The sequence below is a fragment of the Elongatibacter sediminis genome (genome assembly GCF_037892215.1).
GTDB lineage: Bacteria > Pseudomonadota > Gammaproteobacteria > Xanthomonadales > SZUA-36 > Elongatibacter > Elongatibacter sediminis.
The window spans coordinates 57,672-173,014 of record NZ_JAZHOG010000002.1 but is presented as its reverse complement, the minus strand read 5'-3'; the positions used below and the strand labels follow the sequence as shown (position 1 = coordinate 173,014).

General features: G+C 63.7%; 96 protein-coding genes (2 of these 96 cut by a window edge). 55 read left to right on the top strand and 41 right to left on the bottom strand.

Features of this window, described 5'->3' with window-relative positions; translation table 11 throughout:
* Positions 1–776: the 3' portion of a hypothetical protein gene (locus V3330_RS03555; protein ID WP_354694017.1), read on the top strand. 85 nt of this gene lie to the left of the window's left edge; the window shows 776 of its 861 coding nt (coding positions 86–861); the start codon falls outside the window, past its left edge; the stop codon is at positions 774–776.
* Positions 777–819: 43 nt separating this feature from the next.
* Positions 820–1,677, top strand: coding sequence for a class I SAM-dependent methyltransferase (locus tag V3330_RS03550; RefSeq protein ID WP_354694016.1), 858 nt, complete (start codon positions 820–822; stop codon positions 1,675–1,677).
* Here the strand turns inward: V3330_RS03550 and V3330_RS03545 are convergent.
* Complete coding sequence (locus tag V3330_RS03545) at positions 1,658–3,157, bottom strand: aminotransferase-like domain-containing protein (RefSeq protein WP_354694015.1); 1,500 nt, start codon at positions 3,155–3,157, stop codon at positions 1,658–1,660. The genes V3330_RS03550 and V3330_RS03545 overlap by 20 nt on opposite strands.
* Before the next feature lie 180 nt (positions 3,158–3,337).
* Here V3330_RS03545 and V3330_RS03540 point away from each other — a divergent pair, with 180 nt between their 5' ends.
* Entirely contained in the window at positions 3,338–4,366 is a 1,029-nt protein-coding gene (locus V3330_RS03540) for a DMT family transporter (protein WP_354694014.1), read from the top strand.
* 78 nt (positions 4,367–4,444) lie between these two features.
* Here the strand turns inward: V3330_RS03540 and V3330_RS03535 are convergent, their stop codons facing one another.
* Complete coding sequence (locus V3330_RS03535; protein ID WP_354694013.1) at positions 4,445–6,388, bottom strand: ABC-F family ATP-binding cassette domain-containing protein; 1,944 nt, start codon at positions 6,386–6,388, stop codon at positions 4,445–4,447.
* A 135-nt stretch (positions 6,389–6,523) separates the two neighbouring features.
* Here V3330_RS03535 and V3330_RS03530 point away from each other — a divergent pair, with 135 nt between their 5' ends.
* Together V3330_RS03530 and V3330_RS03525 are read left to right on the top strand one after the other, a co-directional pair.
* Complete coding sequence (locus V3330_RS03530; protein ID WP_354694012.1) at positions 6,524–7,357, top strand: DUF2189 domain-containing protein; 834 nt, start codon at positions 6,524–6,526, stop codon at positions 7,355–7,357.
* A 2-nt stretch (positions 7,358–7,359) separates the two neighbouring features.
* The gene (locus V3330_RS03525) at positions 7,360–8,913 is read left to right on the top strand and encodes a WS/DGAT/MGAT family O-acyltransferase (protein WP_354694011.1); all 1,554 of its coding nucleotides are present in this window, start codon (positions 7,360–7,362) and stop codon (positions 8,911–8,913) included.
* A gap of 64 nt (positions 8,914–8,977) precedes the next feature.
* On the opposite strand, the gene V3330_RS03520 is transcribed toward V3330_RS03525, so the two are convergent.
* The 5 genes from V3330_RS03520 to V3330_RS03500 are packed head-to-tail and all read right to left on the bottom strand — an operon-like array spanning position 8,978 to position 14,368.
* Positions 8,978–9,361 (bottom strand): VOC family protein, encoded by a 384-nt coding sequence (locus V3330_RS03520; RefSeq protein WP_354694010.1) that lies wholly within the window; start codon positions 9,359–9,361, stop codon positions 8,978–8,980.
* 12 nt (positions 9,362–9,373) lie between these two features.
* Positions 9,374–10,648, bottom strand: a complete 1,275-nt coding sequence (gene preA, locus V3330_RS03515; protein ID WP_354694009.1) for an NAD-dependent dihydropyrimidine dehydrogenase subunit PreA — start codon at positions 10,646–10,648, stop codon at positions 9,374–9,376.
* Positions 10,641–12,014, bottom strand: a complete 1,374-nt coding sequence (locus tag V3330_RS03510; RefSeq protein WP_354694008.1) for an NAD(P)-dependent oxidoreductase — start codon at positions 12,012–12,014, stop codon at positions 10,641–10,643. The genes preA and V3330_RS03510 overlap by 8 nt, the downstream gene beginning before the upstream one ends.
* A complete protein-coding gene (locus tag V3330_RS03505) occupies positions 12,011–13,498 on the bottom strand; it encodes an NCS1 family nucleobase:cation symporter-1 (protein ID WP_354694007.1) in 1,488 nt (495 codons plus the stop codon). The genes V3330_RS03510 and V3330_RS03505 overlap by 4 nt, the downstream gene beginning before the upstream one ends.
* Positions 13,499–13,501: 3 nt before the next feature.
* Positions 13,502–14,368: a nitrilase-related carbon-nitrogen hydrolase gene (locus tag V3330_RS03500; protein WP_354694006.1), complete on the bottom strand. Its 867-nt coding sequence runs from the start codon at positions 14,366–14,368 to the stop codon at positions 13,502–13,504.
* A 102-nt stretch (positions 14,369–14,470) separates the two neighbouring features.
* On the opposite strand from V3330_RS03500, the gene V3330_RS03495 reads away from it, so the two are divergent.
* Both V3330_RS03495 and V3330_RS03490 read left to right on the top strand, forming a co-directional pair.
* On the top strand, positions 14,471–14,908 hold the full coding sequence (locus V3330_RS03495; protein WP_354694005.1) for a nucleoside deaminase: 438 nt from the start codon (positions 14,471–14,473) through the stop codon (positions 14,906–14,908).
* A 3-nt stretch (positions 14,909–14,911) separates the two neighbouring features.
* Positions 14,912–16,309, top strand: a complete 1,398-nt coding sequence (locus tag V3330_RS03490) for an amidohydrolase family protein (RefSeq protein WP_354694004.1) — start codon at positions 14,912–14,914, stop codon at positions 16,307–16,309.
* Between the two features lie 1,287 nt (positions 16,310–17,596).
* Here the strand turns inward: V3330_RS03490 and V3330_RS03485 are convergent.
* Entirely contained in the window at positions 17,597–18,622 is a 1,026-nt protein-coding gene (locus tag V3330_RS03485) for an NAD(P)/FAD-dependent oxidoreductase (RefSeq protein ID WP_354694003.1), read from the bottom strand.
* Between the two features lie 114 nt (positions 18,623–18,736).
* On the opposite strand from V3330_RS03485, the gene ung reads away from it, so the two are divergent.
* Entirely contained in the window at positions 18,737–19,417 is a 681-nt protein-coding gene (gene ung, locus V3330_RS03480; RefSeq protein ID WP_354694002.1) for a uracil-DNA glycosylase, read from the top strand.
* A 36-nt stretch (positions 19,418–19,453) separates the two neighbouring features.
* Here the strand turns inward: ung and V3330_RS03475 are convergent, their stop codons facing one another.
* The 5 genes from V3330_RS03475 to V3330_RS03455 all read right to left on the bottom strand — a co-directional run bounded on the left by V3330_RS03475 (position 19,454) and on the right by V3330_RS03455 (position 22,298).
* Positions 19,454–19,873: a GFA family protein gene (locus tag V3330_RS03475; protein ID WP_354694001.1), complete on the bottom strand. Its 420-nt coding sequence runs from the start codon at positions 19,871–19,873 to the stop codon at positions 19,454–19,456.
* Between the two features lie 10 nt (positions 19,874–19,883).
* Positions 19,884–20,306 (bottom strand): MAPEG family protein, encoded by a 423-nt coding sequence (locus V3330_RS03470; RefSeq protein WP_354694000.1) that lies wholly within the window; start codon positions 20,304–20,306, stop codon positions 19,884–19,886.
* A 136-nt stretch (positions 20,307–20,442) separates the two neighbouring features.
* Positions 20,443–20,940, bottom strand: coding sequence for a GNAT family N-acetyltransferase (locus V3330_RS03465; RefSeq protein WP_354693999.1), 498 nt, complete (start codon positions 20,938–20,940; stop codon positions 20,443–20,445).
* 148 nt (positions 20,941–21,088) lie between these two features.
* The gene (locus V3330_RS03460; RefSeq protein WP_354693998.1) at positions 21,089–21,331 is read right to left on the bottom strand and encodes a hypothetical protein; all 243 of its coding nucleotides are present in this window, start codon (positions 21,329–21,331) and stop codon (positions 21,089–21,091) included.
* Between the two features lie 205 nt (positions 21,332–21,536).
* Positions 21,537–22,298: a hypothetical protein gene (locus V3330_RS03455; RefSeq protein ID WP_354693997.1), complete on the bottom strand. Its 762-nt coding sequence runs from the start codon at positions 22,296–22,298 to the stop codon at positions 21,537–21,539.
* Positions 22,299–22,528: 230 nt separating this feature from the next.
* Here V3330_RS03455 and icd point away from each other — a divergent pair, with 230 nt between their 5' ends.
* Genes icd through V3330_RS03440 form a run of 3 tightly spaced genes read left to right on the top strand, consistent with a single transcriptional unit; the run spans position 22,529 to position 25,360 of the window.
* Positions 22,529–23,773 (top strand): isocitrate dehydrogenase (NADP(+)), encoded by a 1,245-nt coding sequence (icd, locus tag V3330_RS03450; RefSeq protein WP_354693996.1) that lies wholly within the window; start codon positions 22,529–22,531, stop codon positions 23,771–23,773.
* Positions 23,774–23,795: 22 nt separating this feature from the next.
* Entirely contained in the window at positions 23,796–24,608 is an 813-nt protein-coding gene (locus tag V3330_RS03445) for a ferritin-like domain-containing protein (protein ID WP_354693995.1), read from the top strand.
* A complete protein-coding gene (locus tag V3330_RS03440; RefSeq protein ID WP_354693994.1) occupies positions 24,605–25,360 on the top strand; it encodes a class I SAM-dependent methyltransferase in 756 nt (251 codons plus the stop codon). The genes V3330_RS03445 and V3330_RS03440 overlap by 4 nt, the downstream gene beginning before the upstream one ends.
* A gap of 15 nt (positions 25,361–25,375) precedes the next feature.
* On the opposite strand, the gene V3330_RS03435 is transcribed toward V3330_RS03440, so the two are convergent.
* On the bottom strand, positions 25,376–26,101 hold the full coding sequence (locus V3330_RS03435) for a UDP-2,3-diacylglucosamine diphosphatase (protein WP_354693993.1): 726 nt from the start codon (positions 26,099–26,101) through the stop codon (positions 25,376–25,378).
* Between the two features lie 12 nt (positions 26,102–26,113).
* Positions 26,114–26,728 (bottom strand): peptidylprolyl isomerase, encoded by a 615-nt coding sequence (locus V3330_RS03430; RefSeq protein ID WP_354693992.1) that lies wholly within the window; start codon positions 26,726–26,728, stop codon positions 26,114–26,116.
* A gap of 275 nt (positions 26,729–27,003) precedes the next feature.
* Between V3330_RS03430 and gyrA the strand changes: the two genes are divergently transcribed.
* Positions 27,004–29,592 carry a DNA gyrase subunit A gene (gene gyrA / locus V3330_RS03425; protein ID WP_354693991.1) on the top strand — a complete coding sequence of 863 codons (2,589 nt, stop codon included), beginning with the start codon at positions 27,004–27,006 and terminating at the stop codon, positions 29,590–29,592.
* Between the two features lie 62 nt (positions 29,593–29,654).
* On the opposite strand, the gene V3330_RS03420 is transcribed toward gyrA, so the two are convergent.
* The 8 genes from V3330_RS03420 to purB all read right to left on the bottom strand — a co-directional run bounded on the left by V3330_RS03420 (position 29,655) and on the right by purB (position 40,104).
* Positions 29,655–30,134, bottom strand: coding sequence for a peroxiredoxin (locus V3330_RS03420; RefSeq protein WP_354693990.1), 480 nt, complete (start codon positions 30,132–30,134; stop codon positions 29,655–29,657).
* Between the two features lie 162 nt (positions 30,135–30,296).
* Positions 30,297–30,662, bottom strand: a complete 366-nt coding sequence (locus V3330_RS03415) for a response regulator (protein WP_354693989.1) — start codon at positions 30,660–30,662, stop codon at positions 30,297–30,299.
* Positions 30,663–30,779: 117 nt separating this feature from the next.
* Positions 30,780–31,805 (bottom strand): YhdH/YhfP family quinone oxidoreductase, encoded by a 1,026-nt coding sequence (locus V3330_RS03410; RefSeq protein ID WP_354693988.1) that lies wholly within the window; start codon positions 31,803–31,805, stop codon positions 30,780–30,782.
* A 7-nt stretch (positions 31,806–31,812) separates the two neighbouring features.
* A complete protein-coding gene (gene lpdA, locus V3330_RS03405; protein WP_354693987.1) occupies positions 31,813–33,243 on the bottom strand; it encodes a dihydrolipoyl dehydrogenase in 1,431 nt (476 codons plus the stop codon).
* A gap of 9 nt (positions 33,244–33,252) precedes the next feature.
* Positions 33,253–34,494, bottom strand: coding sequence for a dihydrolipoyllysine-residue succinyltransferase (gene sucB / locus V3330_RS03400; RefSeq protein ID WP_354693986.1), 1,242 nt, complete (start codon positions 34,492–34,494; stop codon positions 33,253–33,255).
* Between the two features lie 34 nt (positions 34,495–34,528).
* Positions 34,529–37,336 carry a 2-oxoglutarate dehydrogenase E1 component gene (locus V3330_RS03395; protein WP_354693985.1) on the bottom strand — a complete coding sequence of 936 codons (2,808 nt, stop codon included), beginning with the start codon at positions 37,334–37,336 and terminating at the stop codon, positions 34,529–34,531.
* 128 nt (positions 37,337–37,464) lie between these two features.
* On the bottom strand, positions 37,465–38,637 hold the full coding sequence (locus V3330_RS03390; RefSeq protein WP_354693984.1) for a JmjC domain-containing protein: 1,173 nt from the start codon (positions 38,635–38,637) through the stop codon (positions 37,465–37,467).
* Between the two features lie 27 nt (positions 38,638–38,664).
* A complete protein-coding gene (purB, locus tag V3330_RS03385) occupies positions 38,665–40,104 on the bottom strand; it encodes an adenylosuccinate lyase (protein ID WP_354693983.1) in 1,440 nt (479 codons plus the stop codon).
* Positions 40,105–40,257: 153 nt separating this feature from the next.
* Between purB and V3330_RS03380 the strand changes: the two genes are divergently transcribed.
* Positions 40,258–41,643, top strand: a complete 1,386-nt coding sequence (locus V3330_RS03380; protein WP_354693982.1) for a class II fumarate hydratase — start codon at positions 40,258–40,260, stop codon at positions 41,641–41,643.
* Positions 41,644–41,649: 6 nt separating this feature from the next.
* Here V3330_RS03380 and V3330_RS03375 read toward each other — a convergent pair whose 3' ends face one another.
* Genes V3330_RS03375 through V3330_RS03355 form a run of 5 tightly spaced genes read right to left on the bottom strand, consistent with a single transcriptional unit; the run spans position 41,650 to position 45,616 of the window.
* Complete coding sequence (locus V3330_RS03375) at positions 41,650–43,167, bottom strand: glycosyltransferase family protein (protein WP_354693981.1); 1,518 nt, start codon at positions 43,165–43,167, stop codon at positions 41,650–41,652.
* 13 nt (positions 43,168–43,180) lie between these two features.
* Positions 43,181–44,128, bottom strand: a complete 948-nt coding sequence (locus V3330_RS03370; protein ID WP_354693980.1) for a hypothetical protein — start codon at positions 44,126–44,128, stop codon at positions 43,181–43,183.
* Positions 44,125–44,982 (bottom strand): ABC transporter ATP-binding protein, encoded by an 858-nt coding sequence (locus V3330_RS03365; RefSeq protein ID WP_354693979.1) that lies wholly within the window; start codon positions 44,980–44,982, stop codon positions 44,125–44,127. The genes V3330_RS03370 and V3330_RS03365 overlap by 4 nt, the downstream gene beginning before the upstream one ends.
* A complete protein-coding gene (locus tag V3330_RS03360; protein ID WP_354693978.1) occupies positions 44,979–45,353 on the bottom strand; it encodes a GntR family transcriptional regulator in 375 nt (124 codons plus the stop codon). The genes V3330_RS03365 and V3330_RS03360 overlap by 4 nt, the downstream gene beginning before the upstream one ends.
* 14 nt (positions 45,354–45,367) lie before the next feature.
* Positions 45,368–45,616 (bottom strand): hypothetical protein, encoded by a 249-nt coding sequence (locus V3330_RS03355; protein ID WP_354693977.1) that lies wholly within the window; start codon positions 45,614–45,616, stop codon positions 45,368–45,370.
* A 253-nt stretch (positions 45,617–45,869) separates the two neighbouring features.
* On the opposite strand from V3330_RS03355, the gene V3330_RS03350 reads away from it, so the two are divergent.
* From V3330_RS03350 to V3330_RS03325, 6 genes are all read left to right on the top strand, one after another.
* Entirely contained in the window at positions 45,870–46,556 is a 687-nt protein-coding gene (locus V3330_RS03350; protein ID WP_354693976.1) for an FKBP-type peptidyl-prolyl cis-trans isomerase, read from the top strand.
* A 40-nt stretch (positions 46,557–46,596) separates the two neighbouring features.
* On the top strand, positions 46,597–47,601 hold the full coding sequence (locus V3330_RS03345; RefSeq protein WP_354693975.1) for an NAD-dependent epimerase/dehydratase family protein: 1,005 nt from the start codon (positions 46,597–46,599) through the stop codon (positions 47,599–47,601).
* A 92-nt stretch (positions 47,602–47,693) separates the two neighbouring features.
* Complete coding sequence (locus V3330_RS03340) at positions 47,694–49,016, top strand: UDP-glucose dehydrogenase family protein (RefSeq protein WP_354693974.1); 1,323 nt, start codon at positions 47,694–47,696, stop codon at positions 49,014–49,016.
* A 21-nt stretch (positions 49,017–49,037) separates the two neighbouring features.
* On the top strand, positions 49,038–50,138 hold the full coding sequence (gene gmd / locus V3330_RS03335; RefSeq protein ID WP_354693973.1) for a GDP-mannose 4,6-dehydratase: 1,101 nt from the start codon (positions 49,038–49,040) through the stop codon (positions 50,136–50,138).
* Entirely contained in the window at positions 50,138–51,145 is a 1,008-nt protein-coding gene (locus V3330_RS03330; RefSeq protein ID WP_354693972.1) for a GDP-L-fucose synthase family protein, read from the top strand. The genes gmd and V3330_RS03330 overlap by 1 nt, the downstream gene beginning before the upstream one ends.
* The gene (locus V3330_RS03325; protein ID WP_354693971.1) at positions 51,142–51,708 is read left to right on the top strand and encodes a DUF2058 family protein; all 567 of its coding nucleotides are present in this window, start codon (positions 51,142–51,144) and stop codon (positions 51,706–51,708) included. The genes V3330_RS03330 and V3330_RS03325 overlap by 4 nt, the downstream gene beginning before the upstream one ends.
* Before the next feature lie 31 nt (positions 51,709–51,739).
* Here the strand turns inward: V3330_RS03325 and metH are convergent, their stop codons facing one another.
* The gene (gene metH, locus V3330_RS03320) at positions 51,740–55,450 is read right to left on the bottom strand and encodes a methionine synthase (protein WP_354693970.1); all 3,711 of its coding nucleotides are present in this window, start codon (positions 55,448–55,450) and stop codon (positions 51,740–51,742) included.
* Positions 55,447–56,403, bottom strand: coding sequence for a metalloregulator ArsR/SmtB family transcription factor (locus V3330_RS03315; RefSeq protein WP_354693969.1), 957 nt, complete (start codon positions 56,401–56,403; stop codon positions 55,447–55,449). Before V3330_RS03315 ends, metH begins: the two co-directional genes overlap by 4 nt.
* A gap of 156 nt (positions 56,404–56,559) precedes the next feature.
* Here V3330_RS03315 and V3330_RS03310 point away from each other — a divergent pair, with 156 nt between their 5' ends.
* From V3330_RS03310 to V3330_RS03285, 6 genes are all read left to right on the top strand, one after another.
* Positions 56,560–57,723, top strand: coding sequence for an acyl-CoA dehydrogenase family protein (locus V3330_RS03310; RefSeq protein WP_354693968.1), 1,164 nt, complete (start codon positions 56,560–56,562; stop codon positions 57,721–57,723).
* Between the two features lie 12 nt (positions 57,724–57,735).
* The gene (locus tag V3330_RS03305; RefSeq protein WP_354693967.1) at positions 57,736–62,706 is read left to right on the top strand and encodes an NAD-glutamate dehydrogenase; all 4,971 of its coding nucleotides are present in this window, start codon (positions 57,736–57,738) and stop codon (positions 62,704–62,706) included.
* 13 nt (positions 62,707–62,719) lie between these two features.
* The gene (locus V3330_RS03300; protein ID WP_354693966.1) at positions 62,720–63,484 is read left to right on the top strand and encodes an NAD kinase; all 765 of its coding nucleotides are present in this window, start codon (positions 62,720–62,722) and stop codon (positions 63,482–63,484) included.
* Positions 63,485–63,497: 13 nt separating this feature from the next.
* Positions 63,498–64,979, top strand: coding sequence for an aminoglycoside phosphotransferase family protein (locus tag V3330_RS03295; RefSeq protein WP_354693965.1), 1,482 nt, complete (start codon positions 63,498–63,500; stop codon positions 64,977–64,979).
* A 174-nt stretch (positions 64,980–65,153) separates the two neighbouring features.
* Positions 65,154–66,029 carry a 5'-nucleotidase gene (locus V3330_RS03290; RefSeq protein WP_354694252.1) on the top strand — a complete coding sequence of 292 codons (876 nt, stop codon included), beginning with the start codon at positions 65,154–65,156 and terminating at the stop codon, positions 66,027–66,029.
* A gap of 179 nt (positions 66,030–66,208) precedes the next feature.
* Complete coding sequence (locus V3330_RS03285) at positions 66,209–67,372, top strand: acyl-CoA dehydrogenase family protein (protein WP_354693964.1); 1,164 nt, start codon at positions 66,209–66,211, stop codon at positions 67,370–67,372.
* An 86-nt stretch (positions 67,373–67,458) separates the two neighbouring features.
* On the opposite strand, the gene V3330_RS03280 is transcribed toward V3330_RS03285, so the two are convergent.
* The 4 genes from V3330_RS03280 to amaB all read right to left on the bottom strand — a co-directional run bounded on the left by V3330_RS03280 (position 67,459) and on the right by amaB (position 72,876).
* On the bottom strand, positions 67,459–69,165 hold the full coding sequence (locus V3330_RS03280; protein WP_354693963.1) for a M28 family metallopeptidase: 1,707 nt from the start codon (positions 69,163–69,165) through the stop codon (positions 67,459–67,461).
* A 70-nt stretch (positions 69,166–69,235) separates the two neighbouring features.
* Positions 69,236–70,288: a UDP-N-acetylmuramate dehydrogenase gene (murB, locus tag V3330_RS03275; RefSeq protein WP_354693962.1), complete on the bottom strand. Its 1,053-nt coding sequence runs from the start codon at positions 70,286–70,288 to the stop codon at positions 69,236–69,238.
* Complete coding sequence (locus tag V3330_RS03270; RefSeq protein ID WP_354693961.1) at positions 70,285–71,310, bottom strand: quinone-dependent dihydroorotate dehydrogenase; 1,026 nt, start codon at positions 71,308–71,310, stop codon at positions 70,285–70,287. Before V3330_RS03270 ends, murB begins: the two co-directional genes overlap by 4 nt.
* A gap of 33 nt (positions 71,311–71,343) precedes the next feature.
* Positions 71,344–72,876 (bottom strand): L-piperidine-6-carboxylate dehydrogenase, encoded by a 1,533-nt coding sequence (gene amaB, locus V3330_RS03265; protein ID WP_354693960.1) that lies wholly within the window; start codon positions 72,874–72,876, stop codon positions 71,344–71,346.
* A gap of 407 nt (positions 72,877–73,283) precedes the next feature.
* Between amaB and rpoE the strand changes: the two genes are divergently transcribed.
* From rpoE to pdxJ, 12 genes are all read left to right on the top strand, one after another.
* Complete coding sequence (gene rpoE / locus V3330_RS03260; RefSeq protein WP_354693959.1) at positions 73,284–73,865, top strand: RNA polymerase sigma factor RpoE; 582 nt, start codon at positions 73,284–73,286, stop codon at positions 73,863–73,865.
* 40 nt (positions 73,866–73,905) lie between these two features.
* The gene (locus V3330_RS03255) at positions 73,906–74,532 is read left to right on the top strand and encodes a sigma-E factor negative regulatory protein (RefSeq protein WP_354693958.1); all 627 of its coding nucleotides are present in this window, start codon (positions 73,906–73,908) and stop codon (positions 74,530–74,532) included.
* Complete coding sequence (locus V3330_RS03250; protein WP_354693957.1) at positions 74,529–75,500, top strand: MucB/RseB C-terminal domain-containing protein; 972 nt, start codon at positions 74,529–74,531, stop codon at positions 75,498–75,500. Before V3330_RS03255 ends, V3330_RS03250 begins: the two co-directional genes overlap by 4 nt.
* Positions 75,501–75,546: 46 nt before the next feature.
* Positions 75,547–76,044, top strand: a complete 498-nt coding sequence (locus V3330_RS03245) for a SoxR reducing system RseC family protein (RefSeq protein ID WP_354693956.1) — start codon at positions 75,547–75,549, stop codon at positions 76,042–76,044.
* Between the two features lie 43 nt (positions 76,045–76,087).
* Positions 76,088–77,542, top strand: coding sequence for a DegQ family serine endoprotease (locus V3330_RS03240; RefSeq protein WP_354693955.1), 1,455 nt, complete (start codon positions 76,088–76,090; stop codon positions 77,540–77,542).
* A gap of 84 nt (positions 77,543–77,626) precedes the next feature.
* Positions 77,627–79,429 (top strand): translation elongation factor 4, encoded by a 1,803-nt coding sequence (lepA, locus tag V3330_RS03235; protein WP_354693954.1) that lies wholly within the window; start codon positions 77,627–77,629, stop codon positions 79,427–79,429.
* Positions 79,430–79,438: 9 nt separating this feature from the next.
* Complete coding sequence (lepB, locus tag V3330_RS03230; protein ID WP_354694251.1) at positions 79,439–80,236, top strand: signal peptidase I; 798 nt, start codon at positions 79,439–79,441, stop codon at positions 80,234–80,236.
* A 186-nt stretch (positions 80,237–80,422) separates the two neighbouring features.
* The gene (locus tag V3330_RS03225) at positions 80,423–80,788 is read left to right on the top strand and encodes a DUF4845 domain-containing protein (RefSeq protein WP_354693953.1); all 366 of its coding nucleotides are present in this window, start codon (positions 80,423–80,425) and stop codon (positions 80,786–80,788) included.
* A gap of 30 nt (positions 80,789–80,818) precedes the next feature.
* Positions 80,819–81,505 carry a ribonuclease III gene (gene rnc / locus V3330_RS03220; protein WP_354693952.1) on the top strand — a complete coding sequence of 229 codons (687 nt, stop codon included), beginning with the start codon at positions 80,819–80,821 and terminating at the stop codon, positions 81,503–81,505.
* Positions 81,498–82,430, top strand: coding sequence for a GTPase Era (gene era, locus V3330_RS03215; protein ID WP_354693951.1), 933 nt, complete (start codon positions 81,498–81,500; stop codon positions 82,428–82,430). Before rnc ends, era begins: the two co-directional genes overlap by 8 nt.
* Positions 82,431–82,448: 18 nt before the next feature.
* Positions 82,449–83,189: a DNA repair protein RecO gene (gene recO / locus V3330_RS03210; protein ID WP_354693950.1), complete on the top strand. Its 741-nt coding sequence runs from the start codon at positions 82,449–82,451 to the stop codon at positions 83,187–83,189.
* A 57-nt stretch (positions 83,190–83,246) separates the two neighbouring features.
* Positions 83,247–83,966: a pyridoxine 5'-phosphate synthase gene (gene pdxJ / locus V3330_RS03205; RefSeq protein WP_354693949.1), complete on the top strand. Its 720-nt coding sequence runs from the start codon at positions 83,247–83,249 to the stop codon at positions 83,964–83,966.
* On the opposite strand, the gene V3330_RS03200 is transcribed toward pdxJ, so the two are convergent.
* Complete coding sequence (locus V3330_RS03200; RefSeq protein ID WP_354693948.1) at positions 83,950–84,738, bottom strand: Hpt domain-containing protein; 789 nt, start codon at positions 84,736–84,738, stop codon at positions 83,950–83,952. The genes pdxJ and V3330_RS03200 overlap by 17 nt on opposite strands.
* 50 nt (positions 84,739–84,788) lie before the next feature.
* Between V3330_RS03200 and V3330_RS03195 the strand changes: the two genes are divergently transcribed.
* From V3330_RS03195 to V3330_RS03165, 7 genes are all read left to right on the top strand, one after another.
* Positions 84,789–87,011 carry an AsmA family protein gene (locus tag V3330_RS03195; protein ID WP_354693947.1) on the top strand — a complete coding sequence of 741 codons (2,223 nt, stop codon included), beginning with the start codon at positions 84,789–84,791 and terminating at the stop codon, positions 87,009–87,011.
* 89 nt (positions 87,012–87,100) lie between these two features.
* Positions 87,101–87,700, top strand: a complete 600-nt coding sequence (locus tag V3330_RS03190) for a YdbL family probable chaperone protein (RefSeq protein WP_354693946.1) — start codon at positions 87,101–87,103, stop codon at positions 87,698–87,700.
* 84 nt (positions 87,701–87,784) lie between these two features.
* Positions 87,785–89,116 (top strand): 23S rRNA (uracil(1939)-C(5))-methyltransferase RlmD, encoded by a 1,332-nt coding sequence (gene rlmD / locus V3330_RS03185; RefSeq protein ID WP_354693945.1) that lies wholly within the window; start codon positions 87,785–87,787, stop codon positions 89,114–89,116.
* Between the two features lie 4 nt (positions 89,117–89,120).
* On the top strand, positions 89,121–90,170 hold the full coding sequence (gene nagZ, locus V3330_RS03180; RefSeq protein WP_354693944.1) for a beta-N-acetylhexosaminidase: 1,050 nt from the start codon (positions 89,121–89,123) through the stop codon (positions 90,168–90,170).
* A gap of 3 nt (positions 90,171–90,173) precedes the next feature.
* The gene (locus V3330_RS03175; RefSeq protein WP_354693943.1) at positions 90,174–90,734 is read left to right on the top strand and encodes a hypoxanthine-guanine phosphoribosyltransferase; all 561 of its coding nucleotides are present in this window, start codon (positions 90,174–90,176) and stop codon (positions 90,732–90,734) included.
* Positions 90,731–91,522 (top strand): S-methyl-5'-thioinosine phosphorylase, encoded by a 792-nt coding sequence (locus V3330_RS03170; RefSeq protein WP_354693942.1) that lies wholly within the window; start codon positions 90,731–90,733, stop codon positions 91,520–91,522. The genes V3330_RS03175 and V3330_RS03170 overlap by 4 nt, the downstream gene beginning before the upstream one ends.
* A 3-nt stretch (positions 91,523–91,525) precedes the next feature.
* The gene (locus V3330_RS03165) at positions 91,526–93,565 is read left to right on the top strand and encodes an oxidoreductase (protein WP_354693941.1); all 2,040 of its coding nucleotides are present in this window, start codon (positions 91,526–91,528) and stop codon (positions 93,563–93,565) included.
* Positions 93,566–93,637: 72 nt separating this feature from the next.
* Here the strand turns inward: V3330_RS03165 and nhaA are convergent, their stop codons facing one another.
* Positions 93,638–94,873 carry a Na+/H+ antiporter NhaA gene (nhaA, locus tag V3330_RS03160; RefSeq protein WP_354693940.1) on the bottom strand — a complete coding sequence of 412 codons (1,236 nt, stop codon included), beginning with the start codon at positions 94,871–94,873 and terminating at the stop codon, positions 93,638–93,640.
* Positions 94,874–95,032: 159 nt separating this feature from the next.
* Here nhaA and V3330_RS03155 point away from each other — a divergent pair, with 159 nt between their 5' ends.
* From V3330_RS03155 to V3330_RS03145, 3 genes are read left to right on the top strand one after another with little or no spacing between them, the layout of a single operon-like run.
* Positions 95,033–95,638, top strand: a complete 606-nt coding sequence (locus V3330_RS03155) for a helix-turn-helix transcriptional regulator (RefSeq protein ID WP_354693939.1) — start codon at positions 95,033–95,035, stop codon at positions 95,636–95,638.
* Between the two features lie 25 nt (positions 95,639–95,663).
* Positions 95,664–96,488, top strand: coding sequence for an SDR family NAD(P)-dependent oxidoreductase (locus tag V3330_RS03150; RefSeq protein ID WP_354693938.1), 825 nt, complete (start codon positions 95,664–95,666; stop codon positions 96,486–96,488).
* Positions 96,485–97,549 carry a saccharopine dehydrogenase family protein gene (locus tag V3330_RS03145; RefSeq protein WP_354693937.1) on the top strand — a complete coding sequence of 355 codons (1,065 nt, stop codon included), beginning with the start codon at positions 96,485–96,487 and terminating at the stop codon, positions 97,547–97,549. Before V3330_RS03150 ends, V3330_RS03145 begins: the two co-directional genes overlap by 4 nt.
* On the opposite strand, the gene V3330_RS03140 is transcribed toward V3330_RS03145, so the two are convergent.
* On the bottom strand, positions 97,542–98,123 hold the full coding sequence (locus V3330_RS03140) for an IMPACT family protein (protein ID WP_354693936.1): 582 nt from the start codon (positions 98,121–98,123) through the stop codon (positions 97,542–97,544). The two genes, V3330_RS03145 and V3330_RS03140, sit on opposite strands and share 8 nt — an antisense overlap.
* A gap of 5 nt (positions 98,124–98,128) precedes the next feature.
* Positions 98,129–99,538 carry an exodeoxyribonuclease VII large subunit gene (xseA, locus tag V3330_RS03135; RefSeq protein WP_354693935.1) on the bottom strand — a complete coding sequence of 470 codons (1,410 nt, stop codon included), beginning with the start codon at positions 99,536–99,538 and terminating at the stop codon, positions 98,129–98,131.
* Positions 99,539–99,696: 158 nt separating this feature from the next.
* Here xseA and guaB point away from each other — a divergent pair, with 158 nt between their 5' ends.
* From guaB to V3330_RS03105, 6 genes are all read left to right on the top strand, one after another.
* A complete protein-coding gene (gene guaB, locus V3330_RS03130) occupies positions 99,697–101,154 on the top strand; it encodes an IMP dehydrogenase (protein ID WP_354693934.1) in 1,458 nt (485 codons plus the stop codon).
* Between the two features lie 42 nt (positions 101,155–101,196).
* Entirely contained in the window at positions 101,197–102,777 is a 1,581-nt protein-coding gene (gene guaA / locus V3330_RS03125; RefSeq protein ID WP_354693933.1) for a glutamine-hydrolyzing GMP synthase, read from the top strand.
* 7 nt (positions 102,778–102,784) lie between these two features.
* Positions 102,785–103,861 (top strand): 2OG-Fe(II) oxygenase, encoded by a 1,077-nt coding sequence (locus V3330_RS03120; RefSeq protein ID WP_354693932.1) that lies wholly within the window; start codon positions 102,785–102,787, stop codon positions 103,859–103,861.
* A 15-nt stretch (positions 103,862–103,876) separates the two neighbouring features.
* Complete coding sequence (gene tadA, locus V3330_RS03115) at positions 103,877–104,377, top strand: tRNA adenosine(34) deaminase TadA (RefSeq protein ID WP_354693931.1); 501 nt, start codon at positions 103,877–103,879, stop codon at positions 104,375–104,377.
* Positions 104,378–104,672: 295 nt separating this feature from the next.
* Entirely contained in the window at positions 104,673–105,296 is a 624-nt protein-coding gene (locus V3330_RS03110) for a dockerin type I domain-containing protein (RefSeq protein WP_354693930.1), read from the top strand.
* Between the two features lie 91 nt (positions 105,297–105,387).
* Positions 105,388–108,447 (top strand): IPTL-CTERM sorting domain-containing protein, encoded by a 3,060-nt coding sequence (locus V3330_RS03105; protein WP_354693929.1) that lies wholly within the window; start codon positions 105,388–105,390, stop codon positions 108,445–108,447.
* A 338-nt stretch (positions 108,448–108,785) separates the two neighbouring features.
* On the opposite strand, the gene V3330_RS03100 is transcribed toward V3330_RS03105, so the two are convergent.
* From V3330_RS03100 to V3330_RS03090, 3 genes are all read right to left on the bottom strand, one after another.
* Positions 108,786–109,325 (bottom strand): hypothetical protein, encoded by a 540-nt coding sequence (locus tag V3330_RS03100; RefSeq protein WP_354693928.1) that lies wholly within the window; start codon positions 109,323–109,325, stop codon positions 108,786–108,788.
* Between the two features lie 723 nt (positions 109,326–110,048).
* Positions 110,049–111,395, bottom strand: a complete 1,347-nt coding sequence (locus V3330_RS03095) for a DUF1501 domain-containing protein (protein ID WP_354693927.1) — start codon at positions 111,393–111,395, stop codon at positions 110,049–110,051.
* A 9-nt stretch (positions 111,396–111,404) separates the two neighbouring features.
* Positions 111,405–113,171 (bottom strand): DUF1800 domain-containing protein, encoded by a 1,767-nt coding sequence (locus V3330_RS03090; protein WP_354693926.1) that lies wholly within the window; start codon positions 113,169–113,171, stop codon positions 111,405–111,407.
* Positions 113,172–113,323: 152 nt separating this feature from the next.
* On the opposite strand from V3330_RS03090, the gene V3330_RS03085 reads away from it, so the two are divergent.
* Complete coding sequence (locus tag V3330_RS03085; protein ID WP_354693925.1) at positions 113,324–115,174, top strand: PQQ-dependent sugar dehydrogenase; 1,851 nt, start codon at positions 113,324–113,326, stop codon at positions 115,172–115,174.
* A gap of 26 nt (positions 115,175–115,200) precedes the next feature.
* Positions 115,201–115,343, top strand: the 5' portion of a protein-coding gene (locus V3330_RS03080) for a S8 family peptidase (protein ID WP_354693924.1). It continues 1,630 nt past the right edge of the window; 143 of the gene's 1,773 nt are visible here — the first part of the coding sequence; it begins with the start codon at positions 115,201–115,203; its stop codon lies beyond the right edge, outside the window.

The window sequence follows — 115,343 nt, the reverse complement described above, 5'->3', positions numbered from 1 at the left end:
TGTTGCCCCTGGCGTTTATCGGCGGCGCAGCGGCCGGGTTCGCCGGCCTGGAACAGGGTGCCTTGAATGCGCTGCGCCTCGGCGGGATTTCGCTGTTGGCGGCTTTCGGTTGCTGGGCACTGGGTCGCGAACTGCTGCCGGACGACCCGATTGCCGCGTTCGTGGCCATGGCCCTGGGTTTTCTGGTATCGCTGGCGTCTGACGCACCGGGATTGCTGACCCTGTTCACCACCCTGTTCCTGGCGCGCATCGTCAACCGCACCACCGGTCTGAAAGCGCGGGTTCCCGATTCGCTGATGGTGACCGGACTGGTGATATGGACCGTGTACGCGACGGCCAGTCCGTGGTTCGGGGCCGTCGGCGCCCTCGCATTCCTGCTCGACGCCAGCCTGCGAAGACCGTTGAAGCGACAACTGCTTTACGCGCTGCTGTGTGCCGGCTCCATGGTGGTGTACATCGTCGATTACGACGTCAACTGGCTTACGGTCATCACCCCCGGCAGCCTGATTCAATGGCTGGGTGTATTCGCACTCGTGTTGTTTTCACTGAATCTCGTGCTGATGCGCAAGGTGCATTCCCGCGATGATGTGCATGGCGAGCGGCTTCCCGTCGAGCGGGTCAAAGGCGCCATGGTCATCGGCCTGCTGGCGGCGTTGCAGGGCCTGGACACCATGCCCGATGTCGTGCTGCTGGTCGCGACCATTGGCGGGCTTTGCCTGGGCATCGCTTTTCGCCGTGCCTTTCGCAGTTCAGCCAAGGGCCTGCGCGCGGCCTGACCGCCCGGCCCATTCATCCACCCCTGCTTACGGGAGGTATTTCATGAGGAAACCCATACGGATTGTCTGCCTGTTGGGCGCTGTTGTGTTCTACGGGTCGGCCGCGGCTGGGGACCTGTCCGTCGCGGCACGCGTCGAACAGGCCATGTTCGGTGATCACCGCTCGGAAGCCAATCAGGCGCGAAACCGCTACCGACACCCGGTGGGCACGCTCGAATTTCTGGGTCTGAAGGACGGCATGAAGGTGCTGGAAATCTGGCCCGGTGGTGGTTGGTACAGCGAAGTACTGGCGCCGGTGCTGCGCCACCATGGCCAGTTTGTCGTGGCGAGCTGGGACCCCGATGTCGAAGGCCAGCCGGACTACCGTTATCAACTGCACGATGCGCTGCTGGAAAAGTTCGCGGCTGCACCCGAACTGTACGACCAGGTCGTCGTGACACCCTGGTCGCCGCCGGAGTCGCCATCCCTCGGTGCGGCGGATTCCTTCGACCTGGTACTGACTTTTCGCAATACCCACGGCTGGGTGAGCGAGGGACTGGCGGACGATGTGTTCGCTGAGTTCGCGCGCGTGCTGAAGCCCGGTGGCGTGCTGGGCGTGGTTCAGCACCGGGCCGCGCCGGGTGCGGATCCGGCCATGTCCGCTGAGAACGGATACGTGCCCGAGCAGACCGTCATCGACCTGGCGCGTGCCGCCGGCCTGTATCTGGAGGCCCGATCGGACGTCAACGCCAATCCCGCCGATGATCATGATCACCCCGAAGGCGTCTGGAGTCTGCCACCCGGACTGGCGGTCTGCGCTCCGGAGAGTGATGCCGGCGCCAGGGCGAAATGTGAAGCCGAGTACCGCGCGATCGGCGAAAGCGATCGCATGACCCTGCGCTTCAGGAAACCCGTGGGTTGAGATTTTGTCCGTGACGGGCCGGCACCGGGGCCGGTGTCCGGCCCGACACGGCCAGTTCCCGCACCAGGCGCCCGAGCGCTTCCAGCCCCGATTCGATGGCTTCGGACCAGGGGTGCCCAAAACTGAGTCGCATGTAGTTCCGGTAGCGATCCGCGGGCGAGAAAATGCGCCCCGGCGTGATGCTGATGCCGATATCGATCGCTCGGTCGAAAAGTACCTCGGAATCCACGCCACCGGGCAATTCCAGCCACAGGACCGATCCGCCGCATGGCCGTGAAATCGCGGTTTCCGCCGGAAAATACTGTTCGATGCAGGCAATCATGCGTTCCGCGTTGTGCTGCAGCTTCGGCCGCAGGCGGTTGAGGTGACGATCGTAGTCCCCCGAGTTGATGAATTCTCTCAGCGTGAGTTGCTGCAACAGGCCGGACGAACACGAAATCGCGCGCTTGAGCTTGCGGGCGCGGCCGAGATGGCGTCCGGGCAGCAGCCAGCCGATTCGGTAGCCCGGCGCAACGGTCTTGGAAAACGAACCCACCGTCAGTACCTGCCCGCGCTGCGCGTAGAACTGGGCGGGGCGGGGCCGTTCGCCGGAAAATACGAGATCACCGTACACGTCGTCTTCGATCAGCGGTACGTCACGGCTTTCCAGCAGTTGGACGAGGTTCCGCCGGCCCTCGTCGGAACTGACGCAACCCAGCGGATTGCTGACGGCGGCCGAGAACAGGCAGGCGCGGATGTCGTGCTCTTCCAGGGCCTTGCTCAACGCCGACAGTGAGACCCCGTTGACCGGACAGGTATCGATCTCCAGGGCCAGCATGCCCAGACTTTCGATCAATTCCAGCCCGCCGTAGTAGGCGGGGCTTTCGACGGCGATGACGTCTCCGCTGCGCGCCACCGATTGCAGGGCCAGGGTCAGTGCTTCCTGGCCGCCGTTGGTGATCAGAACTTCGGCCGGATCCACCGAACCGCCCTGATTGAGATAGCGGTATGCGATCTGGCGGCACAGACCGGGGTCGCCGTAGGCCGGGGCGTACCCGAGAAGCCGGCTTTCGGTCCGTGCCATGACCCGTTTCATCGCTCGGTGCAGGGTCCGGGTGGCGGGGTGGGCCATGCCGGGGTTGGCAATTCCCAGGGGCAGCAGCCCGGTCTGGTGAATGTGGTCGTACACCCGGTCGATCAGCGCCTGTCGCTTGACCGTCGACGGCTTGCCGCTCACCCGGGCACCACGAACCAGGCGGTTCTGGCGGCTGGCCTGGACGAAGTATCCGGACTTGGGGCGGGCCTCGATGCGGCCCTGGCGTTCGAGTTCGAGATAGGCCTGGCGGACTGTCGGAACGCTGATGTCCAGGCGCCGGCTCAGGCCGCGCAGCGAGGGCAGTCGATCACCGGGACGCAGAGCCCCGTTCTCCACCTGTCCGGCGATCAGGTGGACCACCTGCTCATACAGGAAGGTGCCGTCGGTCTTATCCACGGTCAACATGGGGAAGGCTCCGAAGATTTTGTCTGGAACAAGCTGTATATGTCACATTTTAAAAAAAGTGTGTCTGTTCAGTAGACAGTCTGCATTCTAAGCTCATTCCCGTAATCGATCAATCCTGCTCCGTTCGCCGCCGCCCGGCGGTGCGGGCGGGGCGGAACAGGCGGTCAACGGAGAGACGACATGACCGATGTCATTCTTTACATGGTCACGGTTCTGGTCTGGGGCAGTACCTGGCTGGTGATCAATTTCCAATTGGGTGAGGTCGCCCCGGAAGTGTCGGTGGTCTACCGCTATGCCATTGCGGCCGTGTTGCTTTTCGCCTGGTGCCGGGTTCGCGGCGTGCAGCTGAGTTATGGACTCAAGGCCCATGTTCGATTCATGTTGCTGGGCTTGCTGCTGTTCGGAATCAATTACATCGCGACCTACTCGGCGCAGGCTTACATCGCTTCCGCGCTCAACGCCGTCGTTTTCTCGAGCATGATGTGGATGAACGTGCTCAACACCCGGCTGTTTTTCGGCACCCGCATCGAGCCCAGGGTGGGGGTGGGCGCGCTCATCGGCGTGGCCGGTCTCGCGATACTGTTCTGGCCCGGAATCGTGGACGTGAATCTCACCAACCGGACCCTGATCGGGGCCGGCCTCAGCCTGGGCGGCGCCCTGGTCGCCTCGCTGGGTAACATGGTTTCGCACCGCGCCCAGCGTGAAGGTCTCCCCATCGTGCCGTCCAATGCGTGGGGCATGTTCTACGGGGCCATCGTGACGGCGCTGATCGCGTGGCGCCGGGATCTGCCGTTCAACTTCGAGTACACGGCATCCTACGTAGCCTCGTTGCTCTACCTGTCGATATTCGGTTCCATTTTCGCGTTCGGCACCTACCTCAAATTGCTCGGTCGGATTGGTCCCGCCCAGGCGGGTTATGCCGTGGTGATGTTTCCGGTCGTGGCGGTGTTGCTGTCGGTCGCGTTCGAAGGGCTGGTCGTCGATTGGCACGTGCTGGCCGGGATTGCCCTGGTCATCACGGGCAACCTGGCCATTCTGGGGGGGCGCAGGCTCGTGCGGGGGGTGCGGCAATGGGCGCGCGGGGTCCTTGCCGCCTTTCGTTTGGCCCGCGGGCCGGCCCGGTTCAACGGACCGTCGACGGCGGGCCTGGTGAATCGCCTGTTCGAACGCAAGACCCTGAAACAGCCGGCTTGCCGCGAAGGCGGCTGAGACGCCGGACCCGCCCGGATGCCGCAAGGCGATCCAGGCCGGCCGGCGTGATGGCTCGAACCCGCGGGCCGGTCGGCTTCACTGATCGCCGCGAGCGCACTCCAGGGCTTCGCTGGCCGCGAGCCAGTCTTCTTCCAGTTGTTCCAGCCGGCTTCGCGCCTCGCCTTGCTCACGGACCAGTCCGGTGAGTTCGTCGCGCCGCTCCGGTTCGTTGTACAGGGCATCGTCCGCCAGTTTGCGTTCCAGCAATTCGCAGGCCATTCGTACCCGGTTCATTTCCTTCTCGATGCGTTGCACTCGGTCGCGCAGTGGTTTGAGCGCCTCGCGGGCCCGCGCCTTTTCCTGACGGCGGGCGCGCTGGCTGCCGCGGGACGTCGCCGGATTCCCCCGGTCCTTGCCGTCCGTGCTCGCGTCGCGGTCTGTGGTTTCCTCGTCGCGTTCGGTCAACCACGCGGCATAGTCGTCCAGGCTGCGGTCGAAGCGGTCGGCCATGCCATCATGGACGACGATCAGTTCGTCACAGACCGTGCGCAACAGGTGGCGGTCATGGGCAATCACGACCAGTGCGCCGGAATAGTCGTTCAATGCCATGCTCAGGGCCTGCCGCATCTCCAGATCCAGGTGATTGGTGGGCTCGTCGAGCAGCAGCAGGTTAGGCCTCAGACGAATCAGCAGCGCCAGCACGAGCCGGGCTTTTTCCCCACCGGAAAAAGGCGCGACCGGATCGAAAATCCGTTCACCCGCGAAGCCGAACCGACCGAGATACTGGCGCAGTTCGCTTTCCGTGCTGCCCGGTTCGCGTGACTGCAGATGCGCGAGCGGACTTTGCTGCGGGTCGAGTTGCTCCAGCTGATGTTGCGCGAAATAGCCGATTACCGTGTCCCGGTGCACGATTCGTTGGCCGGACAGCAGGGTGCTGCCGTCGGCCAGCGCCCGGACCAGGGTTGATTTTCCCGCGCCGTTGACGCCCAGCAGTCCCAGGCGCTGCCCGGCCTCGATGCCCAGGTTGACATTGGACAACACGGGTTGGCCCTTCGCGTAACCCAGTTGCGCGTCCTCCATCTTGAGCAGGTGCTGTGGCTGACGTCCGGGTTCCAGGAACGTGAAGTGAAACGGGGAGTCCACGTGGGCCGGCGCGATCAGGGTCATGCGTTCGAGCATGCGCAGGCGGCTTTGGGCCTGCCGCGCCTTGGAAGCCTTGTAACGAAAGCGATCGACAAAGGACTGAATGTGACGAATTTCCTTCTGCTGCTTCTCGTGCATGGCCTGCTGCTGCGCCAGACGGGCCGTGCGGACCTCCTCGAACTGGCTGTAGTTGCCGCCATAGAGCGTGACATGTTGCTGCTCGATATGCGCGATACGCGTGCACACGGCATCGAGAAAGTCGCGATCGTGCGAGATGACAAGCAGCAACCCGGGGTAGCGGGCGAGCCAGTTCTCCAGCCACAGAATGGCCGGCAGGTCGAGGTGGTTGGTGGGCTCGTCCAGCAGCAGCAGATCGGACTGGCGCATCAGGGCCTGGGCCAGCGCGAGCCGTACCCGCCAGCCGCCCGAGAACGCCGATACCTCCCATTCGGTTTGTTCCGGCTCGAATCCAAGTCCGTGCAGCAGCGCGCCGGCCCGGGCCCGGGCCGCGTAACCGTCGGCATCCTCGAACGCTTCATAGGCTCGCGCCAGGGCTTTCGCATCGGCTTCGGATTCGTCCTCGGTTCCCGCCTCGGCTTGCCGGATCGCGGCTTCGGCCGCACGCAGCTCAATGTCCCCGTCCAGCACGAAATCCAGCGCGCTGCGCTCGGAATCGGGTGTTTCCTGAGCCACTGCCGCGATGCGGCAGCCTGCCTGCAGGCTGATTTCGCCGGCGTCGGTCTGCAGTCCGCCGAGTATCAGTTCGAACAGAGATGATTTTCCGCTGCCATTGGCGCCGGTCACGCCCACACGCTGGCCCGCGTGAGCCTGGAAGGTCGCGTCCTCGAACAGGATGCGTGTTCCCCGGCGCAGCCGGACCTGATTCAGTTGCAGCATGGTTGCCAGTCATTCCTTCGGAAAACGGGCGGAGATGCCCGGGAGGCGGCCGGCTGCAATCCCGGCCATTGCAGCCTATTATAAGCGTACCCGTCGGCCGGAACCCATGTTCCGCCGTCGCGCCACGGAGCGTGGATGACACAGACCAACCCGCAGAACGCCAAACCCGAGCCCGCGCTCCGGAGCATCAATTCGCCCGAATCGTTCGTCGCACCCTGCCGGGATCTGGCTCCGTCCGCGCCGCTGGACTGGCTGCGGATGGGGTGGGGTGATTTCAGGAGGACTCCGGTCCTGAGCCTGATCTGGGGGGCGTTCTCGGTGGCCTTGTTCGGAGCTGTCGCCGCCCTGGCCTGGGTGCTCGGTGGGTGGGTGCTGCTGATCAGCGTCCTTTCCGGATTCATTTTCATCGCTCCGCTGATGGCCTTCGCCTTGTATGCGGTCAGCCGGGCGCTGGATGCCGGTCATCATCCGGGCCTGGCGGAAACCCTGGCGGCGATCCGGCTGCCGTTCGGCAACGCGCTCGTCTTCGCACTGGTCCTGCTGGTGATTTTTCTGCTCTGGGCCCGGGCCGGCTCGATGGTGCATGTATTCTTTCCGGCGGATACCGGGCATGAATGGAGCGGCTTGCTGACCTTTCTCGCTGTCGGATCGGCAATCGGGTCTGTTTTCGCCCTGGTGACATTCGCCGCCAGCGCGTTTTCGCTGCCGTTCATCGCCAATCGCGAGGTGGACGTGGTGACCGCGGTGGTGTCGAGCATCAACGCCGTGCTGCGCAATAAATGGACCATGGCGGTTTGGGTCGTGCTCATCGTCGCACTCATGGCGGCGGGGGTGGCGACGGCACTGCTCGGGCTGGCGGTGATCATACCCTGGCTGGCCTACGCCACCTGGCACGGCTACCGGGCGGCGCTGGATACCTCCGGATTCAAGGTCCTGCCGTCACCGCATGCGGCGAACGGAAACGACTGACAGTGCGCCGATTGTCCGCGCTCGATGCGTCGTTCATCTACCTGGAGGACGACCACAGCCCGATGCACATCGGCGGTGTCTACCTCATGGACGCCGCCACCGCGCCCAAAGGGTTCAGTTATGAGATGTTTCACGCGCACATCCGGGACCGGCTGGCCAGTTCGCGAATTTTTCGTGAACGGCTGGTCGAACCGCCGATTGGACTGGCTCATCCCTGCTGGATCAACGATCCCGGCTTCCAACTCGACCGGCACCTGCCGCGGCTGAGCTTGCCCGCTCCGGGTGGGCGCCGGGAACTCATGCACGTGGCGGCTCATGTATTCGGCGAGGTGCTGGACCGCCGGCGCCCCCTGTGGTCACTGAGTTTCGTCGAAGAAGTAAACGGGGTCGATGGCTTCGCTCCGGGTTCGTACGCGATGATCTCGAAAGTTCATCACGCCGCGGTGGACGGGGGCTCGGGCGTCGAACTGATGGCGGCGTTGCTGGACATCAGCCCGGTGCCCGGGCGGGTTGAGCACGATGACTGGCAGCCAGAAGAGATACCCGGAAGCCTGGCGCTGGTGGGGGGCGCCTGGGCGGGAATGGGCCGGAAATCGAAAGAGCTGGGTCAGGTTCTCGGTGAAGTTGCGCGCGGCGCGGCCCGTATCTATGGCGCGCGTCGGGCGGAACGCATCGATCCGCCGCCCACGCTGCTGTCCGCGCCCCGAACGCGGCTGAACCGTGCGGTGTCGTCGAGCCGGACGTTTTGGGGGACGGATTTCGATTTCGAGCGATATCGGGCTCTGAGGCGCCAGGTTCCCGGGGTGACGGTCAACGATGTCGTGCTGTGCCAGTGCGCCGGCGCACTGCGTGCCTATTTGGCGGAGCGCGACGAATTGCCTCGGAAATCCCTGATTGCCATGACACCCGTTTCGGTGCGCCAGGAGCGTGATCGCGGCAAGATGGGAAACCAGGTGTCCGCGATGTTGGCGGACCTGGCGACCGACGAGCCGGATCCCCTGCGCCGGCTGTTACGCATTCGGCGCGGCACGACCGGCTCAAAAGTCTACGCAAGCGCCATGCCGGCCCACCGCATCGCCGAATTCATCCCCTCCGAAACCCTGGCGGCGGCGGCCCGGGTTTATACGCGCATGCGCCTCGGCGGCCGGCACCGGCCGTTCTTCAACCTGATCATCACCAATGTTCCCGGGCCATCCACGCCCCTGTACCTGGCCGGTGCCCGGCTCGGTGCCCAATTCGGCATGGCGCCGATCATCGACGGCTTGGGGCTGATGGTCGTGGTGCTCACTCACGCCGGGCGCCTGTCGATCAGCCTCACGTCCTGCTACCGGGTGGTACCGGATCCGGACCACCTGGCACACCTCATGGACGCTGCGCTGATCGACCTTGAACGCTCGGTCGCCGCAGCGCCGGCGGATTCGCTTCGAATCGACGACGAAGATTTACCCGACGCAGAGCGCGGAGATGACGCGGCGCCCGCCCTGCAACGCCTGCGCCGGGCCAGCCGCGATCTGGATCGGGCGATCGCGACCCTCGACCGGCGGCTGCGGGAGTAAAAGTGTCCGGCAGGGCGGTGCCGTCCCGTCCCGAACGGGTGACCCGTGAAGGCCCGGCCGGGGCTCAGTCCCAGGTGTTGGCGCGATCGTCGAAATCGCGGCGCTGCGGTTGCACGATGCAGAACCGCTGGCCGGTCGGCGCCTCCATGACGATCCAGCGCTTGACCATGCCGATGCGCCGGGCGCCGAGGGCTTCCAGGCGGCGCGCCTCGGCTTCGAGGTCGTCGGCTTCGATGTCCAGGTGAACCCGGCTCGTGTGAGCGACTTTCTGCACTTCGATGTGCAGGTCGTCCGCGTCCGTGCGCAGGCCGATGTAAGCGGCCGCTTCCTCCGGGTCGTCGAACGGTTTCCGTTCAAGGCCCAGCGCCGCGCTCCAGAAGCCGGCCGCGGCATCCAGGTCGTCGGTTTCGCAGTCGATGATGAAACCGGCCAGTCGGCTCTTGTGCATGGGAGGCTCCGGTCAGTTCCCGCCTTGCGGATTGTTGGGGTGGTCGTTCCAATTCAGGTAGGGCTTGCCGTTGTCGACTTCGACCATGCTGATGCAGTCGGGAACCGGGCACACCAGGTTGCACAGGTTGCAGCCGACGCAGTCGTCGTCGATGACCGTGTAGACGCGGCGGCCGTCGTCACCACGGCTTCGGGCGATGGCCTGGTGCGAAGTGTCTTCGCAGACAATGTGGCACAGGCCGCACTGGATGCACAGGTCCTGATCGATGGCGGCCAGGGTCTTGTAGTTCAGGTCGAGCTGGTTCCAGTCGGTGACATTGGGAACGGCTCGCCCACGGAAGGCATCGAGATTGGCATGCCCCTGGTCGTCCATCCAGTTGGCCAGGCCGTCGACGAGGTCATCGATGATCTTGAAGCCGAAATGCATGGCGGCGGTGCACACCTGGACGCTGCCGCAGCCCAGCGCGATGAACTCCGCAGCGTCGCGCCAGGTGGCGATACCGCCGATTCCGGAGATCGGCAGACCGTGAGTGACCGGATCCCGCGCGATTTCCGACACCATGCCGAGCGCAATCGGTTTGACCGCCGGACCGCAATACCCCCCATGAGCGCCCTTGCCGGCCACCGTCGGTTCCGGCGCGAAGGTGTCAAGGTCGATTCCGGTAATCGAATTGATCGTATTGATCAGTGATACCGCGTCGGCGCCGCCTTCCCGCGCGGCGCGTGCCGGGTAGCGGATGTCAGTGATGTTGGGGGTCAGTTTGACGAACACCGGAAGGTCGGTGTGTGTCTTGCACCATCCGGTGACCTCCCGAATGTATTCCGGCACCTGGCCCACGGCCGAACCCATGCCCCTTTCGCTCATGCCGTGCGGACAGCCGAAATTCAATTCCACGCCGTCACAGCCGGTCTGCTCGACCGCTTTCAGGATGTCCCGCCAGGCCGCCTCGTTGCAGGGCACCATCAGGGAAACCACCATGGCCCGGTCCGGCCAGGCCTGCTTGACCGCGGCGATTTCCCGCAGATTGACGTCCAGCGGTCGGTCGGTGATCAGTTCGATGTTGTTCAGTCCGACCATGCGCTGGCCGTTGTAATCGATGCTGCCATAGCGGGAGCAGACATTGACGACGGGTGGGCCGGCTTCGCCCAGGGTTTTCCAGACCACGCCGCCCCAGCCGGCTTCGAAAGCCCGCTCGACGTTGTACTGCTTGTCGGTGGGTGGCGCCGACGCCAGCCAGAAAGGATTGGGGCCGTGTACCCCGGCAATGTTGCAGCTCAGATCAGCCATCAGCGGACTCCGGTTCGGTACGGCTCAGCCATTGGTGCATGCTGTCGGCGGCGGCCTTGCCGTCCTGCACCGCGGTGACCGTGAGATCCCTGCCGGGCACGCAGTCGCCGCCGGCCCAGACACCTTCGAGGCTGGTCGCCCGTTGTTCATCGACGCGGATGCGGCCGTTTTCCACCGCCGGGCAGTCGTCCGAGTCCAGCAGGGCCTCGTCGAAGTGCTGACCGATGGCTTTGAAAACCTGGTCGGCGTCGATATCGAAAAATCGGCCGGTGCCGGCGAGGCGGCCTTCGTCATTGGTATGGGTGTATTCAAAGCTCACCCGGTGTACGCCGTCCTCGGCGGTATGGATGCGGTGGGGCGCGGCCCAGGTGCGGATGAGCACGCCGCTGGTTTGCGCCAATGCCTGCTCGTGGCCGGTGGCGCCCATGTCTTCACGGCCCCGACGGTAGACCAGGGTGACCGATTCGGCGCCGAGCTTGCGCATCTGCACCGCGATGTCGATCGCGGTATTGCCGCCTCCGATCACGACCACCCGCCGGCCCACGGGCAGGGACGCCAGATCCTCCTGTCGAATCCGCTCGATGGTGTTCACGGCACTGTGCACGCCGTCCGCGTCTTCGTGATCCAGGTCGAGGTGGTTGACGGCGTTGTGGCCGAGGCCGAGAAACACGGCATCGTATTCCCGGCGCAGCGCGGCCAGGCTGAAATCCACGCTCAGGGTCTTGCCGTTTCGCAGGGTGATGCCGCCGACGCCGAGAATGAATTCCACTTCCCGCGCCGCCCGGTCATCGACCATTTTGTAAGCCGCGATCCCGTACTCGTTCAGGCCGCCAGCTTTGGGGCGTGTCTCATAAACGGTCACCTCATGACCGTGCAGCGCCAGGCGGTGCGCGCACGCCAGCCCGGCCGGGCCGGCGCCGACGACGGCCACCCGTTTGCCCGTATCTGAGCCATGGCGATAGGGTTGCCGCCCGCTGGCGAACAGGTGATCGGTGGCATGGCGTTGCAGGCGGCCGATGGCGACCGGCAGAGCTTCCGCCGTATTCTTCACGCACACCTGTTCGCACAGCTCTTCGACCGGACAGACGTTGGCGCAGGTGCCGCCCATGATGTTCTCGTCCAGGATGGTCACGGCCGCGCCGTGCAGGTTGCCCGTCGCGATCTTGCGGATGAAGCCGGGAATGTCGATACCCGTGGGGCAGGCTTCGGTGCACGGGGCATCGAAGCAGAACAGGCAGCGCGCCGCCTCGACTTCGGCCTGCAGGGCCGTCAGCGGCGGATGCAGGTCCGCGAAGTTGGCGTGCAGCCGTTCCTCGGGCAGCCGGCCGGGCCGGACGTCGCGGGTTTCGATATCGGGGTGTTTCATGCGATTCGTGTCACGCGTTGGTTGCGCATCAGCCAGAAATAGGTCAGGCCGGCGACCGCCAGCCCGAGAAACCAGGCGTAGTTGTACAGGCCAACCCACCATCCGTCGGAGCCGAGCAGGCCCACATTGGCCAGAAAGCCGGGCACATTGGGCGCCACGCCGGCCGCCAGGGCCAACAGGGCGGCCCGATTGAATCCGGCGTAGCGCCCTTCGCGCCGGTAGAGGTCGCGCAGATCGAGCTCGGTGCGACGGATCAGGTAGTAATCGACCAGGATGATGCCGATCACCGGGCCCAGCAGCGCCGAATATCCGATCAGCCAGGTGAAGATGTAGCCGCTGGGATCGGCGACCAGTTTCCAGGGCGTCATCACGATGCCGATGACCCCGGTAATGTAACCGCCCCGCCTGAAGTCGATTTTCGATGGCCACATGTTGGAGAAATTGTTGGCGGGTCCGACCACGTTGGCCGCGGCGTTGGTGGAAATGGTGGCGATGACGACAGCGAGCATCGCGAACAGCACCAGGATCGGTGAGTCGAACCGGCGCACCAGCACTACCGGATCCCAGATCGCTTCGCCGAATATCACCACGGTGGCACTGGTGACGGCGACGCCGATGAAGGCGAACAGGGTCATCGTCGTCGGCAGTCCGGCCAGTTGTCCCACAACTTGGGCGCGCTGATTCCGGGCGTAGCGTGTGAAATCGGAGATGTTCAGGGTCAGGGTGGCCCAGAAACCCACCATGGCGGTGAGGCTGGGGAAGAAAAGCTGGGCGAATTCGGCGGTGGAGTTGAAACGGGACTCGGCCTGCAGCATCGGGCCGAAGCCGTCGGCACGGGTCCACGCCCAGGCCAATAGGGCGAGACCGCAGATCACCAGGAACGGCGCGGCCAGTACCTCGAGCACACGAATCGAATGGATACCCTTCCAGATCAGCGCCATGTTCATCAGCCAGAACAGCATGAAGCAGGCGAATTGCAGCCAACCCACGCCGATCCAGGCCGGCATCAGCGCCGGCAGTTCCGCCGCGGCGGGCCAGAAGATCAGCACCATGGTGTAAATGGCCGCGCCGCCGATCCAGGTCTGAATGCCGAACCAGCCGCAGGCGACGATGGCGCGCAGAAAGGAGGGAATGTGCGCCCCTGAAATGCCGAACGCTGCGCGCGCGAACACCGGGAACGGAATACCGTAACGCGTTCCGGCGTGTCCGCTCAGGGCCATCGGAACGAGCACGATCAGGTTGCCCAGCAGGACCGTCCACATGGCCTGGCCCCAACTCATGCCGCCCTCGACCAGCGAGGCGGCGATCATGTAGGTGGGAATGTTGATCGCCATGCCGACCCACAGGGCGTAGAAGCTGAAAGCGTTCCAGGTTCGCTCGGCGGGCGGAACCGGTGCGATGTCCGCATTGCTCAGACTGGCGTCGGTACCGGCAGGCGCACCGGTAATCGGGGGCAGGGTGTCCGCCTCGGCAGCCGGATTCATCGCCTACAGCTCCGTCAGCGCGGCATAGGTTTCGGGACGCCGGTCCCGGTAGAACTGCCAGGTGTTGCGGACTTCGCGTATGAGGTCGAAATCCAGGTCGGCGATCACCATCTCATCCTGGTCCCGACTGGCCTGGGCGACTTTCTGACCACGCGGGTCGACGAAATAGGACGATCCGTAAAACTCGCCAATGTCCCACGGAGCCTCATGGCCGACCCGGTTGATCGCAGCGACGAAGTAGCCGTTGGCGACGGCATGGGCGGGTTGTTCGAGTTCCCACAGGTACTCCGAGAGGCCGGCAACGGTGGCAGACGGATTGAACACGATTTCGGCACCGTTTAGGCCCAGGCAGCGAGCCCCGTCGGGAAAGTGCCGGTCGTAGCAGATGTACACACCGACCTTGCCGTAAGCCGTCTCGAACACCGGATAACCCAGATTGCCCGGCTTGAAGAAAAATTTCTCCCAGAAACCGGCCACCTGGGGAATGTGATTCTTGCGGTACTTGCCAAGATAGGTGCCGTCGGCGTCGATCACGGCCGCGGTGTTGTAGTACACGCCGGTCATGTGTTCCTCGTAAATTGGAACGATGATGACCATGCCGTGGCGGCGGGCATGTTCGCACATCAGCCGGGTGGTCGGGCCGTCCGGAATGGGCTCGGCCAGGTCGTACCATTTGCTGTCCTGGGAAGGACAGAAGTAGGGGCCGGTGAAAATCTCCTGAAAGCACAGCATCTGCACGCCCTGATCGCCGGCCCGTTCGATGAACGGCAGGTGCGCTTCGATCATGGCTTCGCGGTGTGCCGCGCACGGTTCGGAGGTATCGAGTTTGTTGGCCATCTGGATGATGGCTGCCTTCACGGTTCGTGTCATTATCGTTCCCCGCTTGAGCCGGGCACGCCGGTTGCCGTGCCCGGACCCTGAAATGATACCCTTCTGTTTCCAGAATAGCAGGAGATCGACGGGGAACGCATGATGGACCCATACCTTGAAGCCGCGGTGGAGGAAGCCAGAACCGGGCTCGGTGAAGGCGGCATTCCCATTGGCTCCGTACTCGTCCACGAAGGCCGGATCATCGGCCGCGGCCACAACCGCCGCGTGCAGCGGGGCAGCACCGTGCTGCACGGTGAAATGGATGCGCTGGAAAATGCCGGCCGCCAGGCCGCTTCTGTGTACCGGGCGTGCACGATCTACACCACCCTGTCGCCGTGCGCCATGTGCAGCGGAGCCATCGTCCTTTACGGAATACCGCGGGTGGTGATCGGTGAGAATCGCAGCTTCACGGGTGAAGAATCCTGGCTGCGGGAGCGCGGCGTCGAAATCGAAGTCCTGCAGGACGAGCAGTGCATTGCACTGATGCGGGATTTCATGGCAGCCTCTCCCGAATTGTGGAACGAAGACATCGGAGTCTGAACGATGAATCCAGGTAACTTGTCCGCTCCGGCATGGCGCCGGCTGCTGTTGGTTTTGTGTCTGCTTCCCCTGGCCACGATGGCGGCTGAGCCGGAGCGCAAGGCGCTGGTCGGTGGCACCCTGATCAGTGGTCTGGGCGAACCGCCGCTGCGCAACAGTGTGATACTCGTCAGCGGTGAGCGAATCGAACGGATCGGAACGGTCGATTCCCTTCCGGTGCCGGACGGCTACACGGTCATTTCCACCGAAGGCATGTCTGTTCTGCCCGGGCTGTGGGACATGCATGTGCACCTGGACATCAACGGCCACGCGGAATACAGCCACTGGCATCCCACCTATCGGGAACGTTTCGCCGATGAAATCATGCCGGCCTCCGCGGTGCAGTTGCTGCTGGCCGGCGTGACCACCGCGCGTGATCTCGGTGGCCCCCTGGAGGCCTCGCTGGAGGTGCGCGACCGGGTCAATTCAGGCGAACTTCCGGGTCCGCGGCTGTTCGTGTCCGGACCGTTTCTCCAGCATGAACCCTATCCCGGAACCGAGGATTACCGCTGGGGCATTTCAAGCCCGCGGGACGCCCGCGAGAAGGTGGACCGCCTGGCGGACGCAGGGGTCGACGTGATCAAGATGGTGGACCAGGATGAAATGACCTTCGAGGAAGCGGAGGCGCTGGTCGACCAGGCCCACAAGCGGGGCCTGAAGGTGGTCGGTCACGCCCACCGTCCGGAAGAAATCCGGCTCGGACTGCAGATCGGCGTCGACAATTTCGAGCACACCGGTCTGGCGACTGCCCCGGAATACCCGAAAAGCGTAATGACGCCGCTCCGGGAGCGCACTGCCACCGGGCGGGTGCGCGGTGGGCCCCTGTACTGGACCCCCACCGTCGAGGGCCTGTGGAATTACGAATACACCCGCGATAACCCTGAAGCGCTGGACAACACGTGCTGGCAGCGGGGCTTGCAGCCGGACACGATCGCCGACATCGAGGCGTCCATTCAGAATCCGGAGCAGTTACTTTATTTTCAGCTCTCCCCGAAGCGCAAGCCCACCCTGCAGCGGAAGTTCAAGCAATTGCGCGAGGCCGGGGTCGTTCTGCTGGTCGGCACGGACAGTGGCATTCCGCTCAAATTCCACTGCCAGTCGACCTGGCACGAGCTCGACGTGTGGGTCAACGTAATGGACGTTCCGCCGATGGAGGCGATCCAGTCGGCAACCTACTGGCCGTCCAAGTTCATGGGCGTCGAGGAGGAATGGGGCACACTGGCAGAGGGCCGTTTCGCCGATATCATCGCCGTTCGCGGTGACGTGCTGCGGTACATCGCCCTGTTGCAGCGGGTCGATTTCGTCATGAAAGGCGGCACGGTCTACAAACAGGACGGCCAGCCCGTGGAAGAAAATCTCTGAGGTTCGTTGTCCGTTCTGCGATCCACGAGTCAGTAATGCTCGCAGGGGGGCGGTTATGTTTGTCAGAGGTCTGGTTCGGAGGTTCTGACTCTTTACTGTTTTCGCATCTATCAGATTCCGCTCGTTTGATGCGCTTGTGCAGATCGGTGCTCTCGAGCCGGCAGGCGCTGCGGCGCATTCCCCTCAGGGGACACGGGCTACGGCTTCGCTCCCTTACTCATTTCGCTCCGCTGCGCTGCGCTCAATCCGTGCGGTCACTCTCGCCTGCCCTGTAAACCCTTCCCCGGGGCCTTCGCGCCGCCGTCCTGGCGGCGAGACCCCTGAGGGGACCGCGCCGCATCACCTGCCTGGGCAGATGTGGACCTTCGCGGGGGTGTTCCTCAACCCCGTACTGCTGCCATGGCGCTCAAATTCACCTCTGCCTTTCTGTTCGCCCCGCCAACGTCACTCCAGCCCAGCCAGGGGACGTGACATAACGCTCAGGGTCCTGGTGCAATGGCTTTGACTCTTAACTGTTTTAGCCTGGTTCAGATTCCGCTTATCTGGAAAGCTCATGGAAACCGTGCCTTCGAGCAGGCAGGCGCTACGGCACATTCCCCTCAGGGGACGGTGCAAGTACTTCCCTGTAACCTTCGCGCCGCCGTCCTGGCGGCGAGACCCCTGAGGGGAACGCGCCGCATCACCTGCCTGGGCATATGTGGACCTGAGCGGTGGCTCTCCTCAACCCCGTACCGCTGCTCAGGCGATCAAATTTACTTCTGCCTCTGTGTTCGCCCCGCCAAGGTCTCTGCAGCCCAGCCGGGTGATGTGACATGCCCCTTCCAGGACTGTCGAAAACAGGACGTTTTCGATCAAGGCCCCAGGGATGGGTTTATGCCGGGTCCTGGAAGGGGTATGTCACAGCGCGCGGCGGACCTCAGTGGCACCCATCACCTGATTTTCATGAGGCAAAGGCTCACTTCCGGGCGAGACAAGAAGGGGAGCGAAGCCGGAGTTCGTGTTGTTCTGCCAGGCTTGTGTCACGGCCAGCAGCGGACCTGTTGGCACATCGCGGGGTATGGAGCGGCTGGCTCTGGAACTATAGATACATTCGTTGGCGTGCCAGTACGCGGGGCGATCGGATGTTTGCGGTGTAAGCAAAGGTGTGACCCACCGGACCGAAGCCCGTAACACAGATTATTGGGGGGGACTGTGCGTGGGTCACACATCCTAAGCATAGGTGAGATATCCGGGCCTGCAAGTTCCGGGCGAAGCCCCGGTGTGCCCAACAGACCCGAAGTGGCGTTTTCAGGGCTCCACGCCCAGTCGCCGATGCATGATCGGACTGGTCGTCGTGTATTGCAGGCGGGCCTTCTTCTCCGGATGCAGGTGCTTCTGGACCGCGAAGGCGGCCAACGCCGCTTCGTGAAAACCGCTCAGTATCAGTTTCTTCTTACCGGGGTAGGTGTTGATGTCCCCGACCGCGAAAATTCCGGATTCGCTGGTCTGGAAGCATTCGGTGTCCACCGCGATCTGGCGTTTCTCCAGCTCCAGGCCCCAGTCGGCAATGGGCCCGAGATTCGGTGTCAGTCCCCAGAAGACGTAGACTTCGTCTGCCTCGATGTGATGCCGTTCGTCGTCGGGGTCGACCACGTCCAGCCCTCCGAATGCGCCGTCCTTTTCGAACACGCCGCGCACGTTGCCCTGGAATTCTTCGAGATCGTTCCCGGCCGCCAGCGCCTTCATGCGCTTGACCGAATTCGGCTGTGCCCGGTACTCCTCACGCCGGTGAATCAGGGTGATGTGACTGGCCTTGCCGTGCAGTTCCAGGGTCCAGTCCAGCGCTGAGTCGCCACCGCCCAGGATGATGATGCGGCGCCCGGCGACCCGATCGGGGTCGGTCACGCGGTAGTGAATGTTCTTGTGCTCCCAGGCCTCGGCTCCCTGTACTCTCAGGCGGCGAGGCTGGAATGCGCCCAGGCCGGCCGCGAGAATGACCGTTGCGGTGTCGAACACCGTGCCGGCGGAAGTTTCGAGGCGAAATCGCCCGTCCTCGTTGCGCTGCAGGCCGGTGACGGTTTGGCCCAGGTGGAATTCCGGGGCAAACGGCTTGATCTGCTCCATCAGGCGGTCAACCAGCTCCTGGGCTCCGCACACGGGCAACGCCGGAATGTCATAGATGGGCTTGTCCGGATAGAGTTCGGCGCATTGTCCGCCCACCTGGGGAAGAGCGTCGACGACATGCGCGTGGATGTCGAGCAGCCCGAGTTCGAAAACCTGAAACAGGCCGGCCGGCCCGGCGCCGATGATGACTACGTCGGTTTTTATGCTCATGTCGATTCCGGTTGACTGGGAATACGCCGGCGGCTTTTGCCGCACGACGTGATTTGCTACCTTGGGTTGATTGATCCAGATTCAAGCCGGATTCAGACCAGGAGTGGCGGCGAGGTGAGTGAAGACCGGGAAATACGACTCGAGGAAAGCTGGAAGTCCCGGCTGGCGGACGAGTTCGCGCAGCCTTACATGGGAGACCTGCGCCAATTCCTGCTGGAGCGCCGGCGCGCGGGCGCGGTCATCTATCCGCCGGGCGGCTTGATCTTCAATGCACTCGATTCCACGCCTTTCGATCGGGTCCGGGTCGTCATTCTCGGGCAGGATCCCTACCACGGTCCCAATCAGGCGCATGGCCTGTGTTTCTCGGTGCGCGAGGGTGTCCGGCCGCCGCCGTCGCTGGTCAACATCTACCGCGAAATTTCCGAAGATGTGGGCGCGAAGCCGCCGCAGTCGGGAAACCTGCAGCACTGGGCGGACCAGGGGGTGCTGCTGCTGAACGCGGTGCTGACGGTTGAACAGGGTCGGGCCGGAGCCCATCAGGGCAAGGGGTGGGAACGCTTTACCGACCGCGTGATCGCCGAGCTCAATGAACACCGTGACGGCCTCGTGTTTCTGCTGTGGGGAAGCTACGCCATGAAGAAGGGATCGGCCATCGACCGCAACCGGCACCGGGTGCTGACGGCACCGCATCCCTCGCCGCTGTCCGCGCATCGCGGTTTCTTCGGCTGCCGGCATTTTTCACAGGCCAACCGCTATCTGCGCGAAAACGGACAGGAACCCATCCGCTGGGCCTGACTCCCGGTCCCGGGCGACAGTGCCCGAACGCAAAGATCAGCTGGAATGGATGCTGAGATTCTCGTCAACGGCCATCCAGTCGACGTGCGTATCGTAGTTCACGTGCGCCTGGGGCGTGCGGTCGATTTTCCCATCGAGGCAACCCAGAGCGACGTGGGTTTCGCCGGGCCAGCGCTGTGACTCGAACAGCATGTTGCTGTGACAGTGCGCACAGGAGCCACGGCGGGCGCCGGGTGAGGATTCGAACCAGTGGAGGTTTTCCGCACCCCGGGTCACTTCGAATCCCGCGGATTCAAAGCCGGCCCAGGTGACGTATCCGGCGCCGTGGATCCGGCGGCACATGCTGCAATGGCAGTGCGCGCACCATTTGCTGGGCAGCGTGACCTGGAAGCGCACCGCACCACAGAAACACCCCCCGTCGACACGATTCACAGCCTGCTTGTCGCAACGCTCCATGGCGGGCGCCTCAATAAAAGACGAACATGCCAATACGCACCCACATCAGCGCGAGCATCAGGCTTGAGGCGGCATGGGCGATGAAGCGGTGAATCACCCGATTGTAGGTGCATTGGATGAAGCTGTGCACGACGCGCAGCACCACGAAGGCCCAGGCGAGCTGGACCAGCAGGGAATCCTGGATCAGCAGTACCAGAGACACCACCACGGCCAGATAGAACAGCACCGGCATCTCGAACAGATTGCGAAAGTTGTCGGCCGGCCCCGCCGATTCAGTCAGCAGCGCCCGCGTGGCGGACGGGTCGGTCAACCGCTGCGGGTCGATATCCTTGCGTCCCATCTCACCGAGCCGGGTGACGTACAACAGCACCCACACCGCGAAGGTCAGTGCGACCTGGACGAGCAGTGGCAGTAACAGGGGCTGATAGAACATCGGCGACGGGATTCAGCCAGCGGGGCAGGCCGGACATGTTATCAGAACATTCACCCCGGTCACGCGGAAGCCAGTCGGATGCGCGGCACCCGTGAGCGTTCGTTCACGCCGGCGGCGCCATGGGCGGTGACCGGACTCAGTCCTTTCCGGCCGCCAGCGCGGTGAGCGACTCACCGTCCAGCCGGAACTGGGTCCAGTCGTCCAGGCCGCGTGCGCCGATGCGCCGGTAGAAACCAATGGCGGGTTCGTTCCAGTCCAGTACCGACCAGTCCAGCCGGCCGCATCCGCGATCGACCGCGAGGCGCGCAAGGTGGCGAAGCAGGGCCAGTCCGATCCCGGCGCCGCGTTGCGCAGGCAGAACGAACAGGTCTTCCAGGTAGATGCCCGGTCGGGCCAGGAACGTGGAGTAGCTGGGAAAGAACAGCGCGAATCCCGCCGGTTCGCCGTTCCGTTCGGCGATAACGACTTCGGCGGCCGGACGGGGCCCGAACAGGGTCTGTTCCAGGTCCTCGACGGTGGCCACGACTTCATCGCGAAGCTTCTCGTATTCGGCCAGCGCGATGATGAATTCGAGTATCTGCGGCGCGTCCTGCGCCCGGGCCTGGCGGATGACAAGTTGGCTTGATTCGGACATTGCGGCGACCCCGTCGGGCGATCGTTGAAAGCGGTGAGACATGGTGCCCGCTCATTCCGGTTGGTGCAATCCCCGGAGGTGTGGAGCCCCGCCGTGTGCCGGCGGGGCGGGTGCATTCGCGTGCCGATGGCGGCCCCGCACGCCGCGGTCAGCCGTAGCCGCGGCGAGACTGGCCATACCGATAGTGGCTGCGTGCGGGACGCTCGTAGACGGCGGCATCGATGATCGACCACAGATGGATGATCCAACCCAGAAGGATGAGCCACAACAATGCGGTCAGAACGAACATGACACCGGCCAGCAGCCAGCGCCCCTGGAGCAGCTGCCCCAGTCCGGGAATGAAAAAACTCGCCAGTGCCGCCAGTACATTGCCGCAGGAACCGCTGCCCATCCCGTTTTCCTCCTGTTGGTTGGTGGTCTGAATATTTGCGATCGACACCAGGGGTATGCAGTTTTCGTGCCAGCGCAGCGCACCGCCCGTCCCGGCGGTGCCCCGTCCCGTGGTCGTGCCGGATTGCGCGAATGCCCCCACCTTCGAGGATGTCGCAGGCGGATCGAGAGAATTGGTGAATTCCGCGCCTATTTGGCGAAATTGCTCAGCGGGGCGTGAGATTTTTCGGCACACGATCCGCAGGCATGGAAAAGCTTCTGGGGCCGCCGCCCGCGCAGGCGCGAAACATCATCACGTGTTCAACCAGAGGCTTCATCGGGTCCCAGGCGCTGGCTCGTCCGCACAGAGTCTGGCCGTTGGGCAGTTCGACCACGACATGGTGGCTGCCATCGCTGGTGAGCCATCGGTCCAGCACCACCGGGGAAGTGGTCTTGAAACTTCCGCTGATCGATTCGGCCAGCGGGTTGGCGGATGCCGCCGAGTCCGTGCCGGCACCGGGCGGAGGGCTGCCCAACGTCCGCGGAAGGCCTTGCCGCGGACCCTCGAGCGCCATGTCATTCAGCGCCTGCAGCAGGTTCGCGGTGGACAGTGACCGGCGCATGTTCGGAACTGGCGCGGTGCGGGGTGTCGGTGCTTGTGGGGTGGATTCCTCGGCGGGCGGCGTGCGGGGCGCCGCCGTGTTCGGTGCGAGTGGTTCGGCGTCTTTCGCGGGTTCTGCAATGCCCGCGTCTGTCTGCTCCCGTTCCCGTTCCCGTTCCCTGTCCTTGTGCTCGGTCACGTCGTTCCGCGGAACCGTTGTCAGCCGGCGCGGAGCCAGCTTGAGGCTGATCGGCAGGAAGCGGTGGCTGTCCATGTCCTGGCGGGACCGCTCCAGCGGCAGCAGGAGCAGGGCGGCGTGAACAGCGAGCGCCAGCGCGAACCAGCCCGCTTCGTAACGGTTCGGCCGCGACGACGAAACGGTGGGCATCACCCTCGGGACCTCCATTGAATTCCGGATTCGGGCCATTATCGGCGCGCTGGCATTAAGTCGGCGTTAAGAAACGGCCGGTACCGACGACGCCCGCGCCGGTCCTGCCCGTCGGCGCAATACGGTCGACCGGGACCGTTAACAGGCCCTAATTCGACCCCCCACGCCGGGAACGGTCACGGTATAATGGAGAGTCCCTTTCGCAACCCAAATCACAAGGATACGCAACGATGAGCTATCGCCATATCAAGATTCCGGAAACCGGCCAGAAAATTACCGTGGAAAATGACCGGTTGAAGGTTTCGGACAACCCCATACTCGGATTCGTCGAAGGCGATGGCATCGGGCCGGATATCACGCGCGCCGCCCTGCGTGTGTGGGACGCGGCGGTCGAGAAAGCCTACGGCGGCAAGCGCAAGGTACACTGGGCCGAGTTGTATCTGGGCGAAAAGGCCGCCGGCATGTATGACGGCGACTACTTTCCGGCCGAGACCCTGGACGCCATCAAGGACCTGATCGTCGCCATCAAGGGTCCGCTGACCACGCCCGTCGGGGGCGGTTTCCGCTCGCTGAACGTGTCGCTGCGCCAGGAGCTCGACCTCTACGCCTGTGTCCGGCCCCTGGAGTATTTCGCCGGCGTACCGTCGCCGATGCGTCACCCCGAGGAAGTGGACTGCGTGATTTTCCGCGAGAACACCGAGGACGTGTACTGCGGCATCGAGTACCAGTCCGGCACGCCGGAAAACAAAAAACTGGCGAAGTTCCTGCGCGAGGAAATGGGCTGCGAATTCTTCGAGGACGCCGGTCTCGGCATCAAGCCGATTTCACCGTTCGGCACCAAGCGTCTGGTGCGCAAGGCCATCCAGTACGCCATTGACAATAACCGTCCCAGCGTCACGCTCGTGCACAAGGGCAATATCATGAAGTTCACCGAGGGCGCGTTCCGTAACTGGGGCTATGAAGTCGCGCGCGAGGAATTCGGCGATCAGACCATTACCGAAGACGAGCTGTGGTCGAAATACGACGGCAAGCGGCCCGAGGGCAAGGTCGTCATCAACGACCGCATCGCCGACATCATGTTCCAGCTCATGCAGTTGCGCCCCGCCGAATTCCACGTGCTCGCCACGATGAATCTCAACGGCGACTACCTGTCTGACGCGCTGGCCGCTGAAGTCGGTGGCATGGGCATCGCTCCGGGCGCCAACATGGCCGACCACATCGCCGTGTTCGAGGCCACCCACGGCACCGCGCCGAAGTATGCCGGCCAGGACAAGGTCAACCCCAGTTCGCTGATGTTCTCGGGTTCGATGATGTTCGAATACATCGGCTGGACGGAAGTCTCGCAGCTGATCGCGTCGGCCTTCACCAAAACCGTCGCCGACGGAATCGTGACCTACGATTTCGCCCGCCAGATGGAGGGTGCGACCGAAGTGCCGACTTCCGGTTTCGCCGACGCCCTGATCGAGCGTCTCTGAACGGCTGCCCGATCCCTGTACGGTGAGCGGGACGGTCCGGCCCGGCTTTTTCGCCGAGTCGGCTCGCCTGCTCGCATTATGCGACCCCGCCGCGAAATGCGACGGGGTCGCTGCGTTTGCGGAGGCGGTTGCTTCAGACGCGGTCCGCTGGGACCCGGAGGTGCCGCTGCCCCCGGCCGACCGGCCGGGTCGCCCCGAGCGCCCGGAACGGGTGGCTCCGGCGGCAGTGCCGCGACGACGGCTCGGCAGCCAGGCGGGCCGCATCGCACTGGTGCACGCCATCGCCCACATCGAATTCAACGCCATCAACCTCGCCCTCGACGCGGCCGCTCGGTTCCGTGACATGCCGGCGGATTACTACCCGGACTGGGTTTCGGTCGCCGCCGACGAGGCGCGGCATTTCGGCCTGATGGCCAACCGCCTGACCGAACTGGGTTCCGGCTACGGCGCGCTGCCGGCTCACGACGGATTGTGGGAGATGGCCAGGGACACCGTGGATTCCTGCCTGGTGCGCATGGCCCTGGTGCCGCGCGTGCTCGAAGCGCGGGGCCTGGACGTGACGCCGGGGATGATCGAGCGCCTGCGGGCGGTGGGCGACGAGGAAACGGTGGCCGCGCTGGAAGTCATCCTGCGCGAAGAGGTGCGGCACGTGGCCATCGGTAGTCGCTGGTTCCGGTATTGCTGTGAGCGCGAGCAACTCGATCCCGAGGCAACCTTTCGGCGCTTGCTTCGCACCCGTTACTCCGGCCAATTGCGCGGTCCCTTCAACCTGCCGGCCAGGCGCGCGGCGGGTTTCAGCAAAGCGGAACTGGGCTGGCTGGACCAGGACGCGTGAGCGGCTCCTTCAAGGATCATTTTTCCGGTCATGCCGGGGATTACGCCGTCTTCCGGCCGGAATATCCGGCCGAACTGTTCGACTGGCTGGCTTCCCGGGCACCGGGCAGGCATCTGGCCTGGGATGTCGCCACCGGTAACGGCCAGGCCGCCCGGGTCCTGGCGCGCTACTTCGAGCGCGTGGTGGCCAGCGATGCCAGCGCGGAACAGATCGCGCAGGCGACCGGTCCGGCCCATGTCGATTTTCGGGTGGAGCCGGCCGAAGGATCCAGTCTCGCTGACGGTTCCGTCGATCTGGTCACGGTGGCCCAGGCCTGTCACTGGTTCGATCATGCCGCATTCGTCGACGAGGTGGGTCGAGTAAGCGCCAGCGGAGGCGTGGCCGCGATCTGGACCTATGAACTCGCCCGGGTGAATCCGGTTTTCGACGGGCAAATCGATACGTTCTACCGCGAAACCATCGGTCCCTGGTGGCCACCCGAGCGGTGCATCGTCGAACGCGGCTACCGTGACCTGGATTTTCCCTGGCCGGAACTCGACAGCCCGCGGTTCGTGATGCGTCATGACTGGACGTTGGATCGGTTCGAGGGATACCTGCGAACCTGGTCGGCGGTGCGTCGCTGCCAGGCGGTCACGGGCAAGGATCCGGTGGCCGGGATTCATGAGCGTCTGTTGGACGCCTGGGGCGTCGAGTCCGGTCGGTCGAGGACGGTTGAGTGGCCGTTGGCGGTGCGCGCCTTTCGGCTGGGCTGAGCGCTATGGCCCGATTCAGGGTTTCAGAGTGACCGAGCGACTGCCCTTCGGGCCCACTTCGAGATAGCTGCCGGCCTCGTACCAGTCGGCCAGCACGATCCGTTCGCCTTCGCTGGACTCATCGATGCGGTGCCGATGCGTCGCCGGGCGGTGGGTGTGTCCGTGAATCATGTGCCGCACCCCATGGGTCCGGAATGCGTCGATCACGGCCTGTTCGTTGGTGTCCATGATGCCCATGGCGGTCTCGCCCGTGTGCTGGCGGCTCGCATCGCGGGCCTGGCGGGCCACGGCCAGCCGTTCCTCGGGCGGCTTGTCGAGAAACAGGGCCTGGAAGGCCGGGTCGCGCACCTGACGCCTGAATGCCTGGTATTCGGTATCGTCTGTGCACAGCGTATCGCCGTGCAGTAACAGGGTCGGCCTGCCGTACAGGTCGATGACCTGGTGCTCGGGAAGCAGGTTGAGGTCGGCCTGCCGGCTATAGTCCGAGCCAATCAGAAAGTCGCGGTTGCCGTGTTGGAAATGGCACTTCACCCCGGCTTCATTCAGGGCTGAAAGTTCCCGGGCCACGTCGCGCGCGGTGTCACTGAGAACATCGTCCCCGATCCAGAATTCAAACAGGTCGCCGAGGATGTAGAGCGCTTCGGCGTCGCGGGCGGGTCCGTGCAGCAACTGCCGCAGCCACCCGGTGGCTTCCGGCCGGGAGTCTTCGAGGTGCAGGTCGGAGATGAACAGCGTGGTCACGGCGATTCCGGATCAGCCGGGGTTGGCGGGGAGGATCTCTACCCCGGTGATGACGATGGGAACGGTCGGTACATCGCTGTGCGGAGGAACGGCCGTGGTGTCGACGAAACGGATGTCATCCACCACGTTCATGCCCTCGGTCACCTGGCCGAACACGGCGTAACCCCAGGCCGCCGAATTACTGGTCCCGCGGTGATTGAGATTGTGGTTGTCCTGGACATTGATGAAAAACTGCGCGGTGGCGGAATGCGGGTGGGAAGTTCGCGCCATGGCGAGGGTGCCGCGCGTATTGGTCAGCCCGTTGTCGGCCTCGTTGACGATGGGTTCACGGGTTGGCTTGAGCTGCAGATCCTCCGTGAGGCCACCACCCTGAATCATGAAATGCGAGATCACGCGATGAAAAATGGTGCCATCGTAGAATCCGCTGCGGGCGTATTCGATAAAGTTCTCGACACTCACCGGCGCCCGGTCGGCGAACAATTCCACGGTGATGTCCCCGAGGCTCGTGTGTATGACCGCTTGCGGATTGGCCGGGCGGTCAGCCGGTGACGGGGCGGTGTCCTGGGCCGCCACGGAGTTTGCCGCGACGGAAAGGATCAGGGCCGTGAGTACGGACGCGAATTTCATGGTTCGGGCTTCCTCGCTCGAGTGCTGAGACCCGCATGATACTGGCGCTGCCGGCCGGGGGCCAGAGAACGCGGTCCGATTGCCGGTGAACGGCGCTGCCGGGCTTGCTGACAAGGCGTCTTTGCATTGCCGCGGCGGGGCCGGAAGGGTGCCGGATGTGGTAGAATAATCGGCTTGTGAAAAGCCCGCGAGATTCGCTGTTCGGGTGGAAATTTTATTTAAAAGAATTTAGATAAAACAACAACTTCCGATAAATTCCTGAGATAAATTGTATTATGGCTGAGCTTGCCAAAGAAGTCCTGCAGGTCAATCTCGAAGACGAGATGCGGCAGTCCTACCTGGACTACGCGATGAGCGTGATTGTCGGGCGGGCCCTGCCGGATGTTCGCGACGGGCTGAAACCGGTTCATCGCCGGGTACTGTACGCCATGACCGAACTCGGCAATGAGTGGAACAAACCGTACAAGAAATCCGCCCGTGTGGTCGGCGACGTAATCGGTAAATACCACCCCCACGGCGATTCGGCGGTGTACGACACCATCGTGCGCCTGGCTCAGCCCTTCGCCATGCGCTACATGCTGGTCGACGGTCAGGGCAACTTCGGATCGGTCGATGGCGACGCACCCGCCGCCATGCGATACACCGAGGTGCGCATGTCGAAGCTGGCGCAGGAGTTGCTGGCCGACCTCGACAAGGAAACCGTCGACTTCGTACCGAACTACGACGAAACCGAAAAAGAACCCCAGGTGCTGCCGACCCGGGTGCCGAACCTGCTGGTCAACGGTTCCGCCGGCATCGCGGTCGGTATGGCAACGAACATTCCGCCGCACAACCTCAACGAGGTCATCGATGCCACCGTGGCGCTGATCGAGAACCCCGATCTGGAAGTCGAGGACCTGATGCGGTTCATCCCGGGGCCGGATTTCCCCACAGCCGGGATCATCAACGGCGCGCAGGGTATTGGCGAGGCGTATCGCACCGGCCGCGGACGTATCTATGTTCGAGCACGGGCGGAGATCGAAACCGCGGACAGTGGCAAGCAGGCACTGATCGTTACCGAGTTGCCTTACCAGGTGAACAAGGCCCGCCTGCTGGAAAAAATCGCCGAACTGGTCAAGGAACGGCGCATCGAGGGCATCACTGAACTGCGCGACGAGTCCGACAAGGACGGCATGCGCGTGGTGATCGAACTGCGTCGCGGTGAAGTGCCCGAAGTCATTTTGAACAACCTGTACAAGCACACGGCACTGCAAACCGTGTTCGGCATCAACATGGTCGCGCTGAGCGGCGGTCAGCCGAGGCTGCTGAACCTGCGCGGCGTACTCGACGCTTTCATCGCGCATCGACGCGAAGTGGTGACCCGGCGGACCCTGTTCGAATTGCGCAAGGCGCGTGACCGGGCGCATGTGCTGGAAGGCCTGACGGTCGCGCTGGCCAACCTGGACGAGGTTATCGAACTGATCAAGCAATCGGCAACGCCGGCCGACGCCCGCGAAGCGCTGCAGTCGCGCCGCTGGGCACCCGGTCTGGTGGCCGAACTGCTCGGACAGGGTGGAGCAGAGATGTCCCGCCCCGAGAACCTGGAGCCGCAATTCGGCATGCACGACGACGGCTATCAGTTGTCGCCCGTGCAGGCACAGGAAATTCTGAATCTCCGGCTGCACCGCTTGACCGGTCTCGAGCAGGAAAAACTGACCCAGGAATATGGAGAAATCCTCGATCGGGTGCGCGACCTTCTCGATATCCTGTCGCGGCCCGAGCGTCTGATGGACGTCATCCGCGAAGAATTGCTGGCGGTGCGGGAAGAGTACGGCGACGAGCGGCGCACCGAGATCATCCAGGATCGCCTGGATCTGAGCCTGGAAGACCTGATTACCGAGGAAGACGTGGTCGTGACCCTGTCGCACGCCGGGTATGCCAAGTCGCAGCCGCTCGACCGCTACCAGGCTCAGCGCCGAGGCGGCACCGGCAAGTCCGCGACCCGCGTCAAGGACGAGGACTTCATCGACAAGCTGTTCGTGGCCAACACCCACGACACACTGCTGTGTTTTACCAGCCACGGCCGGGTCCACTGGCTGAAAGTCTATGAACTGCCTCAAGCGGGTCATACCAGTCGCGGCAAGCCCATCGTCAACCTGTTGCCGCTGGAGAAGGATGAGCGCGTGAACGCGGTGCTGCCGGTGCGCGAATACACCGACGACCAGTTCGTGTTCTTCGCGACCCGGCGCGGCATCGTCAAGAAAACGCCGCTGACGGATTACTCCCGGCCGCGCGCGAACGGTATCTGGGCCATCGATCTGGTCGAGGGCGACGAACTGGTCTCGGCGCAACTGACTGACGGCAAGCAGCACATCATGCTGTTCTCGAGTTCCGGCAAGTGCATCCGCTTCGCCGAAGAAGACGTTCGCTCCATGGGGCGGGTGGCACGCGGCGTCATCGGAATCCGGCTGGCCGAGGGTCAGTCCGTGATGTCCATGCTGGTCATCGAGGACGGTGACATTCTCACCGTTACCGAAAACGGTTACGGCAAGCGCTCACCGCTGGACGATCATTCGCCGCAGGGGCGGGGCGGGCAAGGCGTGATCGGCATCAAGACCTCCGGCCGCAACGGGCCGCTGATCGCTGCCAAACAGGTCACCGACGAGAAAGATGTGATGCTCATCTCGAACGGCGGAACCCTGGTGCGCATTTCGGCCAGTGATATTTCGACCATGGGCCGCAATACCCAGGGCGTGACCCTGGTGCGTTTGCGCGAGAACGAGAGCCTGGTGGGCGTGGCCCGCATCGCGGGCGAGGAAGACGAGGCAGCGGAAGGCATCGAAGATACGGCTGCAGAACCGGAAGACACCGGTCCCGCCGACTGAGTTCGGTAGCGGGGTGGAAGACCACCCCGCTACCGGGTTTGAGCGATCGTTCGGTAGGTGCCTCAGAGTGCTCCGAGCACGTGTTCGGCACTGCTGACCCGGAACTCGCCGGGCGCTTCGACGAACAGCTGTTTGACCACCCCGTCCTCGGCGATCAGTGCAAACCGCTGAGAGCGCTCGCCCATGCCGAATCCGGTAGCGTCCAGTTCCAGCCCGATCGCCCGGGCGAATTCACCGTTGCCGTCCGCCAGCATCGAGATATTGTCCGCATTCGCACTCTTACCCCACGCGTTCATGACGAATGCGTCGTTCACCGCCATGCAGGCGATCGTGTCCACGCCTTTGGCGAGGAGGGCATCCGCCTGCTCCACGTAACCCGGCAGATGCTTGGCTGAACAGGTGGGGGTGAAGGCTCCGGGTACCGAGAACAGAACGACTTTCTTGCCGCCGAACAGGTCGTCGGTGCTCAGGGGGGCGGGTCCCGAGTCGGTCATTACGGTAAAAGTGGAAGACGGGATGGAATCTCCGACTTGAATGGTCATCTGCAGGTCTCCTGAAGGGTTGGTGCCGGTCTGCTGTCCGGCGTTTAGCGAGCATTCCAGTGCTTCACATGGTGCCCGCGCGCGGTCAATGCAAGACCCTGCAGTCCGTCGGCGGCGCCGTCAGTCCGGCCGGTCATCCAGTCGTGCGGATCGAACGGAGTGTCAGGCCGCCATCGCGCCGGAGATGGCGCTGAGAAGAGTATCCGGGTTCACCGGTTTGGTCACGTAATCCGTGGCGCCCTGGCGGATGCCCCATACCCGGTCGGTTTCGCCGGTTCGTGTGCTGACCAGAATGACCGGAATGTCGGAGGTGTTTTCGTTCTGAACCAGTTTGCGCGTGGCCTGGAAGCCGTTCATGCCAGGCATGACGATGTCCATCAGAATGACTTCGGGGTGTTCGTCGGCCGCGAGTTCAATCGCCAGTTCGCCGCAATCGGCTACCAGTGTTTCGTGTCCGGCCTGTTCGACGATCTTGCGCAGGCTGTACAGCTGCGCGGGAGAATCATCGACGATAAGTACTCGTGTCATAACGCATCCTGTAGCGTTCGTTCCAATCCATGGGGTAAAGCGCTATGTCGTCATTATGCCGTAATCGGATGATAATTGGAATTAATTGGCTTTTCGCTTCAATGGCTTCAGTGGATTTCAGACCGAAGTTTGCGCCACCCGAACGACGGTTCGACCCTGGGCTCCGCCGGCCATCAGTTGGTCGAAAACCGCCTCCATGCCGTCCAGATCGACCTCGTCGGTGGCGATTTCGGTCAGCGCCTCCGGCTTCCATTCGTTGGCCAGCCGGTCCCACAGCACCCGGCGAATCTCATAGGGACAGTTGGCCGAACTGATGCCGAGCAGTGAAACTCCGCGCAGGATCAGCGGGTACACAGAGGTATTGAGTCCGTGCCCTCCGGCCATGCCGCAGCAGGCCACGTTGCCCCACAGCCCGATGACCCGGCTGATGCCGGAAAGCATGTCACCGCCTACCGTGTCGATGCCGCCCGCCCAACGGGATTTCTCGAGCGGGTTCTGGCCCCAGTGCAGGTCATGGCGTGATATGCACTGGCGGGCGCCCAGGCGTTCCAGCCAGTCGAAGGCCTGAACCTTGCCGCTGATCGCGTGGACTTCGTACCCGGCGCGCGTGAGCAGGTTGATGGCGAGGCTGCCGACACCGCCGGTTGCCCCGGTCACGACGATGGGTCCGGCCTGGGGGGTCTGTCCGTTGGCCTCCATGCGGTACAGGCACAGCGCGGCGGTGAATCCGGCCGTGCCCAGCATCATCGCTTCACGGGTGCTCAGGCCGTCCGGCAGGTGGACTGCATCTCGACTGTCCACGCGCTGGTATTCAGAGTAACCGCCGTCGCGGGTTTCCGACAGGCCGCAGCCGGTGACGACCACGCGGTCGCCCTCGGTGAACCGGTCGGCGTCCGAGTGCACCACGATTCCGGCCAGGTCGATACCACCGATCAGCGGGAAGCGTCGCAGTATCTTGCCCTTCCCGGTGGCGGCCAGGGCATCCTTGTAATTGATGCTCGACCACTCGACCCGGACGACGAGATCACCTTCGCTCAGATCTTCCAGTCGCGTATCTTCCAGGCCGGACCGGTAACCGCGGTCGTCGTGGTGGATGCGAAATGCGCGAAAGTGCTCGGGAACGGAAGTCAGCGTGTTTTCCATGAATGTCTCAGCGATTGCCCCGATGAATGGCCCGGCCGTCGACGTGCAGCGCGGCCTCGTGTACGGCCTCGGAAAGCGTGGGATGCGCGTGCACGATGCGGGCAATGTCTTCGCTCGCGCCCCGGAATTCCATGGCGACCACGCATTCGGCGATCAATTCCGAAGCACTGGCGCCGAATATGTGGACACCCAGTATTTCATCGCTTTCGGCATCGGCCATCATCTTGACCACGCCGGCCTGCTGCCCGCCGGCCAGGGCCCGGCCGTTGGCCGCGTACGGGAAGGTGCCGGTGCGAAACTCCACGCCCGCTTCCTTGAGTTCCTGTTCGGTCTTGCCCACCCAGGCGATTTCAGGATCGGTGTAGATGACCCAGGGCACGGTATCGAAATGGATGTGCGCCGGTTTGCCGGCGATGAGTTCGGCCACCGCAATGCCTTCCTCCGAGGCCTTGTGCGCCAGCATGGGTCCGCGCACGCAGTCCCCGACGGCCCACACGCCCTCGGCCGTGGTTCGCGATTCTTCGTCCACGCGAATCTGGCCGCGTTCGGTCAGTTCGACGCCGCTGTCATCCGCCAGCAGGCCCTCGGTGTACGGTTTGCGGCCGACGGCGACCAGCAGGCGGTCGAAGGTGAGGGTGCTTTCACCATCCTCGCCCTCGATCGTCACCTCGACTTTCTTCTTTTTCACCGCCGCGCTCTTGACCCGGGTGCCGAGACGGATGTCGAGGCCCTGTTTCTTGAATTCGCGTGCGGCCTGCTTCGCGATGGTCGCGTCGGCGGCGGGCAGAAAATCCTCCAGCGCCTCGAGCAGGATCACGTCCGAACCCAGCCGGCTCCACACCGAACCCAGTTCGAGTCCAATCACGCCGGCGCCGATTACGCCCAGTTTTCCGGGTACATCGGTGAAGTCCAGGGCGCCGACGTTGTCGACGATGGTGTCGCCGTTGAATTCGACATTGGGGATTTCAATCGGTACGGAGCCGCTGGCCAGAATGACGTTTTTCGCCTCCAGGGTGACCGTCCCGGAGCCGTCAGCGGGCTGTACTTCCACCTGGCGCCCGGCCAGCAAGCGGCCCGTACCATGATGGAATTCGACCTTGTTGCCCTTGAACAACTGGGTGACGCCGCCGGTGAGTTTTTTGACGATGTCGTCCTTGCGGGCGAGCATTTTTCCAACGTCGATCTGCGCGTCTTTGACGGCGATGCCGTGATCGGCGAATTCGTGGTTCACGTGGTGGAAATGCTTGCTGGAGTCCAGCAGGGCCTTGGACGGGATGCAACCGATGTTGAGGCAGGTGCCGCCCGGCGCTGCTTTGCCGTCCTTGCCGGTGAAGCGGTCGATGCAGGCGGTTTTCAGCCCCAGTTGCGCTGCACGGATGGCGGCCACGTAACCGCCGGGACCGCCGCCGATGACGATGACGTCGAATGCGTTTGCCATGTGGATTCCTCAGATATTCAGTAGCATTCGGGCAGGGTCTTCCAGCGCGTCACGGACCGCGACCAGGAATTGCACCGCATCGCGCCCGTCGATGATCCGGTGGTCGTAGCTCAAGGCCAGGTACATCATGGGCCGCGCGACGATTTCGCCGTCCACCACGACCGGCCGCTCCTTGATCGTGTGCATGCCCAGAATCGCGCTCTGCGGCGGATTGAGCAACGGGGTGGACAGCAGCGATCCGAACACGCCCCCATTGGTGATGGTGAAGGTTCCGCCTTGCAGATCCTCCAGGGAAATGGACCCGTCACGGGCCGCGTTCGCGTAGTGTTCGATGCTCTGCTCGATCTCCGCCAGGCCCATCGATTCCACGTTGCGGATGATGGGAACCATCAGGCCGCGTTCGGTGGACACCGCGATGCCGACGTCCTGGTAGTTGTGGTAGACGATTTCGTCCCCGTCCAGCGAGGCATTCACCACCGGGTGTTTGCGCAGGGCTTCGCAGCAGGCCTTGACGAAAAACGACATGATGCCGAGCTTGATGCCGTGTTTCTGCTGGAACTCGTCCTTGAACCGGCGGCGGATGTCCATCACGGCCTTGAGATCCACCTCGTTGAACGAGGTCAGAATGGCCGCGGTGTTCTGCGCGTCCTTCATGCGTTCGGCCACGCGGGAGCGCAACCGGGTCATTTTCACCCGTTCCTCCTGGCGCGAGCCACCGGACTTGAGAAATCCGAGAACGTCACCCTTGGTGACCCGGCCGCCCCGGCCGGAGCCGGAAACCTGGGTGGGATCGACATTTTCTTCTTCGGCCACGCGCCGCGCGGACGGGCTCAGGCGATCGCTGCCGGCGCCCCCGGATTTCGCCTTTCGGGTCTGCGCCGATGCGCCGCCGGCCTGGGTCTCGCCACCGGTCTTCGATTTGTCCCCTTCGTCAGCCACACCTCCTTCAGCCGCATCATCTTCAGCAGCAGCTTTGGCGTTATCGTCGGGGGCTTCGTCAGCCGCGGGAACCTCGCCTTCTTCGATGATCGCGAGCACGTCGTCGCTGTGCACGGTTTCGCCGCTTTCGACTTTGATTTCCTTGAGGACACCGTCGCCGGGTACCGGGACTTCCAGTACTACTTTGTCGGTTTCCAGATCCACCAGGTTTTCGTCACGGCGTACCGTGTCGCCGGCCTTCTTGTGCCAGGCGGACACCACGGCATCTTCGACCGATTCGGGGAGGACGGGGACTTTGACTTCAATGCCCATGTAAGTTGTCTCGCTTGGATGATTGCATAGGGGTTCAGACCGGGCCGGTCAGGGCCCGTTCGACCAGGGCGCGTTGCTGTTCGATATGGATCGTATAGTAGCCGACGGCCGGCGACGGCGATTGTGCCCGTCCGGCGTAGGTCAGGGACTGGTCATCGCGCACGCAGGCCTGCAGGTGATGGCGGATCTGGTACCAGGCGCCCTGGTTCTTCGGCTCTTCCTGGCACCAGATGACCTCGGAGGCATTCGGAAACTCGGCGATGAATTCGGCCACCTGTTCTTCGGGGAACGGGTAGAGCTGTTCCAGCCGCAACACCGCGACCTTGCGGATTTCCTCTTCGTCGCGAATCTGGACCAGGTCGTAGTAGACCTTGCCCGAGCACAGGATGACCCGTTCGATTTCTTCGGTGTCGCCGGGTCCGCGATCGCCGATCACCCGCTGGAAATGCCCTTCGGCCAACACCTTCATTTCGGACGTGGACGCCTTGCTGCGCAGCAGGCTCTTCGGGGTCATCACGATCAACGGCTTGCGGGTGGGCTGCAGCACCTGGCGGCGCAGCAGATGAAACATCTGCGCCGGCGTCGACGGTATGCACACCTGGATGTTGTAGTTGGCGCTGAGCTGCATGAAGCGTTCGAGGCGCGCGCTGGAATGCTCCGGCCCCTGGCCTTCGTAGCCGTGCGGCAGGAACAGCGTCAGTCCGCACAGACGGCCCCACTTGGCTTCGCCCGAGGCCAGGAACTGGTCGATGACCACCTGCGCGCCGTTGACGAAGTCACCGAACTGGGCCTCCCAGATCACCAGTGTTTCCGGCGCCGCGGTCGCGTAGCCGTACTCGAATCCGAGAACCGCCTCTTCGGACAGCAGGGAATCGATGACGGAAACATGAATGTCGTCCTTCAGCCTGCCCAGCGGAAGCAGGGTGGCCCCGTCCTTCTGGTTGTGCAACACGGCGTGCCGGTGAAAAAACGTTCCCCGGCCCGAGTCCTGGCCGACCAGCCGAAGGCCCGTGCCTTCGTCGATGAGCGTGGCGTAGGCCATGGTTTCCGCGAAGCCCCAGTCCATGGGAATTTCGCCGGCGGCCATTTTGCGGCGATCCTCGATGACGCGTTTGACCCGGCTGTGCAGTTCGAAGCCATCGGGCAGCGTGGTCAGGCGCTCGGACAATTCGCGAATCCGTTCGGCCGGAACCGCGGTCTCGACGATGGCGGGTAATTCCTTATTGGTGAAATCGTGCCAGTTGGCGGCGTATTCATTGGTTCGCGGCTGGGTGGTGACGTTGGCCACCTGGTCGCCGCGGTCGAGGTGGTCGCGATAGCGCTGCATCATCGCGTCCGCCGCAGACGAATCGATGATTCCCGCCTGCACCAGCTGGTCGGCGTATTTCTGCCGCGTCGTGTCCATCGCGCGGATGGTCTGGTACATCAGCGGTTGCGTTGCGGCCGGCTCATCCGCTTCGTTGTGGCCGTGCCGGCGGTAACAAAACAGGTCGATGACGACGTCGCGCTTGAACTTGGTGCGGAAGTCGCAGGCGATCTTCATCACGTGGTGCACCGCCTCGGGGTCGTCGGCGTTGACGTGGAAGATCGGTGCATTGACCATCTTCGCCACTGCGGTGCAATAGGGGGTCGACCGCGCGTCCCGTGGGTCGCTGGTGGTGAAGCCGACCTGGTTGTTGACCACGATGTGCAGGGTGCCGCCCACGGCGAAACCCCGCGCTTCGGACATCTGAAACAACTCCATGACCACGCCCTGGCCGGCGAAGGCCGCGTCGCCGTGGATCAGGATCGGCATCACCTGGTCGTAAGACTCGTCCTTCCGGCGAATCTGACGCGCCTTGGCGGAGCCGACGACCACCGGGTCGACGATTTCCAGGTGCGAGGGATTGAAGGCCAGCGCCATGTGCACCTTGCCACCCGGTGTCTGGATATCGGATGCGAAACCCAGGTGATACTTGACGTCGCCTGAACGCAGCGGGTCGTGATCCTTGAGTTTGCCCTCGAATTCATCGAACAGCATGGCGGGGGATTTGCCCAGGATGTTCACCAGCACATTCAGACGCCCGCGGTGGGCCATGCCGAAAACGATCTCTTCCACGCCCTGGCGGCCGGCGTGGAGCATGGTTTCGTGCAGCAGTGGAATCAGGCTGTCGCCGCCTTCGAGTGAGAACCTTTTCTGGCCCACGTAGCGGGTATGCAGATAGCGTTCGAGGCCCTCGGCGGCCGTCAGCATCTCCAGAATGCGCACCCGCTCCTCATCGTCGACCTGGTGGTAGCCGGAACAGCCTTCCAGCCGTTCCTGCAACCAGTAGCGTTTTACCGTGTCGACGATGTGCATGTACTCGACGCCGATGCTGCCACAGTACACCCGCTCGCAAAGCTCGATGATGGCGGACAGTTTCATCCGCTTGGGGGCCACCAGGGTGCCGGTATCGAACTCGAGGTCGAGATCGGTCTCGTCGAGGTCGTTGAACGCCAGGGTCAGGTCGGGCACGGGGTCGCGGTGCGGGCGGCCGAGCGGATCGAGCCGGGCCATCTCGTGGCCGCGGATCCGGTAGGCGTTGATGAGCTTGAGGACCGCCGCTTCCTTGTGGTCGGCGATGCGGCTGTCCTGCATCGCGGAGGCCGGAAGTTGCCCGAGCTGCCGGAAGCGCTCCCGGATGACCAACTGTCCCTGCTCGCCGTCGGCCTCGCCGTCGGCCACGGCCGCGAACTCGCGCGCCCAGTGTTCGGGCACGCTGGACGGGTCCTGCAGCCAGGATTCGTACCAGTCTTCGATGTACGCTGCGTTCGCTCCGAACAGATGGGATGAGCGGTACAACGCTTGGAGTTTTCGTTCCACGGCTCTGGCGTTTTGATGTTTCGCGGTAGAAAAAAACCGGAACGACGACATCACTCCGGCGCAGTGCTCCATTATAACCGAGCCCATCCTGCAAGGGCACCGTCTTACCCGTTCCGGGCAGGGCGGAATCAGTCGGTGGCGTCAGGCATTTCGAGGATCAGGTGGCCCCGGTTGACCAGCCGGGTGACCAGGTCAGTCAATTCCGGGTCGGCCGCGCCCTCGAGGCGCCAGCAGGCACCGGCGCAAAGTCGCTCGGCGTCGGCGGTTCGGCACTCGATGCATTCACCGGCCGCGTACAGGCGGGCCGCGCCCCGGTGCGGCGTCCACGCCAGGCGGGTCCAGGGGTTGCGATGCAGCAGTGCGCCGGTTTGCAGTGCCGACGCCACGGCTGGGGCGGCCAGCGGCGTGTCCGGGGCTGCCGGCGCGTGGGCCAGGCGGTAGGTGCTGAGAAATCGGCCCAGAAATTCGTCGGAAATGGCGGGCCCGTTCACGGCATCACCCAGCAGGGCCGAGAACCGGTCACGGGCGGCCCCGTCGATTTCACCGGGACGTGGACTCGTGCCGAGCCGCGGGTCGGTATAGCGCTCACCTTCTTCGCCGTGCTCGGCCAGCCATTCTCCGAGCGCGATCAGCAGATCGGCCTGGCTGGGCGCACGCAGGCCGATGGACCAGGTCATGCACAGATCGAGCGCGACGCCGTGATGCGCCACGCCCGGCGGCAGATAGAGCACGTCCCCAGGTTCCAGATCCCAGTGGGTTTCGGCATCGAACCGCTGCAGCACGTCGAGTTCGCAGCCGGTGACGCGTTCCGGGTCGAAGTTCCGGCTGATGCTCCAGCGCCGCCGCCCGCTGGCCTGCAGCAGAAATACGTCGTACTGGTCGACATGGGGCCCCACGGATCCGCCCGGAGCGGCCACGCTGGACATCAGGTCGTCGATCCGCCAGGTGGGGAGAAAACCGAACGCTTCCAGGATACCGGTCAGGGGAGGGTAGTGTTTCTCGACGTCCTGCACGAGCAGGGTCCAGTCCGATTCAGGCAGCTCCAGCAGGTCGGATTCACCGAACGGCCCGTGCCGCAGGCGCCAGTCATGCTCGGGGTAGCGGCCGCTGACCAGGCGGGCTTCCGCCAGTTCTTCGCAGGCCAGTCCGGCGATGTCCTGAGGGTCGAGCTCCGGTTCGAAATCGGGAAACACCTGCCGCAGCAGGCAGGGTGTGGACTGCCAGTAATCCCGCAGAAAGCGGTCGACCGGCATGTCGCCCAAGCTGCGCAGCGGCGGCGTCCGCTGAACGATCAGAGCCACGCTCGGGATATCCGCCGGCCGGCCGGTTCAGGTGCCCGTTTCGGGCAGTGAGTCGTTTCCGGTCCGTCCGTCCGGCTCCTCGCCGTCCGCCTGCGCTGCCGCCTGCCGCGCCAGATCTGCGGCGTATCCCACGTAGCGGGCGGGGGTGAGCTCCAGCAGCCGTTGGCGCTCGACGTCGGGGATTTCCAGGGTTTCGATGAACGCGCGGAATTCTGTGGCCCCGACCCGTTTGCCACGAGTCAGTTCCTTGAGCCGCTCATACGGATTGTCCAGCCCGAACCGGCGCATCACGGTTTGTACCGGTTCGGCCAGGACTTCCCAGTTGTCGTCGAGATCGGCCTGCATCGCGGTTTCGTTCGCTTCCAGCTTGGACAGGCCTTTGGTCAATGAAGCGAGAGCGATGGCGACGTGTCCGTAGGCGCTTCCGAGCGAGCGCAGGGTCGTTGAATCGGTGAGATCCCGCTGCCAGCGTGAGACCGGCAGTTTTTCGGCCAGGTGGGCGAGCAGGGCATTGGCCAGCCCGAGATTGCCCTCGGCGTTTTCGAAGTCGATCGGGTTGACCTTGTGCGGCATGGTTGACGAACCGATTTCCCCGGCCACCGTGCGCTGGCGGAAATAGCCCAGCGAGATATAGCCCCACACGTCGCGGCACAGGTCCAGCAGGACAGTATTGAGCCGCACCTGTGCATGAAACAGTTCGGCCATCCAGTCATGTGGTTCGATCTGGGTGGTGTGGGAATTCCAGTCGAGACCGAGCGACGTCACGAATTCACGTGAAAGTGCCGGCCAGTCGACATCGGGATAGGCGACGAGATGCGCGTTGTAATTGCCAACGGCGCCGTTCATCTTGCCGAGAAATTGCTGCGCGCCGATCTGTTTGCGCTGCCGTTCGATGCGCCGCAACACGTTGGCGACTTCCTTGCCCACGGTGGTCGGCGATGCGGGCTGGCCGTGGGTGCGGGACAGCATGGGGCAATCGGCCAGGCTCCGCGCCAGTGTGGCCACGTCGGCGGCAACAGCCTCGGTCTGCGGCGCCAGTATCTCCCGGTGCAGGTCCCGCAGCATCAGCGCGTAGGCCAGGTTGTTGATGTCTTCCGAGGTGCAGGCGAAATGCAGAAACTCGCTGCGCCGCCCCAGTTCCGGGTTTTCCTCGAAGCGCTGCTTCAGAAAGTATTCCACCGCCTTGACGTCGTGGTTGGTCGTCGCCTCGAGCCGTTTTATCGCCGCGGCTTCTTCGGGTCCGAAGGTTTGCAGCAGCCGCTCGAGGAATTCGTGCGCCGCGTCGGTCAGGGTCGGCAGTTCGCCGATTCCGGGATGTGCGCTCAGTGCCTGGAACCAGCGCACTTCAACGATGACCCGGCGGCGGATCAGGCCATACTCGCTGCAGTACGGGCGCAGGTCGGCGGTTTTCGCTCCGTAGCGGCCGTCAACGGGCGCCAGGGCGGTGAGTTCGGACAGATCAAGCACGTGTGAATCCTGTCGGGCGGGGGTGTCGGTGTCGGCCCCGTATTCTACCCGGGTCGGCCCGCCGGTTGTATCTCCGTCCGTGCTGACGTTGGCCGTGCGGGCCACGTACAATATCGGTCCGGCCACACGACAACCCAGGAGACGGAGCAGGAAATGACGGCAGAATTCCGAACGGAGCGCGACAGCATGGGCGAACTGCAGGTGCCCGCGGATGCCTGGTGGGGCGCGCAAACCCAGCGGGCGGTACAGAATTTTCCCATCAGCGGTCTGACCATGCCGAGCGGATTCATCCGTGCGCTTGGCCTGATCAAGGAAGCGGCGGCGCGCGCGAACCGCGAACTCGGCCTGCTCGATGCGGACCGTGCCGCGGCAATTGAAGCGGCGGCGCGCCGCGTCGCGGCAGGCGAAGTGGACCGGCATTTTCCCATCGACGTCTTCCAGACGGGGTCGGGAACCAGCACCAACATGAACGCCAACGAGGTCATCGCACACCTCGCCAACGAAGGCAATGAGCTGGGTGTCCATCCCAACGATCACGTCAACATGGGCCAGAGCTCGAATGACGTGATTCCCACCGCCATCCAGGTCAGCGCCAGCATGGCGGCCACCGACGGGCTGATTCCGGCGCTCCGCCACCTGGCCGAAACGCTCGACATCAAGGCCGAGGAACTGGACGGGGTGGCCAAAACGGGCCGCACGCACCTGATGGACGCCATGCCGGTCACGTTCGCGCAGGAACTGGGCTGCTGGTCCAGCCAGGTGCGCAGCAACATCAAACGAATCAAGAGTGCGCTCAAGCGCCTGCGGCGGTTGCCACAGGGCGGCACGGCCGTAGGTACCGGCATCAATGCGCATCCGGAATTCGGAACGCGGGTGGCCGCCGCGCTGCGTGAGACGACGGGCGTCAAATTCCGGTCAGCGGACAACCTGTTCGAGGGCATCAGCTCGCAGGACCCGGCGGTCGAACTCTCGGGCCAGCTCAAGACCCTGGCCTGCAGCCTGATGAAAATGGCCAATGACCTCCGGTTGATGAATTCGGGACCGTTGGCGGGCATTGGCGAGATCGAACTGACCGCGCTTCAGCCGGGTTCATCCATCATGCCCGGCAAGGTCAATCCCGTCATACCCGAGGCGGTTTGCATGGTGTGCGCGCAGGTCATCGGCAACGATTCCACCATCACGGTGGCCGGTCAGTCTGGATTGTTCCAGCTTAACGTCATGCTGCCCGTGGTCGCGCAAAACCTGCTGCAAAGCGTCGAGATTCTGACCAATGCCAGCCAGTTGCTGGCCGATTCGGCGATCGCCGGTTTCCGTGTGCGCGAAGACGTTATCCGCAGCGCGCTGGAACGCAACCCCATCCTGGTGACCGCGCTGAATCCGGTCATCGGCTACGAACTGGGTGCGAAAACCGCGAAGGAAGCCTACCGGCAGGGGCGGCCCATCAAGGATGTCGCCCGCGAGATGACCGACCTTTCCGACGAGGAACTGGATCGCCTGCTCGATCCGCTGAACATCACCCGCGGCGGCATTCTCGAATAGATGCGATCAGGCCGGCGGCCTGCCGTCGGCCAGGTCACGGCGGGCATACACGCCGCCGACCGCCGGATCCGGAATCAGGCCGCGCTCGGCGAGCGCGGCCGCCAGTCCGTCCCCCGGCCGGGGTTCGGAACACGCCGTGCCCGCCCCGGATTTTGCGGCCGTTTCGTCCGGCTCGCCGTCACGTGTGAAGTCCGTGACAATGATGGCGTCGGGCGCCCGGCGATCATGCAGCGCCAGTGCTTCATGCGCACGGCACAGCACGATCACCGGCCGGCCCGTTTGCTCTTCACGGGCCGGCATGCCGACCGGCTCCACGACATCCGCCAGCCCGCATTGCCGGATCAGTTGCCGGTCCTGCTCAGATCTCGTGTCGCGCTGCAGGCGGACTCGGGACAGGTCGGCGAGGTCGCAGCACAGCCGGACGTCGGAGTCGTTGCTGCACACCACCGACAGGCCGTTTCGCCGGCGATGCAGTTCCTGCGCCCACTGGTATATCCGCAGGCGAAAGCGGAAATGCGCGCCCGACCGGCTGGCGTAGCGGCCGATGCGCCGGTCGCCGAGCACGGAATTGGCGGGCTCGATCCGTCCGTCGCGCACTAGTCCGGTCAGGCGCCTGGTGCGCTCCTCCAGGCTGAACAACCGTCGCACCGTGGCGTGCCCGTGTGCCGCGATGCGGTCGCGCTCTTCCGAATGTTCCAGGTACTTGCGGATTTTGCCGGTCAAGTCGTCCGCATCGTCGTATGTGACGAGGTCCTGTCCGTCCGTGAACAGGTCGTCCAGGCCGGCCAGGGTGGACAGCCGATCGGTCAGCAGGAAACCGCCGGCGGCCAGTACTTCGAAGTTGCGCAGGTTGAGGTCACCATTGAGGCTGCAGTTCAGGCTGATCCGGGTGCGGTTGTAGGTCGAATACGCCCGTTTCTGCGGCATCCGGCCCACCTGGAGAGGCAGGCCGCTGGAGCGGATGGCGTTCAACAGGCGAACCCGCAGGGGATGGTGCTTCCCGGTCTGTCCGACGAAACAGGCCTCGGGCCGGGTCGGGCCGGCAGGTTGACGAAAATCGTCTGCCAGCAGCAATGCCGGAATCCAGGCCAGAGGACCCAGGCCGGCCTCGGCATACCAGTGGGCATGCTGCCTTTTGTGGTCGACGACATAAAAGTCGTAGGGTTCCGCGGTCGCGTAGTCGATGAGCCGTTCCAGCGGCGCGGTGCCGTGGTGACTGTCACCGAAGATCAGTACGGACGGCAGGTCGACGCCGGCCAGGTTGGCCGGTTGATTGCGCATGAAGCCGTCCACGCGCGCCAGCAGAAGCTCGGGTCGCTCGGCTGCCGGCAGGCTGCCGATCAATGCGGCGATGTCGTACGGTGCGGCGGTCGGCGTGCGCAGGCTCCGCACCCGTCCGTCCACCGAGAACGCATTCTCGTAGTCCGGCCCGCAGACGACGCAATCCGCGGCGTACCCGGGCGGCGGCATGTAATGACGTGCGGTGTGCGTGCTGAACAGAATCCGTTGAAAGGGCGAATTCACACGCTCGCCGGCTCTAACTGTCGGTTGCCCGGCGCCGCAGCCACAGGGCGCCCGCCAGGAATACCGCGGCGACGGCGAGGCCACCCAGCATCTGCAGCGAGAACAGGCGGGCGAGGATGTTCATGACCGTGACCGAGTGATCGAACGCATCGGTGACGGGAACCCCGAGCGCCACTTCACCGGTACCGTCGTGCACCTGGGCGGTCATGATGGCCGGGCTGTTGGAAATCCATTCGCCAATGAGGCCAAACAGGCTGCTGTCGAGCGTGAAGGTGCGCAGGAAGTCGATCCAGATTTGCAGTATCGCGAAAACGATCGGTGGCAGGACCGCGAACAACAAGGGAATGCGTGGTGCGAACGCCGATACCAGCAACAGCCAGCCGTGAAACGGAAGAAACCAGATTGACGCGGCCAGGTAGCTGAGCAGGACCACGGACCAGGCCTTGACCGGATTGACGACCCCGAGAAACAGGGTCCATGGATTCTCTCCGACCGACCAGACGATGATCACGCAGATCAGGGCCATGACGATGTGGGTCGCGACGAACATGATCCAGAACATGACCGGAGCGACCACCATGCCGGCCGCCAGCTTGGACCCGATGGTCAGCAGGTCGGATGCAGGCAGCGATTTCCAGAACAGGATGCTGCGGTCCTTGCGGTCGTCGTACAGTGAGCCCAGCAGGTAGAAAAACACCACGACCGACAGCACGACGGTAAACAGCACGGAGCTGCCGATCATCACCTCGTACAGGTGCTCTGCGCGGAAATCCCGGGGTTGGCCGGCCAGGAACCGGATGCCCTCACGAAAGGTATACAAATCGTTGTCGAAATGTGCCGTGGTGAACAGCGACATCAGCAGCAGGGCCACGTACACGCCGCCGATGACCATCGGCGTGGTGCGGAACGCGCCCTTGTTCTCCCAGAATTCCCGGCGCGTGAGCGCGATCAGCCGTTTCATGCCTCACCTCCGCTCAGGGTGGCGACGAACAGGTCGGCGACGCTCGGCGTGTGCAGCTCACCCAGTTGCGCCAGCCGTTCCCGGTCGGCGTCGACAAACAGCAGAATGTGGCGGCCGAACATCTCCCGCTCGTGGATCGGTCCCTGGCTCCGTGCGGCTTCCAGGTCGGCCGGGGTGACCATCAATTCCACGTAGCGCGCCTGGACCTCTTCCATGCTGCAGTTCAGGGCGAGGCGGCCGTCGGCGATGAACACCAGGTCGGTCAGGATGTGTTCCACTTCCTCGACCTGGTGGGTGGTGATGACGATGGTTCGTTCTTCGTCGAAATAATCGCTCAGCAGATTGGAGTAGAACTCCTTGCGGTACAGGATGTCCAGGCCCAGGGTGGGTTCATCCAGCACCAGCAGGCGGGCGTCGATGGACATGACCAGGGCCAAGTGCAGCTGTGCGACCATGCCTTTGGACAGCTGCTTCACTTTCTGATCCGGAGTGACCCGCGTGCGCGCCAGGTACTGCATGCAGCGTTCGCGCGAAAAGCGCGGGTGAATGTTCTCGGTGAGGTCGATCAGCTGACTGACCCGGATCCAGCGTGGCAGCACCGCGACGTCGGCGATGAAGCAGACATCGTTCATCAGGCGGGCCCGCTGCCGTGAAGGATCGAGGCCCAGCACGCTCAGTTCGCCTTCGAAGGTGGCGAGACCGAGGATGGCCTTCATCATCGTGGTTTTGCCGGCGCCATTCGGCCCGATCAGTCCGACGATGCGGCCCACCGGGATATCGATGTCGATCCGATCGAGTGCCTTCAGGCGGCCATACTGCTTGGTCAGTCCCCGGGCGGAGATGATCGGATTCATGATGGCGACTCCCCGTCATCGGTGATGTTATTGAGCAGTTCCGCCGGATCCATGCCGAGTTGCCGGATGCGTTTCAGTGTGGCCGGCCACTCCTGCTTCAGAAAACGCTGGCGCTCGCTGTCGAGCAGGCTCTGCCGGGCGCCGTCGCGAACGAACATGCCCAGGCCGCGGCGTTTCTCCACCAGCCCTTCGTCAACCAGGGCCTGGTAGGACTTTGAAACCGTAATGGGATTGAGCTGCAGTTCCGAGGCGACCGTACGCACCGAGGGCAGGGCGTCACCTTCGCCGAGCGTACCGTCCAGTATCATTGCGACGGTCCGCTCCTTGAGCTGCCAGTAGATTGGCTCGATGTCGTTCCAACGGGCGCCCACGTGTCGGCGGATGCCTAGTTGAAACGAAACAGCATGAGGCTGAAACGCATCGGTGACTCCGTCCGCCCGTCCGGCGTGGACTCCTGGACGTCACTGACCGTGACGTTCTGTTCCAGGCCGGCGGCAGTGGCGGGTGCCGCCGCCTGCTCGTTCCAATCCTCCGGCGGGTCGGCGGTCCAGGCCGTGACCAGCAGTATCAGGGCGGTCAACACAGCGACCTGGTGCGGGACGCGAAGATACCTTTGACGTTTGAAGTGCAGCATGTGAATACCCGGTATTCTCAATTATCGCTTTGGTGTTGTACTGAACTATAACACCAGTTCCGAAAAAAGCCAAGGGGTTTCCCGCGCTCCCGCCGCCGCGCCGCGGAGCATGAGGCAGCTTGGTGCGGACGCAGGCGCGACAGCCGTGCTGATTTGCCTCAGCCGGCCAATCAGGGGACAATCCGCGGCTCGGAACGTCCTTGTCCGATCCGGGCACGACCTCCGTGCGACTCAAACAAGGAGTATCAACGCAATGCGATCAATTTCCGTCGCGGGACTGCTGGCCGCCCTCATTTTCAGCGCCAGTACGGCCGCCGCGCAGCCCCAGACAGAAGCCGAAAAACTCGGCTACATCATCGGTATGGATATCGGTGCATCCCTCAAACAGCAAGGCACGGAGCTCGACCTCGACGCACTTTTCGATGCCATTCGCGCCGTGTACAACGATGAAACTCCGGCGTTGTCGCCGGAAGAAGCGGCGACGATCCGCGAAGGCTACATCGCCAAGCGGCGTGCCGCGGCGGAAGCGGAACGCGAAGCCGTTGCCGGAGCCAATGCCGCCGAGGGTGACCGCTTCCTGCTGGAGAACCGCAACAAGGAAGGTGTCGTCGTCACTGACAGCGGGTTGCAGTACGAGGTCATCGAAATGGGCGACGGTCCCCGGCCCGCGGCCACCGACCGTGTGCGCGTACACTATCGCGGCACCCTGCTCAGCGGAGAGGAATTTGACAGTTCCTACGCGCGTGGCGAACCCATTTCCTTCGAACTGGACAAGGTCATCCCGGGCTGGGCCGAGGGGCTGCAACTGATGCCGGTGGGCAGCAAGTTCATGTTCTACATCCCTTCGGACCTGGCCTACGGGCCCACCGGTGGCGGACCGATCGGGCCCAATGCGACCCTGATCTTCGAAGTCGAACTGCTCGGCATCGAAGGGCAGTAGTACCGGCCCGCTCCCGCCTGCTTCCGAGGACGGACGTGCCGTGCGTCTGATCGTCACCGGTGCAGCGGGTTTTATCGGCATGCATGTCGCGCTCGCTCTGCTCGAGCGCGGCCATGCCGTCACCGGCGTGGATACGCTGGATCCCTATTACGACCCCCGTTTGAAAAGCGACCGCCTGGCCCGGCTCGAGCGCCGGGAAGGATTCCGCTTCGAGCGGCTGGACGTGGCCGATACCGCGGCCTTCGGATCGCTGGTACGCAACGAGGCTCCACAGCGGGTGGTGCACCTGGCGGCGCAGCCCGGGGTGCGTTACTCCATCGACCAACCCATGGCCTACGTGCATTCCAACCTGGTGGGCTTCGCCTCGGTGCTGGAGGCCTGTCGACATGCGGGCGTACCGCACCTGGTGTATGCGTCATCCAGTTCGGTGTACGGGGACAGCCCACAGGTGCCATTCTCCGAGCACGATCCGGTCGATCATCCCCTGTCCCTGTACGCGGCGAGTAAACGTGCCAACGAGTTGATGGCGCACGTTTATGCTCATTTGTACCGGCTGCCGGTGACGGGGCTGAGGTTCTTCACCGTCTACGGTCCCTGGGGCCGGCCCGACATGGCGCCGATCCGGTTCGCCCGCGCCATCAGCGAAGGCGAAACCATCCGGCTGTTCAATTACGGTGATCATCAGCGGGACTTTACCTACGTGGACGACATCGTTGCCGGCGTGCTCGCCGTCGCGCTGGGAGAACCGCCATCCGCCGGTGAACCCGGTGGCGATCGCGATCCGGCGTCCAGCGACGCACCGTTCCGTGTGTATAACATCGGTAACAGCCGGCCGGTGGAGTTGATGGAATTCCTGCGCGTGCTCGAAACCTGCCTGGGCCGGGAAGGGCGCTACGAGAAAGTAGCCGCGCAACCCGGCGATGTGCACAGCACATGGGCGGACTGCAGCGACCTCGAGCGGGATTACGGGTACCGCCCGGATACGCCACTGGAGCGGGGGGTCGCCGATTTCGTGGCCTGGTTCCGGGAATACTACGGCGGTTGATGCCCGCCCCGGCGGGGGATTTCATTACAATACCGGTGCCGCGACCTCCGGACGGTGTTCTGCGGGGTGGCGGACGGACACGAGGAAGTGGCATGCGAATTTCGATTGTGGGCAGTGGCTATGTGGGACTGGTCAGCGGGGCCGGTCTGTCGGAAGTGGGTCACCACGTGCGCTGCATGGACATCGACGAAGACCGGATCGACGGACTGCGCCGTGGCGTCGTGCCGATCTTCGAGCCGGGCCTCGACGCCTTGATCGAGGAAAACACACGACAGGGCCGGCTGGATTTCACCACGTCGCTGGAATCGGCGGTCGAACATGCCGAAGTGCTCTTCATCGCGGTCGGGACCCCGCCCGGCGAGGACGGTTCGGCCGACCTCAGCCACGTGCTGAACGTGGCCCGCGGTGTCGGGCATCTCCTGCAGTCCCCGCTGCTGGTGGTGGTTAAATCGACGGTTCCGGTCGGCACCTGCGAACAGGTACGTTCGGCCATCCAGGGCGCCCTGGACGAGCGGGGTGCCCAGGTGCCATTCACGGTCGCTTCCAATCCGGAATTCCTCAAGGAAGGCGCCGCCATCGCGGATTTCATGAAGCCCGACCGGATCGTGGTCGGCACCGATGACGAAGAAGCCGAACACCTGTTGCGCGAACTCTACGCCCCGTTCAATCGCAACCACGAAAAACTGCTGTGCATGGACATCCGTTCGTCTGAACTGACCAAGTACGCGGCCAATGCCATGCTCGCGACCAAGATCAGCCTGATGAATGAATTGTCCAACCTGGCCGAACGGGTCGGAGCGGACATCGAGCATGTCCGTCTGGGCATCGGTTCCGATCCGCGCATTGGTTACTCATTCATTTATCCGGGGGTCGGCTACGGGGGCTCGTGTTTTCCCAAGGACGTTCGCGCGCTGGAGCGGACGGCCAGCCAGTTTGGCTACGAAGCCGAGTTGCTGCGCGCCGTCGAGGCGGTCAACAATCGCCAGAAGGAAAAGGCGTTCGCGCGGCTCAAATCCCATTTCGGCGATGCGCTGAACAGCACCCGGATCGCGATCTGGGGGCTTTCGTTCAAGCCCAATACCGACGACATGCGCGAAGCCCCCAGCGTGGTGCTCATCCGCAGCCTGCTGGAGCGGGGCGCCGAAGTCGCCGCCCACGACCCGGAGGCCCTGGACGAGGCTTCGCGGGTGTTTGACGGTGCCGCGGGACTGCATCTCGCCGAGGATCCCTATGAGGCCGCCGACGGTGCGGACGCCCTGGTGCTGGTGACCGAATGGAAGCCTTACTGGGCACCTGATTTCGGTCGACTGCACCAGTCCATGCGTCAACCCGTGCTGGTCGACGGCCGCAATATCTGGTCGCCGGACGTGGTGCGCCGCAGGGGGTTTACCTATTACGCCATCGGACGACCCTGACGGGCCCGGGTACGGATCATCATGACCAAGCGAGCTTTGATAACGGGTATCACCGGACAGGACGGCGCGTATCTGGCTGAATTCCTGCTCGGCAAGGGATACGAAGTACACGGCATCAAGCGCCGTGCGTCCCTGATCAATACACAGCGTATCGATCATCTCTACGCCGATCCGCACGAACAGGGAGCCCGGCTGCACCTGCACTACGGCGACCTGACGGATGGTTCCAGCCTGCAGCGGACCATCCAGGCCGTGCAGCCGGACGAAATCTACAACCTGGCGGCGCAGAGTCATGTCGCCGTGTCGTTCGAGGAACCTGAGTACACCGCCGAGTCGGACGCGGTGGGAACCCTGCGCCTGCTGGAAGCCATTCGTAACCTCGGTCTCGAGCGGGCCTGCCGTTTCTACCAGGCCTCGACGTCGGAAATGTTCGGCAAGGTGCAGGAAATGCCCCAGACCGAGAGCACGCCGTTCTACCCGCGGTCGCCCTACGGCGTCGCCAAGTTGTACGCCTACTGGATCGTGGTCAATTACCGGGAAGCCTACGGTCTGTTCGCCTGCAACGGCATTCTGTTCAACCACGAGTCACCGCTGCGCGGCGAGACGTTCGTGACACGCAAGATCACACGCGGGCTGGCGCGCATCGCGCATGGGCTGGACGACTGCGTCTACCTGGGCAACCTCGATGCGCGCCGCGACTGGGGCCATGCCCGGGACTATGTCGAGGCGCAGTGGCTGATGCTGCAGCAGGACGCGCCGCGGGATTACGTGATCGCCACCGGCGTACAGCATTCAGTGCGGGACTTCGTGGTGGCGGCGGCTTCCCGCATGGGCGTCCGGATCGAATGGCGCGGTGAAGACGAATCGGAACACGCGGTTGTCGTCGCTTCGGAAAATCCGGAGCTGGCCTTTCGCACGGATGATGTCATTACCCGAATCGATTCGCGCTATTATCGCGCCGCCGAAGTCGAAACCCTGCTGGGCGATGCGTCGCTGGCGCGCCGCGAACTGGGCTGGGCACCACGCACCGAATTCGGGGCTCTGGTGGCGGAAATGGTCGACCATGACCTGCGCCTGGCTCGCGAGGAGGCGCTGGTCCGAGACGATCGGGAGCGGCTCTGATGGCGGTCGCGGAGGATCGGCCGCACCGCGTCTTCGTCGCCGGCCATCGCGGCATGGTCGGTTCCGCGCTGTTGCGGCGCCTGCAAGATGAAAACGACGTCGAAACAATCACCTGCGACCGCGCGGATCTCGATCTGACGCGCCAGTCACAGGTCGAGCAGTTTTTCGGTGACACCCGGATCGACCAGGTCTACCTGGCGGCGGCCCGGGTTGGCGGCATCCTGGCCAACGATACCTGGCCGGCGGATTTCATCCGCGACAACCTGTTGATCCAGACCCACGTCATCGATGCGGCGCACCGCGCCGGTGTGGAACGGCTGTTGTTTCTGGGCAGTTCGTGCATCTATCCCCGCCTGGCTGAACAGCCGATTCGAGAAGAGGCGCTGCTGACCGGCCCGCTGGAGGCGACCAACGACGCCTACGCGGTGGCCAAGATCGCCGGCCTGAAGTCGTGTGAAGCCTACCACCGTCAGCATGGGGCGGATTTTCGCAGCGTGATGCCGACCAATCTGTACGGCCCCGGGGACAATTTCGACCCCGAAACCAGCCACGTGCTGCCCGCGCTGTTGCGGCGCTTCGACGAGGCGGCGGCCGACGGCCGCGAATCCGTGCGGGTCTGGGGCAGTGGCCGTCCGCGCCGCGAATTCCTGCACGTGGATGACCTCGCGGACGCGTGCCTGTGCGTGATGCGGGCTGATGCCGGGACATTCTGGTCCGGGCTTCCGGAACGGGCTTCGCACATCAATATCGGGGTCGGCGAGGACATCGGGATCGCCGAACTCGCCCAACGCATCGCCGATCTGGCCGGTTACCGGGGGAGCATCGAATTCGACCCGTCGAAACCGGACGGAACGCCGCGTAAACTGCTCGACGTCGCCCGCATTCGGGCATTGGGCTGGCGTCATCGCATTTCACTTGAACAGGGGCTGCGCGCGACCCTGGAATGGATGCGCGAAAACATCGAAGGAGGGGTGCGCGGCATAACGCCGCGCGAGGACAGTTCATGAGCAAGTCACTGCAGGATCAACTGCTGGAATTGGGTTTGGCCAAGGACCGGCCGGCGGGGAAGCGCAAACGGGGCAAGCCGTCACGACGCAAGCCGCGAAAGGACGGTGGCCGTGGGCCCGGGGCCACGGCCGGGCTTGAAGCGAAGGCCAGGGCCGGGGCCGATCTCACCCTGGAAGAGGCGTTCCGCCTGCGCGAGGAGGTGGAGAAGTCCGAAGCACGCGCCGCCAAGCGCCGCAAACGCGAAGAAGACCGCCGCCGCCGCAAGATCAACGAGTCGATACGGGCCATCGTTGAACCCAACCGGTTGAACGACGCTGACGCCGAAGAAGCCCGGTATTTCATGTACAAGGGACGGATCCGCAAGGTTCACGTCACCGCGGAACAGCTCGAGGGCCTGAACGAAAACCGCCTGGGCCTGGTGTACCTGATGGGGGGCTATCACATACTCGAGCCGGGTCACGTCGATGCGGTGCGCCAGATTTCCTCGGAACACGTTGTGGACCTCGCTGCCGATACGGACGCCGACGACTCCGGTTCGGCCGATGAGGCCGAAGAAGCTTGAAGGCACCGCTGCAGCGGTTGGCGCGGCCGGTTCAGTCGTGCAGATTGGCCGGCAGCATTCGCCTGACCTGGTCGGCGTCACAGCCTTTACGCCTGGCGTAGTCCTCGATTTGATCCGGCAGCACAGGTCCGACCACGAAATACTGTGATTCGGGGTGGGCGAAGTAGTAGCCCGACACGCTCGCGGCGGGCAGCATCGCCAATCCTTCGGTAAGTTGCATGCCGGCATTTTCCGGCGCCGAGAGAACCCGGAATATTTTTTCTTTTTCACTGTGGTCCGGGCAGGCCGGGTAGCCCGGGGCAGGGCGGATGCCCTGGTAGCGTTCCTTGATCAGATCCTCGTTGCTCAGGCTTTCATCGGCTTGATAAGCCCACAGCTCCCGGCGTACCCGTTCGTGCATGCGCTCGGCCAGGGCTTCGGCCAGGCGGTCGGCCAGGGCCTTGAGCAGGATCGCCTGGTAATCGTCGTTGTCGCGTTCGAATTCGGCGACCCGTTCCTCGATGCCGAGTCCGGCGGTCACTGCGAACAGGCCGAGATGGTCGGGTCCGGCGCCCGGCGCATCCGCGGGCACGATGAAATCCGCCAGGCACAGATTGGGCCGGCCATCGGCCTTGTGTTTCTGCTGGCGCAGAAACGAAAATCGTTCGAGCGTTTCCCCGCGATCGGAGCCGGTGAAGATCACGACGTCGTCACCCCGGGCTTCGGCCGGGTAGATACCCACCACGGCGGCGGCCCGGACCCAGCGTTCGGAAACCATGCGGTCCAGCATGGCGCGCGCATCCTCGAACAGGCTCGAAGCGGTTTCACCAACGACTTCGTCCTGCAGGATGTCCGGGTAACGGCCCGCCAGTTCCCAGGTCTGAAAGAAGGGGGTCCAGTCGATGTAGTCGAGCAATTCCTCCAGCGGGTAATCCCGGAACACCGTCAGGCCGGGCCGGACGGGTGGTGGTGCTACTCCGCCGGTCCAGTCGATGGCCAGTCGGTTTTTTCGCGCCACGTCGATCGCCACCGGTGGTGCACGCCGGCTGCCCTTCGCGCGCCGCTCGCGCAGTGCGGCGTAATCCTGTGCGGTGCTCTCCTGCAGCTCGCGCCGACTGTCGCTGTCGGTGAGTTTACGTGCGACACCGACGGCTCGTGAGGCATCTTTGACCCAGAACACACCGTTTTCATACTGGGGGTCGATGCGCAGCGCCGTGTGGACGCGTGAGGTGGTCGCGCCGCCGATCATCAGCGGCAAATCCATGCCGCGGCGCGCCATCTCCTCGGCCACCTGCCGCATTTCTTCCAGTGAGGGCGTAATCAGGCCGGACAGACCCACAATATCGGCTTTTTCGCGCAGTGCCGTGTCGAGAATGGTTTCGCCCGGCACCATGACTCCCAGATCGGTGACCCGGAAGTTGTTGCAGCGCAGAACGACAGCGACGATGTTTTTTCCGATGTCGTGCACGTCACCCTTGACCGTAGCCATCAGGACATGCGCCTGTTCCTGGGCTTGCCCGCCAGCCTCGGCTTTTTCCCGCTCGATGTGGGGAATCAGGTAGGCGACGGCCTGTTTCATGACCCGCGCACTCTTTACCACCTGTGGCAGAAACATCCGGCCATCGCCGAACAGGTCTCCCACCACATTCATACCGTCCATCAGCGGACCTTCGATCACATCCAGGGCCCGGCTTGAAGCCTGGCGGGCTTCCTCGGTGTCCTCCTCGATGTAAGTGGTGATGCCTTTGACGAGGGCGTGCACCAGCCGTTCACGTACCGGGCCTTCGCGCCAGGCTTCATCGGCGGCTTCGCGCGCCGTATCGCCCTGAAAAGAGCGTGCGATGTCCAGCAGGCGTTCGGTGGCGTCCTCGCGGCGATTGAGCACCACGTCTTCGACCGCCTCGCGCAGCACCGGATCGATTTCGTCGTAAACCTCGAGCTGGCCGGCGTTGACGATACCCATGTCCATGCCGGCCTGGATGGCGTGGTAGAGGAACACCGAGTGGATCGCCTCGCGCACGCGGTTCTGGCCGCGGAACGAAAACGAGATGTTGCTCACGCCCCCGGAAATCAGGGCGCCCGGGCAGCGTTCCTTGATCCGCCGGGTGGCTTCGATGAAGTCCACGCCGTAGTTGGAGTGTTCTTCGATGCCGGTGGCAATGGCGAAAATGTTCGGATCGAAAATGATGTCTTCGGGCGGAAAGCCGACGGTTTCGGTCAGGAGGCGCCAGGCGCGTTGGCAGATCTCGACCCGCCGTTCCAGGCTGTCGGCCTGGCCATTCTCGTCGAATGCCATGATGATGGCCGCGGCGCCGTAGCGCATCACCAGCCGCGCCTGTTCGATGAACGCCGCTTCGCCTTCCTTGAGACTGATGGAATTGACGATGCCCTTGCCCTGCAGGCATTTCAGTCCGGCCTCGATCACGTCCCAGCGCGAGGAGTCCACCATCACCGGCACCCGTGCGATGTCCGGTTCCGTCGCGATGAGGTTGAGAAAGTGGCGCATCGCCGCGGGGCCGTCCAGCAGTCCCTCGTCCATGTTCACATCGATGATCTGGGCGCCGTTCTCCACCTGTTGGCGGGCCACATCGAGGGCCTCGGCGTACTGGTCGTTCTCGATCAGCCGGCGAAACACGGCCGAGCCGGTGACGTTGGTCCGCTCGCCGACGTTCACGAAGTTCAGATCTGGAGTGAGGGTCAGTGGTTCGAGTCCGGACAAACGGCAATGGCGTTCCGGCTGAGGCGGAGTGCGGGGTCTCTTGCCCTCCACGGCGGCGGCGATGCGGGCGATGTGAGCCGGGGTGGTGCCGCAACAGCCGCCGACGATGTTCAGCAGCCCTTCGGCGGCGAATTCACCGATGACCTCGGCCATGTGTTCGGGGCTGTCGTCGTATTCGCCGAGCTCGTTGGGAAGGCCGGCATTGGGATAGAGGATCACCGGGCAGTCGGCTGCCCGCGCGAGCGCGCGGATCCAGGGGCGAATCTCGGTCGCGCCCAGCGCGCAATTGAGGCCGACGGCGAACGGCTTCGCATGCCGGATGGAGTGCCAGAAGGCTTCCACGGTCTGGCCCGACAGGGTGCGTCCGCTGGCATCGACGATGGTGCCGGAAATGACCACGGGCAGGCGGTAGCCCAGCGCCTCGAACGTATCACCGATGCCGAACAGCGCTGCCTTGCAGTTGAGCGTGTCAAACACGGTTTCCACGACGAGCAGGTCGCAACCGCCTTCGCACAGGCCGAGAGAAGCCTCGGCATAGGCCTCCCGCAAACCGTCGAAGTCGATGTTGCGGAATTCCGGCCGATTGACGTCCGGCGACAGTGAAGCCGTCCGGTTGGTCGGCCCCAGCGCGCCCATGACGAATCGCGGACGGTCGGGCTCATCCGCTTCGGCGGCCCGGGCGGCCGCCACCGCCAGTTCCGCGCCGGCCCGGTTGATCTCCCGTACGCAATGAATCGTTGCGTAGTCATCCTGGGCAATCGACGTGGCGTTGAAGGTGTTGGTACCGAGCAGGTCCGCACCGGCGTCCAGGAAGGAGTCGTGGATGGCGCGAATGTCTCGGGGCCGGGTCAGGTTGAGCAGGTCGTTGTTGCCGCGCAATGGTGATTCGTGATCGGCGAAACGTTCGCCGCGGAAATCCGCCTCGCCCAGGCCCAGGCTCTGGATCATGGTGCCCATCGCGCCGTCGGTGACCAGGATGCGATCGTGCATGAGGCGGGCCAGCAGGTCGGCCCGCTGGGGGTCGCGGTAAGGCAGTGTGTTCATGGGCGAGATTTGGTTCCGTAAAGGGTCAGTACCGAAAAATTGGGGGCGCGTTTTTCGATCGCGGAAAGCGCGCAGAAGGCCACGTCGAGGCCGGCGTTTTCCGCCAGGCCGCGCAGCTGTTTCTCGGTGAATCCGAGGTTGACGTGGTTGTAGGGTTGCACGGCTTTTTCGTGCCGGTGCCGGGCCAGGGTCACGGCCAGCAGCCGCCCGCCCGGGCGCAGCGCCGACACCGCCGCGGTGAGCACGGCTTCCGGGCGCCCGGTATAGGTCAGGGCATGCATCAGCAAAACGGTGTCGAACGACTCGGGCGGAACCGGAAGTTCGTGCATGTCTCCGGTTTCGAAACGCACGTTGGAGCGCGACTTCAGCCGACGCCGGCCGGCGGCGACGACTTTCTCACTGATATCCACACAGACCACGCTGCGTGCCACCGGGGCGAGCAGTTCCGCCAGCACGCCGTCACCGGAGGCGACATCCAGCACGTCGCCCGGATCAGCCAGGTGCACCAGCGCACGGGTGGTCGCCTCCCAGGTCCGGCCGGGCGAATAATGCCGGTCCATGTCGCCGGCGACGCTTTCGGCCCAGGTATCGCCGGTTCGTTTGCGCAGCACCTGCGGGATGCGTTCCAGATCCTGCTGCACCAGAGGGTCGGAGCGGCTTTGCCTGAGCACCTGCCACAATTCCGCCAACGCCGTGTCGTCAAAGGGGGAGACAATGCGGTAATACACGAACACGCCTTCACGCCGGTCGATGACCAGGCGGGCTTCTTTCAGCCGGGCGAGATGGGTGGATACACGTGGCTGGGCCAACTGAGTGATGGCGGCGAGTTCGGCCACGCTGAGCTCCTCCTCCTCCAGCAGGAGCAGCAGACGCAGTCGTGTAGAATCGGCCAGCAGGCGGCAGTGCAGGCTCGCCTGTTGCAGATCCAGCTTTGCCAAGTCGCCCGTGGGCATATATCTCTATATCTTGATTCGAAGATATATGAAGACTATCGGTTGCGGGCGTTGAGGTCAATACGCCGGCCCCGTCGGCCCGGACGGGGCAGTATTGTGCGCCCGTAGCACGTATAATTGCAGCCCCTTCAAAGACGTGGACAGGGTGCCCCTACGATGCAGTTCGAGTTGACTGAAGAGCAGTTGATGATCCAGGCGGCGGCGCATGATTTCGCCCGCGACGAAATCGTGCCGGTTGCGGCCGGCTATGACGCCAGTGGAGAGTTCCCCGCCGCGACCATCGCCCAGATGGGTGAGCTGGGTCTGATGGGGGTTGAAGTCCCGGCTGAATATGGCGGTGCCGGCCTCGACCCCATCGGCTATGTGCTGGCGATGATCGAAATCAGCGCTGCCGATGCCGCGCACGGCACGATCATGTCCGTCAATAATTCCCTGTACGCGCACGGCATTCTGAAAAATGGAACCGAGGAGCAGAAGCAGCGTTTCGTGACACCGGTGGCTTCGGGCCAGGCGATCGGCGCCTACGCCCTGACCGAACCGCAGTCCGGATCCGACTCCGCCAACATGCGCACCCGCGCCGTGCGGTCTGAAGACGGCGGCCATTACGTGATCAACGGCAAGAAGTCCTGGATCACCTCGGGGCCGGTGGCCGACTATGTCGTTTTGTTCGCGATGACCGACCCCCAGGCCGGAGCGCGCGGCGTGTCGGCTTTTGTCATCGACACGTCGAAGGACGGGTTTGTTCGTGGCAAGACGGAGCCCAAGCTGGGTATCCGGGCATCCGCCACGTGCGAGATCGAACTGGAGGACTATCACTGCCCGGCGGACTGCCGCCTCGGTGAAGAAGGCGAGGGCTTCAAAATCGCCATGGGCGTCCTCGACGCCGGCCGCATCGGCATCGCCGCCCAGGCGGTCGGCATCGCGCAGGCCGCCTATGATGCCAGCCTCGCCTACGTGCGCGAGCGCAAGGCCTTCGGGCAGGAGATCGGATCCTTTCAGATGTTGCAGGCCAAGATCGCCGACATGAAATCCCGCCTGGAGGCCGCTCGCCTGCTGACCCTGCGTGCCGCCTGGGCCAAAGAGCAGGGTGAGAAGAGTGGCAAACGGTATACGCTCGAGGGCAGCATGGCCAAACTGTTCGCCTCCGAAACGGCGATGTGGGTGGCGCACCAGGCGGTGCAGATCCACGGCGGTATGGGGTACAGCAAGGAAATGCCCGTCGAGCGTTATTTCCGTGATGCCAAGATTACCGAGATTTACGAGGGGACCAGCGAGATCCAGCGCATGGTCATCGGCCGCCTGGAGACGGGCTTGCGCTGAATCGGTGATGCCATGAACTCGCGAGAGGAAGTCCGGAAAGCCGAACTGATCGAGCAGCTGCGCCAGGTGCTGTCCACCAGATTCGGCGAGCGCAAGACACGCCTGGCCCAGGATTACATCGAGCCTTATTTTCGCCGGGTGCCGATGGAGGAGCTCGCGAGCACCAACCCGGAAGTGCTCGCGGATGTGGTCGATTCGCAGCTCAAATTCATCGCCACGCGCAAGCCCGGCAGCACGCTGGTTCGCGTGTTCAATCCCGATCGCCGCCGGCACGGCTGGGAAAGCGATCACACTGTCATCGAAATGGTCAATGATGACAAACCCTTCCTCGTCGACACGGCGACTCTGGCGTTGTCGGAGCTGGGTTTCGACGTGCACCTGATCATCCATCCGGTCATCCGGGTCCGGCGCGGAAAGAGCGGACGCCTGACGGCGATCAGTGATCGTGACGATGGTGACGCCATCGCTGAATCCTTCATCCAGATACAGATCAACCGGCAAACCAGTCCCGAGGTGCTGCAGACCATCGAGCAGCGTCTGCGGGCCGCCATTGCCGACGTCGATGTCGCCGTGGCCGACTGGAGGCGGATGGTGGAAGTCGCCAGGGAAACCCGTGAACTGATGCCCGCATGGGCGCCGCAGGCAGATGCCGGGTTCATGCAGGAGTGCCAGGACTTCATGTCCTGGTTGATCGACGACCAGTTTATCTTCCTGGGCGTGCGTGACTACGAAGTGGTGCGCGGCAAAAAGGGACACGATCTGCGGATCGTCTCCGGCTCCGGTCTGGGCATCTTGCGTGAGTCCGGTGATTCGGTGCGTGCGCGCCCGTTGACGAGCCTGGCCGAGGAAGCTCGCAAAAGCAGTTCCGAAACGCCGTTGATCATCACCAAGACCAATGCCCGCTCGACCGTGCACCGGGTGGGTTACCTGGACTACATCGGCGTGTTGCGCTTCGACAAGCGGGGCCGCACCGTGGCTGAGCGCCGGTTCCTCGGCCTGTTCACATCCAGCGCTTACAGTCTCAGCGTGATGAACACGCCGTTGATCCGCGGCCGTGCCCGCCAGGTGCTCGATTCCCTGGGTCTGCATCCGGGCAGTCATGCCTGGAAGACCATGATGCACATTCTCGAAACCTTGCCGCGGGACGACCTGTTCCAGGCCGAGGCCGGGGAGCTTGCCGAAATCGCCGAAGGCGTGCTGAACCTGCAGGAACGCCGGCGGGTGCGCCTGTTCATCCGGCGGGAACGTTACGGCCGTTTTTATTCCTGCCTGGTCTACATTCCGCGGGAGCGCTTCAATACCGAGAATCGCGAGCGCATCCAGGCCATTCTCAAACGGGCGCTGAAAGGCCGCAAACTCGACTTCGTGGTCAATATTTCGGAGTCGATGCTGGCGCGCCTGCACGTCATCATCCGGCCGCATCCCGGCGCCGAGCTCAAGCCCGACGTGGCGCTGCTGGAGCAGAAGATCGTCGACGCGGTCCGTTCCTGGAACGATGAACTGACGGCCATCCTGGTGCAGAAACACGGTGAGGAGGATGGCCTGGAACTGGCCTCGCGTTTCGAGGGGGCGTTCCCCGAGGCCTACAAAGAGGACGTTTCGCCATGGGTGGCGGGATTCGATGTCGACAACGCCGACGCGGTGAGCGACGGCGAAGATCTGCGTATGAGTCTGTACCGGCCGCGCCGACAGCGCAGCGGGATCGTTCGGCTGAAGTTGTTCCGGCGTGATGATCCCATTCCCCTGTCGGAGGTTCTGCCGATGCTGGAGAACCTCGGTCTGCGGATCGTCAGCGAACGTCCCTACGAGTTGCGCATGGCCGATGACCAGCGATTGTGGATCCAGGACTTCGACATGATTCCCGCGGTCGAACGCGATCTCAACCTGGAAATCATCCGCGATCGATTCCAGGAGGCGTTCGAGAAGACCCTGTACGGACAGACCGAAAGCGATCGATTCAACCACCTGGTGATCGCCGCGCAGATGAATTGGCGCCAGGCCAAGGTCCTGCGGGCCTATTGCAAGTACCTGCTGCAGGTGGGCTCGCCGTTTTCCCAGAATTACATGGCCGAAACGCTGGCCAAGTTTCCGGCCATCGCCCGCCTGCTGATTGAACTGTTCGAAGCCAGGTTCGACCCGGAACGGCCCGGCGAAACGGAGTTTCGGCGTGAGCAGGCGGCTCGTAACCTTTCGCGAACCTTCGAGGCGCTGCTCAGCGAATCGCAACGCAAGGACGAGGTGCTCGGGGAATACATCGGCGACCTGGTGGCCGCCCGGGCCGGGGCGGACGTCGACCATCAGGCGGCGACCATCCGCACCGCGTTCCAGCGTGCGCTCGCCTCGGTCTCCAGCCTGGATGAGGATCGCATTCTCCACGCCTTCTACAACATGATGCGGGCCACGCTGAGGACCAGTTACTTTCGGTCGGACGATTCCGGGGCCATGCGCGAGTACATCAGTTTCAAGATCGATTCTGCGCGGGTCGCGGACATGCCCCTGCCGCGGCCCTATCGTGAGATCTGGGTCTATTCGCCGCAGTTCGAGGGTATTCACCTGCGCGGCGGACAGATTGCGCGCGGCGGCCTTCGCTGGTCCGACCGGCGCGAGGATTTTCGCACCGAGGTGCTGGGGCTGATGAAGGCCCAGAATGTGAAGAACACGATGATCGTTCCGGTGGGCGCCAAGGGCGGATTTGTCCTCAAGCGGCCACCGCCGCAGGGCGATCGCGAAGCATTGATGCAGGAAGGAATTCGCTGTTATAAGCAATTTATCAATGCATTGCTTGATATAACGGATAATTTGGATGAGCAGGAAATCATCCATCCCGAAGCGGTCGTGCGGCACGACGACGACGACAGTTACCTGGTCGTCGCCGCCGACAAGGGCACCGCGACCTTTTCCGATATCGCCAACGGCATTTCCCTGGAACGGGATTTCTGGTTGGCCGACGCCTTCGCGTCCGGCGGTTCGGTGGGCTACGACCACAAGGGCATGGGCATTACCGCCAAGGGCGCCTGGGAGGGGGTGAAACGGCACTTCCGGGAACTGGGCGTGGACATCCAGCGCCAGCCGTTCACCGTCGTGGGCATCGGTGACATGAGTGGCGACGTGTTCGGCAACGGCATGCTGCTGTCGCGGAAAATCCGCCTGCAGGCGGCCTTCGATCACCGCCACGTCTTTCTCGACCCGGATCCCGATCCCAAGACCTCGTGGGCCGAGCGACGCCGTCTGTTCCGCAAGCCGCGTTCGAGTTGGGATGATTACGACCGCAAGTTGATTTCGAAAGGCGGTGGTGTGTTTTCCCGGTCGGACAAGATGATTCCGCTGAGCCCCGAAGTTCGCGAATGGCTTCAGACCGACGAAACGCAACTGGCGCCGCATCTGCTGATCCGGCTGTTGCTCAAGGCTCCGGTGGATCTGCTCTGGAACGGTGGCATCGGCACCTATGTCAAGGCGTCCACGGAAAGCCACGCCGATGTGGGCGACCTGTCCAACAACGGCTTGCGGGTCAACGGTAACGAACTGCGCTGCCGCGTGGTGGGCGAGGGCGGTAACCTCGGCCTGACGCAGCGCGGGCGGATCGAGTTCGCGCGTGCCGGCGGCCGGGTCAATACCGATTTCATCGACAATTCGGCCGGTGTCGACACCTCCGACCACGAAGTGAACATCAAGATTCTGCTGGCGCAGGCGATCCGGGCCGGCAAGCTCAAGGAAAGCGAGCGTCCGAAACTGCTGGCCTCGATGACCAAGGAAGTGGAAAGCCTGGTGCTGCGCAGTAACTACCTGCAGACCCAGACGCTGTCGATGATGGAGTCACTGCGCGGCCCGCGCATGGGCGCCAAGCAGCACTTCATATCGGTCATGGAGGATCGTGGGGTCATCAACCGCCAGCTCGAATTCCTGCCGGACGACGACGACCTGACCGAGCGGCGCAACCGGGGTGAAGGCTTGCTTCGGCCGGAGCTCGCCGTTCTGCTTTCCTACGCCAAAATCGTGGTCTACCAGCAGCTGCTTTCGTCCGACCTGCCCGAGGATGATTACCTGTCGCGTGAGCTGGTGCGGTATTTCCCCGAACCCCTGCGCGAACGATTCAGCGACGTGATGCAGGACCACCGGCTGCGGCGCGAAATCATCGCGACCCAGGTGACCAACAGCATGGTCAACCGCATGGGCGTGAGTTTTACGCTGCGCATGGAGGAAGACACCGGCGCCTCGGCCGCGGCGGTCGCCAAGGCCTTCACCATCGCGCGTGAGATATTCGAAGGCCGCGCCTTCTGGTCTTCGGTCGAAGCGCTGGACAACAAGGTCGATGCCGGCCTGCAGAACCGCGCGCTGCTGGCCATGTGGAACCTGTTGCGCCAGGCGACCCGCTGGATCCTGATCCGCAGGGGGCTGGAGCTCGACGTGAAACAGGATGTCGAGCGGCTGGCCCCCGGCCTGGCGGTTCTCTCCGAGTCGATGCGGGACATGCTCTCCGAGACGGATGTGGCGCGAATCACCATCGAGGAACGCCTCTTCATGGAAGGCGGATTTCCCGCGGCGCTCGCCCGGCGGGTGGCCATTCTGGAACACCTGTTCCCGGCGCTCGATGTGGCCGACACGGCGGCGCAGCGGCGAATGAACGTGAAGAGCGTGGCGCGGGTGTATTTTGGTCTGGGCGAGTCGCTGCGAATCAAATGGCTGCGCGAGCAGCTGGAATCCCTGCCGGTGAAGGGCCAGTGGCACGCGCAGGCGCGGGCGCTGCTGCGTGACGAATTGTTCTCGCAGCAGAACAGGCTGGTGGAGCGTGTGCTGCGCGAATCCGGCAAGCGCAAGGATCCAACGGCGCACTGGATGCAGGAAAATGACCAGGCCGCGGGGCAGTTGATCAACGTGGTCAGCGACATGGCCAATCTGCCGGCAATGGATTACGCCACCGTGTCGGTCGCCATCCGGGCGCTGGGTCAGCTGGTTGCCGGCACCGCGAGCGGAAAGGGCGGCTGAGCCCGGGGATTCGATGAGCGCCGATCGCATACACTTCATCGCCAGTCATTCTGATAATGCGCAGGATGCCTTGCAGCAACTGACGGAGCGTTACGGCCAGTTTTCTCCGGACGAGGCGGACGTCATCGTCGCGCTGGGCGGTGACGGTTTCATGTTGCGAACCCTTCACCGTCTGCTGCCGGCCGACCGTCCCGTCTACGGGATGAAACTCGGCAACGTGGGTTTCCTGATGAACCGGTTCCGTCAGGACGGCCTCATCGAGCGTCTGGAGACGGCCAACACTGTCGAACTGGCTCCGCTGTGCATGGTTGCGGCCACCGAGGCGGGCGGTGAGGCAAGAGCACTGGCGATCAACGAAGTGTCCCTGCTGCGTCAGATGAACCAGGCCGCGCATATCCGGATCGAGATCAATGGGTCGGTGAAAGTCCCGGAACTGGTGTGTGACGGCGTGCTGGTGGCTACCGCCGCCGGAAGTACGGCGTACAACCTGTCCGCGCACGGCCCCATCCTTCCGCTGGGGACGGATGCCCTGGCCCTGACACCGATTTCGCCGTTCCGTCCCCGCCGTTGGCGGGGTGCCGTTTTGCCGAGCAGCGCGCGGATCCGGTTCGAAATCCTCGACCCCTACAAACGCCCGGTCAGCGCGACGGCCGACGCGCAGGAAGTGCGCAACGTGGTCAGCGTCGAGGTCTTCGAGGAGAAGGACATTCGCCTGAAGCTGATGTTCGATCCCGATCATTCGCTCGAGGAACGCATCCTCGACGAGCAATTTCTTTAAGCGGAGTTCATTCATGGTCCAAAGCAGCCCCTCGGCTGAGCCCGAACGCGTGACCTGTCACGCGGTCATCGGACACCCCGAAAAAACCGCCTTTCTCGCCGTGCAACATGCCGACGGCTGGTCGGTACCCACGCTCGGCTATGCGCCGGGGCCGATCGACTACCGCGCCGAGATGATCAATGACGGCATGTTCCGCAAGTACGGACTGCACACCCGCGTGTTGCGGCCCCTGCTGCTGTCGGGCGTCTATCACTGCCTGGAAATGGAACTCGCCGGTGCCGGCGATCGCCGTCTCAAAGCCGTCTGGGTGGGACCGGAACAGTACGAGAAATTCCGCACCAACCGCGAGGGCGAACCCGACCCCTTCGCCCGCTGGCTCGAAGATCGGCGGCAACATCGCGAGGGCCCGCCCGGGACCCGCCCACCCTGGGAATCGGTCGGCTGGTTCGACACCGCCAGTCACTGGATGGAATTTCAACTCGACCAGTTGCAGATGCAGGCCACGGGTTCGGTGGAGCAGCACCGCATCGGTTCGAACGCCGCGGCTTTGCTGCGGGTGGGGACCAGCCGCGGGCGGGTGTTTCTCAAAGCCGGCTACGGCCGGCCGCCGGCCGAGGCGGTGCTGACCCGCGCACTCGCGAAGCGCTGGCCGGATCGCGTGCCTGCTCCGCTGGCCGTCGATGACGAGCGCAACTGGATGCTGACCGCCGACCTCGATCCCGCGGGATCCCGGCCGACGACCGCGGCGCAACTGGGTGACTGCGCAGAAGCCCTCGGCGCGCTGATGCTGGAGAGTTCGGTCGAACTCGACGCCTGGCGCGGTCTCGGCTGTCCGGAACATGACCTGTTTTATCTCGATTCCCTGGCTCAGGATCCCGAATCACTCGATCCGTGGCTGCGGGCAGGCGGCGGTCGTCTGGACGATGACGAACGTGACCGGCTGGCCCGAGTCCTGGACGCCCATCGCGCCCCTCTGGCGGAACTGGGCCGTTTCGGCCTGCCGCTGGCTTTGCTGCATGCCGATTTCCGCGCCGACAACCTGGTCCTGACCGAAAATGGACCCCTGGTGACGGATTGGGCCGATACGGTCATCGGACATCCTTTGTTCGCGCTCGAAACCGCGTGGCGGGCTCATGTCGATCCACGCACCGGTGGCTTGCGCATGCCCCTGCATCGGGGCGGAACCCTGGACGAGCAACTGGCCGCGGATGAGGCCGCCTCCGGTGAGCGCACGGCGGCGGCGCCCATCTGGGAGGGTGGTGAGGACGCCCTGGGAACCCTGGCGGAACGGTTGTTGACGCCCTGGCAGAGCCTGCTGCCGGCCGAGCGTCTGCGCGAAGCCTTCGGGATTGCGCGCCGCCTGTTTCCCTTGTGGAATTTTTCACGGCTGGCCGAGGACGTCCGCTGGACCGAGCCGGGCAGCCCGCGTCACCTGCGTGACGTGGTATACCTGCAATGGGCGGCACGCCGCCTGATTGACGGTGTGACCGCCTGACCCGGAACCTGTGGGTATTCCGCACACTTATCGGGTTTTGAGAAACAACGGTGGCATGATGATTGGAGTCAGCACGCAACCCGGTTGTAAACGAGACCCGTGAATTCCACCCGACACACAACCCGGGACAGGTCCGAGGCGCCGGACGACGTCGTCAGCGGCACCGGGGAACGGTTGGTCGTCGCCATTTCCTCCCGTGCCCTGTTCGACATGGGCGAAAGCCACGAGATATTCGAACGTGACGGCCTGGCCCGGTACGCGGAATATCAGGTCGAACGCGAGAACGATCCGCTGCCGCCGGGCGTGGCTTTTCCGCTGGCCAAGAAACTGCTCGCCCTGAACGAAGACGGGATGGACCATCCGGGTGTGGAGGTGATCCTGCTGTCACGGAACAGTGCCGATACCGGCCTGCGCATTTTCAACACCATCGAGCACTACGGCTTGAACATCGAGCGGGCGGCCTTCACCAACGGCGCCAGCCCCTATCGATACATGTCGGCCTACGGCGCCAACCTGCTCCTGTCCACCAACGCGGAGGACGTTCGCAGCGCCCTGGCCGCCGGACACGCGGCCGCGACCATCCTGCCGGGTGCTTCCAGTGGGCGTGACAGCGGGCAGCTACGCATCGCTTTCGACGGCGATGCGGTGATATTCGGTGACGAGGCGGAGCGCATCTATCAGAGCCGCGGGCTGGATGCTTTCGCCGACAGCGAGCGGGCCGCAGCCCGGCAGCCACTCAGTGGCGGGCCGTTCCGGCCGGTGCTGGAGGCACTGCACAAGATCCAGTCGGCCTATCCGATCGAAAATAACCCCATTCGCACGGCGCTGGTGACGGCGCGCTCGGCGCCGGCGCACAAACGCGTGGTTCTGACCCTCCGGGAATGGGGAATCCGCATCGACGAGGCCTTGTTTCTCGGCGGGCGTTCGAAAGGGGATTTCCTGCGGATCTTCGGCGCCGACATTTTTTTTGACGACCAGCAGGTGCACATTGAATCCGCCGGTCGCCACGTCGCCGCCGCGCACGTGCCCAGCGGGATCGTCAATCGCTAGCAACCTTGCATACGGAACAGCTCCCGGTCGCGCCATTCCCCGCCGGCGTCGCCCGTGATCGGTCAGGTGCGCGGGGAAGCAAGTCGGGTGCTTTCCGGGGCATGACGCGCGCGCGGCCGGACATTAGAATGTGCCCTTTGATCCGACGGCCGCCACCGCGCAACAAACGGAGTTCCTGAATGGCAAAGCTCAACCCCTACGACCTGTACGACATCGATTCGCAGCTGACCGAAGAAGAACGGATGATCCGGGACAGCGTCGGCCGTTTTGTCGACGAGCGGGCCCTGCCGCTGATCCCCGAGCATTTCGACAAGGGCACCTTCCCCAAAGAACTGGTCACGGAAGTGGCGGACCTCGGTCTGCTGGGTTCCAGCCTGGAAGGCTACGGCTGCGCGGGTCTGAACAGCGTGTCCTACGGCCTGATCTGCCAGGAACTCGAACGCGGTGATTCCGGCTTGCGCAGCTTCGTGTCGGTGCAATCCAGCCTGTGCATGTATCCGATTTACGCCTACGGCTCCGAAGAGCAGCGCGAGCGCTGGCTGCCGGGCATGGCCAAAGGCGAGATCATCGGGTGTTTCGGGCTGACCGAACCGCACGGCGGATCGGACCCGGCCAACATGAAGACTCACGCCAAGCGGGACGGCGACGACTGGGTCATCAATGGCTCCAAAATGTGGATCACCAACGGCAATATCGCCGATATCGCGGTGGTCTGGGCGCGCACCGAAGAAGGCATCATGGGCTTCGTGCTGGAAAAAGGGATGCCGGGATTCGAGGCGCGCGCCATCAAGTCCAAGATGTCCCTGCGGGCGTCGGTGACTTCAGAACTGTATTTCGACAACGTCCGTGTGCCGGAAGCCAACCGGCTGCCGAACGTCAAGGGTCTGAAAGGCCCGCTCGGCTGCCTGACCCAGGCCCGGTACGGCATCACCTGGGGCCCGATCGGTTCCGCCATTGCCTGCCTCAACGAAGTGGTCGACTACACCTCCGACCGCGAACTGTTCGGCCGCCCGCTGGCGGCCAACCAGGCCGTGCAGCTGAGGCTGGCCGAAATGGGGCGGCAGATCACCCTGGCGCAGCTGCTTTCGCTGCGGCTCGGACGGCTCAAGGACGAGGGCAAGATGCAGCCGGCCCAGGTCAGCCTCGCCAAGTGGAACAACGTGCGCATGGCGCTCGACATCGCGCGCGATTGCCGCGACCTGCTCGGCGGCAGTGGCATTACCACCGAGTACCACGCCATTCGGCACATGCTGAACTTGGAAAGCGTGATCACCTACGAAGGCACGGAAACCGTGCACCAGTTGGTGATCGGCCGCGAACTGACGGGTATCAGCGCCTTCTGAGTCGGGCCGTGCCCGGGACTTCCGGGATTCGGCAGCAGCCAGAAAGGGCGGTGCGTTTCAGCGCACCGCCCTTTTTCATGGCCGGCTCAGCGCGCCGTGGCGGCGCTCAGCGAATGGTCGCGAATGGCGCGGAATTCATTGCCTTCATACCAGTTCGGCCAGGCGTCGCCGTCCGCGACCTGCAGACCGATGCCGAAATACAGCTCGATGTCCTGCGCCAGTCCCCTCAGGTCCCAGTCGTCACCCACCTCGTCCAATGGCGTGTGATAACGGTTTTTCAGGTAGTCACTGGACTTGGCCTGGATGTATTCGGGTCCGAGTTCGGTGTGTTCGGAGCCGGATTCCGCGTACAGCATCGGAACCCCTTTGCGGGCGAAGTTGAAATGGTCTGAGCGGTAGTAGCTTCCCCGCTCGGGGTGCTCCTCGGGTTTGACGATCCGGTTCTGCCGGGCTGCCTGTTCGACCAGGATGTCCTCGAGCTCCGAACTGCCGTATCCGACCACGATCACATCGTGCGTGGGTCCGTAGACATGCATGGAATCCATATTGACTCCGGCGACGGTGCGGTGCATCGGTATGGGTGGATTATCCGCGTACCAGGCCGAGCCCAGCAATCCGGATTCCTCGGCCGTAACGGCCAGAAACGCCACGCTGCGCTCCGGCGCACGGGGCAGATTGGCGAAGGACCGGGCCAGTTCCAGCAGGGCGGCGATGCCGGAAGCGTTGTCCACCGCGCCGTTGTAAATCGCATCCTCGCCCTCGGCGGCGTTCGGGTCGGTGCCGATGTGGTCCCAGTGCGCGGTGTACAGAAAGGCCTCTTCCGGTCGCTCGGAGCCCGGCAGCAACGCGCCGATGTTGTAGGACTGCCGGGTGATGATCCGGTTCTGTACCGAGGCATCCACGGTGCTGCCCAGGGGGACGGCCCGGAACTCGGGTGACAGTGCACGTTGCTCGAGGTCGGCCAGTTCGAGGCCGGCGGCGTCGACAATCTCCTCGGCCACCTCGTGCTGCACCCAGGACTCGATCGGCACCCGATCCATGTTGTCATTGTCGCGGTGCATGTGGAACTGCGGTCCGGTCCAGCTGTTGCGGACCACTTCCCAGCCGTAGGCGGCGGGCGCCGTATCGTGAATGATCACCGCGGCTGCCGCGCCCTGGCGGGCCGCTTCTTCGAACTTGTAGGTCCAACGGCCGTAATAGGTCATGGCGTTGCCACGGAACAGATCCGGGTCCTGGGTGGCGAAGCCGGGATCGTTGATCAGTATCAGCACGGTTTTGCCGCGCACGTCGATATCCGCGTAATCGTTCCAGTTGTATTCCGGCGCGACGATCCCGTAGCCGACGAACACCACCTCGCTGTTCTCGACCCGGGATTCCGGCACCGTCCGCATCGTGCCGACCACCATTTCACGTTCGTGGGTCACCAGCCGGTCGCGGCCCTGCAGATGAAACGTCATCCGCGCCGTGGCCGGATCGGCTTCAATGGACACCAGGTCGACCGGTTGCCGGTAACTGTCACCGAAAAGGGGTTCCAGTCCGAGATCGCGCAAGCGGGTCTCGATGAATTCCAGGGTCAGATCCTCACCCTCCGACATCGGTTCGCGACCGCCGTATTCGTCGGAGGACAGTTCGGTGATTTCCGACATCATGCGGTCGGTGTCGGTGACCGGTTTCGCCTGTTCGAGGCTGATCGTCTGCTCGGCCGGTTCGGGTGGCGTGGCGTCGGGATCGGGAGAACAGGCCGCCAGCAGAACGCAGGCCGCCAGGCTGAAGAATCGGATGGAATGGATCATGGATTGGGGCACTCCGCTGAAAAGGTTGAAAATGGATCGGTCCGGGTTCCCTCGGCGCAAGCGCGAATGGTCATGCCGCGTCCTGGCCCGAGGGCTCGTCTGCGCCGGTGCGGTGACCGAATATCCGGGGTTCCGGTTCCAGGTGTATGCCGTAACGCTCCTCGACCCGGGCGATGACCCGGCGGGCGAGGGCCCAGACATCACGGCCGGTGGCCTGGTGACGATTCACCAGAACCAGTGCGTGGCGGTCGGAAACGGCCGCACCACCGGTCGTTTCTCCCTTGAGGCCGCAGTGCTCGATCAACCAGGCGGCGGGTAGCTTGATCCGGCCGTCCGGCTGGGGCCAACCGGGCAGGTCGGCATGGTCGCGGCGGAGGCCCTCCGCGGTATCGGGGGGGACCACCGGGTTCTTGAAGAAACTGCCGGCGTTTCCTTCGAGTGCAGGGTCCGGCAGTTTGCGGCGACGCAGGCCGATGACCGCGTCGCGGACCTGGCTGGCGGTCGGGTGGTCACCGGCGCCGGCGGCCCGCAGTGCCTCGCCGAGGCCGGCATATCCGATCTGTGGCTCGAAACGGCGTTGCAGCCGCAGGCGGATCGAGGTGATCAGAAAGCGTTCCGGTTTCGCCTTGAAGCGACTGTCCCGGTAGCCCAGCCGGCACTCGTGGGTGGCCAGCACGGCCCATTGCGCCTGCTCGCGGTCCCAGGCCGTCACCGAATCGAGCACCGAGGCCAGTTCGACCCCGTAGGCACCGATGTTCTGAATGGGTGCCGCGCCGGCCAGTCCCGGAATCAGGGCCAGATTCTCCAGGCCGTGCCAGCCCTGGTCGGTGGCGTGCATGACCAGGTCGTGCCAGTTCTCGCCGGCACCGACTTCCACGAACACGTGCTCATCCGTCCGTTCGATCACGTCAATTCCCCGGATGCGGTTGAGTACCACGGTGCCGGGAACATCACTCACGAACAGGACATTGCTGCCGCCGCCGAGTACCAGGTCCCGGTCCGGGCGCAGGGCGGGCAGGGCGAGCACCTCCTCTTCGGATTCGACTTCGATCAGCAAGGCGGCGCGTGCCGGCACGCCGAAGGTATTCAGTTTGCGCAGACAGGCTTGCTCGGTGACGTTCAAGACGGCTCCGGGTCCGCGGTCGCACGCAGGCACTCGCCCAGCAGATCGGGTCCGCGATAAATCATGCCGGTGTAAAACTGGACAAGGTCGGCCCCCCGCCGCCGTTTGTCGGCCGCGTGTTGGCCAGCCGTGATGCCGCCCACGCCGATCAGGGCGATGCCGGACGGCAGGCGTTCACGCAGAGCGGTGAGCACGGCGTCCGCCCTGGCGCGCAGTGGCGCGCCGGACAGTCCGCCGGCTTCGTCGGCGTGCCGCAGCCCTTCGACCCCGTCCCGGCTGAGCGTCGTATTGGTGGCGATGACGGCATCGATTTCGTGGCGTTCGACGGCGTGGGCGATGCCGTCGAGCGCTTCGTCGTCCAGGTCGGGCGCGACTTTGACGGCCATTGGCACCCGCCGTTGATGCTTTCGACCGAGTTCGCCCCGCCGCCGGCCCAGCGCTTCGAGCAGGCTGTCCAGGGCCTGTTCGTCCTGCAGTGAGCGCAAGTCGCGGGTGTTGGGCGAGGACACGTTGACGGTGATGTAGTCGGCGTGGGGATACACGCGCTCCAGGCAATGCAGATAATCGTCGGCGGCAGAGGCAATGGGCGTGTCGGCGTTCTTGCCGATATTCACACCCAGGATTCCATCGAATCGCCGCCGCCGGATGCGGTCGACCAGGTGATCCACCCCCCGGTTGTTGAACCCCAGGCGGTTGATCAGACCCTCGGCTTCAGGCAGCCGGAACACCCGGGGTTTCGGGTTGCCGGGCTGGGGACGCGGCGTGACCGTGCCAACCTCGACGAAGCCGAACCCCAGTGCGCCCAGGGCCTCGAAATAGTCCGCATTCTTGTCCAGCCCCGGCGCCACGCCCACGGCGTTGGGAAAATCCAGACCCATGCAGCGCACCGGGCTGCCACCACGCTGGCGGACCAGGGCGGTGGCGCCCAGCCGTTTGCCCAGCCGCAGGCCCTCCAGGGTCAGGTGGTGCGCCTGTTCCGGGTCGGCGGCGAACAGGACGTTACGGGCCAGGCGGTAAAACATGGGCCGAATCAGTCCTGTGACCTGCCAGGCTGCTCAGAGCCCAAAGCGAATGCCCTGCGCCAGCGGCAGCTCGGTTCCCCAGTTGATGGTGTTGGTCTGGCGGCGCATATAGGCCTTCCAGGCGTCCGAACCGGATTCACGGCCGCCGCCGGTTTCCTTCTCACCGCCGAAGGCGCCGCCGATCTCGGCACCCGAGGTGCCGATATTCACATTGGCGATGCCGCAATCCGAACCGGTGGCCGACAGAAAGCGTTCGGCGTTCCGCAGGTTGGTCGTGAACAGAGCCGAGGAAAGGCCTTGCGGGACGTCGTTCTGCATCCGGATTGCGTCGTCCAGCGACGTGAAGGGGATCACGTAAAGAATGGGCGCGAACGTTTCACTCTGCACGACTTCGAAATCATTGCGCGCTTCGATCAGGGTCGGTTCAACGAAGAATCCGGCACGGTCGATGCGCTTGCCCCCGGTCAGAACCGTCCCGCCGGCCTGCTGCGCGGACGCCACGGCCTGCTCGAACCGTTCCACCGACGCCGCGTCGGTCAGCGGCCCCATCAGGGTTTCGGGATCGAGCGGGTCACCGATGCGCACCTGGCCGTAGGCGGACTTGAGGGCTTCGATCACCGGCTCGTGAATGGATTCGTGCACGAACAGGCGCCGGGTCGTGGTGCAGCGCTGGCCGGCGGTGCCGACGGCGCCGAATACGATGCCCGGGATGGCGATTTTCAGATCCGCCGTTTCGTCCACGATGATGGCGTTGTTGCCGCCCAGTTCCAGCAGGCTGCGTCCCATGCGCGCCGCCACCCGTTCGCCAACCTGCCGGCCCACCGCGGTGGACCCGGTGAAAGACATCAGGTCCACGCGCTTGTCGTCGACGAAGCGTTCGGCCAGTGCGTGGCCCGGTTCCATGAAGCTGAGAAAAATCGGTGGGAATCCGCCCGCTTCCAGGGCCTCGTTGCAGATGTTCTGCACGGCGATGCAGGCCAGCGCGCCCTTCGGCGATGGTTTCCAAACGGACACGTTGCCGCATATGGCGGCGATAAAGGCGTTCCAGGACCAGACGGCCACCGGAAAATTGAAGGCCGAGATGATGCCGACCACGCCGTAGGGGTGCCATTGCTCGTACATGCGGTGCTGGTCCCGTTCGGAATGCATCGTCTTGCCGTACAGCATCCGCGACTGGCCGACCGCGAAATCACCGATGTCGATCATTTCCTGGACCTCGCCGTCGCCCTCGGCCTTGATCTTGCCCATTTCCAGGCTGACCAGGCTGCCCAGTTCGTCTTTGTACCGTCGCAGGGCTTCGGTGCACAGCCGGACGGCCTCGCCACGCCGCGGTGCCGGCACCTTGCGCCACTCGGCGAACACGTCGCGGCCGGTGCTGATGACCCGTTCGTAGTCGGCTTCCGAGGCGCCGTACACGCGCGCGATAACCTCGCCGGTTGCGGGATTGGTGGCCTCGATTTCACCGGCGTCGCGGGTCTGTGACCACTCACCGTTGCCGAAGTACGCGCCGGCATTCCGGTCCTGTATTCCCAGTTTCTTGAGGAAATCCGTGTTGCGAATATCCATGATGTTCTGTGTCCTCTGTAAATCGTCGACGGCTCGATGGGCCGGGCGTCCAGCGCTCCGTTGCCGCGCGGGCTGCACGGCGCTGCGGGGGCGGTGTCGCCAGCAGGAGTAAACGGCGCATTATCGCATTGCGGATACCCGCCTGCATCCCCGTTGCGGGGCGGCCGAGGGAACTTGGCGGGCCGGACCGTGTCCTACTCGCAGGTTGGCGTTTCGGTTGAGCCCCGCGGGGCCGGCCAGGCGTCGGCATCCTGCGGGCCAATCCCGCGTGATATGCTCAGCAGAGGGAGCCGCATCGCATGACGGCAGTAATGAAAATTCAAACGGGACAACCGGTAATTCGCAAGGATTCGCCGCGTTCCGAAGTCGCACCCGGACATCCCCGGGGCGAGGAAAAGAGGGCGCAGATGAGCGAAGCGCAGGTTGACCAATTGCTGGTGGAACGGGTGCAGAAAGGCGACAAGCACGCCTTCGACCTGCTCATCAACAAGTACCAGCACCGGATCGTCAATCTCGTTAATCGATATGTCTCCGATTACGACGAGGCGTTGGACGTGGCGCAGGAGGCGTTCATCAAGGCCTATCGTGCAATTCGGAACTTCCGCGGTGACAGTGCGTTCTACACCTGGCTCTACCGAATCGCCATCAATACCGCCAAGAACTGGCTGGTCGCGCAGAAGCGCCGGCCGCCCCTGTCGGATATCGATGCAACCGATGCGGAACAATATGACGTGGAAAGCCGTCTGAAAGAGAAAGGCACCCCCGAAAACGAACTGTTACGGGGTGAAATCAAGCGAACGGTGTTCGACACCATCGCGGGTCTTCCGGAGGATTTGCGCACCGCGATCATGTTGCGCGAAATGGAAGGCATGAGTTACGAGGAAATCGCCACCACCATGGAGTGTCCGATTGGAACGGTCCGATCGCGGATTTTCCGTGCCCGGGAGGCGATTGACGAAAAATTGAAACCACTGATCAGCGATCAGTAGTCCGGGAAACACAGCGACTTCAGTTGGGGCACAGCGAGCAATGACTACGGAATCCAAAGAGCAACTTTCTTCATTCATGGATGGCGAGATCGGCCATGATTCGGCACGTTTTCTGGTGCGCAGGCTGTCGGCGGACGGCAACTTGCGGGACACCTGGTCGCGGTATCACGTGATCCGCGACTGCCTGCGGCAGCAGGATGGTGAATTCGTCAGCCAGGATCTCCGTGAACGGGTGCACGGCGCGCTCGCCGACGAACCCGTTCCGGCACCGGCGTCCAGGCGGTCGCGCTGGGTCCGTTCCGCGGTCGGTACCGCAATCGCCGCTTCGGTGGCCCTGGCCGCGGTTCTCGTGGTTGGACCGGATCGTTCACTGGAGCCGCAGCCGACGATGGAATCCGCCAGTCAGCAACCTGCTGCCGAGCCGTTTGTCAGTCCCAACATCGGCGGGCCGATGCGGTCGACCCAGCCGGTGAACCTGTCCGGGACCGAGTCGCAGTCCGACGGTGAAATCGACGCCTACCTGCTGCGCCATTACCAGGTGACGGGCGGCGCCGGCGGCCGCGGATTTGTCTCCTTCGTGCCCGTCGTGGTCACCCGGGGCGCGGTGGAGCAGACCGAGCCTGCGAAAACCGGGGACAACCGGGAAGCAGACGCCGTCCGCCAATGAGACCGTTGGCCCTGGCCGGCATTGCCGGCTTGCTGATGACTCTCGCAATACCGGCCGCGCTGGCCGGTGAAACCGCCTCGGAGTGGTTGGAGCGCATGAGCGCCGCGATGGGTCAGATGACCTACCAGGGCACGTTCGTATACATCCAGGGGGACGATGTGCAGACCATGCACATCACGCACCTGGCGGACGAAAACGGAACGCGCGAGCGGCTGGTGTCGGTGTCCGGTCCCCATCGTGAAGTGGTCCGCGACGCCAAGGGCGTGCGGCTGTTTTCCGGTGACAAGCGCGGTGGTCTGGCCGATCCGGCCATCAATCGCCCGATTTTCTTCGAATTGCCCATCAGCGATGCGGCAAGCGCATCCGACTCTTACGAATTCCGCTTGCTGGGCGGTCAGCGTATCGCCGGGCATTCGTCGCGCCGCCTGGACATCAGTCCGCGGGACGGGTACCGCTACGGACACAGTCTGTGGCTCGATCAGCAGTCCGGTCTGCTGCTCCAGTGGAAGCTGCTCGGCCCCGGGGGCGAGGATCTCGCACGGCTGATGTTCACCGAACTCAAAATCGGCTCCGAGGTCGATCCCGAAGCGTTGCGCGGGAGCGGCGATAGCGCCGACCGCCGGTCGCGGCCTTCCGCACTGCCCGCGGAGGGCCTGGCGGGATCGCGTCAACCGGAGTGGGCGCCGGCCTCGCTGCCGCCGGGCTTCCACCTCGCTTCGCACCGCTCGCCGGGTGATACCGGCTCGGACCGCTTCGAGCACCTGGTGTACAGCGACGGCATTGCGGCGGTTTCGGTTTACATCGAAGAACGATCCCACAACCCCGATCGGCCGGCTGGCCTCAAACGCATGGGTACTGCTCACGCCTATTTCAGAGCGCTGGATGACCTGTTCGTGACCGTGGTCGGGGATGTTCCCGAAGCGACCGTCAAGCTGATCGGCGAGGCGGTCCGGCCGGTGCAGCCGTGATTCTCCGGCGCAGCTCTCCGGGCTGCCAACGTTCGGCCGTACGGGCGTGATCGAGCAGCAGGGCTGCGTTATCGGTGTCGATGGTGGCACCGCGCGGATTCGTGTCGGCCCGGCCAGTGGCTGCCCGGCATGCGATAGCGGACAGGGTTGCGGGGCCGGAGTGTTCGGTCGCCTGCTGCGCCGGCGCCCGGTGGAACTGCGACTGGAAAACGGGGCCGGTGTGGAAGCTGGCGACGCCGTTTTCGTCGGACTTCCGGAGCGGCTTTTTCTTTCCCTGGTCGCGCGGCTGTACCTGCTGCCCCTGCTTGCAGGCCTTGCAGGAGCGGCTTTGGGACACTATCTGGGAACTGTGGCAGATTTTTCCGGCGCGCGGCTGGACCTGGCTGCCCTCGCTGGCGGGGTCACCGGCGTGGCCGTGGCTCTGGGCCTGACCGGGCGTTCGAATCCGGCCCGTCTGCGGGGCGCGGTCACTTTGCTGCGACGGGTCGAACAACATTCTGGCGGCGCCTGCCAACCCGGTGAGCCGCGGCCAGGCCGATACTGAATTTTCCAGTGAAATTCGAATTGAAATACAACGAGGTGAATCCGTGACAAGACCCATTTTGCTGACTACAGGCACACTGCTGTGCGCCGCATTACTGTGGGCTGCGGTCCCCGTCAAGGCTGCGGCGGCCGTCTCCGGCCTTCCGGACTTTACGGAGCTGGTGGAACAGGCCGGTCCGGCCGTCGTCAACATCCAGGTGACACAGTTCGGTGATCGGGCACGCAACCGTAACCGCAACCGTGGTGATCAGCAGGCCCCTTACGATCAAGAGGACATCCCGGAATTTTTCCGGCGCTTTTTCGACACACCGGGCAACCCGGGTAATCCGGGTATCGGACAGCCGGATCGCCGGGGCCTCGGGTCCGGTTTCATCATCGAGGATGACGGCTACATCATCACCAACCACCACGTCGTCGAAGATGCCGATCAGATCGTCGTGCGCCTGGACGACCGGCGCGAATTCGAAGCCGAGTTGATCGGCTCCGATCCGCAAAGCGATGTCGCCCTGCTCAAGATCGATGCCAAGGGTTTGCCCGCACTCGCAATCGGGGATTCGGAATCTCTGAAGCCCGGCGAATGGGTCGTGGCGATCGGCTCGCCGTTCAACTTCGAGCAATCGGTCACGGCCGGGATCGTCAGCGCCAAGGGCCGCAGTACCGGGGCGCAGCAGTACGTGCCATTCATTCAGACCGACGTGGCGATCAACCGCGGCAATTCCGGCGGACCGTTGCTGAATCTGGAAGGCGAAGTGGTCGGTATTAATTCGTGGATCCTGAGTTCCAGCGGTGGTTACATCGGATTGTCGTTTTCGATTCCCATCGAAACGGCGATGGGCGCCGTCAAACAGCTTCGGGAGACCGGTACGGTTTCACGTGGTTTGATGGGAGTCATGATCGGGCCGGTGACGCGCGAGATCGCCGAGGCCATGAGCCTCGACCGCTCCGCCGGTGCGCTGGTCAATGACGTGACCCCCGGCGGGTCGGCCGAGCGGGCCGGCATCCAGCCCGGTGACGTGATCCTGGAATTCGATGGCCAGACCATCGAGACGTCCGGTGATTTGCCGCCACTGGTCGGCGCCCATCCGCCCGGAGCGGAAGTCGAAGTGCTGGTCAGCCGCGAAGGTCGCAAAAAGCGTTTCGAAGTCACGCTCGACGCGCTGAACGGCGATTCGGGTGGCGCTGAAACCGGAGGGTCCGGACCGGCCCGCCAGAGCAATGCTCTCGGATTGGCGGTAGAAGCCATGACGGCGGAGCAGCGCCGCGCCCTCGGCAATCCCGACGGCGGCGTGATCGTTTCCGACGTGGAGAGCGATGCGGCCTTCCGGGCCGGCATCCGTCCCGGCGATGTCGTGTTGATGATCAACAGCGAGCCGGTCGGCGACCTCGGCGATTTCGAAGACATCGTTTCCGGGCTCGAGCCGGACAAGGCCGTCGCCTTGCGGGTGCTGCGTGACGGCGTGACCAGCTTCTTCGCGTACACGCCATCGGCTGAAGACTGATATTTCAGCTATAATCGGCGCCTTCGAAACACGGCCATCCGTCTCCGCCGAGGCGGGTGGCCGTTTCCTGTCGGCAGTCAATTCATGAACCAGACCCGCATCAGAAACTTTTCGATCATCGCGCATGTCGATCATGGCAAGTCCACCCTGGCGGACCGGTTCATCCAGATCTGTGGCGGACTCACCGAGCGAGAGATGGCGGCCCAGGTGCTCGACTCCATGGAACTGGAGCGCGAGCGCGGCATCACCATCAAGGCCCAGAGCGTGACGCTCAATTACACGGCTCGCGACGGCGAAATCTATCACCTGAATTTCATCGACACGCCCGGTCACGTGGATTTTTCCTACGAGGTGTCCCGCTCCCTGGCCGCCTGCGAGGGCGCGCTGCTCGTGGTCGATGCCGCGCAAGGCGTCGAAGCCCAGAGCGTGGCGAACTGCTACACGGCGGTTGAGCTGGGACTGGAAGTCATTCCGGTGCTGAACAAAATCGATCTGCCGTCGGCCGAGCCGGACCGGGTGCGTCGCGAGATCGAGGACATCATCGGCATCGAGGCTTCGGATTGCCTTACCGTGAGCGCCAAGACCGGTCAAGGGGTGCCCGAGGTCCTGGAAGCCCTGGTGGCGGGCATTCCGGCACCGACCGGAAATCCGGATGCCCCGTTCAAGGCCCTGATCATCGACTCGTGGTTCGATAATTATCTGGGCATCGTGTCCCTGGTTCGGGTGGTGGACGGCTCCATCGGCAAAGGCGAGAAGATCAAGCTGATGTCGTCGGGCAACCAGCACCAGGTCGAGCAGGTGGGCGTCTTCACGCCAAAACGGACCCGTCGTGATCGCATCGGCGCCGGTGAGGTGGGCTTTCTGGTCGCAGGTATCAAGGATGTTCACGGCGCGCCGGTGGGCGACACCCTGACCCTGGCGCGCGACGGTGCCACTGCGGCACTGCCTGGATTCAAAGCGATGCAGCCGCGCGTGTTCGCGGGCCTGTTTCCAACCGACGCGGAGGATTTTCCCGATTTGCGCGAAGCGCTGGAGCGATTGCAGTTGAACGACGCCGCGCTGCAGTTCGAGCCGGAGACCTCGGAAGCCCTGGGTTTCGGTTTCCGCTGCGGATTCCTCGGTCTGCTGCACATGGATATCATCCAGGAGCGGCTGGAGCGCGAATACAACGTCGAGCTGGTGACGACCGCGCCCACCGTGATTTACGAAGTGGAGTTGACGGGCGGGGAAGTCATCAACCTGGAAAACCCCGCCAGCCTGCCGCCGATCAACACGGTCGCGGAAATTCGCGAACCCATCATCGAGGCCAACATCCTGGTGCCCCAGGATCACGTGGGCGGCGTGATCGGGCTGTGCGAGGAAAAGCGCGGCCACCAGCTCGCGTTGCAGTACCTGGGCGGTCAGGTATCGATCCGCTACGAGTTGCCGTTGTCCGAAGTGGTGCTGGATTTCTTCGACAAACTGAAGTCGGTGAGCCGGGGTTTTGCCTCCTTTGATTACCATTTCAAGCGTTTTCAGGCCGGCCCGTTCGTGCGGGTGGACATCCTGATCAATGGTGACCGCGTGGACGCCTTGTCGCTGATCATGCACCGTGACCAGGCTCAGCGGCGTGGGCGTGAGCTCGCCTCGGCGATGAAGGATCTGATTCCCCGGCAGATGTTCGATGTGGCCATTCAGGCGGCGATCGGTTCCCAGATCATCGCCCGGACGACCGTGAAAGCCCTGCGCAAGAATGTCACGGCCAAATGTTATGGCGGCGACGTGACCCGCAAGCGCAAATTGCTGGAAAAACAGAAAGCGGGCAAAAAACGCATGAAGCAGGTGGGGCGGGTGGAAATACCACAGGAAGCCTTTCTCGCCGTTCTGCAGCCCGATACCAAGAGGTGATTCGACATGGTGCCTGATTTTTCGCTGCTGCTGGTCGTGTTGACCGGTGTTTCCGGGCTGATCTGGCTGGTTGACAGCCTGTTGTTCCGCCGTGCCCGCATGGACCGTGCCGTGCAGAACGAGGTCAAACAACCGCGCGATCCGGTCATTATCGAGTATTCCCGCTCGCTGTTTCCGGTTCTGCTGATCGTTTTGCTGTTCCGGTCGTTTCTGTTCGAACCGTTCAAGATTCCGTCCGGATCCATGATTCCGACCCTGCTGGTCGGGGATTTCATCGTGGTCAACAAGTTCGCCTACGGCTTGAAATTGCCCGTGGTGAATACCAAGATCGTCGATATCGGCGAACCCCGGCGCGGTGATCTCGTCGTGTTTCGTTACCCGGTGGACCCGGCCGTGAATTTCATCAAGCGGCTGGTGGGCCTGCCCGGCGACACCGTGACTTACCGGGACAAGCGCCTGTACCTCAACGGCGAACTCGTGGAAACCGCACCCATCGGCCTGTACACCACGGCCGATGTCAAATGTTCGACCCCGCGATCCGACGCGCGCCTTGTGCACGAAACCCTGGGCGACGTGGAGCACGATATCCTGATTCACGAGGGGAGCGGCAGCCGGGATGGCCAATGGGTGGTGCCCGAAGGGCATTATTTTATGATGGGTGACAATCGCGATCGCAGCAATGACAGCCGGGAATGGGGCTTCGTGCCGGAAGAAAACCTGATGGGCCGTGCGGTCGGGATCTGGATGAACTACGATCTGAACAAGGGCTGCGGCGACTTCTCACGCATCGGTAACGGCATTCACTGAACCGGCAGCCGGTGCGGTCATGGGGCTGTTCCGCGAAACCTGCGGGCGCATGCCCGCCGGGCTGAAATTATCAACCGTTCCCCGATCGGGGTATGATAGTTTTCGGCTGGTCCGGGCGGTGAGCCGGAATCAGCGCTGGAAAAACGAGCGAACCGTACCACCCCACAAGGAAGCAGGTGAGAAGCCATGAAGATTCGCAAACAGAACGGCCTGACCCTGATCGGTTTCATCATCGTTCTCGCGATCGGACTGCTGTTCGCATACACGGGCATGAGGGTTGTCCCGATGTACCTGGAGTACCATGCGCTGGTCAGTGCGCTGGACACCCTGAAAAACACGCCCGGGGCGCGGGACATGTCGCCGCACCGCATTCGCAACAACCTGATCAACAGCCTCTGGGTCAGCTATTCGTCCAACAACATCAAGCGCGAGCACATTCGCATCAAGCGCAGCGATGGCGTTGTCGTCTCCGTCAATTATGAAGTACGTAAACCGTGGATCGGCAACCTCGACATCATCGGCCATTTCAGCCGGTCGGTTACGTTGCAGTAGGGACCGTTGGCTCCACGTGGACGGGAAAGGGTGACCGATTCGGTCCCCGGTATCGATTACCGGTTTGAAAATCCACACCTGCTGCGCCAGGCCCTGACCCACAAGAGTCACGGGCCGGTGCACTATGAAAGGTTGGAATTCCTCGGCGACAGTATTCTCAACATGGTCGTTTCCACCCGCGTGTTCGAATTACACCCCCAGGCGCCCGAGGGCGATCTCAGCCGCATGCGCGCGCGCATCGTGCGTGGCCGGACCCTGTCCGAGATCGCCAGCGGCATCGGGCTGGGCCGGCAATTGAATCTCGGGCCCGGCGAAAAACGGTCCGGCGGGTTTCGCCGTTCTTCTATCCTGGCCGACGCGCTGGAGGCGGTGCTGGGCGCGATCTATATCGACGGTGGTTACGAAGCCTGCCGTGCCGTGATCCTGTCTCTGTGCGATCCGTTGATTGAAAATCTGCCTTCCGCGGACAACCTCAAGGATGCCAAGACGCGCTTGCAGGAATGGCTGCAGGGCCGCGGCCGGCCGCTGCCGGAATACACCCTGGTGCGCGAAGAGGGCGCGGATCACGCCAAGAGCTTTCACGTCGAATGCCGTTTGCGGGACGGCGACGAGGTGGTCGGTGCGAACGGCGCCAGCCGTCGCAAGGCCGAGCAGGTGGCAGCCGGAAAACTGCTCGCGAGGCTTTCCGGACAATTCACGGAGGGTCGTCATGACTGATGAGACATTGACGGCCCCGGACCCGCAGGACGAACAGCGTTGTGGTTATGTCGCGTTGGTGGGACGTCCGAATGTCGGTAAATCGACCCTGATGAACCGCATTCTGGGTCTGAAACTCAGCATCGTCACCGCCAAGCCGCAGACCACGCGGCAGCGGATATCGGGCATCAAGACCACCGCGGAAGGGCAGGTGGTGTATGTCGATACGCCGGGCATTCACCGCGCGGCAGGTCGTGCGCTCAACCGGCACATGAACCGTGTGGCACGGGCTTCCCTGCAGGATGTCGACGTCGTGCTGTTTCTGGTCGAGGCCGGGCGCTGGACCAACGAGGATGATCACGTCGCGCAGGCCCTGGAGCGTGTCGGGGTGCCGGTGCTGCTGGTGGTCAACAAGATCGATCGCGTATCCGACAAAAGCGGCCTGCTGGCCTGGCTGAAGGAACATGCCCGTGAAGACCGGTTCGAGCACGTGATGCTGGTGTCCGCGAAGTCCGGAGCGGGTGTGGACGACCTCGAGGATCGGGTTACCGAACTTCTGCCTTTCTCCCGTCCGCTGTATGACGAAGATCAGTTCACCGATCGCAGTGAGCGCTTCCTGGCGGCGGAGTTGGTCCGTGAGCAGCTCACGCGCAGGCTGCACCAGGAACTGCCTTATGCCCTGACAGTCGAGATCGAGGAGTTCAAGCGCGACAAGAATCTGCTGCGAATTGGCGCGATTGTCTGGGTCGAGCGCAGCAGCCAGAAGCAGATCGTCATCGGCAAGGGCGGAAACGTACTCAAACAGGTGGGCTCCGGCGCGCGCGCGGCGCTGGAGCAGTTGTTCGACGAGAAGATTTTCCTGAGGTTGTGGGTCAAGGTCCGGCGGGACTGGACCGACAGTGAACAGGCTCTGCGCGAACTGGGGTTTGACGACCCGGCGGGCTGAGGCCACGGGTTCGCGGAGATGCGGATTCAGCTCGAACCGGCCTACGTGCTCCATGGCCGGGCTTACCGGGAAACCAGTCTCTTGCTGGAAGTGTTCAGCCGCGGTCATGGGCGCGCCGGCCTGGTGGCGCGGGGTGCCCGCAGCAGTCGATCAAAACTGCGCAACCTGCTGCAGCCGTTTCGTCCGCTGCTGTTGAGCTGGAACCAGCGCGGGGAACTCGGCACACTGACCGCCGCCGAGCAGGTGGCGTCGGTACCGTTGCCGCGGGGCGACGGTCTGTTCTGCGGGCTGTATGTGAATGAGCTGATGATGCGCGCCTTGCACCGTTCGGATCCGCACGAGTCCCTGTTCGAATCCTATTCACACCTGCTCGCCGATCTTGCCGGATCGCGGCCGGCCCAGCCGCTGTTGCGGATTTTCGAACGCGACCTGCTCGAAGCCATGGGGTTCGGCATGCAGTTGGTGGCCGAGCACGCGTCCGGTGAAGCCGTGGCGGCGGGGCGGCATTACCGTTATGTGCCCGGGGCCGGCCCGGTACGCGAGAAACGGTCCCGGGATGATCTGGCCGGCGCCGGTGGCGCGGAACTGACGAATGTCCACCCGGACCACGGAATTCGGGTTTCGGGTGATGCCCTTCTGGCCTTACAATCCAGCCGTATCGACGACGAACATCTGGTGGAACTCAAGCGTCTGATGCGCGCCGTACTGCGATTTCATCTGGGCGACCGGCCGCTGGTTTCGCAAACCCTGTTCCGTTGAGCCGCGGAACACGCAATCGAATAATCTGGCGCCCGAAGCCAGGACAGGAAGCTAGCAATGACCGTACTTCTGGGAGTGAATATTGATCACGTGGCCACGGTGCGTCAGGCGCGCGGCACCACGTATCCGTCGGTGATCGAAGCCGCTGAATACGCCGAACGGGCGGGCGCCGATTCCATCACCGTGCATCTGCGCGAGGATCGCCGGCATATTCAGGATGCCGACGTGCGCGCCCTGTGTGGCCGTTGTTCAACCCGGGTGAACCTGGAAATGGCGGTGACTTCGGAGATGATTGAAATCGCGCTCACGCACCGGCCGGCGGACGTCTGCCTGGTTCCCGAAAAACGGCAGGAGCTGACCACCGAAGGGGGCCTCGACGTTCGCGGCCAGCAAGCGCAGGTGGCGGATGCAGTTGAGCGGCTCTCCGCGGCGAACATCCGGGTATCCCTGTTCATCGACCCCGACCCCGGCCAGATCGAGGCGGCCTGCACGGTTGGAGCGCCGGTCATCGAACTGCACACCGGCACCTATGCGGATGCGTCCGGCGACGAGCAGGATGCGGAACTCGAACGCCTTCGTGTCGCCTGCGAGTTGGCGCATGAACGGGGCTTGCAGGTCAATGCCGGACATGGGCTCCACCGCGACAACGTAGTACCGGTCGCTCGTCTCCCCCACATGACCGAACTCAATATCGGACACTCCATCATCGCCCGCTCCATCTTCGTGGGCCTGGAAGCGGCCGTGCGCGAAATCGGTCAACTCATTCGCGCCGCCTGACCGGGCTCGCTGCCGCGCGCACCACCGCCCCGTCTTCCAGCAGGGCGGTATACAGAGCCCCCCAGCCGGGTGTCGGCCCAGCCTGTTTCAGGCACAGGTGGAGTCGGCGGCAGTCCTCGGCGATCGCACCCTGACCACTGATGGCCGCGGCTCCGCGCAAGCGATGCAGCGTGTGCCGGGCCAGTAGCCAATCTCGGGTGGCAAGCGCCTGATCCAACCGGTCGAGATCATCCGGCAGTTCCCGACGAAATCGTTCGACGAAGACCGCCGACGGATTTTCGTACGGTGCCGGTGCCGGCGCATCCGGTTCCCGTTTCGGAAACGGATTGTCGCCGCGAGGCGTGACGGAACCGGAAGTCCGGTGGCCGGTGATCGCGGTGCCGACGGCGGCGAGGAGATCACCGGCCGCGAAGGGTTTCCGCAGAAAGTGGCCCGGAACAGGTTCCCGGGACGGATTTGCCGCATCCGTGCCGGGCGGATCGGCGCTCATGGCCAGGATCATGGGACGGTCCCGGGAGGCGGCTGCACATTGCCGGATCAGCCGCTGACGGGCCTCCGGGTCGGGCAGGCGGCAGTCGAGCAGAACAAGGTCCGGAAGGGCGGCACCCAGTCGACGCAGCGCTTCGTCCGCGGTCCGTGCCTGGTGGGTCCGCCAGCCGTGTGCCGACAGCACATCGGCGCAGAACCGTCGGCAGACGGGATCGTCGTCGACCACGAGAGCACGGCCGGCTTGACCGGGCTGCAAACGGTTCAGCGGTTCCCCTTGAGACATGGTTCGGCACCACGCAACGATTTCCCCTCTGTTCTGTCAGAATAGCCGTGATGAGGAATGTTGCAAGCCGGCTGTGCGAGGTCGGGCGCCCGCGGCTGGCGGCCCGGGCTCTTCTGTCTGTGTTGTTGCTGGCTTTCCCGGTGGGTCCGGCCTTCGCCCTGACCGTAACCGCGCAAGTGGACCGGGTGACCTACGAGGATTTCGTGGCCACCGGCATTGACGTGGTGGCTGAACTCGGGGAGGCCGGCGGCCCCGTGGCTCCGGGCGTCGTCGTACGTGCCGGGCAGGTCAGCTTGGCATCGGACTGGCGCTTGCAACAGGTCGAAATCCATTGCAATCAACCGGCCGGTGACGATCCGGGCGCGACGGCCCGCCCGTCCGGAAACCCCGTTAATGAACGCGGTGGGGGAGTGCAACCACAGGCACAGGCTTCGCTGCCGGAACTCTGTCGCGGCGCATCCTGGCGGCTCGCACTCGAACGCGCGGATATGCAGCCCGCCCTCGAAGTACGCGGTGCTATCGACGAAATCCGGTTCGACGACGATTGGGCTCTCCGGTCCGAATTCAGCTCCGGAGACTTCGCCGGCCGGTTCGAGGCACGGCGCGATGGCGGTTCGGTCTCGACGCAGGTGGATTGGGACGGGCAGCCGATCCAGGCCATGCAGGCGTGGCCCCTGCCGCTCGCTGCGCTCGAATGGGTCATGGCGGGACGAACCAGCGGACGCCTGAGCCTGCGCTTGCCAGCCGACGGGCCCGGAACGGCGGAGTTCCGGACCGCCGTCGACGGTTTGGACTTCGACTCGCCGGACGGCCTGTATGCCGGCGCGGCCCTGGCTTTTGGCGTGGAGGGCTCGGCCGAATGGTCCGGATCGCCGCGGCTCGTCGCGGATGTTTCCATCGGCGCGGGTGAATTGCTGCTGGACCGCTTCTACACCGCCTTCGAGGAGGTGCCGCTGAGCCTGCACGCCGATATCGAGGTCGGCGACGATCGCATTCACTTGCGCGAGGGGCGGGTGGACGACGGTCGCGCACTGAAGGTCGAGGCACGCGCGCAATTCGACCCGGCCGAACCGCTTGATTCCCTGGAATACCGGGTGGACCGGCTCGAATTGAATTTCCCCGGCGCGTACGAACGCTACCTGGAACCGTTGCTGGGTCCCCTGTCGCTGGACGGGCTGACCCTGACCGGTGCCGTACGCTGGCAGGGCGAGGGGCCGGCCATCACTGCAGCGGGTGCCGCAGGGTCGGGGTTTCCCGAGGGACGGCTGGAAATTAGCGACCTGTCCATCGTCGACCGTGAACGGGAACGTTTCGCGGTGACCGGACTGGAAGCGGAATTGCATGCCGGTTCCAGCCCGATCGATTCCCGTGTGAGTTGGCGTGGCCTGCTGTTGCAGCGCATCAACCTCGGGTCCGGCGCGGCGGTGATCGCCACCGCGCCCGGCAGATTCGCCCTGGCCGAGCCATTGCGTCTCGACGTGCTGGGCGGTCGGTTGTCGCTGGACCGCATCGATGTGCGATTACCGTCCGATACAGCGGCGGCAGGCTCCGAACCCGAAGTGACCGTGCAGGCATCGCTCGACGACATGGAAATGGGGGCGCTGACCGAAGCGCTGGACTGGCCCCGCTTCGAGGGCCGGATCAGCGGTGATATCCCCGGGGTGAGTTTGGAGGGGGGCGTCCTGTCCGTCGACGGTCGCATTGACGTCGAGGTATTCGACGGGTCTCTGCACCTGTCCGGGTTGCGCGTGGAACGGCCGTTCGGCGTGCTCCCCAGCCTGGCGGCCGACCTCGAAGTAGACAACCTCGATCTCGAACGCCTGACGCACACCTTTTCTTTCGGCCGGATTTCCGGGCGACTCGATGGTTATATGCGCGACTTGCGCATGCTGGACTGGAAGCCCGTGGCCTTCGATGCCTGGTTCGGAACGCCGGTGGATCAGCAGGAATCCCGCGCGATTTCCCGCCAGGCCGTCAATCGCCTCACCACCATCGGGGGGGGCGGACCGACGGCCGCGCTCACCGGTCCGCTGATGCGCCTGTTCAGCAATTTTTCCTACCGCAGGCTCGGCATGGGCTGCGTATTGAGCAACAACGTCTGCGTGCTGCGCGGACTGGATGATGATCCAAACAGTGTGCTGATCATGGAAGGCAGCGGCGTGCCCAAGATCATGATCCGTGCTTACAATCGGCGCATGGATTTCCCCCAACTGGTCGCCAATCTCGCCGCAGCCTCGGAAGGGGAGGGCATACGGGTCGGTGACGGGGAGTGAATGAGCTTATCGCACCAATGACCGGCTTCATGGTCTGATATTATTGTGCCCGCGCCGCCAGCGCGCCGAACCGATTCGAGGCTGAGCCGATGAACAAGCTGATTGCATTTCTGTCCCTGTCCGTGGTCGCGCTGCTCGCCGCCTGCGTGACCATCAACGTGTATTTCCCCGCCGCAGCGGCGGAACGGGCCGCCGAGGAATTCGTCGGCGACGTGCTCGGGGAGTCCCGCGAGGAAGGGTTCCTGTCACCGCGTCAGGGGCCGGGCGGTGACGTGCTGCTGTGGGCGGCCACCAGTGCTTTGGACTTTCTGGTGCCCAGCGCCCACGCGCAACAACCCAGCATCGACATCAACACGCCGCAGATCAATGAAATCAAGGCACGCATGGCGCAGCGGCAACGCCAGAGCCTGAACAGTCTGTTCGACGCCGGCGCGGTCGGTTTCACCCGCGATGGGCTGGTGACGGTTCGGGATCGCTCCGCCGTTTCGCTCAGCGAGCGCCGCAATCTGGAAAGCGTGGTGGCCGAGGAAAATCGCGACCGCAAAGCGGTCTATCGGGAAATCGCCGTCGCCAACGGTCACCCGGAGTGGGAACAGCAGATTCAGGAAACCTTCGCCCAGGAATGGATCCAGAAAGCGCGGGCCGGTTGGTATTACCAGGACGAAAGCGGTGCCTGGACACAAAAGTAGTTGGAGCCTCATCCCTGAAGACCGGGCCCGTACGGGCCCGGTTCTTGTTTGGGGCGCCGGTTCGAATTTCCATCGGAGTCGGAAATGAGTCGACGATCCCGGCGCCGCCTGCCGGACACGCCGTTCGAAGCGGACATCAGCGGACTCAGTCATGATGGCCGTGGTGTTACGGACATCGAGGGCAAAAAAGTGTTCGTTCACGGCGCCTTGCCCGGTGAGCGGGTCCGTTTCCGCCTGACAGCGCGCCAGCGCAGTTTCGACGAGGGCGAGGTCACCGAGGTTCTGCAGGCTTCCCCTGACCGGGTGGAGCCGCGCTGCCCCCATTTTCAGTTTTGCGGGGGCTGTGCATTGCAGCACCAGGCGCCGCAGGCCCAGATACTCGCCAAGCAGGATACCCTGTTGCAGAACCTGCGGCGGATCGGGCAGGTGGAGCCCGAAGATGTGTTGCCGCCGCTGTCCGGTCCGCAGTGGCACTACCGTCGCAAAGCACGCCTTTCCGTTCGGCGGGTCACCGCCAAGCAACGCGTTCTGGTGGGCTTTCGTGAACGCCGCGGCCGCTATGTCGCCGACATGGATTCCTGCGAAATTCTGGATTCGCGCGCCGCGCGCCTGCTGCCCCGTCTGCCGGCCCTGATCGATTCCCTGTCCTGCCCGGAACGGATTCCGCAGATCGAGGTCGCCTGCGGTGACGAGATCTGCGCCCTGGTGTTCCGCCACCTGGAGCCATTGACCGCGGACGACCACGAACGTCTGCGGGCCTTCGCCATCGATGCGGACGTGGCCGTGCTGCTGCAACCGGGTGGCCCGGACACGATTACCGCACTCGAGCCGGAGTCCGTCACCCTCGCATTCACCTTGCCCGCGCACGACATCGAACTGGTTTTCGGGCCGGCGGATTTCATCCAGGTCAACGCCGAACTCAATCGGGCGATGATCGACCTGGCCCTGGAACACTTGCGGCCCGAGCCGCAGCATGCCGTGCTGGATCTGTACTGTGGCCTGGGCAATTTCACCCTGCCGCTGGCCCGCCGGGCGGCATCGGTCGTGGGCGTGGAGGGCGATGCGGCGCTGGTGGGAAGGGCTGCCGCCAATGCGCGCCACAACGGGTTGGACAATGTCGTGTTCCACACGGCCGATCTGGCCGGTGACCTGACCGCTGTGCCCTGGCTCCGGGGTTCGTATGACCGCGTGCTGCTGGATCCGCCGCGATCCGGTGCTGAAGTCGTGCTTCCGGCGGTGGCGGCCAGCGGGGCGGAGCGCATCGTCTATGTCTCGTGTCATCCGGCCAGCCTGGCCCGGGATGCCGGTATTCTGACCAGCCGCCACGGTTACCGGTTGGAGGCCGCCGGTGTCATGGACATGTTTCCCCATACCGGACATGTCGAGTCGATCGCCGTGTTCGGGCGGGCGGGCTGAGCGCGTGGCCGGTCCGCTCCTGATCGGGTTTAATGGCGAGTCGCTGGAGCCGCGCACGCGGCAATGGCTGCGGCACCCCGATGTGGGTGGCGTGGTGCTGTTCAAACGCAATTTTCGCGACCGGGAGCAGCTGGGCGAACTGATCGGCGCCATCCGCGATGCCAGCCCGCAACGACCGCTGATCTGCATCGACCAGGAAGGAGGGCGGGTACAGCGACTGCAGGCGGGATTCACGGAACTGCCGCCCCTGGGCACGCTCGGGCGGATGTGGGAAGAGTCGCCGTCGCGCGCGGCCGATTTCGCCTACCGGCACGGACGGGTGATGGCTTCGGAGATGCTGGCGGTCGGCATCGATCTCAGCTTCGCGCCGGTGCTGGATCTCAACCGCGGTAGTTCGGTCATCGGAGACCGGGCTTTTGCCGCCGATCCCGAAGTCGTCATCGAACTGGGTCGCGCCTACCTGGCCGGCATGCACGACGCGGGCATGAAGACCACCGGCAAGCATTTTCCCGGTCACGGATCCGTGCGTCCCGACTCACATACCGAAGACGTGGTCGATGATCGTGCCCTCGAAGAACTGGAAGCCCTGGACCTGCGTCCGTTCGCCGAGTTGGCCGGCGACCTCGACGCCCTGATGATCGCGCACGTGGTTTACCCGCGGATCGACAGCAAGCCGGCGGGGTATTCCACCCGCTGGCTCAACGATCACCTGCGCGGTTCGATGCACTACCGCGGGGTGATTCTTTCGGACGATCTCGGAATGCATGCCGCACGCGTGGCGGGCGATCTCGCGTCGCGCACCCGGGCGTGCCTGGAGGCCGGTTGTGATCTGGTGCTGGTCTGCCGGCCGGAAGATGTGGAAGAATTGCTCGGCGCCCTTGAAGGCGGTAAAGCGCTGGGCGATGCCGACACCGCCCGTTCGGCGCTGTTCGGAGCGCCGACCCTCAGTGCGGCAGAATTGGCCAGCGCTTCCTCGGGCGGCGCCGGTGAATGGCGCCAGTGGTGCGCCAGCCTCGAGGCACTCAACCACCCCCGTTCGTCAACCGGAGTCTGATCGATGTCCGAAATCTCCTTTTCCGATCCGCGAGAACTGCTGGAGCAATCCGACCTCATCGCCGGCCGCGATGAAATCGGGCAGGCCCTGGACCGCATGGCCGTCGAAATCAATGCGCATTACGGCGACAGCGACATCATCCTGTTGGCGGTCATGACCGGTGCGATTCTGCCGGCCACCTGGATCGCGACCCGCCTGAACATGCCGCTGCGAATGGATTTCGTGCACGCCACCCGCTATTCCGGGCAGACGCAGGGCGGTGAACTGGATTTCCGCGTGCCGCCGCGGCTCAATCTGCAGGATCAGCACGTGCTCGTTGTCGACGACATTTACGACGTTGGCCTCACCCTGGAACTGATCGAACGATATTGCCTGGCTCGCGGAGCCCGTTCGGTGAACAGCGCCGTTCTGGTACGTAAACAGCACGGCCGGGAAACGGCCGGCGAATTGCCGCGTTTCATCGGTATGGACGTCGATGACCGGTACGTTTTCGGTTGCGGCATGGACGTCCATGAGCACTGGCGTCACCTGACCGAACTGCGTGCGCTGGAGGAAGGCGAATGAACCCCGGCCCGACCCCGGCTTCGACTTCGACTTCGACTTCGACCCCGACCCTGGCGCTGATCGGTGGCACCGGCCTGACCGAACTGGACGAGAACTGCGCCGAGATCGCCATCGAAACTCCCTATGGCGCGCCGTCGGCGCCGATTCGCGAGGTGACCGACACGCCGATCCGCACGGTGTTTCTGCCGCGGCACGGAAGCCCCCACGTACTGCCCCCGCACCGGGTCAACTACCGCGCCAACCTGTGGGCGTTGCGCGAAGCCGGCGCACGGCACGTGCTGGCGGTTTCCGCGGTCGGCGGCATTGCGCGCGAGTGCCGGCCAGGCGTGCTGGTCGCACCCGATCAATTGATCGATTACACCTGGGGGCGCGAGCACACGCTGTCCGATTCCGCCGACGACGAGCTGGTTCACGTGGATTTCACTTACCCGTACGAAGGGCCGCTACGCGACGAATTGCTGGCGGCTGCCGAAGAGCAGGGCATCGTGTTGATCGACGGCGGCTGCATCGGGGTGTTCCAGGGACCCCGGCTGGAGACCGCGGCCGAAATTGAACGCGCCCGGCGCGACGGCTGTGACATGGCCGGAATGACTTCACTGCCGGAAGCGTCGCTGGCGCGGGAACTGGGATTGGACTATGCGGGTATCGCCGTCATTTCCAATTTCGGAGCCGGCATCACCGGCGAACGCTTGTCCGAAGAGGATATTGCCGAGACCCTGCGTGAGCCGATGGAGCGCGTGCGTCGTCTGATCCGTGCTGTCGCCGGCCGGCTGGCGGCCCGGGCCTGACGGATGGCGGCGACCTCGTCCGAATTTCCACATCTGCTGGCGCCTCTGGACCTGGGCTTCACGACCCTGGCCAACCGCGTCCTGATGGGCTCCATGCACACCGGCCTGGAGGATCGCGGCCGGGATTTCGGGCGGCTGGCCGCCTACTTCGCGGAACGCGCGGCCGGTGGCGCCGGTTTGATGGTCACCGGCGGATTCGCCCCGACCGTTCGGGGCTGGCTGGCGCCTTTCGCGTCGACCCTGGCCTGGCCGTGGCAGCCACGCACCCACCGGCCGGTAACCGACGCCGTACATCGCGAAGGCGGCAAGATCTGCCTGCAGATACTGCATGCCGGGCGTTATGGCTACCATCCGCTGTGCGTCGCGCCCAGCGCGATCCAGTCGCCGATCTCTCCATTTAAACCCCGGGCCTTGTCACCCCGCGGTATCGAGGGGCAGATTCGTGGATTCGTCCGCGCCGCCCGCCTGGCCGCCGAGGCCGGGTACGACGGTGTTGAGGTGATGGGCTCGGAAGGGTATTTCATCAACGAATTCACCACGCCGCGCGTCAACCGGCGGGACGATGACTGGGGCGGAGACACCGGGAACCGGTATCGGATCGCCGTTGAAATTCTGGAGCGCATGCGCGCGGCGGTGGGGCCCGATTTCATCATCATCTACCGCCTGTCCATGCTCGATCTGCTGCCCGACGGCAACAGCTGGCCTGAAATCGTGGCCCAGGCCCGGGCGGTGGAAGCCGCCGGCGCAACCCTGATCAATACCGGAATCGGCTGGCACGAGGCCCGTATTCCGACCATCGCCACCATGGTTCCCCGGGCCGGGTTCACCTGGGTGACCCGGCGGCTCAAGGGGGAAGTCGGGGTTCCGCTGATTACGACCAACCGGATCAACACCCCGCAGGTGGCCGAGCGTGTGCTGGCGGACGGGGACGCCGACATGGTCTCGATGGCGCGGCCGTTGCTGGCGGACGCCGAGTTCGTGCGCAAGGCCGAACAGGGCCGGGCCGATGAAATCAATGTCTGCATCGCCTGCAACCAGGCCTGCCTGGACCATACGTTCTCCCGCCGGACCGCCAGTTGTCTGGTCAATCCACGCGCTTGTCACGAAACCGAATTGCGAATCGAACCGGTCCAGATCCGGCGCCGGATCGCGGTGGTCGGCGCCGGCCCGGCAGGGCTGGCTTGTGCGACCACGGCCGCGGGCCGGGGGCATGCGGTGACCCTGTTCGAAGCCGCCGGCGAGATCGGGGGTCAGTTCAACATGGCCAAGCGGATTCCGGGCAAGGAGGAGTTTCACGAAACCCTGGCGTATTTCGCCCGGCAGATCGAATTGACCGGTGTCGATCTGCGCTTGAACACGCAGGCCGATGTCGGGACCCTCGCCGGTTTCGACGACGTCGTGCTGGCCACCGGCGTGGTCCCCCGGACCCCGGCCATCGACGGCATCGACCGGCCCAACGTGCTGGGCTACATCGACGTGTTGGCCGGTCAGGCGCCGGTGGGCCGGCGAGTCGCCATCATCGGCGCCGGTGGCATCGGCTTCGATGTCGCCGAATACCTCGAGCACCCGGATCACGACCCCATGGACCGGCCGACACCCGAGGCATTCGCACGGGAATGGGGCATCGACATGAGTTTGCGGGCGCGCGGTGGAGTGGAAGGCATGGAGCCGTGCCCGTCTGAATCGGGGCGGGAGCTGTGGCTGCTGCAACGAAAGACCAGCAAACCCGGCCAGAACCTGGGCAAAACGACCGGCTGGATTCACCGGCTGAGCCTGCGTCGCCGCGGGGTGAACATGGTCAGCGGCGTGACCTACCACCGCATCGACGATGACGGGTTTCACCTGAGCGTGAACGGCGAAGCGCAGGTGCTGGCGGTGGATACCGTGGTGGTCTGCGCCGGACAGCAACCGCGCCGTGACCTGCTGGAGCCCCTGCAGGAGTCGGGCGCGAACGTGCACATCATCGGCGGGGCGGATGTGGCGGCGGAGCTGGACGCCAAGCGGGCGATCAAGCAGGGCACCGAACTCGCCGCCCGTCTGTGACCCGTATTACCCGCCCGGTTGCGGAATCAGGGGGTGCTGGTCCCGCGGGCTGCGTTCTCCCGGGCCCCGGCCTCAGCGATCGACGGATTCCGCTTCGGTGTTGCCCTCCGCCGATTCGGCCGCGGCCGGCAGGGTAAAGTGCAGAATCGCGATGCCCCAGATCGCGGACAGCACCGATCCGCAAATGACGCCCACCTTGACCCCCGACAGCAGATCGAAATCGCCGTGTTCGAAGGCCAGGGTTCCGATGAACAGGCTCATCGTGAACCCCACACCGCACAACGCGGAAACGCCGAAAACCTGGCCCCAACTGACGCCGTCCGGCAGGCGCGCGATGCGCAGCAGGCAGGCCAGACCGACCATGCCCAGCACGCCGATCTGTTTGCCGGCGAACAGGCCCAGCACAATCCCCACGGGTACCGGTCCGGTGAGGTCTTCCGCCTCCAGCCCGAGCAGGGAAACGCCTGCGTTGGCCAGGGCGAAGACCGGCAACACCGCGAACGCGACCCAGGGATGCAGGGCATGTTCCAGGTGGCGGGCCGGAGACCTGCTGTCATCGGCGCGCAGCGGGATGAATGCCGCCACGACCACACCGGCCAGGGTCGCATGGACCCCGGACTTGAGTACGCAGAACCAGATGAACGCGCCGACCAGCAGGTACGGCGCGAGCCGCATGACACCGGAACGATTGAGCAGGAACAGTGCGACCACGCCGATTCCGGCCAGCCCCAGGGCCGTCGTGCTCAGGTCGCTGGTGTAAAACAGGGCAATGATGACGATGGCCGCAATGTCGTCGACGATGGCGATCGTCGTCAGGAACACCTTGAGCGAAACCGGCACGCGCGAGCCCATCAGGCCGAGCACGGCCAGGGCGAACGCGATGTCCGTCGCCGTCGGAATGGCCCAGCCGTTGCGCGCCGAACCGGCGTCGCTGGTTATCGCCAGGTAAAACAGTGCCGGCACGACCAGGCCGCCGATGGCCGCGAGTGCCGGCAGCACGACCTGCTCGGGGCGGGAAAGCTGCCCCTCGACCACCTCGCGTTTGAGTTCGAGCCCGACCAGCATGAAAAACAGCACCATCAGGGCATCGTTGATCCACAGCAGCAGCGGCTTGTCGACGCCGAGGCCGCCCAGGGTCACCGTGAGGTGCAGATCGAGCACCCATTGGTAGAGTTCGTAGGTTGGCGGAATATTGGCCAGAAGCAGGGCCAGAACCGTCGCGCCGACCAGCAACAGGCCGCCGGCGGACTCCAGTTTGAGGAATTCTCGCAGGGCCTGGGCAGCCTGTGCGGATGCCTGGCGGATCACGTTGGATACCCCAGCCTGGAACGCCGGGGGCCGGGCGCTGTGCCCGGAATCATTGAAGAATTAATAAACACGAATTATCATTCCGGGAAACGGTGTTGTCATGCCGACCATGAAGTAGGGATAGCGGATAGCGCCGCCACCCTGGCGCGAGGGGCTATGATGGGCGATTGGACCTTGTTCAGCAACCACGGACACGTGTTGCTTTTTCTGGCGGGTAATACCGAAGCGCGGCTGCGGGATGTCGCCGGCCAGGTGGGAATCACCGAACGGGCCGTGCAGAAAATCGTACGCGAGCTGCAGGATGCCGGTTACCTGTCGGTGACCAAGCACGGCCGCTGCAACCGCTACCAGATTCATGGCCGCAAAACGCTGCGGCACCCGATCGAGTCGCACTGCACCCTGTCGCGGCTGGTCGGCCTGGTCCACCGTTCTCCCTCCGGGGAGTCGGAGCCGGCGGCGGAATCCGCGGTGGTTTCCGCGCCAAAGAACAAGGCCAAACCGAAATCCCGAACCCGGAGCAAACCCGCACCGCGGCCTCAACAACAGCCGCAGGCCAAAAGCGCGACGCGCCCTGAGGCCCAGACCGTGAAAGACTCCCGTCCGGCGGCCGAGCCGGTTGAGCCGCCCGCGGCATCGGCCCCGGAACCCGCGTCCGGACCGGTGCCTGAACCCCCGCAGCCGGCGCCAGCCAAACGCAGGGGCAAGAAGAACACGGAAGCGGAGTCCGAGCCGGCCGAGACCCGTCAGCAGGGCAGTCTGTTCTGAACAGCCGGCACAACAGGAGGATGACGTGAGCCATCAACCGGTGGCGGTCATCACCGGAGCCGGTAGCGGACTCGGCGCCGCCATGGCACACCACTTCGCCGCGGACGGCTACGCCGTCGCGGTTACCGATATCGATGCGAAACGTGCCGCCGGAGTGGCGTCTGAATTGCGTCGTACAGGCGCGGCCGCCATCGACGCCTGCCTCGATGTCACCCGGCAGTCGGAATGGGACCGGCTGGCGCAGCGAGTGGTCGCCGAGTGGGGCGGCTGCAACGTCCTGGTCAATAACGCCGGGGTCGCGGTCGCGGGCAACTGCGAGGACACCCCGCTGGAAGACTGGGAGTGGGTGCTCGACGTCGACCTGATGGGCGTCATCCGCGGCTGCCATCGATTTATTCCGCTGTTGCGAAGCGAAGCGGCCGACGGGCAGCAGGCCCATGTCGTCAACGTGTCTTCGTTCGCCGGTTTCAGCGCGATGCCTGGCCTGTCCGCTTACGGGACCGCCAAGGCGGCGGTCATCGCGTTTTCGGAACACCTGAAAACCGAACTCGACGAGGCCGGGGTGGGTGTCTCGGTGGTCTGTCCCATGTTCGTGCAGACCAATCTGATGCAAACCTTCCGTTCCGCCGATACGACGTATACCGAACGGGTGGAACGGTGGATGGCGCGTTCGGGCGTCAGTGCCGAAGATGTCGCTGCCGCGGTGGCGGAAGCCGTTCGCGACCGGCGCTTTCTGGTTCTGACCCACCCCGGCAGCCGGTTCGCGCTGCTGTTGAAACGTTGGTGGCCGAGCCGCTACTACCGGCAGGTACAACGTCTGTCGGCCAGGGCGGACGGGAGAACGGCATGAGTGAAACCCGTTGGATGATTTACGGCGCGAATGGCTACACCGGACAATTGACCGCCCGCGAAGCGGTACGCCGCGGCTTGCGGCCGATACTGGCCGGGCGCAATGAGGCCGCGGTGTCCCGCCTGGCCGAAGAACTGGATTTGAGCCACGCGGTTTTCGATCTGGATGATGCCGCAGCGGTTCGGCGGGAGCTGCACGGTCTGCGGCTGGTTCTGCATTGTGCCGGACCGTTTTCGGCCACCAGCCAGCCCATGATCGAAGCCTGCCTGGCGGAGGGTGTGCATTACCTGGACATCACCGGCGAGATTTCCGTGTTCGAGAATGCCCACCGTCAGAACGATGAGGCACGACGGGCCGACATCGTGCTGATTCCCGGTGTGGGATTCGATGTGGTGCCCAGTGACTGTCTGGCCGCCACCCTGGTTCGCGCACTGCCGGCGGCGACCCGTTTGACGCTGGCGTTCGAGGCCGGAGGCGGACCGAGTCCGGGCACGGCCAAGACCAGTGTCGAGGGACTGGGGCGTGGCGGCACGGTGCGCCGTGACGGACAACTCATTCGGGTGCCGTTGGCCTGGCGGTCGCGCACCATACCGTTCGCCCATGGCGAGCGGACCGCGGTCACCATTCCCTGGGGTGATGTCTATACCGCGCACATCAGTACCGGAGTACCGGACGTCGAGGTCTACATGGCCGTGCCACCCGCCACGCTGCGTCGCCTGCGGCGGATGCGCTGGCTGCAGCCGGTGCTCGGATGGAGTCCGGTACAGAAATTCCTCAAGGGCCGGATCGAGCGATCCGTCAGTGGTCCGAGTAACGAGCGGCGCGGCAAGACCGATGCACAACTCTGGGGCGAAGTGCACAGCGCCGACGGGCGCACGGTCAGCGCCACCATGACCACGCCGAACGGCTATGACCTCACCGTGCTGGCATCGCTCGGCATTGCCGGGTATCTGCTGGAGAACGAAGTCGAAGGCGGTTACTACACACCGTCACTGTTGATGGGGGCGGACTACGCCTCGACCCTGCCCGGCGTCACCCTGGAGCTGTCGCCGGTCAACTGACCTGCAGCCGGGCCGAACCCCGTGTGCTGTCCCGCAAACCGTGCTCGAGGTCGGACAGGCGGTCCGCCCGCACTTCGATTCGCAGCCGGATTCCGTCGCTGGTGAACGATTCTTCCAGCTTGCGGGCCGCACACCGTTCCAGGACTGAGTGTACCGCTCCGGTCCACTCGAACCCGCATTCGATCACGGCCGTTTCGGTGGCGTGTATCGTGATGATCCGCCCCTGATCGATGCAACGGGCGGCCGCCCCGCCATAGGCGCGTACCAGCCCGCCCGCGCCCAGCTTGATGCCGCCGAAGTAACGGGTGACCACCACCATGACCCGGTCCAGGCCTTTGCCCTCGATGGCGGACAGAATGGGGCGGCCGGCCGTGCCGCCGGGTTCGCCATCGTCACTGAAACGGCAGGCGCCGTCGCAGGTCCATGCCCAGCAGTTGTGCGTGGCCGCGGGATCGGCAACCGATTCGAGGAAAACCGTGGCCGCGTCCGGACCGGGGATCGGACCGGCGTGTGCGACGAAACGGCTGTGCCGGACGACGGTTTCGTTGGAGACCGGGGCGGCCAGGGTTTGCACGGTCGTTATGCGGGTCCCTGCGGGCCGTCCGTATCCACGCCGGGTTTGTCTTCGGCGGGCACCGCCGATACCGAGTCGACGGTGCAGTGAATGCGCCCGTCGGCCAGCCGCGCGTCCAGCCGGGCGCCCGTTTGAACTTCGCGAACCGACGTGAGCACCCGGCCGGATTGCGGGTCCGAGAGGGTGGCGTAGCCACGTTCCAGAGTGGCCAGTGGGCTGACGGCGTTGAGCGTACGTGCCAGCTCCGCCAGCCGCCGCCGTGCGCGATCCACCGATCCTGCCGCCTGTTTTCGATTGAGCCGTGCCAGGCGTTCGAGGTGTTCACGCCGCTCGTTCAGGCGGCGCTGCGGGTGCTGGCGATTCAGGCGCGCTTCGGCGCCCGCCACCCGTTGCGACAGGTCGGCGAGCCGGCGCCGCAGCAGACGGCCGAGCGCGGTCCGTTGCGTACGCAGGCGGTCGGCCTGCTCGCGGATGCGCCGCGCCGGATCGCGCTGGGCCAGCCGGTGCGTCAGGTGGTCCAGGTGCTGCATCCGCTGCTGCAGGCCGGCCTGCATACGTTGTTTCAGCATGCGCTGATGACGCTCGAGCCCGGCTTTGACCTGTACTCCGTCCGGCGTCGCCAGCTCCGCGGCCGCCGATGGCGTGGGTGCCCGCAGGTCTGCAACGAAGTCACAGATGCTGAAATCGGTTTCGTGCCCGACCGCCGAGATCACCGGCAGAGTCGAATCCGCCACCGCCCGGGCCAGGGATTCCTCGTTGAAGGCCTGCAGGTCTTCCAGCGAACCGCCGCCACGGCCCAGGATCAGTACCTGGGCCCAGGCCTCGCGGTTGGCGCGCGCCAGTGCGGCGCGCAATTCTCCGGCGGCTTCGGCGCCCTGAACGGAGGCGCCGTACACGCGCACCGCGGCAGCGGGCCAGCGGCGTTTCAGCACATGCAGGACGTCACGGACGGCGGCACCGGAAGGCGAGGTAATGACGCCGATGCGCCAGGGGAAGGCCGGTAGCGGGCGCTTGAGCGACGCGTCGAACAGGCCCTCGTCCCCGAGTTTTTTCTTCAGCGCCTCGAACGCGCGTTGCAGGGCGCCCTCACCGGCGTCGCGCACCGAATCGACGATGAGCTGATATTCGCCGCGTGCCTCGTACAGGCTGATGCGTCCCCGCGCGACGATTTTCAGACCGTTGCGCAGCTCGGTGCGGGCACGCTGAACCGACGAGCGAAACATCGCGCAGCGCACCTGCGCCGACTCGTCTTTCAGCGAAAAATAATGGTGTCCTGAGGCCGGGCGCGACAGGTTGGAGACTTCGCCCTCCACCAGCACGCGCGGAAATCCGGCTTCCAGGTGTAGTTTGGCTTCGCGATTCAATTCGCTCGGCGAGTAGACGTAGGCTGAAGGCTCGGTCGGGATGTTGCTCATGCGGGGCATCATAAACGATCGGATTCGGGTTTTCGGCGCCCGAAATCGCTGACCCGGACCCGTCGCAGGCGTTATAATCCCCGGCTTGACCTTCGACGCCCGGGCCGGCCCGGGCGTCGGCGTATCCCGTAACCGCAGTCCGTAGGAGAACCGCCGTCATGCAGTTGATCGGTGAAGCCCTGACATTCGACGATGTTTCTCTGCAACCCGCTTATTCCGACATCCTCCCGCGGGACGTCGATCTGGGTACCCGTTTCACCCGTGACCTGAGTCTCAAGGCGCCGGTGGTGTCGGCGGCCATGGACACCGTGACCGAAGCCCGGCTGGCCATCGCGATGGCACAGGAAGGCGGTATCGGGGTGGTGCACAAGAACATGACCCTCGATCAGCAGGCCGACCAGGTCCGCATCGTCAAGAAGTACGAGGCGGGCGTGATCAAGGACCCGATTACAGTCACCCCGCAGACCACGATCCGCGAGGTGCAGCACCTGACGCGCCGGCACAATATTTCGGGCGTGCCGGTCGTGGACGGAAACGAACTGGTCGGTATCGTCACCTCGCGCGACATGCGGTTCGAGAAAAAGCTGGACGATCCGGTACGCAACATCATGACGCGCAAGGATCGCCTGATCACCGTGCACGAAGACGCCAGCCAGGACGAGGTGCTGGAACTGCTGCACAAGCACCGCATCGAGAAAGTGCTGGTGGTCAACGACGATTTCGAACTGCGCGGCCTGATCACGGTCAAGGACATCCAGAAATCCACCGATTACCCGAACGCGGCCAAGGACTCGCAGGAGCGCCTGCTCGTCGCGGCCGCGGTTGGCGTGGGCGGAGACACCGAGGAGCGGGTGACCGCCCTGGTGGCCGCCGGCGTCGACGTGGTCGTGGTCGACACCGCGCACGGGCATACCCGCGGTGTCATCGAGCGCGTTCGCTGGGTGAAACAGCAGTTCCCCGATGTTCAGGTCGTCGGAGGCAATGTCACCACGGCCGAAGGTGCACGGGCCCTGGTCGAAGCCGGCGCCGACGGCGTGAAGGTGGGGCAGGGGCCCGGTTCGATCTGCACCACGCGCGTCGTGGCCGGCGTCGGGGTGCCACAGATAACCGCCGTGGCGAACGTGGCGGCCGAACTGGAAAGCTGCGGCGTGCCCCTGATCGCCGATGGCGGAATCCGTTTTTCCGGTGATCTCGCCAAGGCCATCGCGGCCGGCGCCTGGTCGGTCATGATCGGCGGCCTGTTCGCCGGTACCGAGGAAGCGCCGGGCGAGGTCGAGCTGTACCAGGGCCGATCGTACAAGTCGTATCGGGGCATGGGTTCCATCGGCGCCATGCAGCAGGGTTCGAAGGACCGTTACTTCCAGCACGAAGTGTCGGCGGACAAACTGGTGCCGGAGGGCATCGAAGGCCGGGTGCCTTACAAGGGCCCGTTGTCCGGTGTCGTGCATCAATTGCTGGGTGGCCTGAGATCCTCGATGGGTTACATGGGCACCGGAACCATCGAGCGCTTCCGGAACGAAGCGCAGTTCGTGCGGATCACCAACGCCGGAGTGCGTGAGAGCCATGCGCACGATGTGCAAATCACCAAGGAAGCACCGAACTACAAGCTCTCCTGATCACACAAGGGCCGCGGGCAGCGGCGGGTACGGGTAGAACGCATGAGCCAGCAGGATATCCATCAACACCGGATTCTGATTCTCGACTTCGGTTCGCAATACACTCAGCTCATCGCCCGGCGCATCCGCGAAGCCGGCGTGTATTCCGAGATCTGGCCGTGGGACGCCGATCCCCGGGCCATCGAAAAGTTCGCTGCGAAGGGGCTGGTTCTCAGTGGTGGTCCGGAATCGGTGCACGCCGACGACGGACCGCGGGCGCCCGGCATCGTGTTCGAACTCGGTGTGCCGGTGTTGGGCATCTGCTACGGCTTGCATACCATGACCGCGCAACTGGGCGGGGTGGTCGAGGCGTCCGATTTCAAGGAATTCGGTTATGCCCGGGTCGACCTGTGCGAACCATCCAGGCTGTTGCAGGGCATCGAGGACCATGTCGATGCGACCGGACGTCCGCAACTCGACGTCTGGATGAGCCACGGTGACAAGGTCGCCGAACTGCCGCCGGGGTTCACGCTTGCCGCCAGCACGGCATCGGCGCCCGTGGCCGCGGTGGCCGACGAGTCGCGGAATTTCTACGGTGTCCAGTTTCATCCCGAAGTGACCCACACGGCGCAGGGGCAGCGGATTCTCGAACGCTTCGTATTGGAGATCTGCGGCTGCGAAGCGTACTGGACCGCCGCCAACATCATTGATGACGCCATCGAACGGGTGCGCGCGCAGGTGGGGCAGGACGAAGTCATTCTGGGTTTGTCCGGCGGGGTCGATTCCAGCGTGGTGGCCGCCTTGCTCCACCGCGCCCTCGGCGATCGGCTGACCTGCATATTCGTCGACACCGGCATGCTGCGCTTCCGCGAGGCCGACCAGGTGATGGCGACCTTCGATCGCCACATGGGTCTCAACGTGGTCAAGGTGGAGGGCAAGGAACGTTTTCTCGATGCCCTCGCCGGCGAAGCGGATCCCGAAGCCAAGCGGAAGATCATCGGTCGCTGCTTCATCGAAGTGTTCGAAGAGCAGGCGCTGCGCTTCAGCGATGCGCGCTGGCTGGCCCAGGGCACGATTTATCCGGACGTGATCGAGTCGGCCGGTGGCGCCACCGGCAAGGCGCATGTGATCAAGTCCCACCACAATGTCGGCGGCCTGCCGGAGACCATGAAGCTCGAACTGGTCGAGCCCTTGCGTGAGTTGTTCAAGGACGAGGTGCGCCGCATCGGTGTCGAACTGGGACTGCCGCGTGAAATGGTCTACCGGCACCCGTTTCCCGGCCCCGGGCTGGGCGTGCGCGTGCTGGGTGAGGTGCGGGCGGAATACCTGGAGATCCTGGCGCGCGCCGATCATATCTTCATCGAAGAACTGCAAAACGATGGCCTGTACGACGAGGTCAGTCAGGCATTCGCGGTATTCCTGCCCGTCAAGTCGGTGGGCGTGACCGGCGACCAGCGCCGCTACGAGTACGTCATCGCGCTGCGCGCGGTGGAAACCGTGGATTTCATGACGGCCCGCTGGGCCCGCTTGCCCTACGAGTTTCTGGAAAAGGTTTCGTTGCGGATCGCCAACGAGATCAACGGTGTCTCGCGCATCGTTTACGATGTATCGGGCAAACCGCCGGCGACCATCGAATGGGAATGAGGTCCACATGAACACGAGCATTTCGGAACGCGTGGATCCGGCCGCACTGGGCCGGGAGATATCCTCAGAGGTGACGGGCCGGGTGGAGGCCTGGCGCGAACGGTTCCGCGATGCATCGCCGTTCCGGCACGTGGTCATCGACGATTTCTTCGATGGGGCTTTTTGTTCCGAGCTGGTTTCCCAGTTTCCGACTTTCGACGAGCGCAAGGCCATCAATGAAAATGGCGAGATCGGTGGCAAGGCGACCCAGGAGAAGGTGCGCGGACTGGGCCCGGCCTACAAACGGCTCGACGACCTCGTGCGCGGAGAGGCGTTCCGGGGCCTGGTGGGGCGGATCACCGGCATCTCCGATCTGCAGTACGACCCCTATTATTTCGGGGGTGGTACGCATGAGAACCGCGCCGGGCAGGACCTGGACCCGCACGTCGACTTCAATTATCACCCGGTCACCCGCCAGCACCGGCGTCTCAACCTGATCGTCTATCTGAACGACACCTGGCAGGACGACTGGGGCGGTTCCCTGCAACTCCACCGCGATCCGTACCGGCCGCCGGCCGAAGACGAAATCGTCACCGTGACGCCGTTGATGAACCGCTGCGTGATTTTCGAGACCAACGAGCATTCCTGGCACGGTTTTCGGCGCATCGAACTGCCGCCCGGGCAGGAGCACCGCTCACGCAGATCGTTCGCGCTGTATTACTACACCGATACCCGGCCGTCCGACGAGACCGCGCAGGAACATTCCACCGTTTACGTGGAACGGCACCTGCCCGAACGCTTTCAGCCCGGCCGGACCCTGGATGGCGAAGACATGCAGGAGTTGCGCGTGCTGCTGGCACGGCGCGATCAGCATCTGCGCCGGCTGTATCTCAACATCCAGCGGTTGTACGGCGAGGTGAACCGTTTGCGCGCTATGACGGCTCCCCCGCTCGGGAGCGGATCGGAAGCGGATGCAACGGGTGGGGCGCCGGATCCGTCGACCGCCGCGCTGCGGGCACGCATTCACGAGTTGGAGCAGTCGACCTCCTGGCGCGTCACTGCACCGTTGCGGGCGCTCAAACGCCTGCTGCGCCGGCAGGATTGATCCGAAGGCAGCGGCATGGCCAGTGGGGGCCAGAATGAACGGGATGCCGGATGGATGCGCCAAGCCCTGGATCTGGCCCGCCGAGCCGAGGCCCAGGGTGAGGTGCCGGTCGGCGCGGTAATGGTGCGCGAGGGCCAGGTGGTCGGTCGCGGCTGGAATCAGACAATCACCCTCAACGACCCCAGCGCCCATGCGGAAATTCTGGCCCTGCGGGATGCCGGGCGGCGTCTGGGCAATTACCGCCTTCCGGGGTGCAAACTCTATGTCACGCTCGAACCGTGCTGCATGTGCGCCGGCGCCATGATTCACGCGCGCCTGGCCCGGGTGGTGTACGGGGCTGCGGACCCCAAAACGGGTGCCGCCGGCGGACGTTTCCAGGTGCTGGGAGATCCCGCGCACAATCATCGCATCACGGTCGAGGGCGGATGTCTCGCAGAACCGTGCGGTCAGTTGCTCAAGTCCTTCTTCCGCGACCGGCGCGCCGGCGGCAATGCGCAATCCGGGGTGGAAGAATGAACGGCCCGCCGGAAATCGGGGTTTACGGCTGGCTTATGGCTGGCCGAAATAGTTCATGAATTATCGACTCCACCGCAAAATACTTGTATGATTCAGGTGCAATCGCCTAAAAACACTACGTTTCAAGGACCAAATGATGAGTAACATGGAGCGTGTCATATTTGGCTGCCTGATGTCGTTCGCAGTGTCGGGGAGCGCGTTTGCGTGTACCACGACCGGCTGGAACGGCGGTGCATCGGGCGCAACCACTGCTGCATCACCGCCGACCGTGTCCCGGGTTTCCGAATTCTGCGGCATGAGTCTCGACAATACCGGGCATGTGCAGGACAACAGTCCTTCCCACTCGGCCATGATCGCCCGATTTTACGTATTGCCCCAACTGACAGGTTCGGGCGACGCGGATATTTTCGTTGCCTACTCCAATGAAGCGCCTTCCGGGGTGCTTTTTGATATTTCCTTCGACGGCACGAATTTCAACTTCGATGCCGGTGGCGCCGGTGGCGCTTCCGCGAGTGCGGCGGCAGTAACCGGCTGGAATCTCATCGAGGTCAAGTTCAATTCCGGCGGTAACTTCGAATACTGGGTCAATGTGGATGCGACCACGGATCCGGCCACGGGTTCGTTCTCATCCGGTAGTGGAACGATTGAAGCGGTTCGGATGGGTCTGCCGAACGGACTGGGTGGGTTTTCGGGCGGTAAAGTCAGTTATGACTCTTACGAATCACACGCCTCGACCCCGGTCGGCTCTTTGCTCATTGGGGATGCCAATGCGGATGAGACGGTCAATGTACTGGACTACTCCTCCGTGCAACAGGACATCCTTGGGAATCTTCAGAGTGGCCAGCCGGATTGTAATTTGGACGGTTCAGTCAATGTACTCGATTACGGTTGTGTTCAGTCGGTCATTCTTGGGGGCTGAGCCTGTTGGTTGTCGCGCTTGAGTGTGAAGTCAGGAATTTCGCGAGTGGCGTTATAAAAAATACGATAGATACGACGAATTGGAGTGTTGCATGAACGTTAACAAGATTACGCTGCTGTCAGCTTTGCTGATGCTGTTCGGCACGAGTGTCGCCATGGCTCAGCCGAGGGCGCTCGTGGAAGACGATGTCGCGCCATTGGGTACCTCCAGCATCAATATCACCGTGCAATACGAGGACGGTGCGAATAATGGAACGGGTGCCCAGTTTGAAGTGACCTACAATGCCGCGGTCATGACGCCCGATCTCACGGGCACATGCCCCAGTCCGGGCATTTGGGGCTGCTCCAATCCCTCACCCGGTGTTCTCCGATTCGTGTCGGGTTTCTTCCCCGGCGAGGACCTCCCCGATTTCAGCGGTCAGGTCGCATTTGATATTTCTTCGACCCCTGCCGGCGTTTACCCTCTGGACGTTCAAAATGAGGTGTACAGCAATGGGGGCGGACAAGTACAACCGAACGGCACCGACCCGGGCAGCATCACCATCGAAGGTCCAGCCGCGGACTTCACTCCGAATGCGGGCCTGCTCGATCTCGGATCGGTGCAACAGGGCGGCAGCAATCCAACAGCGAATGTCGGTATTGACAACTCGGGTGCATCCGGCACGACGTTGACCGGTTCGTGCACGGAGTCGGGCGATACGAACAACGCGTTCACAATCACCGGCGACACCAGCTTCTCGGTGCCCGCTGCTGGACCGAACGATCAGGTAACGGTTACCTGTGATGCCAGCCTGGCACCCAACACGTACACGGCGTCCATGAGTTGTTCGCACAATGGCGACGACACGGGTGAATCCAGCCCGGCCGTGTACAGCCTGAGTTGCACCGTGACGCCGGGACCGGCGCCTGCTTACAGCTCAACTCCTGCGGCGGGATCGGCCCTCAACTTTGGCACGGTGGCGAAAGGTGACCCGGATCCGACGCTGGACGTTGACATTTCCAATAGCGGAGATCCGAACACGACCCTGACGGGAAGCTGCTCGTTCACGAACAATCCGAACAATGCCTACAGCCTCACCACGGATGGATCCTTCTCCGTGGCACAGGGTGCTGGAGCCGAAACCGAGACGGTTTCCTGTGACACCGCCATTCCGGGCAACCACAATGGCGGTACGCTGTCGTGTTCGCACAATGGCTCGAATCCATCGCCGGCGACGTACACCTTGAACTGCAACATTCCGCCGGAGCCGGCCATCACAGCGACCCCGAATCCGAATCCTCTGGATCTGGGCCCGGTGCCGCAAAACAACACCGATCCGACCGGAACGTTGACGATCGACAACAGCGGTGATCCGAATTCGACCCTGAGTGGAACGTGCTCGCTCCTGGACGGCAGTGGGCCCATCTCCATCCAGAGCGGTGGCGGCGGCTATTCAGTGCCCGAAGCTGGCCCGAATCAGGTCGTGACCGTCGCTTGCGATTCCAGCGATCTGCCTGGCGTTTACAACGATACGCTGAGCTGCACGCACGACGACGACAACGCCAACACCCCGGCGAATTTCCCGGTGACCTGTACGATCGGTCAACCCGACCCGGCGATCTATGCATCGACGCCCGTCAGCGGCTCGACCCTGGATTTCAATGCCGGTGGTTCGGTCGTTCAGGATGACCCGGATCCGACCTTGCCACTTCAGATTCGCAACGACGCTTCGGCGGGTGACGCGGATATGGATGTGAGCTGCACGCTCAACCAGGTGATGGGAGCCGCCATATCGGTCAACCCGGCGATTACCAACGAAATCGTGGCTCCGGGCGGCAGCCGGAACGTTACCTTCACCTGCGATACCGAGACGGTCGGAACCTACGAAGCAAGCTATGGTTGTGACTGGTCCTCCGTCGTCGTAGAAGGCGCTGAAGATCCGGAAGGCGTACAGAGCTTCCAGGAGAACTACACCGTCACCTGTGAAGTGATCGATGCCGAGTCGGATGTCGATCCCGAAACGCCCAGCGGTACGGTCCACACCGAGCTGGTCGAGCCGGGTGGTTCCGCGCAGTATTCGTTCACCTTCAACGAGACCCTGGATCAGGGTGCGGACGGTGAACTCGATTGCTCGCTGGATGACGGTGCTGCAGGCTTCACCATCCTCAGCCCGAGCTTCCCGGCAACGGTTCCGTCAGGTGGGTCTACCACGGTGGTGGTCGAAGGCACGGATCCTGGTGGCGTTGAAAGCACCACGGATACCTTGCGTTGCACCTACACCGATACGTCGAATCCGAACGGCGTCGAGGTCTTCTACGACCTGGTGCTGCTGATCGGCGGTAACGCGACCTTCATGGTGACCAAGGACTTCACCGACGATAACCCGGGCGAAGTGCTGGTAACGCTGAGTTGCAACACAGGCCTGCCACTGGAGCAGACCAAGCTCATCACCGAAGAGGAATACGTCAAGTTCATCGTTGGCGACTTCGACAGTGGCGAGATGGACTGCACCGTGACCGAGGACGTGCCGAACGGTTACTCCGCATCCTATGACGCCGGCGGCAGCGCCAGCGACTACGTGGATGACGATGTCGATAACCCGGGCTGCCACTTCATCGATGTGGACGGCGGTGACGACAACTTCTGTGCGATCACCAATTCACCGGATCCGGTGGACGTGGTCATCACCAAGGAGTGGGTATTCGAAGGCAACAGCCTCGATGCCGGCATCGACACGCGGTATGACTTGACCCTCTGGTGCGATGGCGAGATCGTCGGCGGTTATGACATCTTCGGCGATACGCAGGAAGCCCCGGCGGGCGATAATGGCTGTGGGCTCATCAAAATGGTGGATCAGGCCCAGTTCGAACTGATCGAGATCGCCAACTGGTGCAAGACGTTTAACGGTAATGGTCCGGATGACTTCAACGCGCAGGTCATTCCGGAATACCCGGATACCAACTGCTTCGTCTATGAACGCGTCTACGACGATGCCGTGGAAATCGACAACGGTTGCGGCAGCATCACCGTCAGCGCCGGCCAGGGCGACGCCTGCACGATCACCAACACGGTGTTCTTCGAAGGCATCCCGACCCTCAGCCAGTACGGCATGGCCATCCTGGCCCTTCTGATGCTCGGCATCGGCATGGTCGGCTTCCGCCGCTTCACCTAAGCCCAATCCAACCAACCCAATCAACCCCGGAGCAACCGCTCCGGGGTATTTTTATGGGACGGTTTTTTTGTGGGACACCCACTGTATTTTTGTGCGACACCCATCGAAAATAACGAACAATTGTGGACACCCACGTGACCTGAGTCGAAGTGAGGGACCAACCGGTATGGTGTCTGAGAGGATATTTATCGCAGGGATCATTTGCCGATCTGTCGGCATGAGTGTCCATGTCGGAGAGAAGCGATTTCCAGGGGTTTTATTAGGGACGTTTGCCCTACCGTGAAATTGCCGGCAGTTTGGGGGCGTGATTGCGTTAAGCTTCTTGGTGCGCTCCGGAGTTAAGCCGGTCTCGAACGGACTGGCACATTCTTGTCTCTGAGAATTGAGTAAAGGCCTGAAACTCCATGTATGAATTTCAGCCCGACCGATCGAGCCAGGCACCTCATCGCCTGCGCAGATCCGAGTGCTCGTGGCAATGTCGTAGGGGATTGCAGCAGGAAGTCAGCCATCTTTTGTGAGTCGATATGCAATTTCTCAAAAACTGCCGGAATGTTTTCGACCACTCTGTTCTTGCCAGCGCGTGCAGTACTCACGCCCCATTCAAGAAGCTCGAAATAACCGGCTTCGGCGAACGGCAATTGTGAACGATCTGTCGTTAAACTCGAGAAAGGTAATAGCGTATTGTGGGTGGCACCCGCCAGACGTTCCTGTATAGAGGTGAAATCGGATTCATTCAAAGTTGAGGCCATTCCGGCTCTAACCGGATTCAGGTCCACATAGGCCATGCACTGAAGCACAGCCGTCACGTCCAGCAGCGCTTGTGATTTGAACCTACCTTCCCAGAATCTGCCTGTGCATTCGTCTTCTGCGTTGGCCATCCGGGCAATGGGTTCGTTCAGGCACCGCATGAACCAGGATAGGTCTTGAAGCCGACTTCTCATGGTTGTGAGCCATCGTCGGACGATCGCTATATCGGTTGTTGACAACCTATTACCTTGTTGCCACCGTTGAATGGCGGGTGGCCCGCGGAATAACCTGAGCCACCGCTTTGCAACCTCGTCGTCCGTCAGGCGCTGCGCACTGGGAAGATCTACGTGGAGCACCAGGTGGTAGTGATTGCTCATCACTGCGTAAGCACAAATATCAATTGTGAATACTGTGGATAGCAAATGAATTCGATCTACGATCCATTGGCGTCGATGCTCGAAATCGTAACCGCTGACGGGGTCTACACCGCACAGGAACGCACGGCGAACGCAGCGGCTGATGCAGTGGTAGTAAGGCGTGTCTGTTAATGACACCAGTCGTTTTCGGGGCATGGGCATACTGAGAGCCTGCCACAGCCATAGAAAATCACATTAGGAAATATTCGCGACTTTTCGTAGGGTTTTTGCGGCAAACATGGCCGATGCAACGTGCCGCTTCGCTATCTTGATTTTTGGACACCTACACAAACTTGTCAGATTCTCAAGTCTTAGACACCCATAACAAGTCTTAGACACCCATAAAAACTGGCACATGTTCGACAGGTTTGTGTGGGTGTCCAAGGGTTGAAGGATGGTGTGGGTGTCCAGGGGTTGTGTGGTTGTCCAGGGGTTGGGTTATTCGAGGCCGTGGCGGAAGATCATTTCGGGGTCGTCGAAGTCGGGGTCGACGAGGGAGCCGCTGAATACGCCGTGGTCCTGGTAATCGTTGGCGGTGAAGCCGGGGAATATCTGGCCGATCTGGTTGTTGCGCAGACGTTTGAGTAGACACTCGGACAGGACGGATCGGTAATCGGTGGTCGCCCATACGTCAGCGCCCTGAAACAGGTCCTGTTCGTGCAGTCCCGGCCAGGTACCGAAGAGTTGGCCACCGTTAACGCCGCCACCCATGGCCAACAGGTTATTGCCCCATCCATGATCCGTGCCGGCGTCGGCATTGTCGAATGCGCGGCGGCCAAACTCGCTGTAAACGATGGCCGTGGTGCGTTCGGCCCAGGTTTTGCCATTGGGGGAGGGCACGTCCAGATCGGTGAAAAATGCCAGCAGGGCTTCCGAGAGGTCACGGACGTTTTCGTAGAACCAACCGTCGGTGGTGAGGTTGCCCTGATCGATGTGGGTGTCCCATCCTCCGAAGTCGGTTTGGGCGACACGCAGGCCGGTATCTTCCTTGATGAGCTGGGCGATGATTTTCATTTCGTCGCCGAAACTGGTGAGTCGGCCGGGGTCGTCCAGGCGCACCGGGTAGGTTGCCCCGTTCGCGGGCAGATAATTATTCCAGTCGATCGCCTCCACGATCGTCTGCGCGGCCAGGGCCTGCGATCCGGCCACATCCTGTTCCGTGGCTCCGAGCGCATAGATGTCGGAGAGCGCGGCTTCCTGCTCCTCTTCGTAATTGTTCGTGTCCAGATCAAAACTGCTGGGATAGCGCAGGGTCACCGCTGTGGGTTCCCGCAAAAGCGAGAATCGGATGGTGGATTCCGTTACGACCGCGGGCAGCACCAGGGCGGGCGGCAGGTTGTCCGCGGTTTGCAGGTGTCGGGTCAGCCAGCCGGTTGGCGTAAACCGATTACCCGGCGTACCCAGTTCCACGTAACGCTCGGCTTCGAAATGGCTGCGGTTGGCCCAGGGCAGTCCCACAGCCTGAACGATGCCCAAAGCATTGTCCGTCCAGAGATCCACCAGTGGCGCCGCGGCGGGGTGCAGTCCCCAGCCGTTTCCAAGGGATTGCAGACTGCCGCTGGGAATCATCGTTCCGTTGGCGCGGAGAGTTTCGTAGTGGCCGCGGTCCGCGTGACCGTCCATCGGTGCGAGGAAACTCAGGCCGTCGATACCTCCCCGCTGAAAAATGAAAACCAGGATGTTGTCGCCGTACGTATTGGCGGAAAACGCAAGTTTGGGTGCTGCCGTGGCCATGGCGGCGGCACCGCCGGCCTGGATGAACTGTCTGCGATTGAGTCTGCTCATGGTGTTCCCTCACCTCCGCAGTGCGTCGGGCGACATCAGGATCAGGCCGACAACGGCCCGAATGATGCGCTGATACGTGCTGCTGGAACCGGTATTGGTCGTGTCCGTGTTGATCGGGCTACCGGCAGCACCGGACAACTGGTCGGTGATGAACTGGACAATGCGATCACGCACGGCGTTCTCCAGCGCATAGCCCAGGGCTCGGTCCATCCAGAAGTCGACGATATTATCCGGCGTGCGATCGTTGACGGCTGGGATGCCGGTATTGGTCTGTTCCGCCAGGTTGACCAGGGAACTCTGCCGCAGCATGTAGGTAATCGCACGCCACGACATGATCAGCGCACCGCTGCCCTGCCACATTTCCCGTTCATCCGGGTATCCGGTGGGCGGTTCATACCCGAACGGATATTGTCCGGTGTCGTCCAGACGCCCGAACACCGCATTACTGACGTTGTCGTCCAGGCGGATGGTGAAATCCACATCGGCGGCTCGCATCGCGCGAACCAGCGTCTCGATCGGCCGTTTCACCTTGTCGCCCCAGGCCGTCTGGAACTCGCTGGACAGCAGCACGTGCCGGTAAACCTCTTTCAACTGGTCGTTATCGAAACGCCGGTTGTAGAACTCGTCCGCGGTGCTGCTGACAATCGCCTCCGAAGGATTATCGCCAATCAGCCGGGTGCACAACTTCCAGGCGATGAAACGGGCGGTGCCGTAGTGGCCGGCGAGGTAATCGAGTACATCGGTCACATCGCTCTCACCGCCGCCCGGCGAATTGATGGTCACATCCATCACTTCGATCGGTCCGTCTGAAAAATTGTAATGCCGATTTGGCCGGAAGATGAATGCGCCGGTGTCCGGCGATCCGTCCGTGGTGTCCGAAACCGCCCAGCCGGTCAGGGCCCGGGCGAACTGGAACACGTCGATTTCCGTGTAGCCGGCCCGCTGTCCCTTGCTGTTGTTGCCGACGGTGCCGGGATCGACCGGCCCGTAGTAATTCTCGATCGCACCCAGGGTGTGCAATTCGAGCACTTCGCGGGCGTAGTTCTCGTTCGGGTGGGGCCAGGTGTTGGCGTAATTGTCCAGGTAATACAGCATGCTGGCCGTCTTCGCGTTGGCGGTCAGCATGTCGGCGAAATTTCCGAACAGGTGCTGCCGCATCTGGCGGTCGTACTCCGGCATCATTCCGGACGTTGGAAACTCGCGCCCGAACACATTGAAGTGATTGAACCAGAAGTCGTACAGCACCTCGCGCAATTGCCACTGGCTGTAGGCGCCGCGCAGCAGGGTCAGGCGCTCCATCTGCCACACGGGACGGTTGCGGGTTTGCCAGTCCGAACTTCGCGCGTGGTCGGTCCAGAGCTGTTCGGCGGTTTTGTCGATTGTGTCGTAGGCGGCCTGGTCGGCGGGTTCGGAGCTGAGGAGCAGCGCGGCCAGACGGTCTTCCACGGCCGGGTCGCTTCCTGTCGGGTTGAGTTGCTGGTCCACCCAGGCGGCCAGCCGGGCGGCATCGTCACCCCCGAGCGCATTGAATGCCGCGATATCCCCGGGTCGTGGCCCGAATCCGGCCTTGTTGAGCACCAGGGCGGCGAGCGGTGGGGTAATGGCTGGAGATTCGGCGGTTTGTGGCGCGGGCCACAGCGGTGTTACTTCGGCGAAATCAGCGGCGGCGGCCGAGGCCGGCTGCGGACGGGTCAACATCAGCCCGGCTGTGCCGGCAACGACCGATCCCTGGATCAGCGTACGTCGGGAAAATCCCGTAAATTCTGGGTTTTTCATGGTTCCTCCCTGAACCAAATGCGCGCGGGGAAACGCACAAGTGTCAGTATAACCGGCAAATGCATTAAAATTCAGCTGTTTCAGCCTTGGCAAGTCCGGTCTCCGGATGACCCGGGAACTCAGACAGCCGATCATCAAAAGGACGTGACAACATGCTGCCGTATCGATTCCTGTTCATCCTGCTCGTGGTCTTGCCGTTCGCGGCGAACGCCGTCCAGGTGCAGTTTCAGCCTGATCGTGATGCCTCGCTTTACGAGGACCTGGAAGGGGATGTGGCCAACGGGTCCGGCTCCTACCTGTTTTTTGGCAAGGTCGGCAGCGCCGGCAACGAGGAATTGCGGCGCGCGCTGATGCATTTCGATGTTTCGTCAATACCCGACGGCGCTCGCATCGAATCCGTGCAGTTGCAGGTTGAAGTTAACCAGATTCCCATGACCTCCGGCGCCGGCGGCCTGGCGACGTTGCATCGCGTGCTGGACTCGTGGGGGGAAGGAGCCTCCGATGCATTCGGTAATGAGGGTACCGGAACCACGGCCCAGAGTGACGATGCGACCTGGCAACATCGATTCTATTCCGATACCGATTGGGTTCAGGATGGTGGTGACTTTACGCCTGCGCCCTCCGCCAGCGTGGGTTACGCGGTCGCGTACGAAACCCTTACATTCGCTTCCACGTCGGCACTGGTGGCCGATGTGCAGTCCTGGGTGAATGATCCGGTCACCAACCACGGGTGGATTCTGCTCGGCAATGAAAGCCTGGCGTACTCGGCCCGGCGCATCTACGCGCGGGAATCCGTGGGCCAGGCCGTGCCCCTGCTTACGGTCGATTACGTGATCCCGTCTCCGACCGACAACCTGAGCCTTACCCCGGTCGCGACCGGGTTGGACGAGCCGGTGGGCATCGTCAACGCGGGCGACGGCAGCGACCGCTTGTTCATCGTCGAGCGTTCCGGTTTTATCCGCATCCTCGACACCACCACCGGCACCAAGCTTTCAACGCCCTACCTCGACCTGTCCACGGTCGTGGACGCGTCACAACCCGAACAGGGGCTTCTGGGCCTGGCCTTCCACCCGGATTTCGCCAGCAACCGGCAGTTTTACGTGTACTACATCCGAGACCCGGGGCCGGGTGCCGATCGCAGTGTCGTGGCCATGTACCAGCAATCCGTGGGCGACCCGAACGTGGCCGCCACCACGCCTACGGTACTGATGGAGTTCAACCAGGATTCGACCAACCACAACGGCGGTGACCTGCATTTCGGTGCCGACGGATATCTGTATATTGCCAGTGGTGACGGCGGTGGCGGCAACGACACGTACAACAATGCCCAGAATGTCGATACCCTGAAAGGCAAGATTCTGCGCATCGATGTCGACGGCTCGCCGAGTGGCGAGTTGTGCGGGCTGTCCCCGGCTTACGGCATCCCGCCGGGAAATGCCTTCCCGGGCGCCAGCGACGGTTGCGATGAAATCCTCCACATGGGTTTGCGCAATCCGTGGCGTTTCAGTTTCGATGCCCAGACCGAAGAGCTGTTCATCGGCGACGTGGGGCAGGGTGGCTGGGAAGAAATCGATTATGCGGTGGCCGGCGCGTCCAGTCAGAACTTTGGCTGGCCTTGTTTCGAGGGGACCAGTGAGTTCCGCGATGATGTGGTGTGCCCGGATCCCGTGGCACCGATCATCGAGTACCAGCGCCTGGGCTTTCCCAACGAGTGTTCCGTCGTCGGAGGCTACGTCTATCGCGGACCGGGCGCCGGGCTGCAGGGTTACTACGTGTTCGGTGACTACTGCTCGGCGCGCATCTGGGTCGCCGGCCGCGACGGCAACACCTGGTCCACCGAAGAGTGGACGGCGGCGTCCGGAGTGCTGAATAGCATTACGGCCTTCGGACAGGATGAGCACTGTGCGCTCTACGTGGCCGACAGTGATGCGGGTATCATTTACCGCATCGATGATACCGAAGGATTCAATCGGTCGGGTTTCGAAGCGCTGCGTTGCCAGTAGGCCGCTGGTGCCACCAGGAGACATTCATGCGTCCAATGCGAGCAAGGGGGAGTGGTCCGGCAGGGCTGCTGATCGCATGCCTGCTGTTCAGCCATTCGGCGTTGGCCGCGATGGCATTGCCCGATATCGAACGTCTGAGCGCCCGCGCCGCTGATTCGGGTCCGATCCG

Excerpts from the sequence above, each read along its gene's own strand:
- V3330_RS03550 (WP_354694016.1), top strand. The coding sequence starts at position 820 with ATGAGGAAACCCATACGGATTGTCTGCCTGTTGGGCGCTGTTGTGTTC.
- V3330_RS03545 (WP_354694015.1), bottom strand. The coding sequence starts at position 3,157 with ATGTTGACCGTGGATAAGACCGACGGCACCTTCCTGTATGAGCAGGTG.
- V3330_RS03540 (WP_354694014.1), top strand. The coding sequence starts at position 3,338 with ATGACCGATGTCATTCTTTACATGGTCACGGTTCTGGTCTGGGGCAGT.
- V3330_RS03535 (WP_354694013.1), bottom strand. The coding sequence starts at position 6,388 with ATGCTGCAACTGAATCAGGTCCGGCTGCGCCGGGGAACACGCATCCTG.
- V3330_RS03530 (WP_354694012.1), top strand. The coding sequence starts at position 6,524 with ATGACACAGACCAACCCGCAGAACGCCAAACCCGAGCCCGCGCTCCGG.
- V3330_RS03520 (WP_354694010.1), bottom strand. The coding sequence starts at position 9,361 with ATGCACAAGAGCCGACTGGCCGGTTTCATCATCGACTGCGAAACCGAC.
- preA (WP_354694009.1), bottom strand. The coding sequence starts at position 10,648 with ATGGCTGATCTGAGCTGCAACATTGCCGGGGTACACGGCCCCAATCCT.
- V3330_RS03510 (WP_354694008.1), bottom strand. The coding sequence starts at position 12,014 with ATGAAACACCCCGATATCGAAACCCGCGACGTCCGGCCCGGCCGGCTG.
- V3330_RS03505 (WP_354694007.1), bottom strand. The coding sequence starts at position 13,498 with ATGAATCCGGCTGCCGAGGCGGACACCCTGCCCCCGATTACCGGTGCG.
- V3330_RS03500 (WP_354694006.1), bottom strand. The coding sequence starts at position 14,368 with ATGACACGAACCGTGAAGGCAGCCATCATCCAGATGGCCAACAAACTC.
- V3330_RS03495 (WP_354694005.1), top strand. The coding sequence starts at position 14,471 with ATGGACCCATACCTTGAAGCCGCGGTGGAGGAAGCCAGAACCGGGCTC.
- V3330_RS03490 (WP_354694004.1), top strand. The coding sequence starts at position 14,912 with ATGAATCCAGGTAACTTGTCCGCTCCGGCATGGCGCCGGCTGCTGTTG.
- V3330_RS03485 (WP_354694003.1), bottom strand. The coding sequence starts at position 18,622 with ATGAGCATAAAAACCGACGTAGTCATCATCGGCGCCGGGCCGGCCGGC.
- V3330_RS03475 (WP_354694001.1), bottom strand. The coding sequence starts at position 19,873 with ATGGAGCGTTGCGACAAGCAGGCTGTGAATCGTGTCGACGGGGGGTGT.
- V3330_RS03470 (WP_354694000.1), bottom strand. The coding sequence starts at position 20,306 with ATGTTCTATCAGCCCCTGTTACTGCCACTGCTCGTCCAGGTCGCACTG.
- V3330_RS03465 (WP_354693999.1), bottom strand. The coding sequence starts at position 20,940 with ATGTCCGAATCAAGCCAACTTGTCATCCGCCAGGCCCGGGCGCAGGAC.
- V3330_RS03460 (WP_354693998.1), bottom strand. The coding sequence starts at position 21,331 with ATGGGCAGCGGTTCCTGCGGCAATGTACTGGCGGCACTGGCGAGTTTT.
- V3330_RS03455 (WP_354693997.1), bottom strand. The coding sequence starts at position 22,298 with ATGCCCACCGTTTCGTCGTCGCGGCCGAACCGTTACGAAGCGGGCTGG.
- icd (WP_354693996.1), top strand. The coding sequence starts at position 22,529 with ATGAGCTATCGCCATATCAAGATTCCGGAAACCGGCCAGAAAATTACC.
- V3330_RS03430 (WP_354693992.1), bottom strand. The coding sequence starts at position 26,728 with ATGAAATTCGCGTCCGTACTCACGGCCCTGATCCTTTCCGTCGCGGCA.
- gyrA (WP_354693991.1), top strand. The coding sequence starts at position 27,004 with ATGGCTGAGCTTGCCAAAGAAGTCCTGCAGGTCAATCTCGAAGACGAG.
- V3330_RS03420 (WP_354693990.1), bottom strand. The coding sequence starts at position 30,134 with ATGACCATTCAAGTCGGAGATTCCATCCCGTCTTCCACTTTTACCGTA.
- V3330_RS03415 (WP_354693989.1), bottom strand. The coding sequence starts at position 30,662 with ATGACACGAGTACTTATCGTCGATGATTCTCCCGCGCAGCTGTACAGC.
- V3330_RS03410 (WP_354693988.1), bottom strand. The coding sequence starts at position 31,805 with ATGGAAAACACGCTGACTTCCGTTCCCGAGCACTTTCGCGCATTTCGC.
- lpdA (WP_354693987.1), bottom strand. The coding sequence starts at position 33,243 with ATGGCAAACGCATTCGACGTCATCGTCATCGGCGGCGGTCCCGGCGGT.
- sucB (WP_354693986.1), bottom strand. The coding sequence starts at position 34,494 with ATGGGCATTGAAGTCAAAGTCCCCGTCCTCCCCGAATCGGTCGAAGAT.
- V3330_RS03380 (WP_354693982.1), top strand. The coding sequence starts at position 40,258 with ATGACGGCAGAATTCCGAACGGAGCGCGACAGCATGGGCGAACTGCAG.
- V3330_RS03370 (WP_354693980.1), bottom strand. The coding sequence starts at position 44,128 with ATGAAACGGCTGATCGCGCTCACGCGCCGGGAATTCTGGGAGAACAAG.
- V3330_RS03365 (WP_354693979.1), bottom strand. The coding sequence starts at position 44,982 with ATGAATCCGATCATCTCCGCCCGGGGACTGACCAAGCAGTATGGCCGC.
- V3330_RS03355 (WP_354693977.1), bottom strand. The coding sequence starts at position 45,616 with ATGCTGCACTTCAAACGTCAAAGGTATCTTCGCGTCCCGCACCAGGTC.
- V3330_RS03350 (WP_354693976.1), top strand. The coding sequence starts at position 45,870 with ATGCGATCAATTTCCGTCGCGGGACTGCTGGCCGCCCTCATTTTCAGC.
- V3330_RS03340 (WP_354693974.1), top strand. The coding sequence starts at position 47,694 with ATGCGAATTTCGATTGTGGGCAGTGGCTATGTGGGACTGGTCAGCGGG.
- gmd (WP_354693973.1), top strand. The coding sequence starts at position 49,038 with ATGACCAAGCGAGCTTTGATAACGGGTATCACCGGACAGGACGGCGCG.
- V3330_RS03330 (WP_354693972.1), top strand. The coding sequence starts at position 50,138 with ATGGCGGTCGCGGAGGATCGGCCGCACCGCGTCTTCGTCGCCGGCCAT.
- V3330_RS03325 (WP_354693971.1), top strand. The coding sequence starts at position 51,142 with ATGAGCAAGTCACTGCAGGATCAACTGCTGGAATTGGGTTTGGCCAAG.
- metH (WP_354693970.1), bottom strand. The coding sequence starts at position 55,450 with ATGAACACACTGCCTTACCGCGACCCCCAGCGGGCCGACCTGCTGGCC.
- V3330_RS03315 (WP_354693969.1), bottom strand. The coding sequence starts at position 56,403 with ATGCCCACGGGCGACTTGGCAAAGCTGGATCTGCAACAGGCGAGCCTG.
- V3330_RS03310 (WP_354693968.1), top strand. The coding sequence starts at position 56,560 with ATGCAGTTCGAGTTGACTGAAGAGCAGTTGATGATCCAGGCGGCGGCG.
- V3330_RS03305 (WP_354693967.1), top strand. The coding sequence starts at position 57,736 with ATGAACTCGCGAGAGGAAGTCCGGAAAGCCGAACTGATCGAGCAGCTG.
- V3330_RS03300 (WP_354693966.1), top strand. The coding sequence starts at position 62,720 with ATGAGCGCCGATCGCATACACTTCATCGCCAGTCATTCTGATAATGCG.
- V3330_RS03295 (WP_354693965.1), top strand. The coding sequence starts at position 63,498 with ATGGTCCAAAGCAGCCCCTCGGCTGAGCCCGAACGCGTGACCTGTCAC.
- V3330_RS03285 (WP_354693964.1), top strand. The coding sequence starts at position 66,209 with ATGGCAAAGCTCAACCCCTACGACCTGTACGACATCGATTCGCAGCTG.
- V3330_RS03280 (WP_354693963.1), bottom strand. The coding sequence starts at position 69,165 with ATGATCCATTCCATCCGATTCTTCAGCCTGGCGGCCTGCGTTCTGCTG.
- V3330_RS03270 (WP_354693961.1), bottom strand. The coding sequence starts at position 71,310 with ATGTTTTACCGCCTGGCCCGTAACGTCCTGTTCGCCGCCGACCCGGAA.
- amaB (WP_354693960.1), bottom strand. The coding sequence starts at position 72,876 with ATGGATATTCGCAACACGGATTTCCTCAAGAAACTGGGAATACAGGAC.
- rpoE (WP_354693959.1), top strand. The coding sequence starts at position 73,284 with ATGAGCGAAGCGCAGGTTGACCAATTGCTGGTGGAACGGGTGCAGAAA.
- V3330_RS03255 (WP_354693958.1), top strand. The coding sequence starts at position 73,906 with ATGACTACGGAATCCAAAGAGCAACTTTCTTCATTCATGGATGGCGAG.
- V3330_RS03250 (WP_354693957.1), top strand. The coding sequence starts at position 74,529 with ATGAGACCGTTGGCCCTGGCCGGCATTGCCGGCTTGCTGATGACTCTC.
- lepA (WP_354693954.1), top strand. The coding sequence starts at position 77,627 with ATGAACCAGACCCGCATCAGAAACTTTTCGATCATCGCGCATGTCGAT.
- V3330_RS03225 (WP_354693953.1), top strand. The coding sequence starts at position 80,423 with ATGAAGATTCGCAAACAGAACGGCCTGACCCTGATCGGTTTCATCATC.
- era (WP_354693951.1), top strand. The coding sequence starts at position 81,498 with ATGACTGATGAGACATTGACGGCCCCGGACCCGCAGGACGAACAGCGT.
- recO (WP_354693950.1), top strand. The coding sequence starts at position 82,449 with ATGCGGATTCAGCTCGAACCGGCCTACGTGCTCCATGGCCGGGCTTAC.
- pdxJ (WP_354693949.1), top strand. The coding sequence starts at position 83,247 with ATGACCGTACTTCTGGGAGTGAATATTGATCACGTGGCCACGGTGCGT.
- V3330_RS03200 (WP_354693948.1), bottom strand. The coding sequence starts at position 84,738 with ATGTCTCAAGGGGAACCGCTGAACCGTTTGCAGCCCGGTCAAGCCGGC.
- V3330_RS03195 (WP_354693947.1), top strand. The coding sequence starts at position 84,789 with ATGAGGAATGTTGCAAGCCGGCTGTGCGAGGTCGGGCGCCCGCGGCTG.
- V3330_RS03190 (WP_354693946.1), top strand. The coding sequence starts at position 87,101 with ATGAACAAGCTGATTGCATTTCTGTCCCTGTCCGTGGTCGCGCTGCTC.
- rlmD (WP_354693945.1), top strand. The coding sequence starts at position 87,785 with ATGAGTCGACGATCCCGGCGCCGCCTGCCGGACACGCCGTTCGAAGCG.
- V3330_RS03175 (WP_354693943.1), top strand. The coding sequence starts at position 90,174 with ATGTCCGAAATCTCCTTTTCCGATCCGCGAGAACTGCTGGAGCAATCC.
- V3330_RS03170 (WP_354693942.1), top strand. The coding sequence starts at position 90,731 with ATGAACCCCGGCCCGACCCCGGCTTCGACTTCGACTTCGACTTCGACC.
- V3330_RS03165 (WP_354693941.1), top strand. The coding sequence starts at position 91,526 with ATGGCGGCGACCTCGTCCGAATTTCCACATCTGCTGGCGCCTCTGGAC.
- V3330_RS03155 (WP_354693939.1), top strand. The coding sequence starts at position 95,033 with ATGGGCGATTGGACCTTGTTCAGCAACCACGGACACGTGTTGCTTTTT.
- V3330_RS03145 (WP_354693937.1), top strand. The coding sequence starts at position 96,485 with ATGAGTGAAACCCGTTGGATGATTTACGGCGCGAATGGCTACACCGGA.
- xseA (WP_354693935.1), bottom strand. The coding sequence starts at position 99,538 with ATGAGCAACATCCCGACCGAGCCTTCAGCCTACGTCTACTCGCCGAGC.
- guaB (WP_354693934.1), top strand. The coding sequence starts at position 99,697 with ATGCAGTTGATCGGTGAAGCCCTGACATTCGACGATGTTTCTCTGCAA.
- guaA (WP_354693933.1), top strand. The coding sequence starts at position 101,197 with ATGAGCCAGCAGGATATCCATCAACACCGGATTCTGATTCTCGACTTC.
- V3330_RS03120 (WP_354693932.1), top strand. The coding sequence starts at position 102,785 with ATGAACACGAGCATTTCGGAACGCGTGGATCCGGCCGCACTGGGCCGG.
- tadA (WP_354693931.1), top strand. The coding sequence starts at position 103,877 with ATGGCCAGTGGGGGCCAGAATGAACGGGATGCCGGATGGATGCGCCAA.
- V3330_RS03110 (WP_354693930.1), top strand. The coding sequence starts at position 104,673 with ATGAGTCTCGACAATACCGGGCATGTGCAGGACAACAGTCCTTCCCAC.
- V3330_RS03105 (WP_354693929.1), top strand. The coding sequence starts at position 105,388 with ATGAACGTTAACAAGATTACGCTGCTGTCAGCTTTGCTGATGCTGTTC.
- V3330_RS03100 (WP_354693928.1), bottom strand. The coding sequence starts at position 109,325 with ATGGCCAACGCAGAAGACGAATGCACAGGCAGATTCTGGGAAGGTAGG.
- V3330_RS03095 (WP_354693927.1), bottom strand. The coding sequence starts at position 111,395 with ATGAGCAGACTCAATCGCAGACAGTTCATCCAGGCCGGCGGTGCCGCC.
- V3330_RS03090 (WP_354693926.1), bottom strand. The coding sequence starts at position 113,171 with ATGAAAAACCCAGAATTTACGGGATTTTCCCGACGTACGCTGATCCAG.
- V3330_RS03085 (WP_354693925.1), top strand. The coding sequence starts at position 113,324 with ATGCTGCCGTATCGATTCCTGTTCATCCTGCTCGTGGTCTTGCCGTTC.